A 115343-nucleotide genomic window follows, 5' to 3' on the forward strand; every position below is an offset into this window, starting at 1 on the left:
ATCTTTTCCTACAGTATTTACGTTCATTTGAATGCCATCATATACTTCAATTTTTACATCTTCGGTATTGACATTTGCTGTATTGATTGCACCATTTAAAAATAGTGGTTGGCCAGTCTTTGTACCACTAAATATATAACGGTCTCCTACTTTTGTGTTGGCTACATCTTGAATTTGTTTTTGAATTTGATCAATTTCAGATTTAATCTTCGCTCGATCATCAGCAGTATTTGTATCATTCGCTGCTTGAATAACAAGCTCTCGTACTCGCTTCATTTGTTCGCCTACTTGATTTAACGATTCGTCAGAAGTATCTAGCCAATTATTCACTTCATTCATATTTCGTGAATATTGTTCAACTTGTCCTAAATCACGTCGATAGCCCATACCTTTTACTGCAACCACAGGGTCATCTGAAGGTCTAGTAATTTTAGAGCCTGAATTTATTTGATTTTGTAGCTTCGATAGTTTTCCATAGTTATTATTTAAGTTCAGAAGCATGTTATTCGATAACATAGATTGTGTTACGCGCATGTTTGTAAAAGCTCCTTCCTTTTTGTCAAATTAGATTCGTTTAGATTCCTACACGACCCATGCCGTTAATAATTTTGTCTAATGTTTCATCAACGACAGTAATCATTCGAGCATTGGCGTTATACGCTTGTTGGAATGTAATCATATTGGTCATTTCTTCATCCAACGATACGGAAGTAATTGCAGCACGATTATTACCGATTGTCACAAGCAATGTTTCAGAAGTTCCGTTTAAGCGCGCTGCTTCTTCTCCATCAACACCCAGCTTCCCAATAATTCCTTGATAAAATGATTTAAATGTTGCGCCGTCTAAATTCGCTTGAACCTTTGATTGGATATTCGAAAGCTCAAGTGCCCATTTACCATTTCCTTCTTCATTTGCCCCTGTAGAAGCTGCCAATTTTGATGAATCTTTTATAAGTGCATCATTTACTTTAATATTGCCTGCAGACAATGGTTTTGTATTATCTATAGGTTCAAAGAAATCGAGTGTGCTTTGAGCACCAGTAAAATCGAATCCTTGCTTATGCATTGCATTAAAGACATTGGCAAACTCGGAAGCAAGTTTGTCGATGCTAGCCATCGTTTCAGGATAATAGCCTTTAGGGCCTGTTGCGCTTTCATAACCATATGAATCAATTACAGATAGTAATTTACCTTTGCCAGGCTCAAGCTGGTCATATGTAATCGTGCCTGAATCTGCTGTACCTGTGCCGTTTACTTTAATGCTTGTAAAAAGATTGGCTAAATTTGTGCCATCAATTTGTGTAGTGCCACTGTTGACTTCAATATTCGCAGCATCTTTACCATTAACTAATTTTATTTCTGTATTTGTGCCATATGGCTTGAATGTAATCGTCACACTACCTTCAGCTACACTAGAAGCAAGCCCTCCTGAAGGAACACGTTCAACTGAAACTGGGATGTAACTATTTAATTCATCGATTAACACATCGCGAGCATCATATAAATCATTCGGTACATGACCATTCGGCTCAACCTCTTGCACTTGCTTATTAATAGAAGCAATTTGTTTAAGTAATGAGTTGATGCGATTTGTCGACACACTAATTTCATTACCTATGTTGCCTTGAATCGTCTTTAGTTGCGTATCCATATAATTAAAGGATTGTGCTAAATGATTGGCACGCTCAATCGCCACTTTACGTGATGAGGCATTTTCTGGAGTAGCACTTACATCTTGTAGACCTTTCCAAAACTGTTCCAATGCTGCGTTTAAACCAAATTTAGATGGTTCATCCATAATATCTTCCATTTGAGAAATAGCATTTGAACGTGATTCCCAGTAACCTAGTTTATTCGTTTCTTGACGGAATTGTCGATCGATAAACTCATCGCGAATGCGTTGAATGGAGCCAGTTTCTACCCCTGTTCCCATATGACCAGGGTAATTTGGTGTATTTAAACCTGCTGTTGGAAATCCTGGTGTAGCTTGCATGTTTACTCGTTGACGTGAGTAGCCAAGTGTATTGGCGTTCGAAATATTATGACCTGTTGTATATAGAGCTGATTGCTGTGTAAATAAACCGCTTCTACTTGTTTCTAAGCCCATAAATGTTGAGCGCATTCTTGTTCCTCCCTTAAATAACGTTTTAATAAAATTATGCTTGAGAATCGAAGTACGATTTTTTTGCCATTGTATTCGTACCGCGCACTTCACGCCCCGAATAATTCATTTGCTCAGGACGCGGACGTAGCGCATCTAATGTCAGATTGACGAATTGCAATGATTGAAATACTAATTTTTGATTGAGTTCATTTTGTTTGCGTAAATCATTAATAATTGACATGAGTCGATCGCGAACAGCTGATAGTGTGTCTTTTTCAGCATCTTGTTCAGCAGCTTCGATGACATCAGCGACAGTCATTTTGTCAGTGGACGCAACTCCTTTTGCTCCCAGGTATTGTGTTACCTGTATCTGACGCTGTTGCTCGAGCTTATCGATAGCCGCTACATGCGCCTGCTCATCCTTGAGCATTTGGTCAAGTGCTTTCATATCGCCAGTTTTTATGATTTCTGTTTTTTTATAGGCTAGTTCGAGCAAGCTTTTATGCATTCTTTCTAGCTTTATTAATGTAGAACAAATCGTCTCTACAGACATTTTGCTAAACACCCTTTCTGTTATTTCCTAGAAACGATAGTATTTCAGCATATCTTCAGCAACTTTACGAGCATTGACCTTATATTCTCCAGAATCAATATCTGCCTTTAACTGTTGCACACGCTCTGCACGTTCTGCACTGTAAGTAGTAACACCTTGCATGTTCTGAGCGGCTTTTGAAATTTCAATTTTGTCAGCAAATGACGCTTTATTTGTGTCAGATTTCACATTGCGTACTTGATTTTTATAGGCATTTACTGCATTAACACCATAAGATGTGATTTTCATGTTCATCCCCCTATCTTAAAAGCTTATCTTACTATTATTTCGGATTGTCTCCAACAATGTTAAGTTTTCAAATATAAAAAAGTGTGCTAATTTTGTTTAAAATTAACACACTTTCGCTTCTCAACCATCTTGCAAGGTGCATAATTTACCTTCAATGCGTTTTTTACGAAAATTGGCATGATGTCAACATTATTTTTTGCGGTCAGCATGATAAGTTACTTTATCACGTTGTTCCACGCTATCACGAAACTCCTTCGCTGCTTCAAATGTGCGAAGTTCTGCCTTTAATTCATCTTGGCATTTTGTACATAATTTTCCAGTTGTCGTTAAATGGCCGCAGTTATCACATGGATAACCTAAGTTTGGGAACATTGCAGGCTGTAAACGACCTTTGCGCACCCATTTATATAATAAATCTTCTTCAGCACCAGTTGCCTCAACAATTCGTTCTACTGTCGCAGCGCGATTTTCACGCTTGCGTAAAAAACGATAAACAATTTGATATAATTCCTCTTCAGATTGTGCACATTTATGACATACTTCTCTGACCCCTGTATAATTAAAAAACTCATTACACTTTGGACAATTTCGAACCTCAGCCATCTTTTCTTCCTCCTCTTGCCATGATCACTATCTAATTGTACGAATCCTAAATTCGTAATCTATTATACATGATGTGTTAGCATTTTCATCCATTAATTAAAGTGAAGGTTCGAACATTTCGGGCCCCCGCTTCTAGTAAAACTTGTTTGGCATGCCGTAGTGTTGTCCCTGTAGTTTTAATATCGTCAAAAAGAAGGTAATCTTTATGCATAACTTGGGCTTCTGGTATTAGGCGAAAAAGCGGAGCGGATTGTATACGCTGCTCTCTATTTTTTGAACTTTGTGTTTCTACTGTTACTTTTTCTAGAAGTTGAGTAAATGAGGTATTAGCTGCTTTTAAGAGCTCCTCCGTATGGGAGAAGGTACGCTCCTTTTGCTTCATAGGATGCATAGGAATCGGTATAATTATCGCCTTTTCCTGTTTGAATCGTGCATATAACTCCTGGCGAAATACTTTAGCAAGTGCAACATCTTGTAGAAATTTATATTGATGTAAATATACTTTCATTGCATCATTATATTGATAAAGTGCCGTTGCTGAAGTGGAACGTACAAATTGCCCTTTACACTTTTCACAAATACATGGTGGAAAGCATCTTAATAAAAGCGTTTGCCAAGAAGGCACAAAATGCAATGGCTGTGCACATAATAAACAAAACTTATCTATTTTATTCATTGTTTGAACCCTCTTTATTGTTAGCTAAAATCTTCTGTCGAGCTTCATCCATTGCCAAAGTCACTCCATGATGAAATAAAACAACTTCCCCATTCGTATAAGAGGCATGCCTTCCTACACGTCCCGCAATTTGAATAAGTGCGCTCGCTGTAAAGATTGTAGACTCTGCCCCAACAACAGCAACTTGTACATTTTTTATCGTAATACCTCGTTCTAAAATGGTTGTCGTTAGTAATCCAGGAATTTTTGCATCGCGTAACTGTAGTACTTTTTGTTTTCTCTCTGGATCTTTAGCATGTACTGCTAATATATTTGCATGTATCCTCTGAAACAATGGTATTGCCAGATTTAGCAGTTCTACTGTCGGGAAAAATATAAGAAATGGCTCATTTTTCGCAAGTCGTTCTTCAGTCCATGTTTTGAGTTTTCGAGGAAGTTTTCCTCGCTTTATACTTTTTTCATAGCCCCATAGTGAACAATAATTTGGCACTGGCAATGGCTTGTGATGGTATCGATTTGGGATAAAAGAATAACTGTTTTTATATTGATTAATTAATGATTGGGAAGGTGTAGCTGTAATAAAGTATATTGGTGCATCAATTGTTTTAGCTTTTTGCACTGCTCTTTCTAATGTTGCATCATATGCATAAGGAAATGCATCCGCTTCATCAACAATCATGACATCAAACGCTCGTTCAAAACGATACAGTTGATGAGTCGTTGCTAGAATTAGCTGTGCAAAACCAAGCTGCTTTGGCGCTCCACTATAGTACGCATGGACAATAGTTTGTGGAAAAGCTTTTTGAAAGCGCGGGAATAACTCCAATATTACATCTGTACGCGGTGCGGCAATGCACACTCGTAACCCTTTTTTTAACGCATAATGTACAAACTGAAAGAGCAACTCTGTCTTTCCAGCCCCACATACTGCATTCAATAAATGAGATTTTCCTGCTATTACACTTTCTAGTAGTTCATCGGCTGCTCGTTGTTGTTGTGCTGTCAATTGCCCTGTCCATTGAAGGGGATGCTGCTTAATTCGACATGCCTTCGGTCCTTTCCATATGAGCAATGGTGTGCAACTGCTTACTCTGCCCATCTTCAGACAATGCCTGCAATAAACACATCGCTGCAGACATTTCGAGCATTCATACTCAACAAAGTCATGTGGATTGTCATTATAGCAACGATTACATCTTAAGCGAGGTATTTTTTGAATACCATCTATTATAAAAAAGTATTTTCTATTAATAGCCTGCTCCATATCATATTTAGCAAATGGTGTATGCTCCTTTAACCAAATTCGTCCCTCATGGAAGTCTCGTAATGCGGGAGGCAACAGCCATCCTTTGTAGTTCATGTATCTAGCTCCTTTCTTGTTGTAATATTGGTTTATTAGTGATTCTGCCTAATGACTGGCAATCGGTATGATTTTAATGGCGATTCTTCCACTGCGCCTATTAAGCAAATAAAAAAGCCCCTACAACAAGTTGTAGAGACTTTTACTTATTATTTTTTTGTCCAACCAAGACCCATTGCACCTTCACCTAAGTGCGTGCCAATAACAGGTCCGAAATAGCTTAATTTAAAGTTTACGTTCGGGTAAGTCGTAGCAAGTTGTGCTAACCATTCCTCGGCTTCTTTTTGGCAATTACCGTGAATAACTACAGCATCCATCTTGTCATACTTGTTTGCATCTTCAGCCAATAACTCTTCTGCACGCTTTAGTGCTTTCTTGCGTGTACGAATTTTTTCAAACGGTACAATGACCTTGTCCACAAAATGTAAGACAGGCTTTACTTGTAATAAGCCCCCGATTAATGCAGCTGCTGAAGACAAACGCCCTCCCCGTTGTAAGTGCGCTAAGTCATCTACAATGAAGTAAGCACGAATATACTGCTGCATGTCCGCTAATGCTGCTAGTATTTCCTGTGCTGAACAACCTTCCGCAGCCATTTCAGCCGCGCGTAGCACATAAAATCCTTGAACAGCGCAAGAAATCTCGCTGTCAAATGGATACACATCAATACCTTCCACCATTTCTCCTGCTTGGACCGCACCTTGATATGTACCACTTATACCACTCGATAAATGAATGGAAATTACTTCGTCATAATCATTTGCCAACTCTTCAAAGAGTGAGGCAAACTCACCAATGGGTGGTTGAGTTGTTTTGGGGAATTCTTTTGCACCCCGTACTTTATCATAAAACTCAGATGCAGTAATATCTACTTCCTCTGCGAATAACTCACCTGAAATGTTTACACTTAACGGAATCATACGAATGTTTAAGCGCGCGCGTTCTTCTGGCGTAATGTATGCAGTACTGTCTGTTACGATTGCCGTCCTCATTCATTTCCACTCTCCTATGTTCCAAGTTTACCTCAAAAAGAAATGAATGTGAATTGAATTACGAAATCTCGTAATGACGTCAGGAATTGACTTTATCACTACAAGTTCAGTCCGTAACATACACTAGATTTCAACTTTACTTTGCCATAAGACTCAAATCTAGCGTTCATTTCACATTCATCTTCTATGTATAGTAAAGGGAATAATTTCCCCTTATTGATTGCCCGTGCTAGATTTAGTATCATCTCCAATATAAAAGACGCTCGTTACCTTCCACTTTCCATCTTCTTTGACAAATACCGTTACTTGGCGTCCAGCGCTTTCATGTTCGACGTTAGTTTGAACTTGAAGTGAGTGCGTTGTCATATTGGCAAATACTTGCGCTTCATCCTCATTATACTTCGCAATGGTCACATTTGTTACATCACGTTTCGTATCAAATTGAGCAAATACTTCATCTGCGAATACTTTCTCTTCATCATAATTAAAGCCTTTTGGATCCTTAGATATCGTGTCCATATAACGATCAATTTCTTCATCATTGAATGCGGCAATATATTCATCAAACGCCGCTAAAATTGCTTTTTCCTCATCAGCCGGCACATTTGAAGCTTTTTTAACCTCTTCGCCCATCATTTCAAAGCCTACCGTACCGTCTTCAATTACCTTTTCACGCTCTTTTGCCGTTAAATCTTCATCTTTATTGCCACAGGCAGTTAACACTAATAAGGTTAAAACTGCTAGAATACTTTTCTTTAACATCATAAAACCTCCCGCGCAATATTGTAGCATATAAATGCTTAAGTAGGAATTTTGTTGCGCATTTTCAACTTTTAGGTGCTTATTTCATTAAAAGACGTCTTTCCAATAAAAATGTTCCATAATAAAAAAACTGTCTTAAAAACTACTTTATCTTTTAAAGTAGCTTTTAAAAACAGCCTTCATTACTACTATGCAATTATCGTACTTCAACCCAACCATTTTTAATAGCTGTTACAACAGCTTGTGTACGGTCGTTTACGTTCATTTTTTGTAAAATGCTTGAAACGTGGTTTTTTACCGTTTTTTCTGAAATAAACAGTGTCTCACCAATAGTACGGTTAGATTGTCCATCTGTAAGTAGTTGTAAAACTTCGCATTCACGTTTTGTTAATAAATGGAATGGACGGCGAATTTCTGTTTGATGGAAGTTGCCTTTGTTTTCATGCTCAGACAGACGACGGAATTCTGCTACTAAATTTTTAGTTACTTTAGGATGTAAGTAAGAACCGCCATTTGCCACTACTTTAATCGCTTCCACGATTTCGTCTGCATCCATCTCTTTTAGCATATAGCCAAGCGCGCCTGATTTTAGTGCATGAGTTACGTATGTTTCATCATCATGAATCGATAACATGATGACTTTTGCATCTGGAAATTCTGTAATTAAATCTGCTGTTGCCTCTACACCATTTTTACCTGGCATATTTATATCCATTAAAACAACATCTGGTTGATTTTCCGCATATAAATTTACTACATCTGTGCCATCGTCACCTTCTGCAATTACATCAAACGTATCTTCAAAATCTAAGATACGTTTCACTCCTTCTCGGAATAGCTGGTGATCGTCTACAATAATAATCTTCGTCATTAGTCTTTACCCCCTAAAATTCTGCAACACATTTCTTTACTTTACTTCTAACGGAATTTTAAATAATACCGTAGTGCCTCGATTTATCTCACTTTCAATTGAGATTGTACCATTTAATATTTCAATTCGTTCTCGCATTCCTAAAATACCAAAGGAATGATCTTTCACAACTTTTTGATCGAACCCTACGCCATCATCTTTCACGACAACATTTACCGCATCGTTCAACCATTCAAGTTTCACCCAAATATCCTTACATTTCCCATGCTTCATGGCGTTTGTTACACATTCTTGCACTAAGCGAAAAATGGATACTTCATAATTCGAAGGAATACGTTGTTCTGTGCTTCTTGACTGAAAATGAATTTCTACTCCTGGATTATATTCGGTCACAGTCGACAAATATTTCTTTAATGTCGGCACAATGCCCAAATCATCCAGCGCCATAGGTCGTAAATCATAAATGATGCGTCGCACCTCTGACAGTGCATTACGCACAGTTTTCTTCAAATCAGCAATTTCAGCTATAGCGTATTCAATGCCCTTCTCTCGATACGTTCTTTCTATTAAGTCCGTACGCATTAAGACATTGGCCATCATTTGAGCAGGTCCATCATGAATTTCTCTTGATAAACGTTTTCGCTCTTCTTCTTGTGCAGCGATGATTCGAATACCAAAATCTTGCTTCATTTTCGCTTGTTCAAGCGCTAACCCAACATTTTTTAAATCAGACGTTAAATAATTTAAAATAACATTTACTTGATTGACAATATGATCAGCACGTTCAATTGTATCGAGTAAGCCTCTTAAACGTCGCTCTAAATCATCTCTTTTGTCGCGAAGTTGCTTTTCTTGTGTTTTAATGACGGAGAGCTTCAATTGAAAATCATGTGCCGTTTCATATGCATCTCTAACTTGTTCTTCGGTATAATTATCAAAAGCTTTACTCACTAACACAAGTCTTTGCTTAGCAAGCTGCGTGCTTTTTTCTAAAGCATCGCCTTCATCGATGACAATTGAAATTTGTTTTCGAACAATTTCTAGCTCTTGTTGCATATCTTCAAAGCTTCTTCGGCTTTGTTCACTTATAATGAAAATATCATCTTTAGAGCTCATAATTGTTTCTAACATTCGATTGAATACGTCATCAAGCGACTTTAAATCGAAGGTATCATTTGAAAACATTGTGTACTCCCCAGTCTAATGTCCTTATTATCACATAGTATTTTGAAAGACCAATTTCATAGAATCTAAGTCTAAACCTATTATAGCATCACAATGCTAAAAATTAATGCTTTTTCTTTATGAAATTTATAGCATACAACCCTATTTTAAAGGAGAATGACACTTATGAGAGAGAACTATTTAACTGTAAAAGGCTACGGAGAAAGCGAAATTATAATATCTAAATCTCGCTTTCTTACTTATATAGAACGCGCTGAAACCGAAGAGGATGCAATGACTTTTATAGAACGCATAAAAAAAATGCATCATAATGCGACTCATAATTGCTCTGCCTATATTATCGGCGAGCATGATCATATTCAAAAAGCGAATGATGATGGGGAACCTAGTGGCACCGCTGGCGTCCCTATGTTAGAAGTCTTAAAAAAGCAAGGCTTAAAGGATACGGTCGTTGTCGTCACACGCTACTTCGGTGGCATTAAATTAGGCGGCGGCGGTCTTATTCGTGCTTACGGTAAAGCAACAACAGAAGGATTACTCGCTGCACAAGTTGTCGAACGAAAACTTCATCACCTTATGAAAATTGCAATTGACTACACATGGCTTGGAAAAGTGGAAAATGAGGTTCGCAACTCTGGATATTCTTTAGAAGAAATTAACTACTTGGAAGGTGTCGAAATCATTGTTTCGGTGTTAAAAGAGGAAGAAGATCAGTTTCGTCATTGGATGACAGAACTTACGAATGGGCAAGCAACAATCACTTTTGAGCATGCGCAATTTATCGAATTTATTGTGAAATAAATAGTTTTAATTGTCTAATCCTGAAGGTCCATAGTATAATTTTAATATTGAGCTCGCTTAATCAATTACGCCCATGTGCTAATTTGAATAAATTTTAGCTCAATTGCATAATTATTCCCAAAATCAAGAGGAGAATATACCATATATGAAAAGAACGAATGTAAAAAAGAAGAAGAGGTCTTCTAAAGCTTCTTTGATTATAAAAGTAGCATTACTTCTAGTTGCTAGTTTACTAATTTGCGTTACGGCCTATGGTGTTTATATTACAAAGCAAGCTGAACACGCAGCCAACTCAGCACATGAAGTATTAGAAGGTCGAGATGTCTCTGCTTTACGAGAAGAAAAAGTAGAGCCAGTTAATGATAATGTGTCGATTTTATTTGTTGGTGTCGATGATAGTGAAAATCGTGGGCAAGGTTCTGAAAACTCACGCTCAGATGCACTGATTCTTGCAACTTTAAACAATACTACGAAAACTATTAAAATGTTAAGTATCCCTCGTGATTCTTACGTTTATATCCCTTCAGTAGGCTATAAAGATAAAATTACTCATGCCCATGCGTTAGGTGGTACGCTTTCGACAATTGAAACGGTTGAAAAACTTTTTGATGTTCCGATTGATTACTATGTCCGCATGAACTTCAATGCGTTTATTGATGTCGTGGATGCTTTAGGTGGTATCGAAGCAGAAGTACCATATGCTCTACATGAAAAAGATGAATTTGATCGTAATACAATCAACCTCAAGCCAGGTTTACAGCATTTAAACGGTAGTCAAGCACTTGCACTTGCACGTACACGTAAGCAAGATAGCGATATCCAACGCGGTATACGTCAACAAGAAATTTTAACTGCTATCACAAATAAAGTAGCATCTGTTGATTCTATTACAAAATACGACGATGTTATTAAAGCAATCGGCGATAACATGAAGACAAATATGACATTTAGTGAAATGAAATCCTTCCTGTCTTATTTAACAAAAGGTAAGCCACGTATTGATTCATTAACATTAGAAGGTAACGACGATATGTCTACAGGTGTTTATTATTATCAATTAGACCAACAATCAGTTGATGATGTATCTGAAATTCTTAACAACCACCTTGCAAGAAAAAAATCGTCTTCTGCTTTAACAAATAGTAATACTGATAAAGACAATGCAGCTGGCGATGACAGTTCAACAAACGAGTCAGCGCAATAAAAATAAAAAGCCTTTCCACTATCGAAGTTTGATAGCGGAAAGGCTTTTTTGTGTATCAGGTTCATTACCCGCGAAATCTAGTGTTTTACCCGCGATTCACGATACTTTACCCGCGAAAACCATATTTTACTGAAAAAAAACTGTAGACGAACTCAAATTCGAGTTTGTCTACAGCAGTTCTTTTGTTATTTATTGAATATCCGCATGAAATTTAATAGCGGTTTATAGTTTTTACCAGCAAGTCCAATGACTTCAACAAAAATTTCGATTGCAATTAAGATGACCGTAATTAGTAAAATAGCTCCCCATAACTTTGCCATTGAGAAGATAATGGCAGCTAAACCAAACATCATTGCAATGCCATAAATAATAAGTACCGTTTGTCGATGTGTAAAGCCCATATCCAATAATCGGTGGTGTAAATGAGATTTATCTGGATCAGACCATTTTTTCTTCATTCGGTAACGACGAACAATTGCAAAGAATGTATCAGAAATCGGTACACCTAGCATAATAACTGGGATAATTAACGAAATGATTGTAAAGTTTTTATATCCTAATAAAGCCAAGACAGAAATCATAAAGCCTAAAAATAATGCCCCAGTATCTCCCATAAAGATTTTAGCTGGATGGAAATTATAAAATAAGAAACCAATTGTAGCTGCTGCTAAAATTGCTGCAAAGGCTAATACGAACATATCGCCCATTATAAAGGCCATACCAGATAAAGTAATAAGTGCAATAGAAGAAACGCCTGCAGCTAATCCGTCTAAGCCATCAATTAAGTTTATTGCATTCGTAATACCAACAATCCACAATATAGTGAACGGAATACTTAGAAAACCAAAATCTAATTGCCCACCAAATGGCAAGTTAATGAAGTCAATTTGAATACCGCCTACAAAAATAACGATTAGTGCAGCAACTATTTGACCGAGCATTTTTGCCTTCGCTGATATTTCACGCATATCATCAATGACACCTGTTGCTACAATAATACAAGCTCCGATAATAATCGCTAAACTATATTGACTTTGTGGCTGTAGGACCGCCACACCTATTAAAAACGCAAGGAAAATTGCCAGACCACCGAGCCTTGGCATGATACGTGCATGTACTTTTCGATAGTTTGGCGCGTCAACGGCACCTATTCTAAACGCTAAACGTTTAACTAGTGGAGTTAACAAAATGGAAGCAACGAATGCTGCTATTAAAGACACGTAAAGCATGTCTCTCCTCCTCAAAAAAATAATCTACATTTGAATCCAATTTGATTATAGCACGAACATGCTCTGAAATATACTTTTTCTAATCATTTTCCGCTATTTCACATTTTCCATTTTTCTCTATTATTCTACCTTTATTACTTAATGTCAAATGTAGTCATCATTCGTAAAATTTGATAGAATAATGATGTGTCTAGCATTTAGACAACTTTAAAGGAGCGTAAATTCATGTTCTCAATTTTTAAACGCAACAATGAGCAAACAAGTGCTCGTCAATTAAAACGCTACTATAAAATAGTAGAACAAATTAATAATCTTGAAGAAAAATACGTCAATAAGTCAGATGCTGAGTTAAGAGAAATGACTTTTATTTTCAAGGATCGCTTAGATCAAGGAGAACCAATTACATCCATTATTCCAGACGCATTTGCAGTTGTACGCGAAGCCTCAAAACGTGTTTTAGGAATGCGTCATTTTGATGTACAGCTAATTGGCGGACTCGTATTAACTGAAGGCAATATTGCTGAAATGCCTACAGGTGAAGGGAAAACGCTTGTTGCTTCACTTCCCTCTTATGTACGGGCATTAGAAGGCAAAGGTGTTCATGTCATTACAGTAAACGATTATCTTGCGAAACGTGACTATGAGCTTGTTGGACAAATTCATCGTTTCCTCGGTTTAACAGTCGGCTTAAATGTACCGATGATGGAACCAAATGACAAAAAAGAAGCTTATAACGCTGATATTACGTACGGTGTCGGTACCGAATTTGGTTTCGACTATTTACGTGACAATATGGCACATAGCTTAGCTGATAAAGTACAACGCGCTTATCATTTCGCCATCATTGATGAAGTTGATAGTGTGCTTATTGACGAAGCGAAAACGCCATTAATTATTGCCGGTAAGATGCCTGCAAATGATGAATTACACCGCATTGCAGCTATGTTAGCAAAACGCTTTAAAGCAGAAGAAGACTACGACTTTGATGATGAAACAAAGGCCACTTCTTTAACGGATAAAGGCATTGAAAAAGTTGAGGCTGCCTTTAATGTTGACAATTTATACGATTTAGAACATCAAACACTTTATCACTATGTGATCCAAGCGGTTCGTGCACATGTCATGTTCAAGCGTGACGTCGATTATATCGTGAAGGATGACAAAATCGAGCTTGTAGATATGTTCACAGGTCGTATTTTAGAAGGTCGTTCTCTTTCAGATGGCTTACATCAAGCAATCGAGGCAAAAGAAGGCGTAACGATTACTGAAGAAAACAAAGCACAGGCACAAATTACAATTCAAAATTATTTCCGTATGTATCCGAAGCTTTCGGGAATGACAGGAACTGCGAAAACACAGGAAAAGGAAATCCGCGAAGTGTACGGAATGGAAGTTATTCAAATCCCTACAAACCGACCACGTCAACGTGTAGACCAACCTGACATTATTTTCAAAACACAAGCAGCGAAATATAAATTTGTAGCTACCGAAGCAAAACGACGCCATGAAAAAGGGCAACCTGTTTTAATCGGTACTACGTCCATTTTGCAATCTGAAACCGTTGCAGACCATTTAAAAAAGGAAGGCTTAAAATTCCAATTACTGAATGCCAAAACAGTTGAGCAAGAAGTAGAGCTAATTTCGCAAGCTGGTCAAAAAGGTCGTATTACGGTTGCAACCAATATGGCTGGTCGTGGTACAGATATCGTGTTAGGTGACGATGTCCATGCCCTTGGTGGTCTTTACGTAATTGGTACAGAAAAACATGAAAGCCGCCGCGTGGATAATCAGCTACGCGGACGTTCTGGTCGTCAAGGTGACGTAGGTGAAAGTCGCTTCATTCTCTCTATTGAAGATGATATGTTCCGCCGTTATGCAAAAGAAGAAGTTGAAAAATTCACAGCAAAAATGATTGTAGATGAAAATGAAGTCATCCAAAACAAAGATGTTCAGGAGCTTATCAACCGTACACAACGTATTGTAGAAGGCTCACAATATGGCATGCGCGAATACAATTTAAAATTAGACGATGTTATTAATGATCAACGTACTGTTATTTATGGTTTACGTGACAAAATTTTAGCTGGTGAAGATGTAATGGGAGAGCTGCAAAAAATGCTGCGTGAAACGGTCGATTTTGCAGTACGCGATGCTGCACCTGAAGAGCTCCCTTCTGTAGAATGGAATTATGACCAAATGGAAAGTGCATTGAATTCATTATTCATTACTCCGGTTACAATTGATCGTGAAGTTGGCAAAGTAAAACAAATTCTAGCCGATATACAGCCTTCTGAACAAGAACTGTTAGATCATATGGAGAAATTCGCAGAAAATGATGAAGTCATGACGGTTATTCCACAAGTGATGTTGAGCTATATAGATAGTGGCTGGGTGAAACATTTAGAAGCAATGGCTCATTTAAAAGAAGGTATCGGCTTACGTCACTATCAACAAGAAGATCCGATGCGCATTTACCAACGAGAAGGACTCGAATTGTTCGGAAAGAATTTCCAAGAATTGCGTCGTTCTATTATTATTGAAATTACAGGCTTCATGAAAATGGTTGAAGGACAACAGGAGGTTTAATAATGGGTTTATTTTCATTCTTTAAAAAATCAGATAAAATCGTACAAGAAAACACAATTGACTCAAAAGATTTACTAGGAAATGCGTCTACAAATAAAGGGGACAATCGTGATGTTGTAACGAAGCTGTCATTCCATCCTGAATGGAATGTACCACAAGAACAAAAGTATATTTTTAACTTCCTTGCAAATGAGCTAGAGCCATTAAAACCGAATCAATTATCGCTATCTTCTATTAGTATTGAAGATGAGCCACGCACAGGTAAATGGCTTGTTCGTGCATTTTTCCGCTCATCATTAGCCGAAGCAATTGAGTTAGGTGAAATTGAATTATTCATTATGGATAAAAACGATGAGCTTGTAGCATCTAAAAAATTCGATTTTAAAGCGCTAGGCACAATTCCAGCTGAAAGTGCTCGTCCATGGGTTTTTGAATTTGAAAAATCAACGATCAAAGTAGACGAAGTGCCAGAAGATGGTTGGAAAATCGCATTTAACCTTGTATCTTTACGCGGTCACCAATTAGAATTAGATCCGTCATGGGAACAACAATTACCAGCAGCACAAAAAGAAGAACTTGCTAAAATCGTTAATACTTTACCGAAATTAGGTGAAACAGAAGTTAACTTTACTGGTCTTCAAGCAAAACTTGCTGATAATGGTAACCTAAATGTTTCAATCTTTATCCGTAACGGTCATAATAAAGCAATTAATCTAGAACAATTACCGCTAGAAATTATCGACGCAACAGGTAAACAAATTGCCAAAGGATCATTTAAAATGGATCCAATCCTAACTGTCCAACCAAATTCAACAAAACCTTGGACATTCATCTTCCCAGCTGAACTAGTTGATGCACAACAAGCAGACTTGTCTCGCTGGACAGCACGTGTAACACAATAATAATAAATGAAATCCTTCTTTCTACGGAAAGAAGGATTTTTGATTTCCTAGATGTACGGAGCGATTTGCCCTGGTTTACTGGCGATTGACTCATTCAATCAAATAAAAAAGCGATTTTTGCCCTAATGCAAAAATCGCCTGTTCATTATTTTACTGTATCGAATCGTTTATACCCTACTAATCTAGTTGACCAATAAGAGTACGTCACATCCGATAGTTCCACACCATCTGTACCCGCATGGATAAATTTATTATTGCCAAGGTATATACCCATATGAGAAATGCCCTCTTTATAAGTATTTTCAAAAAATACCAAATCCCCTGGCACTGGATTTTTCACATGTGTTGTACTGCCATTAAAGTAGCCTTCGCTGCTATCTCTCGCTATTTTCACACCACTTTGATTGAATGCATAATAAATAAACCCACTGCAATCAAGACCTTCTGGCGTATTACCGCCATAAAGATAAGGTGTTCCAATTAAAGTATTCGCCACTTCCACTGTCTTTTTGTAAATAGCTTGTCCATTCGCTGTAGGATCTTTTGTTGTTACTTTTGATGGGGTTCCCGTATCTGTAGTTACATTATTATGTACTGTCTCATCCTCGGGTACAACAGCTACTGGAGAAATTTTCAATACTTGTCCAATATAAATCGTGTCGTTCTCTATGCCATTCCACTCTTTTATTTCCTTTATTGTCACATTATATTGCTTGGCGATTTTTGATAATGTATCACCTTTCGCAACTGTATGAACAGCAGTTGAAGGTTTTGAAGGTGTAGTAGTTGTTGGTTTTGAAGGTTTTCCTGTTTCAGCTGTTGCCTGCTTTGTAATTTCTAACTTTTGTGCTACATAAATCGTATCCTTCGATAGATTATTCCATTTTTTTATATCTTGTATCGTCACTTGATGACTTTGAGCGATTTTGGATAACGTATCGCCTTTTTGTACTGTATATGTTGCAGCTTCAGCATTTTGTATCGCAAAAAATGAAGTAGCAATAGTGCTTAAAGCGAGAATTCTCAATTTTTTTGATTTAAGCATATCCAATAGCCTCCGTTCATGTTAGAATATTTCCTTGTGTGTCTATCATACTAAAGAATTGTCAAAACAAAAATCGGAAATACTGACTATTTTTCAAACAATTTATCAATCCTATATAATACTACAGAATCCGACTGTTTAGCATTACTGTAATAATTGCAAGTTTAATAGTCCTATGATAACATACATTTCTGTATTTAAAATTTTTAGAAAGTTTTAGCTTTTCAATTATAAAGGAGTTTTTATTATTTATGAGAAACATCTTAGTTTTCATCAAAGAGAATTTAGCTGTAGGCTTATTACTTTTTGCCTTGTTCTTAGGGGCAGGTAATATTATCTTTCCACCGTTGCTCGGGCAACAAGCTGGTGAACATATTACAACAGCCATGGTTGGCTTTTTAATAACAGGCGTAGGCTTACCTTTACTGGCAATTGTTGCAGTTGCAAAAGCAGGCGGCGATTTACAACTACTTGCCAGTCGTGTTCATCCAATTTTCGGTATCATATTCACTTCAATTGTCTATTTAGCAATTGGGCCGTTCTTCGCTGTTCCACGTACAGGCTCTGTGTCATATGAAATCGGCATTGTGCCATTTCTTTCAGAGGCAGCACAAGAACATTGGGCTCCACTATTCATTACATCTATAGTATTTTTTGCTTTAATACTTTATTTAGCATTCAACCCATCGAAACTTGTCGATCGTGTAGGGAAAATTTTAACCCCTGCGCTCTTAATTGTTATTTTACTACTAGCTGTTAAGAGCTTTATTACCCCAATGGGTGAATCAGGCACAGCGGTTGGAAATTACACGGATTCACCATTTTACGAAGGTTTTGTACAAGGCTATTTAACGATGGATGTTCTTGGTGCTCTCGTATTTGGTATTGTTATTTTACAGGCATTACGTGGTATGGGAATGAACGATACTAGAAAGCAAGTCAAAACAACCATTTTTGCAGGGATTGTCGCTGCCATTGGCTTGGCCTTTGTTTATATTTCACTTGGCTATATCGGCAATACAAGCATTGGAGCAATTGGTACATCTGATAATGGTGGCGTCATCATCGCAAAATCAGCAGAATACCTTTTTGGCGACTTTGGCAGTATTATTTTATCGGTTACGATTTTATTAGCTTGTATTTCTACTGCTGTTGGCTTATTAACAGCCAATGCACAGTTTTTCAATAAGCTATTTCCACAAATCTCATATAAAACATTTTTAATCGTCTTTACGTTATTTAGTGTAGCAATTACAAATGTTGGATTATCGACAATTATTAATACTTCACTTCCAGTATTATTGATTATCTATCCGCTTGCAATCGTACTGATGGTGTTATCACTTGTCGATCATTTCTTTAAAGGTGGACGAATTGTTTATGTGTTGGCGTTAATTCCGACATTCTTTGTCAGTCTTTACGATGGCTTAAAACAGATGAAAATCACGTTTACTTCTTACGAGAATATTTTAAATATTTTGCCACTGTATGAGCAAAGCCTTGGTTGGCTTGTTCCTGCAATGATTGGTACAATTGTCGGTTTTATTATTCATAAGCTTTTTAAGAAAAACTAAACTTCAAACAAACAGACACGTCTTCCTTTTATAGACGTGTCTGTTTTCATTCGCTGTAATTTGGTAATTCATGTATAATAAACATAAGTCATTAGAAAAGAGGTGTCTTATGAAAAAAGTATTATGGTCCTTCATTTTTATACTGAGTGTTATCGTATTTCCTTTATCAAACGCTTCTGCTGCAAATAACGAACAGCAACTCGTTGAGGAAATAAAGGAAATCATTACAGAAAATTATGTTGGTAAAGTAAACGGTAACTTACAAAATGCGAAAACTATTTCGGAAATCATTAATATGTTAGACCCTTACTCAACATATTTTACTAAGCAAGAATTTGAAGAATTTATGAATAGCATTAATATGTCGACAATCGGTATTGGTGTTGTCATTGAAGAGCATGATGACGGCATTCATATTTTACAAGTAATTGAAGAAAGTGGAGCAGCTGAAGCTGGTGTCGTGGCAGGAGATATAATCATCGGCATTAATGGTCAATCCATTGTAGATAGCTCAACTCAGGAAGCCTCTTCCCTGCTAATCGGTAATGAAGGCACCGATGTGCAAGTTAAGCTATTACACGAGAATGGGACTACTTCTACTAAAACTATTACACGTAAAAAATTCACACTACCAAACGTAGAATCTGCTTTATTGTTTGGTGATGTTGGCTACATAGCAATGTCTTCTTTCTCTGAAGATGGCGCACAACTAGTGAAAGACGCACTGACTCAGCTTAAGCAACGTGGTGCTACTTCTTTTATTTTAGATTTACAAAATAATGGTGGAGGCTATGTTGCAACAGCAGAACAGCTGACTGGATTATTCCCAAAAGCAAAAATCGCCTATTTATTACAGGAAGCCCATGCCTCTTATGAAGTGCGTGCAGCACAACAAAACATGAAATTCCCAACTGATACACGTATTTTAGTAAATCGCTATAGTGCAAGTGCTTCAGAAATGCTTGCAGCTTCGTTACAAGATCAACAATCGGCGATTCTATATGGTGAAACTACTTATGGTAAAGGCGCAATGCAAGGTTTCTTTGAATTACATGACGGTAGTTATTTAAAGCTTACTGTGGGTAAATTTACAGGTCCTGCTGGTCAAACGATTAACGAAGTAGGCGTGAAACCAACTATTCAAACGAAGACGGCACCACTCTTCCAAGCTCATTACGATGCCATTAAAGCACAATACAAAGAGTATCAGGAACTAGTAAGCCTAAAAAATGTACCATCTACAAAAACATTTGTAGTTAAGTTTTCGCAAGCCTTCTCTTCACCAATTCCTGAAGGCAGTGTACAGCTTGTTGCATTAGGCGGAGACGAGATTCCAATTACTACAAAAGTAGGAAAAGACAATTCCTTACTCGTTACACCTAAAAATCCTTTAGGAAAAGGCCAAGAATATATGTTGCTCGTTCATCCAACTATTCAGAAACCTACAGGTGACAAACTGCAAAAAGGTATTTATCTTCATATTGCAGTAACTAACTAACTAACAACAAGCCATGAATAAAAGCGTTTGATTTGTCGCTCCAAAGCGGGAATCAAACGCTTTTTTAAATAACCAGCCCTTTTATATGCCCCAACCACGAGCGCGTCTGGAACGAAAATAAAAAATCCCTCTCTGTATTGAGAAGGATTTTTCACTCACTGAATTTTCTATCACACATATGGAGGTTCTTTTAATATAAAAAAGACATGAACTAAATTTCGCGCAAGTTCACATGGCTTGCTTTTATGTTCTAGTAAATTCGTTAATATTAAACGTTCAAAAGAGCCAACAAAACTATCCGCAACTATTTTGATATCAATATTTTTTAATTTAAACAATCTATCACAATCATGTCGATAAACTAGCTCAATAAATCGCTGTGTAAGCTGCGATTTAACGCTTGATGATTGTTTCGATTCAAAAAAGCCAATTTTCGTTAACTTTGGATTTTCAATAATATAGAGAAACATCAAATATAATTTATGTTCTAGCATATGAATAAAGCCTTCCAGCCCTTTTTCAGCCTGTTCGGAATGATTGTCCATAATCTCATAAAACCCAAGCTGAAATTGTATGTTTAAGTCCTCATAAAGCGATTCTTTACTTTTAAAATATAAATAAAATGTGGGCTGTGTTACATCTGCTGCTTTCACTATATCGCTTATTTTCGTAGCATGGTATCCCCTTTCAGCGAAAAGCTCCACAGCCTTTTCCAGTAATAATTGTTTACTTTTTTCACCGTTTGAGTTGATTTTCCTACCTCTTGCCATCATTGTCACCTTACTCTGTTAAAAATTATTACCCTGTTTAAAAATTAATTTTAAATAGTAAACCATCACAAAACCCAACATTTTACTTTTCACTATCTGAATAATGTTAATTATAATATAATTCCAAAAATTACACTATGCATATTCAACAAAATATGATGTTTGGTACTTTTCTAATCTATTGAAAAGCAATGTAATAAGCTAAAAGAATTACCTTAAACAAAATTGATTTATGCTTGGCAAGAAATACAAAAAGCATGCTGGAAGTACTACTTCCAACATGCTTTTCGCGCATTTTATTTTAACCATAATGCTTATTGTTTTAATAACTTCTTTTTCAGTTTATCCGTAAATTCTTTTACTTCTTTGATGCCAAATACTAAGTAGGAACCTACAAAGACAGCAATAAAGATAGCTAGACCTACAATAAACGTTAACCACTTATATTCAAATACTAAATAGTGGCTGGAGTAATACATAACTACAGCAATGACTATTATTGGTGGCATTGCTCTGAAAAATTGTAACTCTTTGCTAAAGATGCCCATCTTCAAGTCATATTTAGGTATTGCATAAAAAATTAGCATCATAAAGTTTGTAATGGAACTTATTAATGTGCCCCATGCAATTGCCTCAGCACCGTAATTTTCAACCATCAACATAATAACAGCAATATTGACACCAAATACATTGATTAAACTAAAAATAACTGGCGCCATGGAGTCGCCCTTTGCGTAGTAAAAGCGCGTAATATACGTATTCGCCGCTAAGAAATACATGGACAACACGAATATTGCTAAAACAGGTGCAGTTATCGCTGTTGATTTTGCATCAAAATTACCATACTGGAATATCACCTGAACCAAGTTTTCAGCGTAAAAGTAAGAATATATTGTTACTGGTACAAGTAGCAATAGTAGATAGTGTAGCCCTTTAGAATAAAGGCTCTTGATTGACACAAGATCATTGTTGGCTTCTTTTTGACTCAAAATTGGATAAATTACTGTTGTCACAGCTGTAATTAAAATCGCTTGCGGGAATTGCATCAGCTTGGAAGAATAGTTCACAGCTGCCACAGCCCCCTCTGAAAGCATACCAGCAAAAATACGCTGTAACAAAGCATATAATTGAATTGTCGCTCCTCCAAGCATAATTGGTAAGACCATAATCCAAAGCTGCTTGGAGGAGATATTATGTTCAAATGAAAACCCGACTTTATGGGAATCTAATTTGCGATAACCAATTATTAAGAAATACAACATAATCGCCGCACTAGCTAAGGCACTTATACCGTATCCAAGTGCTTCGATACTTTCAATTTGAGATAACCCAAAGGCAATAACTAAGAAAATCGCATTGTAAATTAAAATGGCGAAGCTCGATAAGTGGAATTTTTCATTAACGTTCAGTAAACCACTATACCAAGAAGATAAAACAAGTAAGATAGATGATGGCATCATCCAAAAGTACAAGTTTTTCAATAAGTCTAATTCACTTTGACTATAATCTTCCTTATTTTTGCCTTGGTTAAACATATCCATAATGGGATTGGTAAATGCTAATAAAATAATCGTCATAATAGACACAGTCAATAGTACAATCGTAAAGGACTGTTTTACAAATAATGCTCGGTCTGTTGTTTCCCGATTATAAATCGAGATAACGGCTGTCGTAAATGCCCCACCTACTACTAAATATAAAAAATTGGGAATGGTGTAAGCTGTGAAAATACTATCAGCAGTATGGGAACTTCCATATTGGAAGCCGATAATCATTTCACGTAAAAAGCCGAAAACACGGGCAACGATATTAATAATCGCTACTGCCCCTACAATTTTAATAAATTTATTCATAAGTCATCCCTACCTTTAATGGCAGACTTATAAATGTCTATACATCTAGCTGTAATATTTTTTTCATCGTGAATAGCTAATATTTCATTAACCGCTTCACGATTCATATATTGATCTTTCGGCGTGTTCACTGCACGCAGCATCTCCTCAGATAGAGCCATAGCGTTCCCAGGCTCCACTAAATGCCCTGCCCCTTCACCAAGTAGCGATACAAGCCCACCTACTTTAGAAGCGATGACAGGCGTATCTGTTGCTAGTGCCTCTAATGCTACAAGACCAAAACCTTCTAAATGTGATGGTAACACAAAGACATCACTTGCCTGGAACCACTTTACAAGTTCTTGTTGTTTTAGTGGGTCTATAAATTTGACGTCTTCACTGAAGAATGGTTGCAAGGACTGGAAAAAACTTTCATCTCTTCTAGATCCTATAATTTTTAGCTCGATAGGTCGCTCCACTTTTGTTTTTAACATTTGGAATGCCTGCAAAAGTTCCTCAACGCCTTTTTGCTTAATGACATTGCCTACAAAAAGAAAAATAAATGGTTCTTTCGCTAATTGCAATTGTTGACGTACTTCAGCCTGGCTCCCCTTTGAAAATACATGACGATTGACACCCATGCTAACAACAGAGATTTTGTCGGGTGCTATATCAAAGTCTTGCTCGATTTGTTTTGCTAACACGGGACCTACTGCAATAACATGGTCACTTTCACGTAAAATGCTCGCTGTCCAATTGCGAATTCTCGCATTTTTCTTTGCCATACGTTCAATGTCCCCACCATGAGCAGTAACAATGTACGGTATACCAAACATTTTCTTTAATAGTAACGATAACATCCCTGAAGGAAACACATAGTGTGCATGTGTTACATCGATTGATTTTCGATATTTCAAACCCTTCATTAATGTAGAAAATCCCCATTTAGCATATTTGACAATCGTGTTTTTCTTGCCTGTAGCTGGGTTTGTATTCACTGCTATTTCAACGTCTAGTCCAGCTTTTTCAAGTGCTGTCACTTGGTTTTTTACAAAAATACCGAATGATAAATGATCAGATGAAGGATACATATTACTAATGACGAGTATTTTTTTCATAGACGTGTCACTGCCTTTTTCATTAATTCCTGACCATACATGGCCTCTTTATGAATATGTGTAGCAATTTGTTTCGTCTCTGCAATTGACTGTTCCCAATTGCTACTTAGTTTGCCAACTAATTTAGAAAGAGCTTTCTCATCATCTTCTATATCCTGCATCTGTAAGCATCGATCTGATGCGCCGACAAAGGACATAAAATCCTGCACCTTTGTATGATAGGATACAGCAATAATGGGAGTCTCTGAATTGGTCGCCAATATTAGCGAGTGTAAACGCGTACCAATTATAATATCTTGCTCGCCTGTCACTTCAAGTAAACGTTCAGGCACAAGATTTTCCTCAATTATTTCTGTATGAGCATGATGTTGCATTTTTTTCTGAATATCTTTTGTCACGGTTACATCTTGCGGAAACTTTGTTGCAAAAAATGTAATGTGAACGTTTTGCTCAGAAATGACTTGATCTAAATTTTTCGCCATACCTGTTACATATGCATCGTATTTTGCTACATTTCCTTCTGGCCAATAGTTTGCATTATAGTACGGAACAGCTGAAACACCAATTTTTATTGGCTTTTCCGCGTAATCTTTGCGATCCCCTTTTAACGTAAATGCAGGGTCACCAATGACTTCTATCGGTTTTTTGACCCCAATACTGTGTAAAAGTTTTTTAGACTGAGGATCACGCACAGAGATATTTGCTGCATAACGACACATAACACGGATACTAATTTTTCCTGAAAATGTATCTAGTGGTCCTGCACCACATCCGTAAATAATGTAGGGAATATTATTTTGTTTTGCCATCATTGCATATGTTCCATAAAGATGGGCTTCACGCTTATAAAAATCCATTAAAATACCACCACCACCAATAATGAGGAGGTCAAAGTTTGCTACATATTGTTTGTTATTTTTATACGTATGGATAAACGTTTTATATAAGTTGCCCTTTTTATAATACAATGGATAGCTATGTACCCCATAACGCGCGGATGTTTGTTGTGTGTTATTACTAAAAACGGTAATGTCGTCACTCGTTACCGAAAATGTTTGTTTTACTTGTTGAAGAATGCCGTATAATATTGATTCATCACCATTATTATCATTGCCGTAATTCCCCACAATGCCTATTTTCATTAAAAAACATCCTTTTACTTTTTAATACAGAGATTATACCACAATTGCACTTATTCGTTCTTTTTAAAAATAGTAAAAAAAAGGGGAGCCCCGAATTTCAACGAGATTCCCCCCCTTTTCTAGCACCTTATGACAATACTAAATCCTATAAAACAGCAAAAAAGTACTACTTTATTGTTGCTTCTGCTAGTCATCTGTTGCTAACTTTTACTTATGAATTGCTCTATAAAGGAACAAACCGAAATGTGCTCGACTAATCGCTTCATTTGGTTTAAAAATGTTACCATCATAGCCTGTCGTAATTTTGTTAGCGGCTAGTTGTTGTACAAATGTATACGCCCAATGATCTTTTGGAACATCCTTAAAGGCAATACCACTTGTTCCATTTAATTGATATGCAATTGCAACAATTTTCGCCATTTGTGCTCGTGTTAATGTTGCATTCGGGTCAAAAGTATTGTTTTCGCGGCCACTCATAATGCCTGCTTCTACAACGGCTGCAATTTCTTTAAAGTAAATGTGATTTGCCGGTATATCTTTGAAGTTTGGATTTTTCACATTTTTTGTATTTAAACCTAGTGCACGGCTAATAATGACAGCTGCATGTGCACGTGTCAGTTTGTCATTCGGTCTAAATGTTCCATCAGCCTGTCCCGTAATAATATTTTGAGACGTTAAATATTCAATCTCTTTAAAGTATACGTAATTATTTGGAATATCTTTAAACAGCGCTGGCTTCGCTACAGTAACCGTAGCAACTTGACTCTTCGTACCTAGAGTTGCAATGACCTTACCTGTTGTACCAGCATTTTGTGCGGTAAACTTACCATCGCTTGTAATGGTACCAATATTTCCTTCTACGGACCATTTCACTTGAGATGGATTATAAACAATCGGCTTACCTGCATCATCTTTTGCGTCGATAGTAAATTTCACAGATTCACCTGCTCCAACTGTTTTAGAGCTTGGCGTAACAGCCATTGTTGTAGGAGCATCTACTACTTTGACTTGGAATGATTGTACCGCGGCACCATCATAGCCGATGTAAATGCGTTCCTCACCAGCTTGCGTTGCTGTATAGTTTAAACCATTAATCTGTAATGTTTGGTTTTGAGAAGCCAACGTTACATGACCATCTAGTGGTAGCGTCGTAAAGTTATCATCTAAAACATATTGTACTGCGACACTCGATGAAGCACCTACTAACAATGTTGCATAGTTTGTACTATTCGTAAATTTAATGTGTGTCGCCTTGCCATTTGGCGCCGTACTTACCGCTTGTAGTGTGGCAGATACGAGACGTTGTGTATTCCCTGAATTAGAAGGTAAATTCGCTAAAACAACATTATTACTGCCGTAGTTTCGAATTCCCATCGTTGTTGAACCACCGCCATCTAAATTAAGGGCTCTATCAACCCCAAGTGCCACTAAATAATTAGCAAGTTGCACCATATTCATGCCCTTACTATGGCTTTGACGTCCGTCTACTGTAATGAAATGTACAGTTTGTCCATTATTACTTGTAGCCACTACTGTACGTGGCGCAACTTCTTTTGCACGTGAACTTGTTGTGCTCATCATAATATAAGGTTTGCCATCCTTTACTAGATAAGGACCGCTAGCTAAGATAAATTGTGCATTTTGCCAAAGTTGGTCAATTGAAAAGTTAACACTCATTTCATCGCCAACCGCTACATGGCTTAACTTTTTGTGCCAATCGCCACCCTGTAAAGATACAACGAAGCCAGTAGAGGGAATCGTTAATTTATCTTTCGAACCGTAAGGCTTAATTTGTGTGACTTTACCAGTTAACGTTTGACCAAATGTATTTTCTGTAATCGGTGAACCTGTGTCTACTACCATTTCAAATCCGAATTCATTTGTATCTGTTGTTTTACTATAAAACTGTGGTGTGTAAATAATCGCTTCATTTATATTACGAATACGATTTAAGCCTGACATTTCATATTTCGTGCCATTATGGGCTAGTGTGACGTCAAAATCAAAATAATCAATGACCCCACGACCATCCGAATTCATACCAAAAGCCGTTGGAACGTTCATATATTGGTCGGAACCGTTTGAAACTGCACCACCATTTAAAATAACATTATTTTTAGCTAGTAAAAATAATGGATAGCCTTCAGACATATTATAAAAACTTGCATTAATAGCACCAACTACTCGATTTCCCTCACGAGAATGACGATTCGCATTTGCTACTGTCGATTCTTTTCCATTGACTGCTGCGGGCATTCCTAATTGTACTTCTGTCGTTGCATCACCAACATTAATCGTTAAGTGATTAATAGAGTTTGTATAGGTATTGCTGTATGTATATTGGTTATACTGCACACCTTTTGAAAGTGGGTAATCCTTCTTTACTGTTTGAAATGCATAGGCATTTAACGGACTAACAACAATCGACATCATTACAACTAAAATCAGTAAAATTTTTGCTATTCTTTTCATTTTTCGCGCTCCTCATGAAATGTAGAGCCCTCACCTTCCCTTCTATGTTTTTCTTCTATAAGATTATCAAAAATATGCCAAAATAGCTATGGAACATTTAAGCTATTTTCCAGTTTCATATAATTGGTAAAAAAACTGTTTATATTGACGCATTTTATGATAATACGCATATTTAACCTTATCTCAACTCTTTAACTTTGGTAAAATGATGTTAAAGTTTAGGAGGTTAAAAAATATGAAAAAACTATCAATCATTGCATTGATTATGACAATAGTTAGCTTGCTCTTTTGGCAACCCCAACTAGCATCTGCCGATGAACTTTCAGGGCATGCACACGAAAAGGGTCTTCGTTATTTAATTTCAAAAAATGCTATAGTAACGGATGCTAATGGCAGTTACCGCCCTAATGACAATGTTACACGCGGAGAATTTGCTTCGTATTTAGCAAAGGTCATGAAGCTTGAAGGGAATAACGGTATGGTATTTACCGATGTACCTGATACATATGTGTATGCAACCGATATTCAGCTTGCTGCTACAGCCGGCATTATAACTGGCTACATAGACGGGTCATTTAAGCCTGATGCTGCCATTTCAAGACAACATATGGCCATTATGTTGGAGAGAGCTATTGATTATTTAAAAATTCCTAAAGGTACGTCATCCATTACATTTAAGGATAATGCTTCTATTATTAAAGACTACCGTTCTGCTGTAGCAATCGGTGCACAGTTAGGCATCATCATTGGTTCTGATGGCTACTTTATGCCCGAAAAAAATGCAACAATTGGACAAGCTGCAACGTTCATTCAACGTTTGATGTTACTAGCTGGTGATGGAGCTGCCGACGTCTCAACGTATGCGATTAAGGAAATTTCAAATGGTACACTAGTTGGCAATCAAGGCTTTTCAAGTTTTGAAGCTGCTGAAAAAGCAATCACAAAAAATACACAAGTGATTGTCCAAAAAGATAAAATTGTGAAAATGTCCTCCGGCTATGTTGTCACGAATAATTATGTTGCACTTTATTCTGAAACGATTAAAGACCAAATCGCTGTTGCAGGTAATACAGAGATGGAGTATATCAGCAGTGATGCCACACAAGTAAAAGTGAGATTAGCAGGTCAGGTTGGCTATTTAAAACAAGCAGATGTCACGTTAATTCCTTTTTCCCTAAGTAAAGGACGCTCTTACTACTCCGTCGAAAATGGTGAAATTAAACATACGCTATACGATTACAAAACAAATAAATATTCTTCAAGCTATGTTTACGGAAAAGCACCTGCCTTCATGAAACAAGGTGAAAAATACTATAGCTGGAATGGCATTTATTTCACCAATGGAAATGGTTCTTCGAAAGGTGAAGCTTATAACTATTATCAATTTTTACCTGCACGCGCAACAACACAATATACAGCAGAAGAAATTGATGCTTACATTTTGAATAAGCTTGCTGAGATTGAAAGTACAGGTATTACGCTTTATAAAGATGCTACAACAAAAAGTAAGTTAATTGGTTTAGGAAAGACGTTAAAAGAAGTTGAGGCAAACTCAAAAATTAATGCCATGCTAATATTGGCACTTGCGCAACATGAAAGTGCTTATGGTATGAGTGACCATGCCCAAAACTTAAACAACCTATTTGGTTTATATGTTTATGACACAAACCCACTTAACAAAAAATTCGATAGCGTCGCTGCTAACATTAACGAACTTGTTGAGAAGTTTTTACAACCAAACTATATAACGCCAGGTGGTTCTCCAGGTAGAAACTACGCAAATGGTGCTGTAGTTGGTTCTAAGGCACTTGGCTTTAACGTAAAATATGCATCCGATCCATTTTGGGGTGCAAAAATTGCTGGCCATTACTACCGTGCTGAAAAAGCATTAGGCTTCAAAGATGCAAATAATCCATATAAAATTGGCTTAACAACTACTGCGGGCTTAAATGTTCGTTTAGAGACTTCAACTAGTAATAGTCCACTCTTCACATATGTGCGCAGTGGTATGCCAGTTATCATCGTTAACACGGACATCAATGGCTGGCATGAAGTACTATCTGATAAGCTTCATACAGGCTCTGCTTACATTAGTAAAGATTATATTAAGCTGATAGATACAGTGAAATAAGAAATAGCGCCAATCCAATAGCTAAAATTGGATGGCGCTTTTTTTTATGATTTCATCGGTGTGGGTGTGATTTACCCGCGGAATGCACATGTTTACCCGCGATTTTTTGTGACTTACCCGCGAAATATAGCTGTTTATCCGCGAATCACACACGTTTACCCGCGATTACAAAAACAAAAGGGCTGCCTAAAATAGGACAGCCCTTCATTTTTAATATTTAAGTTTTCTTTGCTCGGTTTTAATAATTGCCGATGCAATGACGACGAAGCCTAACATTAAAATAAAGATTAAATCAAGTAATCCAGTGTGCATAGACACGGTAAACAATGTAATGACAAATGCGTACGCTACTGAGTGGAAACTGCGAATGCCACCTTGTTTCACTTTATTATAGATTAATGAAATTAACACACCGTACAATAAGAAACCAATTGCCACAAGCGCATAGCCACCATCTAGGAATAGCTGTCCAATAAAGGTAGGTGTTGTCGTTCTTGTAGGTCGTGTAATAAATTTACCTTCTTCCACACTTAAAGAGTTAACAACCTCTGTCACCTTCATACGTGGTGAAATTTGCTCACCAGGAAGAATCGTATTAAAGATACCTTTATGAATTTGACCGTTTAAATAGCCCTCTTCTTGTGTGTACTCAATAATTTTACTTAAAACGATATGACCTGTTACACTTTCACCATTTAATGAACGCATCCATTTTGGCGTTAAGTTTACTTTTTGCTCAACTGTTAACAGTTTTTCTTTTTCTGTCTCTGTCAGTTCTACATCTGGTTGATCGCGATTATTAAATTCTTTCGTAGTATCTTCTGTCACCACGCGTAAGAAACCGAACATTGAGAATGCTACACCAATAACAAATAATGCCGTTAAGAACCAAGTTAATTTTACACGTTTCACAACATAGTGGAAAATAATAATTCCAGTAAATAGCATAATAATTAAAGGCGTACGATAGCCCATTAATAGGAATAGGAACATTACAACAGCAAAGATTGAGCCGTATATTATTGCTTTCTTCCACGTCATATTCTTTTCTAAAATCATTTTGTAAGATAATAACAGTAAAATTCCGTACCATAATAACTGGCTAAAGAAGTTTAGTTTTGGATCAAGATTACGACGATTGGATTCATCGGAAATTCCTAAACCACCGCCAAAGATCATCATTAAATAAGAAGCTAATCCGATTAACGTTAATAACACAACAAAGTGAATCACATATTTTCCTAAGAACGATAGCCCAAATGTTGGGATTGTCCACTGTAATCTATCGATTATATATACACCAAGGTAATAGCAAACAAGTGCAACTAATACTGCTGGTAAAATGGATACACGAACATTAAATAATTCAAATCGATGAAAATCAAATAGACTCGTAAAGAAATATAGCACTAATATAAAAGGTAAAAAGAAATACGGTGAAAACGTATCAATCTTATTGACCTTTGTGAAAACTTGCTTCAGTTTATTCATACATGTAATACATCTAAAAAGATGTTATTGCCCTCCTCTATCATGAATCAATAGTTGTCATCACTATTATATTCTTTAGTTTTCCCTACAAAAACAAAGGTTATTATATCATAAATACGGTTAGACTTATAGAAAGGATTGAATTGAATTTACATAAAAAAGCTAAAAAATTTCATTTTTACCTAATTCTCTGCGAATCAGTTAATATTTAGGTGTATGATGAAATTTAGTAATACGAGTTTTGAGAAAAATAAAAAGCAAGGATGTGGATTTATTGAAGAAATATGTTATTTCCTTCATCGCTGTCTGTGCTTGTTTGCTTGTTGCAATGCTATCTCCGATCAAGGCCCAAGCTACAACACAAAAAATCGGCATTGTTTTCTCTGAAAGTAGTGAAAAATATGCCAACACTACACACCCTGGTGGTACATATGAGGGACAAACAGTATCTCCAAAGGTCGACTATAGCTCAACGTATAACAAAGAACTTAAAGCATACCTTTTATATCAGCAACAAGGCTTCCATGTAGAGAAAATTTTCGAAAAGGACTTAAACAACCTAGAAAACTTAAGTCAATATGATGCAATCGTCTTTCCATATACGGTCATGATGAATCATCAACAACGCGAAAATATCAAAATATACGTTCGAAATGGTGGCGGTGCTATTTTTGCATTCCAAACAGCACGTAATGAATCAGCAAAATTTCCGAAGGCTGGTCAAATGGATCTTTCTCCATTAATCTATGATGTCGACTCTTGGGTGATGGAATGGGATAACTTATCAGAAGTTTTCAATGCACGCTTTATCGACGATATTGTGCTAGGAAACGCGACCATTAGCAATGCAAATTCAGTTCACCCAATTATCCAAAACGCCACAAAAGAGCTCGGTAAAAGCACGCTTAGTCTGACAAAATCGGATAAAGAGTGGGTTGAAATTATAAAACCTTGGCAAGGTGGCTCCGCTTCACCGATTTTATATTTCTCGAATTACAACTATACCGATAAGCCACAAACGATGAAGAAAAATGAATTTGGTGCAGCTCATGCCATTGAATATGGCAAAGGAAGAGTTGTACAAATCGGCTTCAAAATTTTCGATTATATGACGATTAATGTGAAAGCAGACTGGCAAGACAATGAAAACGGTGCTGCTTACTCGACCACACGGGGCGACACAGATGCTCAAGTATTTATGAAGCACGCTTTACATTGGGTTGCCGAAGATCACGATGGATATGTGCCACGCCGCTATAATCTTTCTCTATACTCTGACGGTGTGCAAAGTTATGTAGCGCCATCTGGTCAATTTGTCTTTTACTCTACAGTAACAGTAAAAAACAACGGTAATGTGCCTGCTCGTGGTACGTTAAAAGTAGAAATTGTTGATGCGAACGACCGTATTGTCGGAAAGGGGCACGATCGTTACATACCAGGTCTAGCCGCAGACGCGACAACATCGAACGCAGACCGGAAAGATATTAGTACCCACTCGGAAAAATATCAAATCTTGATGCCTGGAAATTTAGCCGCTGGAACGTATACGATACGCACTTCCTTCATTGAAGGTCGTGATGATCGTAAAAATGCAGACGAAAAATTTGCAACTATTGCAGAAATTAAAACGCTCACACGCACAAAAGGTTCCAATAAGGCCTCTATTGGCACTGCCTCTTTCTTCCAAGATGTACCAAAATCAAGTGCTGCTTATGATGATATTAAAAACTTACATGCACTGGGTGTTGTGAAAGGCAGTAATGGCAAATTTAATCCCCAAGGCACATTAACACGCTTGCAAGCTACCGAAATGGTGTTACGTGCACTAGGGATTTCACCTTTAAGTTCAGCAACATTGAACGCCAGTGATATTAAAGCAGGCGATTATGGTTATTCAGTATTAGCTACAGGCGTTCGTTACGGGATTATTACTTTAGAAGATGGTAAAATCAACGCGCACCAACCAATGACGCGTGCTGCTATGGCACACGCACTTGTTAAAGGTTTTAAGTTACAAGGCTATTCTAGTAAATCATTTTCTGACGTTCCTACATCTCATATCTATTTTAAAGATATTCAAGCGCTCTATGCGTTAAATATAACAACGGGCTATGCAGATCAAACATTTAAGCCAAACAATACAGTATCCCGCCAAAACTTTGCTCAATTTGTTAATCGTACGTTACACGCAAATGCGAAATAGATTTTGATTAGGATCAAAATCTACTATCGCCAGTTAAATCCAAATAAAAAAGAGCTACACAGTTCATATTTTGAACAATGTAGCTCTTTTGATTATTGTTTCGCGTAGTATTGATAAATTCCTTTATAAATCGCTTCAGCAAATAACTCAACATATTGATCATCTGTCATTTTACCTCGGTCTTCACTATTCGTTAGGAAGCCTAGTTCAACTAGAATCGATGGAATTAACATGTTACGAATAACATAATATTGTTGTTCTTTCACGCCACGATTTTTCATGTTTAAGTTATTCACAATTTGGTTATTTACAAAAGTAGCTAAATCAATATCTTCTTGATACATATCTCCTGTTGTCACAGCATAATATGTTTCAGTACCTTGTGCAGAGGTGCTAGATGCTGAGTTTACATGAATACTAACAAAGATTTCACCATAGTTTGCATCTGTAAAGTCAACGCGATCTTGCAGTGATGGGTACGTATCACCTGTACGTGTCATTGACACTTTTGCTCCAGCTGCTTCCAGCTTTTGTCGTACAAGTGTCCCAACTTTTAAGGTAATAGCTTTTTCTGATTGGGAACCTACTACAGCGCCTGGATCTTTACCACCGTGACCAGGGTCAAGAATGATAATACGATTTTTAAGTGGATTGCCATTTTGGTTTAATAGTTTTAAATACGATTTATGCACGTAACCTTTTTGACCATCAAAAGTGATTTCAGCCCAATAGCCATTAATACTGTTGACATGCACATAATCGCTCTTGCTTAATTTACCTAATACCGTTGAGGTAGAGTTCGCTTCTTTACGAACATTTAAACTATCAACAGTTGCACGACCTAGTAAATCTCCTCCTGTTACAGGTGGAAGCGTTGGATCTGGTTTTGAAGGCTGTTCTACTTCTACATCCTCTGTGCTATTTGCAACAACATAACCTGGCAAGCCATTTACGATTGTTAAATGGTAGCCATTAACCGTTTTGTAGACAGGCAGTTTAACATTACTATTAACTGTTGAAATGATTTTAGAAGAAGAAGTTGGCTTCACATAAAGATTAATACCTTGTGTTGTCTTTACTTCTTTTTGAATTTTGCCTAATGCATTACCATCTGCATCTAAAAACTGTGCGTACGTTTTATAAATATAAGCAAAGGCACCTTTATACGTTACTTTTAACCAGTCTCCTTCAATTGCATAGACTGATAGTTTTCCGCCTTTATTGACTGTGCCTACAATGTTTGTACTCAAATTTGAATCTTTTGATTTACGAATATTCAAGCCATCTGTTGTCACTTGAACTAAACCAATTACTTGTGATGTATCAGGAACAGCTACACCTTTTACAGGTAGCTCTAAACGATATTTTTCACTTTTTGCACGAGCAACAAATAATGCAAATTGTGCACGTGTTACCGAGCTATTTGGATTATAGTTTTGGCCGCTTCCTTTTGTAATACCATTATAGTAAATCGCATTGACGTATTGAACGTAAGGATTTGTAATCGCTACATCCACAAAAGGAGAATCCATATTTTCGTATTCACTTGCATCCAATTTAAATGCTTTTGTTAATACATAACTCATTTCATCACGAGTTAAAGGCTTGTTTGGTAAAAACTGACCAGTTATGTTTGTTTTAAAGAACCCTAATTGGATAGCACGTTCAACATAACCTGAAAGCTCTGTACCAACCGTTACATCTGAAAAGTTGGACTTGCTAACCGTTAATGGTTTATTACCTGAAGCCACAACTGCCATTTTGGCAACTTGTCCACGTGTTACCGTATTATTCGGTTTATAATACGTTTTACCTTTTTCTGTATACCCTTTTATAACACCTAAACTAACTAAATAATTGATCTCTTCATAAGCTTCATGCTTTGGTGTAACATCTTCAAAACCACCACTTGCATTTGCACTATGTATCGTAAACATAGAAGCTGAAATGAATAAGACGCATAATATAAGACTGATTTTTTTAAAGTACAATGTCTTATTTCCTCCCTTCATGTTTCGTGTTCTCGTGTTCATTTTAACAAAAATTCACTTGCAAAACTATCATAGATTGTAACTATTCGACATTTTTTTGTTATCACCTCATTTCACAAAGATTCATAAAAAGAAGAGAGCCTGCATGTGCAAACTCTCCTCCATTTATACGTTATTTAAAAGAACTTCCATGCAATGCTTTACTCCAAACGTAGCCCTTGTCCGAAGCAAAGTAGAAATTGATTATTTATTCACTTGCTTAGCACGCTCAATAAATGTCTCTAATTGAGAAATTTTTAACATTTCATCATAACCGAAGTTACCATTATCTTTACCTGCTGTAATTCCGTTTGATGCGATAATTGAAATATATTCTGTTGCCCAATAGTTTTCAGGAACATCTGCAAATGTCACAACATCACCTTGATGCTCAAGACCAAAAGCAACTACTAAAACTTTTGCAATTTGTGCACGAGTCATTGGAGAAGATGGATTAAATTTGCCGTTGTCATCACCAGAAAAAATACCTAATTTCGCTACAGCAGCAATTGCCCCAGCATGTGCATAAGTAGGTTTTACGTCTGCAAATGACGTATTTTTATCAGAAGTATCTAAGTTAAGAGCTTTTGCGATTTGAACAGCAACTTCAGCACGTGAAGCATATACTGTAAAATCAATTGCAGCTTCTTTTACTTCCGCTGCTGCTACTTTCGTTACTTCAGCTTGTTGTTCAGTGTCAAATTGTGCTACGCGTTTTGCGCCAACATAACGTGAGCTCCAGTAATATGGATCGTTTACATCAGAATAACTTACACCTTTACCTGTTTGAGAGTGAATCATTTTACCGTCACCTATGTATATCGATACATGTGAGATACCACTACCACTCGTGTTAAAGAACAGTAAATCGCCAACTTGAAGATCACTCTTCGCTACAGCAGTGCCTTGTTGATATTGTGAGCTTGAAGTACGATTTAATTTAATGCCTAAATCACTGAAGACTTTAGAAGTAAAGCCTGAGCAATCTAATCCGCTAGTAGTTGTACCACCATAAGCGTAAGGAATACCTAAATATTTCGAAGCTGTTTCAGTGACCTCATCTGCAGTCGCCGCTTCAGCGTTATCTATTTGAATTGTTGAAAATAACATAAAAGATGCAAAAATCGGTAATAACCATTTTTTCTTCATAAGTTTGTAATACCCCTCTCAAAGAACTTTTTTGCCTATACATAGACTATCACAAATGATGGTATTTTAATTTTTCAATTGTGTAACGGTTTTGAAAGTAAAAAAAACGTTGATATACCAACGTTTTGTGGTTTATCAACGCTAAAATATGGGTATTAATTAATGGGTATTCCGGCTTTTTGTAACATTCCTGTAATATAAGCCACGCTTTGTTACAATAGAGGACGACGAAAATTGCCAATAAAAACTCACGAATTGCTCGTAAAACAAGCGTTATCGCCGATAAAGACCCATGAATCGCCCGTAAACCATCAGAAAGTGGTCAACACATTCATATCAAAAAAGTGTTAGATTGAGCGCTCAATCTAACACTTTTTCCTTTAAGCCTTCTAACCGACTTATTCAATACGAACATTCCCTACATATTGTACACTGCCTGCTGTATTGCTAAATTTAACTTCCAAAACATAGCTTCCTTTGTCGGTTGGGAATTGAAATTCTCTAAAATCATCAAATTCCAGTTCAATTCGCTCGTCATCTTTTAACAGGACAGTTGACACTTGAGCATCAGTCCAAATATCTCCACCGTTTTTTTCGTTCTCCTCAAAATCCAATGATGTATGTTGACCTGGAAAGACTTTTATTTCATCCAATGACGATGCGTATTTTTTAATATCTTCGATGGACTTCTCTACATCTTCACTTGCTGTCTTCCAACTGATATTTGCTTCTGTTAATTGAACAGAGGCATGATTAAAATTTAAATGAGCAGTTGGCACTCCAACATCATAGTCCTCACCAATACAGCCTGTTAGCATAAAAGCAAAAAGCAATCCAATCAATAATTTACTCAATACTTTCATCTTACACCTCATTATTTTAGTTTAGGCTACGTTGTCAATATAAGCGCTTTGACTTGCTAGTAAAACTAAACTGTGGACATCACTTACACCATCATCATGAATCCGGATAAATCCCTTCAGCATATTCGATTTCTATCGTTTGAATTGCTAACCGACAGTTCTCAACTGCTTCTTCAACATTTCTCCCTTTTGTAATAATAAAGCCATGTTCGTCTTTTGGACTGTTCGTTTCTGTTGTGCCATCGCCTTCTTCAATATTACATTTATAGGCTACAATGGTTTCATCCGCATTTTGGAAATTTAATTTCTTTATTTTTTTATTCGGCTGGAATCTTAAATAAAAAACTGCGGCAGCACGATATTGTTGACTTACATCATATTTTTGCCAATTCTCTGTATAGATGGCATCTAAAGTCCATTGTGTTAAATCAACACCTGAAACGAAACGATGCAACGCTACAATCTGGTCGCCACCTGTTCTACAATGCGCAGCAATTATTTTAGGACCATATGCTGTCATTTTTATCTCTATATGGCATGGGCCGAAAACTACACCTGTTAACGTTAAAAAGTCCAAAACAAATAATGTAATCTCGGTTATTAATTCATCATTTAAAGTTGTTGGCACACTGTGACCATACGTTACAAAATCAGGTTCTGTATATTTATCTGTAATGCCCACGACATAGTGTTTTCGATTAAAAGAAAAAGTTTCAACACTAATCTCTACCCCTTCTTGGTAATCTTCCGCTATAAGGGTCGCGGGATTTTCTTTATCCAATAATTCGTATACTTCTTTAAATGTGGAGATTTTTTTAGCGACCTTACTACCTGTTTCAATGCATGGTTTTAGAATAAATGGAAATCCATTTTCATTAGCAAATTCGATTAATGCTTCTTTAGAATTAATGAGTTTAACATGAACATAACTAAAATTATTACGGTTTAGGAGATTACGTAAGTTACACTGATTCTTAAATAATTTTATTTGATCTGATTGTTTATATTTGTTTAATGGATATTCCTCTTGTAATGCCACGACAGCATTTTGACCATCTCCTGTAAATGATAAAATAGCATCTACGGGGTATTTTATTAATATCTTTCCTACTTCTTTTTTTAATAAAGTTATATCCTTATAATCTATTTCAAAGTAAATATCATCTGAATTCATTAAATCTTTCAGCTGTTTTTTTTGTTCTTTCTCGATACATATCACTTTTATGTTTAATTTCTTAATTGTTTTTAATGTATTCACACTACAATCAATAACCATTATCCTTTTTCTCATATTTTTTCTCCTTTTAATCCATTTGTTATGAAAAAACATCCTAAAAAATTAAATAATAGTTACATATCTCTTTATTTGAAGTTTTGTTCATAAAACTTATACAATTGTTATTTGCAGATAAATTAAAAAGGGAGGATAATGCAGATAATTATTATGATAGACAGCGCTATTAGTTCTTTTAATGCTTGATAGGCAAATACAATCAGGCATAGTTAAAAGGCCTGAGTCGATACACTACCGATTTCAGACCTTAACTGACTTCCCAATTAACGATGTTGCATTTATTTAAAATTCCGAAGTTAAAAATACTACTTTACGTATTTAGCTTGCTAGCTATTTAAAGTTCGAAAATATCTTTTACCATTATCCAACTAGTATAAAGTTACATTAACTACCGATTAAGTCCCAAATAAAACCGACAATCGCTGAAGAGTTAGCCGTAAAGATTTGTATGCCTGCCCACATCATTATTTCCCTCCTGCCATTCCATTTTCTATATTATCTTATGTTTTCAATATTATTTGTTAAAATGTAAACAAAAGTTAACATTTTACGAAGGGGCGAAGTACATGAAAATTGGAGAATTAATTCGAACGTTACGGCTACAAAAAAATTTACGTTCTAACGTACTCTATAAAAACCTACTAAGTCGACCTGCTATTGCTAAATTTGAACGTGGTGAAAGCGATACAACAGCTGAAAAATTTTTAAAGATGTTAGATCACTTAAATATTACGTTAGAAGAATTTAGTATCATTTATAATGATGGGAATAAGGACTTGGATTACATGCGAAAGTATGTAGAAGCTTTCTATAACCGAGATGTCAGTGCGTTATACATGGTCGCCGAACAAGTTGAAAATGAATACAAATTAACGGGCAATCTGAAGTTTTTGCATTATCGATCTTTAATTTTGTTATTAATTGATGATGTCCGAGGGACCGATGAACATCTTAACGAAATAACGTTGCTTCAAGAATATTTAATGAACTGCGAAAGTTGGGGTTATTACGAAATTACCTTATTCGCTAATAGTTTAAGCTTCTATTCTATAGAATTAATCGACCTTGTTTTTGAGCGTGCCAAAAACACATTACAACGTTATCAAAATCTTACGAGGTACCGTAACGAAATCGCCTTAATGATTTTCAATATTTTAGAGAAAAAAATTACGTGCAAGGATTTAGATGGTGCTAAAACGTATCTCACGGAGTTAGAAAATATAAAAGTAAGTGTAGTAGATAATATGTACATGCAAACAATGATTAAATTTTTCTCTGCCATCATCGCCCTTATCGATGGTGATACAACGAAAAACAAATCCATACTGCAAATTATTGAAGTTTTCTCTTTGTTGGAGCTAAAACTTAAAGCTGCACAATGCCTAGAGTTTTATGACAAAGTAAAGGGAATATATACAATAAAAATAAAAGAGGACATCTTCTCCTAGTAAGTGTCCTCTTGTTTCTATTTCCCCACTGTCATCAAGTTATTGACTAGAAAATAATTGTACCCAATAGAAATTCCCTTTGCCATCCACTGCGATGGCCACACCAGTGTTTGTATAATTTTCACGTAAAATATTATCGCGATGTGCTGGTGATGCCATCCATGCTTTAACAGCCGCCTCTGGAGTCGGAATATTTCTTCCTATGTTTTCACCTAGGCTCGTATATGAATAATCAAATAATGTTGCTAAATCCCATGGCATTCCGTAGTAGGGTGATTCGTGTTCAAAATAATGACGATTAATCATGTCCTGTGCCTTGATAACAGCCACTTGTGTTAAAGCTTCATCATAGTTAAGACTCTGTAGTTTTCTTTTTTGTCTTTCGTTATTGACTAACCTAATCACATCATTAGACATGGCAGATGAGTAATTTTTGGTCGGAATATAAGACTTCGATAAGTAATCATAGACTGCTTCGAAATTGGTTAGTGTCATTGAGAAATCAAGACTCCGTTCAACTATCGAGGCAAATTGTGCACGTGTTACCAATTGATTCGGTGCAAATTGTTTTGCATTGATTCCTTTAATAATGCCCACATCTGCAAGTGATTCAATATAATCCTTTGCCCAATGCCCTTCAGTAATATCACTGAACTTACTATTATTTTGTGAATCGACCTCAATATTGTAAGCAAGTGTTATCATTTTAGCAATTTGCATGCGCTTCAATGGCGCATCAGGATTAAAACAATCGCCATCTTGTAATATCCCTAATTCCACCAATGCACAAACTTCCTTGTAATAAGGATGCGCTGGAGATAAATCTCGAAAATGAGGTGCAGAGGGAGCAGTCATATTTAGTTGCATCGAACGGGCAATTGCCGCAGCTGCCTCCGCTCTCGTAATAGTCTGCTCTGGCTTAAATGTCCCATCCTGATAGGTTGTCATATATTGCTTATCCAACATGTGCTCGATGGAACGATTCGCCCAATGTGTAGATGGAACATCCTTTACTGATTCTGCCGCTAAGGCAACATCTAGTAGGTTTGGAAGAGGCACAGCATGTGGTGTAGCCAGCAAAATAAGCGACAAACCGACAATACTAGGTACTTTTTTTAACATAGCTTCCTCCTTAAATATGTATGAAAATTTTTGCATTCATGCCGATATTTCATCGCTTCATCATAAGCAATGAATATCCACTAGTGTATCGTTTTTACCCTATTTACCACATAATAAACATACCATTATTACCTGTTTTTTCCTACAAAGATTTTTAAAAAAATCACTCTACAGGCACGTTCATTCCCAAGAGTGATATTTATCTTGTTATTCAACCCCAATAATGTATAGGTCATTATTATTTTTTTGTAATATGCGATAAAGGAATAAAGCCATTTGACCACGTCGTACATCTGTATACGGAGAAAATGTCGTAGCGCTAGTACCTTGCGTAATCCCATAATCTACTAACGTTTGAATGTATCGATTGGTTTCAACGTCTTTTGTAAAATCTGTAAAAGGTGCAGTTAACGATGTCGCTTGTTGTAAATGAAAGCCCAGTGTCAGCATTTTTGCCATTTGACTACGCTTAATAGAAGTATCCGGATTAAATTGATTTCCTTTTTGGATAATACCATTAGCTGCTAGTGCTGCTATATAGCCATAATACTGATGCGAAGTTGGCACATCGCTAAAACCTGGATTGTCCACGTTGTTCGTTTGCAACTGGAGTGCTTGTGCTAAAAAATAAGCTGCTTCTCCACGCGTTAATTGTTGATAGGGGCTAAATGTTGAAGGTGTTGTACCAAATACAATGCCTTTATTGTATAGCTCGCTGACTGCATGATAGAGCTCAGTTTCACTATTATTGTTTGTAATATCTACAAATGGCATGGAAGCCGCTTCCGTAGGAATTACGGCAACACAAGGTGCTACAGCTAAAGCCGTAGCAAATGCCCATGCATATTTAGTATGCTTTATTTTCATAGACCTTTGCCCCTTTGTAATTGAATATATATTAACCATTTAAAATAACGAAAAGAGGGACCCCATCCCTCTCTTCATCCATTAGTCCAATCCTAATGTCTTTGCATGCTCTTGTAAAATGCGATAGTTGTAAACTAAATCTTGTTGCTCCAACGTTAGTGAGCTATATAGTTTTTGTGCAGCAATCACTTTCTTTTCAAAAGTTTTTGAATCGGGATCTAGTTCTCCAATCGCATTGACTACTTTTAATACTGCTGCTATATCTTTTTCTGCACCTTTTAGCTTATCGTAGTTGATCACTTGTCCTCTTACTTTGGAGTCTAGCGCCTTATACGCAGCTACTGCATTTTCAACATCTTGGATATACGTACTTGATGTTGGAGAAAGACTAGCGATGATTTCCACCACTTTTTTTACTTCACTCATGTTTTTCTCTGCTTCTAGTAAAATCGAATAATTCGATACTCTTTGTTTATCGGCTGTATTAAGGCTATCGTAGTCTTTACGAACGGACTCAATCATCCCAAAATACATTTTATCGCTCGGTTTTAAAGCTGCAATACTCTTGTAGACGTTAATTACATTATCTAAAGAAAGAAGCACTTGCTCATTATAGACGTATTTACGTTGTGTAGCCGTTAAATTATCATAGGCTTTCAAAATCTTTTGATATTGACTATCCATATTTTTAGATGTCATCAATTTATCAATCTCATTGATAACACTAATAACTGGCTTAATCAATTTTTCTTGGTCTTGTAGTGTTCTATAATTCGCTACTGCCAATTGCTGATCTTTCGGCAATGCATTATAAGCTGCACGAATTTCCTCAATACGTTTGACATATTGTTGTGGTTCAGTATTTGGCAACTCATCAATCATGCGTTGGACATTGCCAGCACCTAATATGCTTGTTTCCGCAGCTTGCAACAACTTGTAATTCGTCACATACTGCTGCATTTCTTTGCTGAGTGCTTCATACAATGCACGCGCATGTACAGTATCTTCTTGGAATGTCTTGCTCGATGCTTTTAACTTACTGATTAATTCGATTACGTTAGCTAATGGTTCATAGCTTTGTAATGTTGCCATATTGTTGACAAACGCCTTTTGTTCTTTTGTCAATTTATCATACGCTTTACGTGCTGCATTGACCTTGCTAACAAAATTATTGGCACTTGGGTCTAACGTATCGATTTGCACCATGACACTTAAAATTGGCTTCACTTGTCTTTCACGATCCGTTAATGTCTTGATATTTGAAACAAGCTTTTTCTGTCCAGTTGGTAGTTTATCGTAAGCAACACGTGCATTCATTAGCTTAGTTAAATAATCCTCTGCTTCTGGAACTGCCGCATCTATTAATGCAATCACTGTACTTGCGGAAGTAAGCTCCGTTTCCGCTGTCACCAGCTTTTCATAGTTGATGATTTTCTGTTGTTTGTCTGGTGGTAGTGCATCATAATTGGCACGTGCAGTTTTTAAATCGTTTAAAAACGTCTTACTTGTAGGCTTTAACGTTTCAATTAACCCGATTAATGATGCTACATCTTCAACAGCTGTTAACTGTTCATAATTGGTCACGCGCTTTTGAGATGCTGCATCTAATGCATTGTAAGCTTTACGTGCTGCAATTACCTTTTTCGTATAGTCTTTATTGGCTGGGTTTAAAGCAGAAATTAAATTAATAACCTTCACAACGTTGGCATTATTTTTCTCATACGTTGTTAATGTTTTATATTGCGTTACTAATCTTTTGGCATTTTTGTCCATCGCTTTATATTCAGCAGATAATGCCACTACTTTTGCAACAAATGTGGCATCTGGTTCATTGGCTAATGCATTGACTCTATCATCAAACTGTTGAGCAGTGGTGATATAGTTGTTTGCTGTTAACAACGCTGTGTAGTTCGTCACTAATGCTTGCGCTTCTGGCGATAGTTTATTATATTCTGCAAGTAAATTAACAACCGTGTCTTTATAATCTTTGCGTGACGTATTTAACCCCATAATAGGATCAATAAGATTCATAGCGTCCACTTGATTTTTTAAGTTTTTATAGCTTTTAACATACTCGCGTTTGGTCGGATCTAACTTTAAGTAAGCCGTGTTAGCAGCCTTTGCTCTTTTTGTATAGTCCTTCGCCGTTGGATTTAGTTTTTCAACTAACGTAATAACATTTAAAACTGCTTTATGAGAGCTCTCCCACGTTGTTAACTCAGACAAGTTTTTCACGATTTTTTTCACACTTGCCGCGTCAATTTTTTGTCCAGCAGGTGCTACAGGCGTATTATAGGCTAAACGTGCTTCTTCTATTTTAGAGATTTTATCTGGCACAGCCGCAATTTCAGAAATCAATGACTCAATGACTTCTGCAGCCGCAATATTAGATTCAGCTAATTGTAAATCTTCCGCATTTTTTACAAATTCTTTATTAGAAAGCTTATCATATTCCGCTCTTGCCGCCTTTACTGCTATACGATACGCGTCCGTATTAGAAATACGTAATGCTGTAATTTGCTTGGACACGTTGGCCGCCTCTTGGAAAGGTTTTAAATCGCCATAATTGGAAACTAAACGTTTTGTCTCTGCGTCCTTTAAATTGTTATAAGATGCTTCAATTGCTGCTACAGTACTGATAAAACTAGTAGCTGAAGTAAAATCTTCTGGTTTTTTCGTAGTTAGCTGCGTAATACTTGCAACAATCTTATCTGCAGAAGATAAATTGACTAGTACATCGGTATATTTTTTAAATGGCGTAACTGTTGTGTTAATTGGATTATACGCTGTAACAATTTTCTTTTGGTCAGCAGTTAGAGCATTATAGCTTGTTGTTACTTCAGCGGCTGCTGTAGCAATATCACTAGAGCTCGAAGATGACTCTATTTTAGAAATTAAATCTTCTAAGTTAATAATCGTGATGTCTACTGCATTTGCATCATCATTCATTTTTACAAGCTTGGCGATATCTGCACCGTTCTTTTTAAAATAATTGTTACGTTCCGTGTCGTCATAGCCGTATTGAAGTGATGTACCGCGAACAGACGAGACAATGTCTTTGGCATCATTGGCTAATGCTGTATTGACAGCTACATTAAAATTATTTTGAACAGCCAGATAGGAATTGGCTGCTGAAGTTGAACCTAAAAATGCAGTATACTCTGCTTGCACAGCGGCAACATCGTCAACAAATGTTCTACTTGTATAAGTAATTGCATTAATACTTTTACCTAGTTCATTTAATTTTTTGACGAATCCTCTTTGTGCCACTACATACTCATATTTCGCTTTAATAAAAGCTCGTTCATTATCATTAAAATCAGTCGTGCTTAAAACTTTAACATCGCCGTCTGCAATAACCATCTCATTCGCTGTGGATGTTTCGGAAAGCTTGCCGAATTGTTCAATCGTTTTATTTCTAGTTTCCGTTGTTGCTACAGCGTTGACATAAGCTACTTGTTCAGCTTGTACTACAGTTTGTGCTTGTGCTTCTTGTATATTAGCAATGGCTGCTGGTGTTAATAAAAGGCTCGTTAAGACACCCACTTTTAAAGGTTTCTTCAACTTGCTCATCCTTTCTTTTTACGTTATATAGGAAAATCGATATGTATCATATATTGCGAATCTACTATCTTTAGTATCGGTGATAATAACTTGATTTCAAGCTATTGTTGTAAACTCACATACAACCTTTACTAACTTACAGATAATTGCTATTTTTAGATAGAATAGACTTTTTAAAGGAAGTTATTGTTAGAATACTATATAATTGTGATAGACGCATTTATCCCGCATCGGACGTTTAAAATTAAGCCTAATTAAAGTCCCACCTTATTGAGAGAATTCCTTAAAAAAACTAGCATTTATACTATGTCATTTACCAGTAACTAGGTGTATACTACATCTTTAATATTTAATTTATTAGAAAGGGAGCTAGATATGTTTTATCACTACAAGTTTTGGCATAGCTTAACGCATCCCCTGAACTTTACACAAGCTTTGGAAACAGGAGAAATAAGAGGCTATAAAAAGCGTTCCTTTACGATTTTCTTTCTCTTCATGCTCCTTTTTGCAATACGTGAGTTTTGGGGATTAGGCACTGAAAGTTTAACAACATTATTTGCAACGAACCAGCAAGATGAATATTATACAGCCCGTTTGCTATCAATGGTCGGAGCCATTGTTTGGGGAATCATTTATTTTTGCTTCCACTATTATGGCGTTACATATATATTACATCTATTAACGGACATACCTTACAGATGGATTCAAAAAGTACAACTGTTTGTACTGGCATTTATACTTATTGAAAAGACCATTTTATTTGCAGTGTTTTACGCAGTAGGCTACTCTACAACTTTCTCCTTCTTATCACTTGCCCCTGTGGTACAGCAAGTGATAGATAAAGATGTTGTGTTATTCATTATTAATCAGCTAACAGTTACTACTGTACTGACGATTATTGTGCACTTTACTTTCCTTTCTAAATGGGAGGAAGCAGCAGATCGCAAAGCGCTGTTAGCAAAAATTATCATACTACAAGTAATAATGGCCGTTTTTGTTGGGATGATTAGCGTACTACCACTTCAAGAATGGATTACAAGGGGGCTAGGATGATGCGTTTTATAAAATCCAGACCTTGGACATGCCTTAGTATGATCGTGATGGCGATTTTAGTTGGCTTAAATGCCTTCTACGTATTCAAGGATAATAGCAAAGTAGCGCGTTCCTATTTTGTTGATGAATTTCAACGAGCTACTGTCGGTGACCGTGTAGAAACGGTGAAAAAAGATGCAATAGTTGCACCAGCCGAAACATATACAGTTTCTGCAGATGCGAAAAGTTTATCAGCAGTAAATGTAAAGCGTGGTCAGCACATTCAAGCAAGCGATTTACTCGCTACCTATAAAACAGAGCAAGTTGACGATGAGTTAACGAAGCTTGAGGCTGAACGGGACGCTTATGAAACTGAATTAAGTGACTTGCAATCCGCCTTGTCACAAATAGAATCGGATTTTGGAGGTACAGATAATCCAAAAAGTTCGATTAATACAGATCAAATTAGTGATAAATTAAATGTCACAGTAAAATTGGAGTTAGGTCAACAAAATACTCCATCTACAGCTGTAGCTATTTTAAATCGCCATATTGCAGAAGCTACACGTCAAATTGCCGTAATGGATGCTCAAATTGCCCAAATTCAAGCACGCCAAGGAGTAGTAAGCCCTGTTGATGGTGTTATTGCCAACGTCACAGACGAAGCTGGTACAGTAACATTTGAAATTTATTCAACAGAAAAAGCAATGCTTGTCTACTTATCTGAAGAAGAATGGCAACAGGTTGCGGCTGGGCAAAGGGTCGATTTTAAACTACAGCATTTCAAAGATGACCTATCAGGTATCGTACTTGAAAAATCAATGATTGCTACAAATCATGACGCTATATGGGCAAAAGAATTAGCAAAATCAGCGAAACTACCGAAGCCTACTAATTATGAAGTAATGCTACAACAAGACGATATGTTAGAAAATATTCCGTTTTCAACAGTTGGTCAGGCTGCAATCGTAGTGAATGAAGCTTTCGATGCTTATAAAGTGAATTCTTCTTGGGTTAAATCAGTAAAAGGTGCTAAGAGCGTCTATATAATTGACGAGGATGGAAAAATTCGTCTTGAAGATATTGAAGTTGCTTTTTCAACGAAAGATTCAACGATATTCACAAGCTATATAGATGTTGGTACGCCTATTTTAGCTAATGAAAAACGTAATATTTTAGCACGCACTTTCTGCTCAATGCCCGTGAAAAAAATTGAGTGGCAACACTTTAAAGAAATTGGCTGGAAAGACTACGTCAAATATATAATTTTCTAAACTAAATGGAAAAGTGTTAGATTGACGCAGGTCAATCTAACACTTTTTTTGCTATATCGTTATGTCCGCTATAGGAGTGCCTTGTTACATTTCTACTCCATCGTTTTAATCCTTTAATCTGTTTTTAAAATATTGCTGATTATCTAATATAAGTTTATTTGTTGGATCGTATTGTAATGCTTGTTCATTGTAATTATTCGCTATGTCATATTGTCCCAGACGATCGTAACAAACAGCTAATTGAATATATGGTAGCCATGTCCAAGCGATATGTTCAATTAAATTCCCCTGTTTTGGTTTGTTCTTCATACTGATTGCTTGTTCATACCAATAAATAGCTTGTTCGTATTGTGAATCTGCCAAAAATTTTGCACCTAAACGACAACAACATTCTGGGCGAGGCGTGCTATAAGCGAAAGTTTTTAATAAAAAATGCAACTGTCTATCAGCATCATTCAGCATTTCATAACAATCTGCTATTTTTATACAAGCTGCAATTTCATCCTCAATCCACCCTTGTTTTGTCGCTAAAAATTGTTGATATTTATCAACGGCTTCTTTGTACAATGCATGGTCTTTTAATTCATTTCCATAATAAAACAAATCCCGTGCCGTAAATTGCTCTTGTTGCGCTTCCCTGCGCTTATAAATTTTCAAATTACGGTCTGTATAGGCTTTTTCTTTACGATGTGTAATGGCTATATTACGCTGTATAAAATTCCCTTGGACAGCTAAATATTCATGTACTGCCCCAACCCATTTAAAATCGCAAGAACGTTTTACTACTCTATTTCTTTTAAGGCTATATGTTGGATTGCCATTCTCATCAAAGGCTAGATGATAATCCATCATCACACTATCCACTTCTTTATCCGTTAGTTCTTCTAGTAAGTTTAGAAAATGTATTCTTTCCCTCTCTTCTATAATATCATCTGCATCTAACCATAAAATATAATCCTTGGTGGCTTTGCTAAATGAAAAATTGCGAGCTTGTGAAAAATCATCTATCCATTCAAAATCATAAATAAGACTTGTGTATTGCTTGGCAATTTCTTTCGTTTTATCGGAGGAGCCAGTATCTACAATAATTATTTCATCCACAAGTCCTTGAACAGAAGATAAACAACGCGCTAAAACTTGTTCTTCATTTTTGACGATCATACATAAGCTAACAGTCGCTTGTTGCTTTTTTCCAATAATGATTTCATTTTTAAATTTTTCCGCACCTAGTAGGTCTGATTCTCGATAAATATGAAAAGCAGGCAAACGAGTATCAACAAATAACGGTAATTCCAAAGCGGAAGCCCTTATGCAAAAATGTCGATCTTCTCCCCAAAACGATAAATTTTTTAGCTGTTTAAAACGAACACCCTTTAAAAGTGCTTTTCTACTTATTAATGTGCAAGCACCTAGCCCCCCTACTTCATAGATGCCTGGTACTTTTAATTTATTGATAAAAGCGGACGTTCTATTGACAATATCGATTGGTTCTAATTTTTCGCCATTATTAATCTCGTATAATGTATATTCATCCATCATCCACACTTGAGGTAGTGCTACTTCATTTTTGTTCCACTCAGTCCAGAAAATATTAGAGATAATGTCTTTTTGCGCATTCCATAAGTTTTGAAGTGTATTCGGATACAACATTAAATCAGAATCTATCAGTAGCAAACCATCATATTGTAATTGAATTGCATGTTCAATAATCCTATCTTTCATTTTCCCTACTTTTTCAATTAGCGAGTCGGTCCAATAATGTGTGTGTTCATCCTTCCTATAAAGTTCATTTTGCTGGTTATTTTTAATAATTTTTACACCTTCATTTTGTGATTGAAATAACGTTAAAAGTTCCGTTGATTGTTGGTCATCATTATCATCAATAAATAAAAAATCCACTTTATGCTCGTCTTTGTTTAACGACTGAAGTGAAAACAAAAAATAATCTAAAATTAAAGGTTTTTGTCGTACAGGACTAGCAATTAATATACGAGGTTTCATACAGTTCTCCTTCATTTGGATATTTTCAGGAAATCATACAACATACCATCCATGTCTTCAATTTAGAGCCAAGTAGGAACTTCATCGTACTATCATTATTCATCATGCATTTAATTTGTGACAAACCGTTAATATATACTTCAACTAATGAAAAAAGTGAAATTGACAATTGTCAATTTCACTTTTTCGTATCACGATGTTCTATCGGTGAATTACCACGCATTTTCCATATCTTGTTGTGTCGCTAATTCGTAATACATCGTCGTTATTCCACTTACTTCATACATCATTCCTTGGACAAATAGCTTTTCACCATTCGTACCGTTTAGGCGAATGGCAAAAATGGTTTCACCTTTGCCAACTTTTTTAACTGTTACACCATCAGCAGCATTTTCCACATCAACAATTTTGTGATCATACAATGCTCCTGTAAATTGCTCTACGTGAACATCTTTCACAGTAAAGCCTATTTCACTCTTCGGAATGAAAACACTGCTGACTTCAACTGCTGCTGAAGTATACATTTCATAACCATCTGTTTCAGCATGAATACCTACACGTACAGATTGTCCTTTATCATCCGACAATGTTGCAATGTAGTCACCTGCCTGCAATAACTTCAATTCATAATTGCCGCCTTTTGGAATGCTTTCTGGCTCCCAACCATCAAAATTGAATGGTTGATAGACGTAGACTTTGTCACTTACTTCATGACCATTTGCAGTTGTTAGCTGAATATGAGACGGATTAAAGCCTAAATCCTCTTCGAAAAGTAATGCTGAACCCGGTGTAATTTCATCTGTTTGTTGGCAATCAAGTTGAAGCTTGCCATCCACTTCTGTAACGACCACTTTATATTTTTGCGTGTCAATAATCTCATAGTTTTCTTCTTTATCAATATTGTAGCTTACTAACATAAAGTGGCCAGATCCTTCACGCAATGCCTCTACCGTCAAACCATTCGTTGTTTGATGAATTTTGAAAAATTCGTGCTCCCCATCAGCCGCTATATTATCATAAGAATAGGCTTCCAATTGAGTAGCTCCAAAATCACGCGCAATGAAACTTTGGACAACGCGATTTGCTTGTATCGCCTCTATACGATGAATAAATAATGCAAGTTGTGAACGTTTGACTGTTTCTTTTAAACCGAATGTTGTAGGTGTAATACCCTTTGTAATATTGTGTTCAAACAATGGACCTACTGCATAATACGCATCAGAGTATTTTACAATATCCGTAAACGGCAGTGTCCAATCTTCAGTATTATTACTTAATTGGAAAGCAGATGTTAACATGCTCGCTAATTGCTCACGTGTGATGGCTTGATTGACACCAAAGCTACCATTGGCAAAGCCTGTCGCAATTCCCTCATTTGCTAATGCCGCAATTGCGCCGTAGTATTCATCACTTTGCTTAACATCGGTAAATTGAGGGTCTATTACATTTTGCGTATCTAAAGCCAATAAATTTGCTAAAATTTTGGCTACTTGTCCACGTGTGACATCTGCAAACGGCTTAAATGTACCATCTGCATAACCATTAATAATCCCGCGGGTAGCTAAATCTTTCACCGCAGTTCCATATTCTTTCGTCATATCCACATCGCTAAATCCTTCAACTGCGTGCGCTGTCGGCACTACTACAATGGCACTTGTAGCTAAAGCCGCAACGATTGCACCTTGAAATAATTTATTTCGTTTCATTCACTCGACCCCCTACGTCTTTTCCCTATCATACTATGATAACACATGGAAATAATACTAAAAGTTTCATATTCTTCTATAGTTATGTAGTTTATAGCATTGTAGCAAAGTCAAATGTATTCATACCCGCTGTTTTTTCCATTAAAAAAGCCTTGTGACTAGGATGAATCAAAAGATTTCATCTAATCACAAGGCTAGTTATAACACTAGTAAACTAGTGTATAAAGTAACACTTCGTTTTATTAAGGAGTTACAATTGTTGCTTTAAGTTCTTTTGTTGCGTTACCAACTTTAATTTTTAAAGTTACTTTAGCTTCTGTAACGCCAGCTTTTAATGTAGCTGTTGCAGCTGCAGTACCGTTACCAGCAATTGTTACATCAGTAACTTTTTCAGGTACGATTGTAACTGTTTCTGCTGCAAGTGCTTTGATTTCTTTGTTACCATATTGGTCAACAGTTGCAACGTTTACTACTACTGGAGCATCTCCTGTAGTTTTTAAGTTTGCTACAGTTGCACCAGATGCTAATGTAGCTTCTGTAATAGCTTTCGCTACGTTGTAATCAGCTAAATCTACTGATACTGTTGATGCTGTAAAGAAGAAATCTTGTGTTTTTTCAGCGTCAGCTGAAACAACGAATTTTTGTTCTAATACTTCACCAGTTGCATTAATTGTTACTTTTAAAGTGAATTCTGTATCAATTTTGTTTGCTGCTGGAGTTGTATCAGTGTTTAAAGCTGTGTCAGCGATATTTACTTTACCTGCAGTTACAGCTTGTGGCGCAGTTAATTTACCGCCAGTTACTGTTGCTGTATATTCGTTTGGCTCAAGTGCAACTTTACCACCGTTTAATAAACCGTTAACAGTGATTTTTTTGTCAGTTGCTACTTTTGTTTTACCGATTTCAGCAATTTCGTAACCTTTGTATTCTGTACCATCAGTTACTTGTACTTTTACTTCTACAGCAGAATCAATTGTGCCATTTGGCGTTACTAGAGCAACGTTTAATGTTGCAGTACCATTTTTAAGTGGTGTAACTTGGTTTGCACTTACTGATACTACATCAGAAGTACCAACTAATGTAACTGTTACAGGAGCTGCAGAGTTTTTCATTTCACGACCGTATTGGTCTTCAATGATTAAGTGATCTTTTGCAGTAATTGTCACTGGTGCTTGAGCAGTTGAAATTACTAATGGGTTTTTAAGTCCGCGAACTACAGTTGGTACTGCTGCAGCTTTAACATCTACAGTAATAGTAGCAACTTTGAATGTTGAAGTTTGGAATACTAATGCTTGTGTTCCAGCTGCTCCAAATGTTGTTTTGTAGTATACTTGACCATCTTTTACTTCAAGAGCAGATTCAGCAACTGGTGTGCCGCCAACTTTAATACCTTTGTTAGCATCAGCTAAGATTTTTTTGTTAGTGATAACATTGCCTTCTTTATCAGTAACTGTTAAAGGAATTAATGTAGCTTCGTTAGCAACTGCGATTTCTGGTTGAGAAACAGAGATTGCGTTAGTTGTAGTAGTTTCTGCCACTTTCACAGTGTATTTTGCAGATTGGCCGTTAGTTGTTGAAATTAATAATACATCAGTATCACCAGCTTTTAAGATTGATGATAAAGCAACTACTAATTTATCTTTTTCGCCAATTTTTACTTTTGTTACTTTGTTATCGATTGTTAAGTTTGTAGTGTTAGTGTTTGTAATTACTAAACCACTTGCTTTAGCAGCATCTGTAATTTCTTTACCGTATTGGTCTTTAAGGTTTAATACGATGAATGCTTCAGAAGCTTTAGAGTTATCATTTAAAACTACTTCTTCACCTTTAGCGTTGTAAACACCCGCTACTTCAATAGAAGAAACTGTAGATTCAGCAGATAATTTCACAGTTTTAGAAACTGAAGTACCTGTAGCAGTATCAAATAATACAACTGGTACTAAATCGCCGATTTTTTTACCTTCTACAACAGCGCCTGATAATTTAACTACACCTTTAGCAGCATCAGCTACAACAGTTGTGTTAGCAGTATCATTTGTTTTTAAAGAAGTTGTTTTTGTAATATCTGTACCGTATTGGTCTTTCACTACGTAACCAACAGTTGCAGTTGTACCTGCAGCGAAAGTACCGTTAGATTGGATAGCTGTATCAACTACTGCTACTTCGTCTAAGATTTCGATAGAAGTAACTTTTTGAGCTTCGATTTTAACGTCGCTTGTTAATACTTTTTCAGTTAAACCAGAGATGTTTACAGTGTAATCTGCAGCTTGGAAGTTTGTAGCGCCTACTAATTGAACTGATTTTTTGTCAGCAGCCCAAGTAAGAGTTACGTTTTGCTTGAATGTACCGCGTAATAATTCAATTGTAGCTTTAGAAGTATCTTCTACTGCTTTGTTGAATTTTACTTCGATTGTTTTAGCGTTAACAGCTTTTACAGATTCTAATTTAACTTCAGCTACTTCATATGTAACTACAGCTGAATAAGCTTTGCCTTCGATTTCGAAGTCTACTTTAGTTTCTTTGTTTTCTGGAAGTGCAGTTTCTAATTTTACAGTATGTTTTGTATCATCAGAAAGAGTTACTTCTAATGTAGTTGCGTCAACAACTTTAGCTTCTTTTACAGTTAAAGGAGCTTCTGCAATGTTCGTGATTGTACGGTTTAAGAATGATGCGAATTGACCACGAGTTAAAGTGTTTTTAGGGTTGAACGCTTTAACGTTTGTAAGACCAGCATATTCTAACGCGATAATTGCTTCACGGTTTTCGTTAGCTGTAGCGTTATCTAAGTCAGTGATTGTAGATTTGAAGTCAGATTCTTTGTAATCTGCAACTAAGTCTACACCGTAAACAGTGTTGATAGCACGTACTAATACTACTGCCATTTGTTCACGAGACATGTTTTTAGTGTACATTAATTGGTCGTTAGAACCTTTGAATACGCCAGCATCTTTAACAAGTGCTGCATATTGTAGTAATTCTTGGTCTGGAGCTGTAGTTGGTAGGTCAGTGAAACGAGCTTTTGTTGCATAGTCAGCTGGCACTTCATAACCTTCAGATACTAACCATTTACCTAAGAATTTTGTTACGTTACCGCGTGTTACTACTGCGTTTGGTTTGAATGTACCGTCAGTGTAACCTCCTACGATTTTAGCGTCCGCTAATGCTAAGATTGCGTCCTTGTGATCACTATTTTCAATATCAGAAAAGCTTGCTGCGCTAGCTACTGGTACGATTGCTGATGCTACTAGAGCTGCTGATGCTGCGCCGACAACCCATTTACTATATTTTTGTTTCATGTGCAAAAACCTCCTAGATAAATTAGCCACTTTTGTGACTACGTTTCTATTATAAAAGAAGTAGAACATACATTTCTATGTGCAATATTTGGAATGAAGGATGTGGTAATAGTTTATCTTCATTGGTTATAAATACATTTATTAGTTTATTTATAATTTGTTTTCCATCCGAATTTTGGCATACTAACGTTTCTTTTGTTCGAAAAATATACCATTTTACCCATAGATATTGAGACTTTTTCCCTTCCAATAATTTTTAAGTAAGCCAAATATCTCACTTAAAGGAATAGTGAACAAATCGTGAATTTAAGTTACAATAATATAGGTAATTTATTCATTAATTCCCTTGGAAAAATGGATTAATATTTTATGGAAACCAGAATCTAGCGATAGCTATTAAAGTAAATGGGCATTACTAGACTTCTAATAGTGGTAAAACTCGGTTTTGTGGCGATTATCTCGGGTTTTGTGGCGTTTCGTTCGGAGTTTGTGGCGATTTGCTCAAGCTTTGTGGCGTTTCATACTGCTAGTCAGCGATTCACGAAGTTTTATTTTTTACAGAGATGGGGATTTGACAGAAATGGTATTTAGTAGTCTTATTTTTTTATATGTCTTTTTGCCATTAGTGATTGTTGTGTACTTCATTTCTCCGAAGATGCTACGCAATACGATTTTACTGTTGGCAAGTTTGTTCTTTTACGCTTGGGGTGAGCCGAAATATGTGCTTTTAATGATGCTGTCCATCGTACTCAATTATGTGCTCGGTATCGTTATTGAAAACACCGCTTCCCAGTCCAAGCGCAAAACATTACTTTGGTTAGTCATTGTTAGCAACTTAGCCATCTTAGGCTATTACAAATATGCTGGCTTTTTCGTGGATATTGTCAATAATTATTTGTCGCAACCTATTGAATGGCAGGCTGTTCCGCTGCCAATCGGGATTTCATTTTACACGTTCCAAGCACTTAGTTATGTAATCGACGTCTATCGTAAGGACGTAAAGGCACAGCGCAATTTTTTAGATTTATCACTTTTCATTACATTATTTCCGCAACTCGTTGCAGGCCCTATCGTTCGTTATCAAACGGTAGCTGAACAAATAAAGAAACGTATTGCGACAGCAGAAGATTGGATGATTGGGTCGCGTCGCTTTGTACAAGGGCTGGCGAAAAAAGTACTGATAGCCAATCCGATGGGCGAAGTTGCCGATCATGTCTTTAGCTTATCAGGTGGGGATTTAACAACGGGGACTGCCTGGATTGGGATTTTAGCGTACTCCCTGCAAATTTATTTTGACTTCTCAGGCTATAGTGATATGGCAATTGGGTTAGCACGAATTTTCGGCTTTAAATTTGAAGAAAACTTTAACTATCCATATATAGCACAATCTGTTACAGACTTTTGGCGACGCTGGCATATCTCACTTAGCAGTTGGTTTAGAGATTATGTCTACTTCCCACTTGGTGGTAGTCGTGTTAGCCATGAATGGAAACTATATCGTAACTTACTTGTTGTGTGGACACTTACTGGTTTTTGGCACGGGGCAAGTTGGACCTTTATGGCATGGGGCTTTTACTACGGTATCTTAATTTGCTTGGAAAAATGGGTGCTGTTGAAATGGTTGGCACGCATTCCACGTATCGTCCGACATATGTATATATTAATAATAGTAATGATTGGCTGGGTGTTCTTTAGAGCAAATGATTTTACATATGCATTTTCATTTATCAAAACGATGTTTGGGCTTTCCGATGCCGCACTGTACAATTATGAAACGATTTTACTGACAAAAGATTATGCGCTTTACTTTGTCATCGCTATTTTTTTTGCCATGCCTATTTATAAGTTTTACCAAACATGGAGTGAACAAAAGGCAGCCGCTTCCCTATCATTTGACTGGGGTCTGCGCATTACACAAACCGTTTACTATGGTGCACTTTTGTTATTTATTACGATGTTTTTAGTAAACGCAACACATAATCCATTCATTTACTTTAGATTTTAGGTGGGACATCATGCGAAAAATTCAAACGTATCTATTACCAATTACATTTTTTTGCATTATTTTCGGTGGCTTCGTCGTGCATGTATTAACGGTGGATCGGCCGCAATCAGAAATGGAAAACCGGCCATTAGAATCTGCCAACATTACGCCAAGCGCTAAGGAAATTTTAACAGGGACATGGTCCAAGCAAGTAGAGTCGTATATTTCTGACCAGTTTCCTGCACGTGATACATGGATGCGCAATTATGTAAACTTTCAACGTGTTGTGGGCAAAACGTATTTAAATGATAAGTACGCTGTTGATAATAAAACTGGCTGGATTATTTCGAAGCCGGCCGCAGTAAAACCCGATGAAGAGCTGGCTGCTTTTGCCTCTGATTTACAACGCTTAAGCAAAGGTCTAGCTGAAAAGCATATACCATTTACATTTTACTCCCTACCAGCAAAGGCGACTTATTCACGTGAGCCAAGCCCACGCTATATGCCAGAAGATGCTGGTATTGCAAACAATGTAAAACTGCACGAACTTGTTACCGCTGCAGGCGTAGACAATATTCGACTCTATGATGAAATGCAAGAAAACTTTTCTGCCGAGCGCAACTTCTTTAAAACAGATCATCACTGGACAATTCGCGGTGCCTATTCAGGCTACGAAGCGCTTATCCATACACTAAACAAACGACTGGGTGAAACAATAGCAACCATTCCTTTTGAAGAAGCCAATACATTTTGTTTACCAAATAAGTTCGCCGGCTCATGGAATAAAATACTCTATATGACCGTCGAGAATAATGAACAAATTTGCTATAACGAACCTGCATCGTTTGCAACACAGTTTACAATCTACGACGGTACAATTGAAGGTGGCGTCACTGCACCGTACGACGCAGTGTACGGTCGGGCGAAACAGATGAGTCCTGACGCCATAGTGAACTATGCGGATGCCTACAGCCGCGACTTTGCTGAACTTACAATCGTCAACCAAAACTATGACAGCGACAAACATCTCGTCGTCATTAAAGATTCATACTTTAACACCATTCAATTTCATGTAGCAAGTCACTTTAAAACTGTGACCATTTTAGACTTACGTTATTTAGAGAAAGATATTATTCCTTACTTACAAAACATGCAACCGGACTATGTCATTCTTGCCTATAATGATCGCAATTTAAAACTGATGCCCGAGTAACTATCGGCCAATCACGTTATAACGAGGTACCCGCGGTTTGCTTAGGGTTACCCGCGGTTCGTTACGGTTTACCCGCGATTCGCTCCGGTTTACCCGCGATTTACTTCGATTTACCCGCGATTCGCAAAACAATTACAAAAGCAGTGATTTCTATCTAGTTAGAGATCACTGCTTTTTAACGTTTTTTTAACTTTCCCACAATCCATTGACTAAACGGTAGGAATGACAATAGTTTCGTCAGCCCAATGCAAACAACAAGTGTCCACAGCATAAGCATGGAAACACGCGTCAATGTGCTATCAAAATGTGCCACAAACCAGCTTGTCGATAGACGTAGCACTTCCCAATGGATAAGGTAAATCATAAACGCATATTGACTAATAATACGAACCAACTTCGTAGCTGGCAATGACTGCCCCCAAGCAATAACACAAAGCACAACACTAAAGACAAGTGGGACTATATCGAGACGCCTCGAATGCACCTCAGTATAGCCAAGTAACATACGAATCATCAAAAACAGTACAGCAAGTACAACGAAAACAACCGTTGCACCTCGGTACTTCTTCGCCAATGCAGCTAGTCTCTCATATGAGACTCCCATCGCATAGGCAACTGCAAAATAACCAAGCCATCCTGTAAACAGCAAGCGTAGCACATTCGCATGGTCCTCAAAAATTGGATAAGGCAAGGCAATGACCGCATGATGTACTAGCGTAATCAGCACACTGAGCGGTAGAAACCACGTAATCGACCATTTAAAACGCTTCATCAACTCAAATACTACATATAACTGGAAAATAACTACAACAAACCAGCCCACAAACTCTCCATAAACTACATTATAGAAATACTTGTCCCATAACAAACCTTTACGATAAATTGACTCCACCAATAATGCATCGACAAAAGCCCACACTAAAAAAGGCACTAAAATATATTGAAGACGACTCGACCAAAAATAAATTGGTAGCCGTTCACGATAACGATTTGACAATATGATAATCGATAACACAATAAACGTCGGCGTTGCATAGCAAAGCGCAATCCGCAAAAACAGATAAACCTGTTGCTCGGGTTCTACACCAACCTCCAAAATTACCCAGGATGATGTATGTAATAGTAAAATGGATAGGCATGCCACTACACGTAGGAAATCCCACTCTTTAATCACTACAACATTCTCCTAGTACTATACTCTCTATATTAAGCATGTCATAGTTTATCAGATAATGCAATGGCACTAGTTGGTAGCTATTTTTGTAGTATTTTTCTATAAAATACAATAGCGATGCTAAGTGTCGCAATATCAGCAAGTGGAATTGACAAAAATATGGAGAAAGCAGGACTAATATCGAACAAATTTTCTTTACGAAAAAAAGTCGGTAAAAGCAGAACGAGCGGCACAATTACGATAACCTGTCTGATTAGACCAAGGATTACGGCATAAATTTCTTTACCTGTAACCTGCAATACAGTCATAATTGTATAGGTAATACCCAATAGCGGAAATGTTAGAAAAATGACCTTTATCACATGTTGTGTTGATGTTAACATCGTTTCATCAGAAGTAAACAAATACAAAATCACATTACTGAACATATACATAGCTACAGTAATACCAATACCATAAATAATCGCATACAACATTGTCTTTTTTACAGTTTTATTTTTTTTCAATAATTCTCCCTTACCCTCAAAATAAGCAAGAATTGTTTGAACTGCCTGCGTGATACCAATAATCGGCATTAATACAAGCATATACATCTTGTTGGCTATATTCCAAATCGCTATTTGACTATGGCTTCCTATTGATATGAGCTGATGGTTTACTATAAATGCAGAAACACCGGCTAATAATTGTATGGCCGTTTGGGCAAAACCAATTTTCAACATTTGAAAGGACAGCCATCCATGTTCTCCTAAAGATACCTTGCTCGCTAAAAACCAGATATGACGTTTCACCAAATAAACAATGGAAATAATAGCGCATACTAACTCACTAATGAAAGTGCCTAAAGCAATACCAACAACGCCTAATTGAAAACCGAAAGTTAAAATAGCATTGCACACAATATTAATCACCACTGCAATGGTAATAATAATTGCCTCTACTTTTGGATAACCAAATGCTCGAATAACGCTCGTCAATGTATAACCAATAGCACTCAAAATATTACTAAGTAGAATAATAGTTAAATAATCTTTGGCAAGCTTCCATACTTCACCTTTAGCACCCAACATAGTTAAAAGTGGCTCCATCAAAATCCATGTAGTGCCAGATGTAACAAAGCTAACAACACACGTCATCACAAACCCACTCTGAAAATACTTATTTAATTGAAGTTGATCGCCACTACCTAAATACTTTGAAATCATGATTGCCGTTGACGTGGCAAAGAGCGTCTGCAGTGCTACAAAAGCAGCAAGAATCGGCGATAATAAGCCCATGGCAGATAAGGCACTTTCACTTTGGCTACCTATATGCCCTGCAAAAGACGTATCCACTACGGAAGTCATCATTTCAAGAATTAAGGACAAGATTGCAGGAAGTGAGAACGTTGCAATTAATTTACTGATTGAATAGTTGTCGAAGTTATTGGACTTCATCTAGCATCCCCTCCAACACAAACAATATCATGTCAAATAAGACACCTAATGTCTTATTTAAAAATAATTGTGTGATTTTGTTGGTACGGAGTAAAATTTCGTTCAAACTCAATATTCGTTATATGCGAATAAGTAATTGAAGCAATCTTTATTAATACATACTCCCTTTCAAAAGCATATAAATATAATCCATCCGCTTTTAAAACATAACTAATCGGTGCAACGTCCATTTGTTTCTCACCAATAACGACACGAAGATAGTATTCCTCGTCAAGACAATGGTTTATCCGTTGATAGACTGCTTCTGTCATATCGACCTTATTATCGAAAAGATCAACGATAAAATAATCTTTGGCATCTTGTTCATACAGATAAATCAATTCTGGAGAAATGAGTGCCAGTTTCTTTAATATACGCTCCTTATGCATTTGCATTGACAAACTATCATAAACAGATAACGCAAATGTTAAAACTTGCAAATCTTCATCATTAAAGAAGCTACTAGATAATTTATAATGCTCTTCAATATACACGCCACCCCTATGCCCCTGCTTACAAGTAACTGGAACACCCATCATCGATAGCTTATCAATATCCCGCTGAATCGTTTTTACACTTACTTCAAACTGACGCGCCAGCGCCTCATGCGTTGTCTTTTTCACCTTCAACAAATGTAGCAATATCTCCATTTGACGATTACGAATCATCTTACAGCTCCCCCCTTCTGTCACTTCTATATTAGTATGGACTAAAATCATCAGTACACAAAGTGGCTACAAGTGAAAAATCGTATTTTTGCTTTATAGTAAATTATTTGCGTATAGAATAGGAATTGACTTCCGTTCAGGTATATTGCAATCATTTAGTGATAAAAATAGAAGAAAGCTTCTAGCTATAAGAGAGGTATAAAATGTATAAAATATCAATTGTGGAAGATGACATGGATATTGCTCAAACATTGAAAAATCAACTAGATAAATACGGCTATCAAAGCGTTATTACACAAGACTTTGACAAAGTGCTCGATCATTTTCAAGCATTTCAACCGCACCTTGTTTTGCCTTTGATGGTTACTATCTATGAGCATTCTTTACTTCTACTTACAAACATCAGTGGAAGGTGAAAAAGCAAAATATACAGGCATTCGAAAAATTGGTCTTTCTGTAAAAGAAGTACGTTCTGTAGTGACAAAGGAATTAGCTATGCTAGTTTTTATCCCCTTCGCCTTTGCTAGCATTCTATTAGTTTGTGTAATGTTCTCCATGCGCAGTATGATTTCATCGTCATTTTATGAAATGACGGCAATGGGCATCAGTATATTTTTACTGTTATTTATAGGAAGCTTCTTCATTATCCGACGAAGCTATTTAATGAAATTAGTAGCAGCACATTAATATAGAACCGTTCCCTTTCATTTACAGCGACGACGGAACTGACACCAATAGAATAGACAATAAAAAAACACCTTTGATTGAAATAGGGTTTAGATACCTACACTTCAATTGGAGGTGTTTTTCTACGGGAACATGTGCGTAAAAAGGAACGTTACAAATTTAAAATTCTATACAATCCTATACTTATTCAACAAATAATCAAATGTGACAAATATTATAATATAAACGCTCCCCAATAAAGAACTAATGTAAAAAGTATCTTTATACGTGTTTATATCAAAATTAAGGAGTGTAAACAACAGTGAAAAAATTAAGGCACAAAGGAGATGTTTAATATACATCAATACTATATGTTTATTTTTACTATGTTTCTCAATAAGTAAGGAAACTCCTAAAGCTACAAGCATAGAAGGTGCCGTAAATGCAGTACCATACATACCATAAACAATACTGTATGTAGAAGTAATAAATAGTGGAATAATAAAGATGCCAATAATAATTGTAACGACAGCAGCGATTGCTTTGTTTTTAACCATTCTATTTCACAACCTTACTAGTTTTGAAAAAACCATTTTATAAATTACATAAGTAATTAAATTAAAAATAAGGAAAATAATCGACTGGACTATTGTCACAACTATAATAAATAAGAGATCTGCACCTAATACAATCTCGCCCGGAGGCAATTCTTTTTTTGTGCTTTCCACCAAAACAAAAGTGCCCCAGACAAAGATAGATATGTATAATCCTAAATATGCGAACAGTGCATATTGATAAAACTTCATTCTAAATTTAAATCCTAACACCACATTCAGAAGAATTATAACGAAAGGAAAAGCTAAAAATTGAACTAACGAATCAAACCTTTCGTCTAACATTGAACCAAGAAATTGACTTATACATGCCATTGCACTATTTGCAAACGCTACTATAATGAAAGCATTTTTTTGTGTATCCATTTTTCACCCCTCTATTAACTCCTATAGAGTGTTGTTATAAATTTTATCATAAATGGAATGCATACCCATGACTTTCGCCACTATATTTTGTATTATGTATTCACTTTCAAGCTCGTTTGAAATCAATTGCTTGTCGCCAATCCATAATAAAACCAGCCAGTTTTCAGCGATTTACCGCTGAAAACTGGCTGGTTTTTGCATTTTGCTAATTCACCATCTGCACCGCTGGTTTGTTGCCATAAATCGTTTCTACCCATTCTGGATGGTCGATAAATGGATTGCGGTTCCCTTGGATTTCGTAGATTCTTTCGTTTCGTCGTTTTTCATAGTCATCTACAGGGTCTTGTAGATGCCATTGTAAAAGAACCGAAAGTTTACCGTGATACGGAGCTGTTCCATTGTTGACTTTGTCATTTAATTCAAGGTCTACTTTATCGCCTAGCTCATAACGCGTTGCCATATAAAACAGAATGCGTGCAACGTCCCCTTTGACACGATTCGGTGGTTCGAAGGAATCGGCGTCTTTCAAGCAACCGTTACAGCCAGCGACTGGACTACCGCCATTGTCAAAGTCTAAATTTCCTCTCGCGCTATTTACTTGCACATCGGTAGGGCGTAAATGATGGATATCAGTTCCTGGTCCTTGACTTGTGCCGAAATTCCCATGTGATTTTGCCCACGTATGCTCTCGGTTCCAGTTTCCTACATTGCCGCCGTTGTTTGTTTTTGGACTAGATTTACCAGAATAAAATAACAGGACATTATTTGTATTATTCGGATCTTCATCTGTGTATCTCAAAGCATCCCATGCAGCATCATAGGATAATACTTTTTGGTTTGCAATAATATCATGCAGCGCCTTTTTAAGCGCTTGCCCCTCTTTGTTATAGGCAGCAGTATAGTAGTCGTTAGCCGTTACAGTAACACTAAAATTGGCCGTAACACTTTTTGTACCATCAGATGCCGTGACACCCACAATATGACTACCCGCTTCTAAAGTTAACGTTAAGCGTTTGCCCGTTATCGAACCTTTTGTAGCGGTAAATGTCAATTCGTCATTATCAGGATCAGCGAAATGCTCTGTTAAATCGATGGTAATGTCTGTTCCTACAGCTACTGTCTGATTTGTAAAAGGCTTTTTGATGATTGGTTGCTTGTTTTCAGCAGGGACAGGAGGGTAGACAATCGATTGCCCCTTAGAATTTGTAAATTTAATGTTTTCTAACGATGCACCCTTCTTCAATTCAATCAACTGTAAGTCAATATTTTCTGCGCCTCTAATTTCACTTACATTTTTGCCTTCAATTGTAATCTTTTTAAACGTATTGCCCTTTAAGTCTACAATGGACTCTGGATGATTTGGCGTAATAATCACATCTGTCTTGTTAAAGCCTTCACCGTGAAGCTCGACATACTTCCCTTTTAAGTGTACGCCCTTCGTAATATACGACGCTGCATCTAAATGTAATGCTACACTCGGTTTTGTAATAACTAAGATATTTTTCTTAAAGTTCTCATAGTTATATGTGATTTCAGGTTGAATCGGTTCTACTGTAGGACCTTGTTTTAAATCCAGTTGCACCATGACAGGGTCATGGTCACTTGCACGGCCTGCCATATCTGTAAAGTCTGCATTAATATGAAGAATATCAATTATCGTTTTTTCTTGAAGGTTATTAGAAACTAAAATATGATCTAATACTTGCGAATTTCCTTGATACAAATACGTATAACGGTCAGAAGAATCGGCTTTATTGATCATATTAGTCATCCATTCACCTTCATGAATTTTAAGCGCTTTGGCAAATTGGTAATCGTTAAAATCACCTAACGATACAATGTTTGCATCTGGATTGTTCGTTTTAACATCCGCAACAAAGTTATACACAATATTTGCGATTTTTTGGCGTTGCACTTCACTTTTATATTGCGGTGGTTGTGTTGCTCCAAATAATGGTGTGTCACCCGATTTAGAATTCCAGTGATTAGCAATCACAATGACATCTTCACCTTGGAACTCAAATTGTGCAGCTAACGGTTTTCGGCTATTATTAAATGCTTCATTCATCGGGTCAATTCGGCCTGGGTTCAGCGTTAATTGACCGTTTTGATAACTAACCGCAGTAGTCGCATCCCCTGCTTGGATTCCTTCCTTCAAGTTCACCCTTGCTGGATTGTATAAGAAACCAACACGAATATTCGCGTTCGGTGCACCACCATCTGCATTATTCACAGGGTCAATATTGACATACTTATAAGCAATGCCACTTTCAGCTTTAATGGCATCAATTAAGCGTTGATAACTTTGATCTGCCTTGGCATCACCAGCCGACTCGCCGTTATTATCTTGTACTTCCGTGACCCCTACAATGTCTGGCGTTTGCATATCAGTACCAATGGCGCGTGCTAATTTTCGCGCCTTATCATCCGATGTGGATGTTTTGTTATTAGAAAAGTTTTCTAAATTATACGAGGCAATTGTTAGCTTATCCTCTGCTTTGACTATTTTGGTAGTCTCAGGTGTTGCCGACCCTTTTACATGGGCTTGCTTCATGTTATCTAATGGCACGTAAATTTTGAAGTTTTGATAAGAGTAGCCCACAATACCCGTAATCGGTCCATTAAACTTATCGCCTGTGGCAACTTCGAAATCACGAGCTGTTCCGTTCGGTTCCAATCTAAATTGGATACGATTTGGGTTTGTTTTTCCTTCCTCATACAAGACCCCACCATGCAGCGTGTTTGTTGGCTCACTTTCAAGAACCGTTACTAAATCGCCATGTTCCTGTGGAGCAACAGCTTTGACATTGCCTACTTCCACTCGCATCGCTTCAATACTTTCCCAAAAATCAATGGCATCAATTGTTGGGTTGAAAACTTGCAGATTGTCACTATCAATTTGGCTAAATGACATTTTTAATTTATCAATTTGAATGGCTTTTGGTAATGCTACACTGGCATTAAGTACTTGTACTTTGCCCCCTTGATCATTTCGTACATTGATTTGCGTCGTTTTTAAATCTGTTTGGTTCGCATCACTGTAGCCATCATACGCATATTCATCTACTTTACCTGTTACCGATACTAAATTTCCTACTTGAATCGGCCAAGCATTCTTTCCGCTATAAAGTAAGATCCCTTCCGATGTATTCGGATTATCATCCGCTAATTCATCAGGTGTTTGAATTGTATAATAATAACTACCATTTAAAGAAAATGAATATGTTACAATCCCTTGAATGCCATCAACGGTTTTGCCAGCAAATGGAGAACGATGGCCTTCCTCTTGAATATCATGAATTTGCAGCGCATCTGTAATAACATAGTCATAGGTCATCACTTCACTAAACGTGCCATCACTTGCTTTGACAACCGTTTTTAATGTTGTGTTTTGCGTAATATCGATTGGTTTTTCGTATTTAATACCTGATATAGTAGGATTTGTACCATCTACTGTGTAATAGATTTCCCCATTAGCTGTCGATGTTGATAAAGTGACCGTTGTTTGATTAATAAATGTACCACTACTTGGCGACGCAATCGCTGGTTTTATTGCGGTACTATCCACAACAATATCGTTTACAGAACGTGGTATCACTTGGTAATCCTGATCAAATTGTTGAACAATGCCCGTAATTGATTCATATGTTGTGCCGACCGTTAAGCCTAGCGTATTCGTTTCATCGCGTACTAAGAAATTGCTACCATCACTAGCTGTATAGTTTGCCCAGCCACTTCCTGTTTGCACATTCGTCAGCGCAACATTATTTATCGTAACAAGTTGTGATTCATTTGCTTCTGCTACCTCTGCACCTGTTACTACTTTTGCAGTTGGTGCACCAACACCTGCCACTTTGTCGATAATTTGAGCTCCGTCTAATTGCAGTAACCCTCTATAGTCCGCAAGCTTCCCTTTAAGCGTTACTTCGTCCCCAATTTCTACATTTAGACTCGTCGGTCGTACAGCGATACCACCTGTTCCATCCTGTACAGAGATGGTATTTTTCAGCTTCCCTGCCACAATACCTTTGATTGTTACTGTTGTACCGTTCGCTTGTGTTCTTGCATCAGCGATTGACTGAACATCTGCTTGTCCAATGACGGTATAACTAAAAGTTTGCACATCACTATTTTCCAGCCCCTGTGCAACTGCTATCGCTTTGATCGTCATTGTTTTATCAATAACAATTGGCTGCGTATAACTAGCACTTTGCAATGTTGGCTCTGTTCCATCCGTTGTATAAAAAATCGTTGCACCAGCAGTGGCAGAAGATAATGCAATGGCAGTACCTGACGCAACCGTTCCAGAAGGTGTGGAAGCTGTGACGGCTTCTGCCTTTATAATAGGTCCAACCTCACCTCCATCCATTGCATGACTGCCTAAATGTTCGAATGTATCGATTGGATAGGGCTGCCATTCTAATGAAGGGTCAAAGGTGTCACTTGGATTTTTATCGCCAGACGTAATGGAACTCTTTCTAACCAATGTTGTATCAACAGTAGACACCCCATTGTCATTCCATGACTTGCCTGGATCAAACCCCATTTGACCAAAAGAATCTACTACCTCTTCACCTTTCTTTAAAACAATCGCATCATTACCATTAAACGCGGTAACAGCTGAAGCAAGTCCACCTTTCTCTTTTATCGCTGCTACTGCACTAGAATTATAGAGAATGATTGTCTCATTATGTGCTAAAGTGCCACTTAACGTCTGTTTGTTCGTTGGTGTCGTACTACCATTTGTATAAAGCTCAAGTTTGTATTGGCTTAAATCAATCGTTGAACCCGTTCCATTGTAAAGTTCAATCGCCTTATTATTACTGGACCCTTCAATATACTCAGAGATAATTAAATCAGTAGCTAATTCAGCCGCAACAGCTTGACTAGGCATTACTGGCATCGATACACTCGCAACTAATGTCGTTGCGAGAAAAGCATTGAATGACTTGTTCCATTTCTTTTTAGACATCATCAGTTAGCTCCTCTTTAAGTATTTGCTTCATAGAAACCTTCTTCTTAACCGAAGAAGGTCTACCATCTCTCTATCTCGGCTGTCGGTTTGTACCTACACCAGACGCATCAAGCGTGCCATCAATAGTAGTAAAACTTATTTCCCCAGTATATATATATGAAACCATATAACTGTTAATGCACTATTGAATTACTATATAGTAACTGTTAAATTATAGCATTTCACAAGAACCTAAGCACACAACAAAATAGTACAATTGTTAACCGAAACTTCACTTTTGCTAAACAATTCGTACTTTTTCCTATGTCGTTGTTTTCAGCTACGGCGGTGCTTTCCGCGGGCACACACGTAAGCCGCAACCCTCGCTAACGCGCGGTTCGTTGCGTCTTACGCTGTGTGCATTCCCGCAGGAGTCACCGCCTCCGCTACCAACAACTAGTACACCCTTCTATTAATTGTTTACTGCAATAGAATAAACGGCTAAGGTTTCGTTTGTTTTGCATAGTGGAAAAATGCCATCAATTGAACTCTTTTCACTATATCGTTGAGTCCGCTATGGCGGTGCTTTCCGCTCAGCACAGTAAGCCGCAACCCTCGCTTGCGCGCGGAATGCCCGCGTCTTACGTGAGGAAATTTTTCTATGGCTAACCAACCAAAGAAATACAAAAAATTCGTAGCTACGGCTGCAACGGCTACTTTAGTAGCATCTGCTATCGTACCAGTGGCTTCTGCAGCAGGATTCTCAGATGTAGCAGGTAACGACCACGAAGTAGCAATCAACGCACTTGCTGATGCAGGTATCATCAATGGATACGCTGACGGCTCATTCAAACCAAACCAAACAATTAACCGCGGTCAAGTGGTTAAATTATTAGGTCGTTATTTAGAAGCACAAGGCCAAGAAATTCCAGCTGACTGGAATTCAAAACAACGCTTCAACGATCTACCAGTAACAGCTGAAGAAGAATTAGTTAAATATGCTGCACTTGCAAAAGATGCAGGCGTATTCAACGGTTCAAATGGCAACCTAAACGCTTCACAAACAATGCAACGTCAACAAATGGCAGTAGTTTTAGTACGTGCTATTAAAGAAATCGCAGGCGTAGACTTAGTAGCTGAGTACAAAAAAGCGAACTTCGTAACAGAAATTGGTGACTTAGACAAAGCTTACTCTGCAGAACAACGCACAGCGATCGTTGCTTTAGAATATGCGGGTATTACAAATGTTGCTCACTTCAACCCAGGTAACAGCGTAACACGCGGACAATTCGCTTCATTCTTATACCGCACAATCGAAAACGTTGTAAACAACCCAGAAGCTGGTGTTGCTTCAGTAAAAGCAATCAACAGCACAACTGTTGAAGTAACATTCGACGAAGAAGTAGACAACGTACAAGCTCTTAACTTCGTAATCTCTGATTTAGAAGTTAAAAACGCAGCTGTAAAACAAACAAACAAAAAAGTGGTTGTATTAACAACTGCTGCTCAAACAGCTGACAAAGAGTACACTGTATCTCTTGGCGAAGAAAAAATCGGTACATTCAAAGGTATCGCAGCTGTAGTTCCTACTAAAGTAGATATCGTTTCTAAATCAGTACAAGGTAAACTTGGCCAACAAGTAACTGTTAAAGCACAAGTAACGGTTGCTGAAGGTCAATCTAAAGCTGGTATTCCAGTGACATTCTTCATCCCAGGTTCTGCTAATGGCGTAAAATCTCCAGTAACAGTTGAAGCTGTAACAAACGAAGAAGGTGTTGCTTCTTACACTTATACTCGTTATGTTGCAACAAACGACACTGTAACTGTATACGCAACTGGTGATCGTTCTAAATTCTCAACTGGTTATGTATTCTGGGCAGTTGATCAAACATTAACGATTACTGAAGTTACAACTGGTAATACAATCAACAACGGCGCTAACAAAACGTATAAAGTTACTTACAAACACCCGGAAACTGGTAGACCAGTATCAGGTAAAGTATTAAACGTTTCTGTACTTGAAAACATTGATGTAACAGTTGATAAATTACAAAACGTTACAGTTAATGGTGTTGCGGTAGTTCAAACGAGTGCAAACAACACGAGAGCCGCACAAATCACAACTGATTCAAGAGGTGAAGCAACATTTACAGTGTCAGGTTCGAACGCTGTAGTTACACCAGTCGTATTTGAAGCTACTGCAACCAATGTAGCTAACACGTATTCTCAAACATACACGTCAGATGTATTACAAGCATCTGCTGTAAAAATAACATTTGGAGCTCTTCAAGCTAATTACACACTCGAAGTAACGCGTGATGGTGGTGAAGTGGCAGCTACTGGAATAACAAACGGTCGTAAATATAACATCGTTGTGAAAGATAAAGATGGCAAAGTAGCAGCTAACGAAATTGTTAACGTGGCATTTAACGAAGATATTGATGGTGTAATTTCTACAGTGACTTCTGCACAATTCGTAAAAGTAGAAGACGGTAAACAAGTTGGTTACGAAGGTAAAAAAATCACTGTTAGAACAAACGCTAAAGGTGAAGCAAGCTTCGTCATCGGAAGCGATACTGTAAATTCTTACGCTACACCAATCGTTTGGATCGACATCAATAACCAAAGCGGTAAAGATGCAAACTTAGACAAAGGGGAACCATCAGCCGTTGCACCAATCTCATACTTCCAAGCTCCATATTTAGACGGTTCAAAATTAGTATCTTATAAAGGTACAACTGAAACGGATAAATTTGCAGGTGGCGAAGTAGCAACATTTAAAGTACAACTTACAAACCAAAGTGGCAAAGTCGTACCGAATTCTGGTTACACAACGAAGGATGTTACGTACACGGTTTACAATACCGGCGCAAACAATATAAAAGTTGGTACTGTAGAAATCGCTCCAAACCGCGTGCATACAGTAGTTGCGCCAAGTGGTGAAATTACTGTTACTACTGTAGATGGTAAAACTTCTTCTGTACGAGTTTTAGCTACAGGTGTAGCGAAAGAGGTGAACGGGAATAAAGAATTTGCATTTACTTCAAAAGAAGCAACTGCAACATTCACTTCTACTTCAGAAATCCCTAACCTATTTACAGGTGATATTCATTCATTCGATACAGACAAAGAAACTGTCGTATTTACTGATGGTTCCGTTCTAAAAAATGCGGTGAAATATGCTGGTGAAACGGGCAAAACATATGTATATAGAAATGTAAATGGTGCACCACTTTCTAAAGACCAGTTCGTAAATATTCTTAAAGGTGCCACTTCAGGGGTAAAAGTAACATATGAAGTTAAAGATAATACTGTTACTTTCTATGTTGTTTCTGTTAACGCTGGGGGAACTAAGCCGGTTGATATTATTGGAGATAAAGCATCTGATGCTACTGCTGTTACAACTGCAAAAGGCAAAGTAACGGTAACACCTAATATTGGACTACTTTCAACTGATACAGCAGAAAATAAACGTTTAGCCGTACAATCAAATGTTGTCACTGAAATTAACGATTCTTCAGTAACTGTAAGTGTAGTAGAAACTTCTACAGCAGGAACGTATACTGTTACGTTAACTAAAGGCGCAAGCACTGCTACAGTAAATGTTACACCAAAATTTGGTCAAAAGGTAACTGCTGAATCTATTACTTCTTCACTTGCAGTGAATACAAATGGAAAAGATTTAACCCTTAATATTGGCTCTGCTCTTGCAGGTTTCACAATCGCGAATGTAAATCCAGATATTGATAATGCATTAGACATTATGACTTCTGTTAATAATAATGTGATTACTATAGCTAAAGCACCTTCTGCTTCTACTGAAGCTGTACAATTAATCGAGAAGACTTTAAAAGTTTATTTTGACGCTCAAGCTACTGGTTATGTTAAAGAAAGCTTTGTAGCAACTATTACAATTGATGATGTAACGAACCGTACTTTAGCTATTACAGTAAAGCCTACTCCATAACACAAAACTTACTTTTATCAGCATATAAATTTAGTGAAAATAGGTAGAAATGAAAACCCATGTCTTGTTTATCGCAATACATTGGGTTTTCTTTCTAACTAAAACTACCAAATTGAGGGTATAAATCCTTTTATTGAAATTATCCAATATAGTGCAATTTGAATTAGTGACCAACTTATCTTCTGTTCCTTCGCAATATATTGCATAGTTCCAACATTACTTTTACTAGTCCTTTTATAAAGAATGCACGAATGGAAGATAGTTTAGAAAGGAGCGTGAGAATATGAAGAACAAAGATGGACAAGCCATTGCTTTAGGAAATCGACTAAAAATGCTACGCCACAAACATCATCTAACGCTTGCTGCATTGGCAGATTTATTAGGTATTTCGCACAGTTATGTAGGCTTTATAGAAAAAGGGACGAGGAAAGCATCTGAAAAAGTATTGCAAAAGTATGCAGATTTTTTTGATGTGTCTTTTGCAGAATTAGTTGAATTACAGTTGCAAACTATTCCTGCCATTCATAGTTCTTCTAGTGAAACGCCTCCCCCTTTAACAAATGAAATAATAGAGTTAAACAATTTATTACTGAAATTAAATGAAGATATACGTTGTTCAATGATTGAAGACTTTAAGGAGCAAATTCAACAAACGCTTTATCATTTGCTGACTCCCTACGAGCTTTCAGATATCAAACGAAGTATTACGAAACTAAAGAATGCTTGGTTTTCAGAAAGTGAAGAAGTTGAACAAGATAAAAGCTACAAGGGCTATATCACCCTATCAAATGAGCCAATCTATTTTCAATTACAAGTAGAGCAACATATATTGCATCTTCAATTACTTCATGCTGATAGAAGACAACGCTCTCTGTTTGAAAGTTGGTTAGGCGATTGTTCCCTTTATTATCAAAAGGAGGAATATTTACAGCATATTCGTGAACCACAGAAAATCGTTAATATCTTATGGTTAAGTCCTAATATGTCCTATCGCCAACAACATGACTACCTCGTACAAAAAGCGTTACTTTCATTGGCGTTAAACTATTGTGATGCGAAATTAAGTTGGTTTGTTCATAATTACGAGCAGCACAATACAATGCAAGATATTCAAGAACACATTAGCTAACGAGAAGGAGCTGATATCTCTTTGATTATCCATTCTGACTTTGATTTGCCTAAGTACTCTAAAAAATTTCTTCAACATTTAAAAAGAAAGTACTATTCAGAAGAAACCATTATTGGCTATGAAAATGATATAAAAAAATTCTCGTCCTTTATTTATCAATTATACGATGGTCATATTTTAACAGAGGAAATATCGAAGGATGATATTCTAGAATATCTAGATTTTTTAGGCAATCAGGATTATAAACCAAATTCGATTAGTAGATATTTTTACGGTGTGAAGGCATTTTTCAAATATCTTGTAATAGAGTTGAACTTTAAAGTCGATCCAACGATTGGTATATCTACTCGAAATGTGTATGTACCGTTACCCGAAATTCTGGATATGGAAGAAATGGCATTAGTGTTGGCTACAGCGAAAAAGTACTCCGAGTTTTACTATGTATTAATTAGCTTACTCTATTATACGGGTTCTAGAATTACAGCTGCTCGAACGTTATTAAAGGAAAATGTCGATATAAAAAATAATAAAATATACTTCCCACGGATTAAAGGTGGCAGAGATCTTCACTTACCCCTACATCCAAAACTGCAAAAAATATTAGCGGAATATTTACAGAAAACAAAAGACAACGGATCAGATTATTTATTTCCCTCTCCCGTAAGCCGTAATATGCCCATTAGCGGCGTAGAAATCCGTATCAAATTAAAAAAAATTGGCGCCCAATGCAATATTACAAAACGATTAACCCCCCATGTCATTCGTCACTGTACCGCAACACACTTAACACTACTCGGTGTAGACCAACATTATATCGCAACTCTATTAGGTCATACCGATTCCCGTTCCACTGCACGTTATCAACATTTGAAAGTAGATGATTTGCGATTGGCTATGAAGAAGTTGAAATGACAATAGAATACCCTTTAATTAAAACGAACGAATATTTATTCAAATATAATTGTAAATATAACATATTCAAAAGTTCACATTAAAACCCACCAGTAAAACTGGTGGGTTTCTCTGCGCGTGAAACGCTAGCTTGCTACCTCATGTCTAACGACGTTCTGAAAGGTCCGCCAACCATACTTCTTTTTCTATAAACCGCTAAAGCGGCTGACTTTTTTATTCTTCCAGTTAATTTATTCACAATTTAAAGGGTCAATGATTTCATTTATTGACATTTGATCATAGCGTAAATCTTCTTGTAATTGTTTTTGGATATACTTGTAAATCACTTTTCGATTTCGACTAACTGTATCCACTAGATATCCACGACACCAAAATTGGCGATTTCCCAATTGGTACTTTAAACTATCATGCCGATTGACAATCATGACACTACTTTTCCCTTTTAAATAACCCATAAAAGCAGATACACTTAGTTTCGGAGGAATCTTCACCAACATATAAATATGATCCGTACACGCTGCTGCTTCTACAATTTCTACACCTTTTCTTTCACATAACTGCCGTAGTATTCTTCCTATTTCCGCTTTGATTTGACGATAAATAACTTGTCTTCTATATTTCGGTACAAAAACGATATGATACTTACAATTCCATGTTGTATGTGCTAAACTTTTACTATCCATTTGGAGCTCCTTTCGTACAAAATCGGTTGACTAGACCTGATTTTATTGTACGATTGGAGTTTTTTTGTTGTCCATAGCTAAAAGCTGTCCGGAATCACCTACATAGGGGTTTCAAATATACAAAAAAGCTCTATGAAGATTTCACTTCATAGAGCCATTTCATATTCAGATTAATTAACATCCGAATTATTTGAGTATATAGGATACTCTAATTATTTTAAAGTAATTACTGGAGCTGTAATTGAAGTACCAGTTGGTGCTACAGTAGAAGTTAAAGTAATTTCTCCAGCAGCAGCAGTTGCACTGAATTTATCTGCAGTATTTGTTGTAATTGCAGTTGCAAGAGCAGTTGCTTGGTTTGTAACAGAATCTAAAGTTCCAGCAGCAGATTCAGCAACAAATGTTGTTGCAGTTGGTGTAGTACCGAATGCTACAGCAGTGTATTCAACACCATCGATAACTACCTTTTCACCAACAGCGATTGCTGTAGTAATAGTGAATAATTGAGTAGCAGCAGTTCCACTTCCAACTGCAGCTTTACCAGCAACTGAAGCATTTAATACTTCTGCAACAGTACTTAAAGTAATATCAATTTTAGAAGCTGCACCTACTGTAGTAGATTTGATTACTACTCTGTCACCAGATACTGTTGCAGTACCAGGGAACGCTGCATTAATAGCATCAGCTAAACCTTGTGCACCTTTTTTACCATTTAGGTTGATAACTTTTACGCCAGTTGTATCAATGTCTAAGCTGAATGTTTCAGTTGCAAATGTGTAATCTGCAGCAATTGATTTAGAAGAGTATTCAGCAGCAGTTGCATCAGAAACTGGAATAGCTTGTGTAAATGCACCTAAAGTGATAGCTCCAGCTGCTTTTTTCAATGCAATAGTTTTAGTAATAGTTTGTGCATTACCACTTACATTTTTAGCATCATTATAAGTAACTGTTAAAGTTCCAGCAGCTAAAGATTTTAACGTACCAGTTTGTACAGTTGTAGTAAAGATACCAGTATCAACACCAGTTTCTACTAAAGTAAGTGTAAGAGGAGCATTTGTACCATCTGTAAGAGCTACAGTAGCAGTATCAATAGCAGTTTTGCTTACATTTAAATCAGCATCATTTAATGAAACTAATAATGAATCTGTATTAGTAGATACATCTACAGTAGTAGTACTATTACCAGTTCCTGTAGAAGTTAAAGTGATTGCACCTGTATGAGTTGCAGCTGGAGTAGTAACAGTTTCATCAACCGGACCAGTACCAGTAGCTGTGCTAACAATGTAGAATGAAACTACATCATCTTTCACTTCATAAGTTACAGTAACAGCATTACCAGTTTGAGCATATTTCTTTAATTCAGCAATAAATGCAGTTGCATTTGCGATAGGAGTGTTACCAACACCACGATATTGATAAGTTTTACCAGTTTCACCTGTATATTTAACAGGATCTTTACCTGCAAATGAAATTGTTTTCTTATCAGTATCATATGCTCTAACTACACCAGTGTATGGATTAGATACATCTTTAGTAGCAGTGAATGTTGCAGTTGCTTCTTTTGAAGTAAATGCAAATTCTTTGTTTCCGTTAGTTTGTTTAGCTACACCAGTAGCAAGAACTTTAACAGAAGAAGACTTACCATCTACTGTAGTAACAGTGATTTCACCATCTTTTGCAACTACTGTATGCACGCGGTTTGGAGCGATTTCTGCATCGCCAACTTTTACATTGTTTGCACCAGTGTTGTAAACAGTGTAAGAAACGTCTTTCGTTGTGTAACCAGAATTTTTAACTACTTTACCGCTTTGGTTTGTAAGTTGTACTTTGAATGTTGCAACTTCGCCACCTGCAAATTTATCAGTTTCTTCAGTACCTTTGTAAGATACTAATTTAGAACCATCTAAATATTCAGCTTGGAAGTAAGAAATTGGTGCAACTGCAGATGGTTCACCTTTGTCTAAGTTTGCATCTTTAGCGCTTTGGTTGTTGATGTCGATCCAAGCGATTGGTGTAGCGTAAGTGTTTACAGCATCACTTGAAACTACGAAGCTTGCTTCACCTTTAGAGTTAGTTTTAACAGTGATTTTTTTACCTTCATAGCCAACTTGTTTGTCGTTTTCTACTTTTACGAATTGTGCAGAAGTAACTGTAGAGATTACTCCGTCAATATCTTCGTTAAATGCCACGTTTACAGTTTCGTTAGCAGCTAATTTACCATCTTTATCTTTTACTACTAAGTTATATTTACGGCCGTTTGTTACACCAGTTGCCGCAACTTCGCCACCATCACGAGTTACTTCAAGAGTGTAAGCAGCTTGAACAGCACCGAATGTTACTTTCGCAGCAGAAGCTTGTAAAGTATCAGGAGTGTATTTTTGAGTGTAGCCAGTTGTTGTTACTGTACCATTTGTGTTAGTAACTTGTACTGGAGTTGCTTCAAATACGACTGGTGTTACTTCAGCGTTAGAACCTGAAACTGTGAATGTTGCTTCACCTTTAGAGTCAGTTGTAACTTGTGCAGCACGTGTGTTGTTATCGCTTGTTTGAACTACAGCAATACCATTTACAGTAACGTTTTGTAATTTATCAACAGTTACGTCAATGTTTTCTTTTACTGAAACGTTAAGTACTTTACCTGATACTGGTTTACCAGTTTCTGGGTGTTTGTAAGTAACTTTGTAAGTTTTGTTAGCGCCGTTGTTGATAGTAGCACCAGTTGTTACTTCAGTGATTTCTAAAGTTTGGTCAACTGCCCAGAATACATAACCAGTTGAGAATTTAGAACGGTCACCGTTTGCGTATACAGTTACAGTGTCGTTTGTTGCAGCATAACGAGTGTAAGAGTAAGTTGCGATACCTTCTTCGTTTGTTACAGCTTCAACTGTTACTGGAGTTTTCACGCCATTAGCAGAACCTGGGATGAAGAAAGTTACTGGAATACCAGCTTTTGTTTGACCTTCAGCAACTGTTACTTGTGCTTTAAGTGTTACTTGTTGGCCAAGTTTACCTTGAACTGATTTTTCTACTAAATCTACTTTAGTAGGAACTACAGCTGCGATACCTTTGAATGTACCGATTTTTTCTTCGCCAAGAGATACAGTGTACTCTTTGTCAGCTGTTTGAGCAGCAGTTGTTAATACAACCACTTTTTTGTTTGTTAATTTAACAGCTGCGTTTTTCACTTCAAGATCAGAGATTAAGAAGTTAAGAGCTTGTACGTTATCTACTTCTTCGTCGAATGTTACTTCAACAGTTGTGTTGTTGATAGCTTTTACTGCCGCAACACCAGCTTCTGGGTTGTTTATAACGTTTTCGATTGTGCGGTATAAGAATGAAGCGAATTGTCCGCGTGTTACGCTGTTACCTGGGTTGAAGTGAGCAACATTTGTAATACCCGCATATTCTAAAGCAACGATCGCTGTGCGTTGTTCTGCAGAGTAAGCTTTGTCTAAGTCACCAATTTCTGTTACGAAGTTCGCTTTTTTGTACTCAGCTACTAAGTCTACGCCAGCGATTTCTTTAATAGCACGTACTAAAACTACTGCCATTTGTTGACGTTGCATTGTTTGTGAAGCGTTTAGGTTGCCATTTGAACCGTTGAATACGCCTGCATCTTTTGCAAGTGCAGCATATTTAACTAATTCTTCTTCAGCTGTTACTGGTAGATCGTTGAAGCGTTGTTTTGAATTCCAGTCAGCTGGAATTTCTTGGCCTTGAGCTTCTAAATAACGACCTAATAATTTAACCACTTGACCGCGGTTAATTGTTTGGTTTGGTTTGAATGAGCCGTCAGCGTATCCATTGATGATACCTGCATCAGCAAGTGCGTTGATTGCTACTTCGTGGTCGTTACCTGCTACATCTGAGAATCCTGCTGCAGAAGCCACTGGTACGATAGCAGAAGCTACTAAAGTAGCCGTTGCAGCCGTAGCTACGAATTTTTTGTATTTCTTTGGTTGGTTAGCCATAGAAAAATTTCCTCCTCTAAGTTCAAAAATTATGTCTCTACTACATAGTTATGTAGTAAATAAACAACTACACATAAAAGTATAGTTGTATCCCTAAAAGTTGTCAATCATATTTTGGGAAAATTACTAATTGGTTTCCGGAAAATAGTGGACATCGAACTCTCTTTTACCATTGTCGTTTATCCAACACTTTTTTTCAAGTGAAAATATGCAACTTTACCAACAAAATCTAATTTTCTATCATTCCTTGTTCATATTTTCTAGAATCTTATAAAATAATGGATAATTAAGTTAAATCAGGGAACGAAAAAAGCTCAAGCATATAAATGCTTGAGCTTTTTTCGCTTGGGCTACCAACCGTTGTTTCCTTGCAGGGAATTCTATTTATTTCATAGAGGAAATTCCTATACACCTACAGTCTAACACTTTCAAATTAAAACGACAATACCATTTTTTAAAAATTATTGACGTTTTTGCCTAGCCACTTCCAATAAAAAAAGTGGTAAAGCGATTTGACGCTTGATACGCTTAGGTTCTTTCATTAATCGGTAAAACCATTCAAGACCAAATTTTTGGAAAATTTCTGGTGCGCGTTTTACTGTACCTGCCAACACATCGAATGATCCACCGACACCTTGATAAATCGTAGGATGCAAACGGTCGCGATTAGCATTAATCCAATTTTCCTGTTTTGGACTACCCATTGCTACAAATAGTAAATCCGGTTGTGCTTCATTAATACGATCAATGACCTTCTGTTCGTCTTTTTCATAGCCGTCCTGTGTGCCGACTATTTTAATAGAAGGAAATAGTGATTTTAGCTTTGCTTGTGCTGCATCAGCTACCCCAGGCTTACCTCCATACAGGAAAATAGGTTTGCCTCGTTTGGCCGCTTCTTCACAAAGCTTCATCATCATATCAACGCCTGTAACACGTTCACGAATTTGCCCTTTTTGAATTTTAGAAGCAAGAATAACACCAATCCCATCTGGAATTTGAAATTCTGCTTCATTTAATAGCTTCTTTAGTGCAGGGTCTTCTTTTGCTTTAATAATTTTTTCTGGATTAATGGCAACGACGAGCGCTTTTTGTTTCTTTTCAATGCGCTCGAATGCCATATCCATTAATTCATCGTAACCTTCTGTATTGACGTTAATGCCAAGTACTGTTTCTTTCATCGGTTTTTCGCATCCCCTAGTAAGTGGAACTGGAAGCCAGCTTCTTGCCATTTATCACGGTTTAAGCAGTTTTTCGTATCGAAGACGATTTTTGTTTTCACTGTGATAGCTGCTGCATCCATTGCTTTGAACTCATTGTGGTCTGTTAGTACAACGATGATGTCTGCGTCTTTTGTAGCTTCTTCTAAGCTTTGTGTTTGTGTAGCATGTTTGTTTTCTTTAATGTGCGGATCGTAAGAAATCACTTCTAAGCCTAGGTTTTGTAGCTCATCAATGACGATTGTTGATGGGCTTTCACGCATATCATCAACGTTTCCTTTGAAGGCTAGTCCAAGAACTGCTACTTTACCACCTGCGATTTTGTTTTCGTTTAAAATGGCTTGTGTTCTTTGTGCCGTATAGCTTGGCATGCTATCATTTGTATTACGAGACAGATGAATAATTTGTGCTTGTTCGCCACCTAGCTCTACAAGGAACCATGGGTCAACAGCGATACAGTGACCACCTACACCAGGACCTGGGAAGTGAACATTTACACGTGGGTGGTAGTTAGCAAATTTAATGGCTTCCCAAATGTTCACGTCTAATTTTTCAGCCATTTTTGCTAATTCATTGGCAAACGCGATATTGACATCACGGTATGTGTTTTCCATTACTTTTACTAATTCAGCCGTTGTAGCATCTGTTAGATGAATTGTGCCATTTACAAATGTTTGGTAAAGCTCTTTTGTCATTTGTGCAGATACTGGATCAATCCCACCAACGATACGGTCGTTGTTCACTAATTCTTCAAAAATACGACCTGGAATAACGCGCTCTGGTGAATGCGCTACAAATAAATCAACGCCGAACTCTAGGTTTGCTTTAATTAGCTCTGGTAGCATAATGTGTTCTACTGTTTTCGGTGGAACTGTGGATTCAAGAATTACTAAGTTCCCTTTTCTTACATAAGGCACAATAGATGCCGTTGCTTGACGTACATATTCTAAATTCGCTGTATTGTCAGGATTGATTGGTGATGGAACAGCTACAATGAAAACATCTGCTTCTTGTGGTGTTGTTGATGCTGTTAAGAATCCTTCATCTACTGCTTTGTTTAGGCGTTCTTGTAAACCGTTTTCTTCAATATGAAGCTTTTTCTCTTGAATACTTTTTACTGCTGCTGGGTTTACGTCCACCCCATGTACTTTTATGCCGTGGTTGGCAAACATTACAGCCGTTGGTAATCCGATATAGCCAAGTCCAACGACACAAATTGATTTCGTCATTCTCTATTCTTCCTTCCGTTTCAAAAACGAGTAGTAAATTTTTATATGGTCTATAAATGCTGAATTGCATTTTTGTTCTGCATTATAGTATACATCTTTCAAGGGAAAGTGTGAATCAATTTGTTATTTTACAGTATTTTCTGTGTGCGATTTTGGATAATGGTGGGTTTAAAGTAGCTTTCTGGTGGCGATTTGTTTGTGTTTTGTGGCGTTATCTAAAATTTTAGTGGCGTTTCCAATAACCTCGACAAATCGTACTTCGTAAGTTTGCCTGAATTACAGCATGTTTGGAATGTTTTTTGCAATAATCGTTTTGTGACATGTTTACACTCAAGCATTAAAAATGCACGACATTCCCTGTTCGTGATCGTATCTCCAACAAGCATGTAATAATCTTTCAATGCTTGTATATGTGCAGATGTACATTGATGCTGACATCTTCGGCAAAACCACGTTCTTTTTAACTTTTCCATTCCAAAGTGACCACAATTTTCGCAATAAACACCTCTTTGCAAAGCGGTAACCTCAAGTTGATAATAGCGGCAAAGCGGAAATGGGTTTCTGTCTTGTAATTGTGACAAAATAATGTTTGTTATTTCGTTCGTAGCTATCCCCATATTTTTCTCGATGATTTTGTACAGATATATCAGAAGTTCTCTGCCCATGACGATTGGCAGTCCTTCACCCTCACGATGGATTGCTACATTATTAAAAGGAAAAACAATAGCACCATAAATTGGTACCGTAATATTATGCTCGTTAAGAAAATGATGCATTGCCTGGATATACTGCTCCAATTGAATTTCAGGATGCGTAAATGCTTGAACTTCTCCTTTATCAGTAGTGCGTATTAACTGACGTGGGTCATTTTTAAAATGGACGGTTCCCCGTATATTTTTTATTTCTAATATGACGATGCCACTGGCTGTAATAATTAATATATCAATTTGCATGGGGAGGATCGTAGGAAGTATAACATTGTGGAAAAGGTGACAGTCACTAAGCTGCGGTAACTTTTGTAGCTCTTTCAAAATATATTGTTCTGCAAAATCGCCCGCTTCCTTATTTTTAAGTTCCTGTTGTAACGTTATGAATTGGAGATGTGAAGGAGGCAATCGACGAACAAGTGCTTGCAATCCCAATGTCAGTGACGACGGTGCGAAAGGCTTTACTATCAATAACTTCACTCCTTTTCTATTTACTATAACAGCAAAAAAGGCCCGAAAAAATAGCTTGCTTGAAATTAAAAATTTGCCATGATTTTAAAGGATAAAACTAAATTTTAATAACATAAAAAAAAGGAATCTCCATTAGTATCGGGGATTCCTCATTGTTCCGCTTTCTAGTAACTTTAAAATAGATTGTGCCTGTTGCATATGCAATGCTAGAACATATTGGCTTGCTTGAAGCAATATTTGCGACTTCACCATATTCATCATTTCCTTCGCAATGTCTGCATCGCGAATTCGTGATTCCGCTGCGGTTAAGTTTTCCGCTGTATTGACGTTTGCATTATAGGCATGCTCTAGGCGATTTTGATAAGCGCCCAAACGAGAACGCTCCGATGATACCCGTTTTAATGCCTCATCCATCGAGGAAATCGCATTATTGGCATTATCTCGTGTTGCAATTGAAGTCGTGGCGTCCAACCCAAGCGCCCCTGCCCCCATATCATTAATAAACAACTCGATCGTTTGACCAGCATTTGCACCCGCTTGAATCTTGAGACCATTCGTTGAATAATCGCCATTTAATAATGTCCTCGTATTAAATTCAGTATCTTTAGAAAGACGTTGAATTTCTTTTTTTAGCTCCTGAAATTCCAAATCAAGCTGATGTCGATCACTATCGGTTAATGTGTCATTGGATGCTTGTACTGCTAGCTCCCGCATTCGTTGAATCATGGCATGTGTTTCGTTTAGTGCGCCCTCTGCTGTTTGCACAAGTGAAATACCGTCCTGTATATTTTTCGACGCCATATTCAACCCGCGAATTTGAGCACGCATTTTCTCGGATATCGCAAGACCTGCCGGATCATCAGCCGCACTATTAATCCGATAACCAGTAGAAATCCGCAACATTGACTTGCTCATAGCATTATAATGCCTATTCATGTTACTTAATATAGATAACCCTGAAGCAGACCACTTACCAAGCATTCCCCCACCCCCATGCTAAAAGTATTATTAGTTATATCGGTTTGTGACTCCTTCTTTAAAGTTACATTGGTAAATAATCCAAATAATTGAAGTGTTCTATCTATTAAAAGTGTTAAAGCACCCTCTTCTCTTTCTTGAAAAGTGGGTGCTTATTTGATGTACCGAGTATTCAATTTCCGAAACCTCCGAAATGCGTGCTCTTTTGATGTAGTAGCTCAAAAAAGAGTGCTTCATTGTAATCTGCTAATGCTTGGTCTATTAAATAATCAATGTTTTTTCGTTCAATTTCAGCAATCAGCTGATCAATCTCACCTACAGTTGCTGAAGAGACAAGTGGTAACTGTGGCAATTTTGGTGTAGCGCTTTCAAGAATTGGCGTTAAATGTTCATGCACATTGGTAATGAGTAATAGCTGATAGAGTGGTAATCGGATAAAACGATTTCCCTTTTGGAAAACAAATACCTCAGATAAATTTTCGATTTGTTGTGTATGCAAGTTAATAATCATCTCTTTCCCTTCAATTGGAATGAAATGAAAAATCTCATTCTCTTTTAAAATTGAGAAATATTGATAAGCAAATACGAGACGCAATTTATCTCCAGAGATTTTCGTGTAAAACGGCTTCATATACTGAACTTGCATCATCCTTCATCCCTCCTTATTATCTGATTATTCAGATTTTAACACAAATCACGCATCTTGTTAACCATCTTATCCTCAAATTTTTTCTTTCTCATCATTCAGCTTATCATGTCTGCATTTTAATCGTATAATGGAAAGACAGTCTTTTTTTCTTCCCACAAAAGATGACATTCAATCATCTAAATAAAGCTAAAGTCATTGGCCAATGCAATTGAGAGGAGTGAGGTTATGGCTTTGTCTATTTCGCAACTAGCTAAGGAACATCAACCATTTATACTTGCTAAATTAAAAGAAGCTGAGCAGGATTTACATCCGTCCTCTAGCGAAGACGAGGAACTGGTGCGTCGTGCTGTATTTTCTGTACGAAACAAATCCATCGTATTTGAACGTTTTAATGGAGCAAGTTCTATATTATATGCAAGTGTACAGGATGTGAGACCTGCAACTGTAGAAATTGATTTTGCTCATGGGACTCTAAGCTGTAACTGTCCCCAACTAAAATGGTGTCGTCATCAAGTTGGCGCATTACTTGCTCTCTATCAGTATTTTGATTCTGTACAAAACTGGTCAGGTGCATGGCGTGCTCAAAAATCTGTGCAGTTAAAATCATTAGCAGATGAGCGGAGTCCTGAAAGCTGGCAGCTAATGGTCGACGAAGTAATGAAACGTCTGTTACCATCTGGTCGCATTTTAGAAGGCTATGGACTTTCAGCAATCCGTTCTGATGCATTGGAACGACTGCGCAAGCATATGCCATTTGAACGTGAATGGCAGCCACTGTATAAGCTATTTATCGAACTTTCGATTTTTAATGCAATTTGGCGGCATTTAAATAATACGCAAGGTCATTCATTAGACTCACCATATATGAAATACTTTATCGATCAAAGCGTGCAGTCATTTGAAAGTATATTAACTGAATTAACGAATCGTTCTCGACTTTTTGCAACTGATCCATTTTATAATGCCCTTCAAGAAATTGTCCGTAATTTTTTACTAGAGCGTGAAGGGCTGTTTGCTAGTCGATTACAAATCTATATGCTGCTGTGGGCAGTGCTTTTTTATGAGAAGCCTCGCCGTGAACAGGAGCTAACGCTGATTAACAATCTTGAAGAAGTTTCCCCAGAGATTTCTTTACAGTCATTAAAGCTTCTATTTTACGTGTTATTACAAAAAGAACAGTTATTACAGGAAAGCATTGCGCATATTTCCTTATCACAAATGCAAGATTTGTTTGAGTTAGCCACTTTTGCTAAGCGTGCTGGCGAATCACATTCACAGGCATTCATTTTACGTGCCATGCTCCCATTTGCTGAAGCTTTTTTACAGGAAACTGTGCCCGTCGTACAGCGAGCTCAATACGTACGGCAATTTCAATTGTTATATGAAGATATACAATTAACAGAAGAAGAAGAAACAACACTTTATAGCGCATTTGGTGTGTATGGACTACAGCCCTATTCGTTTTTCCTTATAAGAAAAGAGCGCTATCGCGAATGGGCAGCATTGCATCAATTAAATCTTTCCTCTTTTTCTTATTTAGAAATGTGTGGATTAAAAGATGTTCTACACCTAGCTCCAGCAGTTGTTTTACCTTTGTATCACGTCTATGCAATGGCAGAGATTACGCAAAAATCTCGTATGAATTATAAGCAAGCTGTACGTATTTGGAAAAGTATGCGGAGTGCCGCAAAAAGAGCAGGGAAAGTTGCTTATTTTGAACATTACATGCAAACAATCCGTGCAGAATATAAACGACTTCGTGCACTTCAGGAAGAAATTGAGAAAGGAAACTTAGTATGATGACATTACATGCTCCCTCTCCGTTTACGAAAAAACAACAGTTACGTATTGAATCAGCTCAAAACGGCAATTATACGATGCGGGGTTTTACTACAAGTGGTGCAGCAATCGATGTTGACACACTGATTTCTTCATTATTTTTTAACTATGAAGCAAATACTTATGGCTTAATGACCAGTCGTACAGACATTTCCATCGATATTTCTAGTGCAGAACTACTCGATATCTTTTCTCCACGCTATCAGCACCCGTTTATTAGTTGGCAAGGGATTGACGCTGACAGTAGTGCATTGATTGAACACGCACAAATGTTACAGCAATATTGGCAAGAGCCTAGCCTTTGGTCGTACGCCGTTATTGCAGATGATTTTTCCTCCTTGTCATTTAATATAGAAGGGGTAGATACGGCATTACTGGAAGTAGCTGTGCAGCAAAAACTTGCACACGCTGGGTTATTGGTGTCTGATGTACCGAAGCTCCTTCCATTTTTCATTCGCGGAGGTTGGCCATTAGAGCAAGACCGTCAAGCTGGCACCGTTACTGTTTCTCTACGTTTAAGTGAGCCTGAGGAAGATTCGGAAGTTTGGCTTTTGGAAACGGTGCTTAGTACAGTGACAATGAAAAATTACTGGACACCGGCTGTTCGAAAAAAATCACTACCGCTAGTCGATGCGCTACCAACAAAGTGGCAACCATTTGCACTAGATATTGAACAACAACAAACGCAGATTGTCGAACTCCTTTCCATTGAAAATTTACAGTCTGATATTTTCATTCATGCTACCCTTGACGATTTGGAGGTTCGCACATTTTTACGTGAAGACCTAGCCCGTTTACAGGCACTTGGTTTTGATGTTGTGCTACCCGCTTGGCTAAAAGATTTAAAGCAATCCAAAATGCGTGTACGTGTTAGCACAGGTAATTTATCAACGAAAAAAGTTGCTGGACTCGACGATATTTTAACGTTTAAATGGCAATTTTCTATGAACGGTGAATCAATTTCTGCTGAGCAGTTTAAAAAGCTTGTCGATGAAAAACGTGAATTTATTCGTATTGGTACGGAATGGTTCCGAGTGGATGCCAACTGGATGCAAGAAATGCGTGCTTTAATGCAACAGGCTGAAGATGAAAGTTGGACTGTTCGTGAACTATTGTTCCGCGAGTTACCTGAAGATCTTTCTCCGCTAGAAGAGGAAGATGCTGATGATGCGTTGCGCGATGATCCAATTTTTGCATTTGAACTCCAGCAGTCTTTAAAATCGTATATGGAACAGCTTCAGGAGAAAAAAGGTCTTCCAGCAGTTCCAGTCCCTCTTTCATTAAATGCTAGCTTACGTCCTTATCAGCAAGAAGGGTTTGAATGGCTAGTCTTTATGCGTGAGCAAGGTTTTGGCGCCTGTCTCGCTGATGATATGGGACTCGGCAAAACTGTTCAGCTTATTTCTTACTTGCTGCATATCTATGAAACAACGGATGCCAAAGAACCATCCATTATTATTTGCCCAACTTCGGTCCTTGGTAACTGGCAAAAAGAGCTTGACCGTTTTGCTCCATCTTTAACTGTGCATACGCATTATCAAGCAAATCGAATGAAAGAGGATGCATTTGTTCGGTTTATTGAACAAGAAAAACCGCATGTTATTTTATCTACCTATGGAACTGTGTCACAGGATGCTGAATTTTTACAAGCAATTGATTGGGCAACTGTTGTATTAGATGAGGCACAAAATATTAAAAATATGCAGACTTTGCAATCTCGTTCCATTCGCAAATTACATGGTAGTCATCATATTGCTTTAACAGGAACGCCTGTTGAAAATCGATTATCAGAACTTTGGGCGATTTTTGACTTTATTCATAAAGGGTATTTAGGTAGCTTCGGTCGCTTTAATGAACAATTTATTTTGCCTATTGAGCGCGATGAATCCGAACCACATAAACAAAAGCTACGGGCAAAAATTCAACCGTTTTTACTTCGTCGTACAAAGCGAGATCCAAATTTACAGCTTAATTTACCTGATAAGCAAGAGTCCCATGCGTACTGCGCCTTAACGGCAGAGCAAGCTTCACTGTACGAGGGCTATATTTTAGAAACGTTGGATCAGCTAGAACAACTAACGGGCTTCCAGAAAAAAGGACGCGTCTTAAAGATGCTAAGTAAATTGAAGCAATTATGTAATCACCCTGCTCTTTATTTAAAGGAACCTTTTGAGGATGCTGCAACGACGCTGACACGCTCGGTCAAATTAGAGCGCATTGTTCAAATGGCAGCAGAAATCGTCGATAATGGTGAACAGTGTCTTATTTTTACGCAATATATTGGAATGGGCCAATTACTTCAGCATTGTTTCAGTGAAATTTATAATGTCGATGCACCGTTTTTAACGGGCGCCATGCCTAAACAGCAGCGTGATCGATTGGTGGAGGCTTTTCAGGCAGGAGAATTCCCTATTTTTATTCTCTCATTAAAGGCTGGAGGAACAGGGTTAAATTTAACTGCTGCAAATCACGTACTACATGCCGATCGTTGGTGGAATCCTGCTGTTGAAAACCAAGCAACAGACCGTGCTTATCGAATTGGGCAAACGCAATTTGTGCAAGTGCATAAGTTTGTCACGATTGGGACGATTGAAGAAAAAATTGATAAGATGCTGGCGCAGAAATCTGCATTATCAGAAGAACTCATTCAATCAAGCCAGTGGTTAACGGAGCTAGATGATGATGAGCTTCGAGATTTGATTTCACTCGATTATAACTTGTCTTAAAGATGCGCCAAGAGCTCTAACGTTCTTGGCGCTCTTTTACTTTGCAACATATTCGTGAACAATGTTTACTTCTTTCTACTTACTTCATATTCTTATTTAGTTGTGTGAAATAATCATTGCTGTGCGGTCTTCAGCAACGATAGATGATAGGATAGTCCACAACGCCCCTTTCTAACTAAAATGATTACGGTGCAAAGCATTCTAGGAGAATGGCGAATTGCGTAAATGTTTAGCTTTGCTCCGTATGTATTGCGATAGTCGGTTATACTACTGGTAATTGCAATTCTTTCTTAGGTAACACAAAATCTTTCATAATCTCCTGCTCGACCGATGACGATGATGGCAATGTGCTTCCATCATTATCTGGCTGTTTCAGCCTATAGAAGCGAACATCTTCTACAACCACTTCTGTCATATAAATCTTGGTGCTGTGCTCATTCGTAAATGATCTAGATTGAATACGTCCATTTATGCCAACTAATGAACCTTTACCGCAAAACTTCACAATATGCTCTGCCAGTTTTCCCCATACTGTACAAAGAATAAAGTCAGTCTCTACTTCTCCACGACTGTTTTTGTAATTGCGATTTATGGCAAGGGAAAAATGAGATTGGACACGATTTCTAGATAGTTGTCGCAACATAGGATCTTTTGTTAATCTTCCAACCAGTCCGACTTGGTTCATTGATTCACCTCCTTTGTGTTTAATTGCCCTCATCTTACAAGAGGCTATTCACTTTTGGCAAAACTCGGTTTTTGTTTTTTAGCTCATTTTTAAATAAGAAAATAATTTTTTTAGCTGTTATTTATTTGTTTGTTAGGTTTTTTTATTGTGTGGAGGTCAGACGGCAGTAAGTGTTACACCCCATTTTTAAAAAGATAAATTTAGCATCTTTTCATATTTTAAGAAGACAGTCTTAGCTGTAATTGATTATGTTATACTAAAAGGAATGACCGACTTAGGAGGATACATAATGAAAACATTTAAAATGCTTTCTTTTGACCTTGTCACTCAAGATGGCATGCAAGCATTTCCTTTAGTCGATGGCATTATTATTAACCAGGAAAACAGCCATCAATCTTGGATTCTTGAATTGTTTATCGATCGGCAATATCGTCCGATTTTTGATGAGTTATTAGCGAATGCTACAGTAGTTGATGTTCGTGCAGTTATTTCATTTCCTGATAATGAACCAGCTCCATTTCGGGTAGTTGTGCATACTGTCCAAGAAATTGGCGAGCATGTTTCTGTGCTTTTAAAAGGGACGTTAAAAATTAAGCGTTCTAAATACGCTGAACAATTACTCGCTGATCTTTTAACAGAAGGTGTGTCACAAGTAGAATTACTAGACCGCTTCTCAAAAGGAATGAAAGAGCGGCCAAAACTTAAAAATGATGAATGAGCAGCGATACGTTTAAGGACGTATCGTTTTTTTGTACTGGACAGTTTGAGATTTTTGGATAAAATATGGTGTAAAAAACATAGGGGTGAACGTCAATGAATATAGTCATACGTGAGAAGCCGTTAAAGTTGTTATGGTATGAGGCTTTACTACGACGCTTATGTGATGGAGATCGAGATGCTAACTATTATAGCGAGCAATTTCGAAGGCTTGATGCTGGCTTTGCTGGTGAAAAACGAGTAGACCGAGAATGGCATGAATTAGTATGTCCAAATACTTTTGCTGTATTGCATAATGTTGTACTTGTCAATGCTGCACAGCATTTTCACCAAGTTGATACACTCTTTATTTGTAAGCATTTTATGTTCGTTGTGGAAATTAAAAATATACACGGTCGTCTGAATTTTGATGCTACGACACATCAATGCACACGCACAAAATCTGATGGCACAGTGGAAGGTTTTGCAAATCCCATTACGCAAATTCAACGTCATATGCAATTCATTAAAATTATATCTAAAAATTATTCTCTCCCCATTGAAGGTGCAGTTATTTTGTCTAATCCTTCAGCTATAATTGCAAATCATCCAAAATCCGTCCCTATTTTTCATGTGTCAGGGCTACAAAGTCATATCCAAACTCTTTTTGAAAAGTATCCAACACCTATTTTAACGAATGAGCAATTAACCCGTTTTGTACAACTAATTAGAGCGCAGCATCAACCACAAGAAATACTCCCTCGTATAGATACTTCGAGATTCCGACATGGCGTACTTTGCCCAAAATGCCGATACAAAAATCAGATGCACTTTTACAGAGGCGGTTGGAAGTGTCTAGCATGTCACTATACAAGCACCGAAATTTTTGCAGAAGCCTTGCAAGATTATCGATTGCTCGTAAGTCGTACAATCACCAATAGTCAATTACGTGCGTTTTTCGGTATTACTTCTAGTGATGCTGCTAATCGTTTATTACGAAAATTTCAATTTCCTAGCACTGGTACTTATAAAAATCGAATCTACTATCTTCCTGATAATTTAATAGAATATATGAAACCGTTTTTTTAATGCTACTTTGGGGGAGAGTGGGGTAGTTGAATGTTTGAAGTTATGTTTATGGGAGGTTTATCTTTGTTTCGCGGGTAAACAAGTTGCTTTCGCGGGTATCTCCATGCGTTCCGCGGGTAAACGTTTTACTTTCGCGGGTATTCTCCTGCGTTTCGCGGGTATTCTCCTTCGTTCCGCGGATAAACTTTCTACTTCGCGGGTATTCTCCTTCGTTCCGCGGGTAAACGTTCTACTTTCGAGGGTATCTCCATGCTTTCCGCGGGTAAACGTTCTACTTCCGCGGGTAATCAAATCATTCCCGCATATACCTTCATTCCATAATCATAAAGAAAAAAGTGATTCCGGTTGAACGGAATCACTTTGTTTTTACGGGTTAGTCATTGTGTTGCGGTCTTCTCTCATAGTGCCGTTGTTTCGTTCAACACCATTTACACCATTGGCATTTGGTACGTTGTCATAGCCATTTGTGCCATTGACATCCGCATTTGAACCTGGTGTTGTTGCTTCTGGCATAACAGTATTTTCTCTTACTGTGCCATCATTTACAGTACCGTCGTTAACAGTACCATTGTTGACGTTACGATCGTAGACATTGTGATTCTTATCTGGATCGACAACATCTTCTACATCGTTAACACCTCGTTTAACGTCGTTTTTCACGTTCTCCATTGGGGTTTCAGCTGCATTATTACCCCAGTTACAACCTCCAAGGAATACTGTAGCAAGGATAATGGCTAAAAATGACATTTTCCACATATAAAAAACCTCCTTTCTTGAGTACTATGTCATCAAATACAACATGTGCATTTGTGATCCTACATAGATTGCCCGAGAAAGGAGGGAACTATCCGATTTTTTGTGCAAAAACTATTTTTGTTTATCTTTCAGTAATTGCTCAATGTATGCAGCTTCTGCTTTACAATTATAGGTATAGTTTGTACCTAATTCTTTTTGTAAAGCTTCGATTGTTTCGACTTGTTTAGCGGTTGGTTCTTCATTTAAAATTTTTGCAATTACTTCATCGATTTTTTGTGCCATCTCTTCATGGAATTCAGTACTCATCAAAACATCGGCTGGGATTTTTTCGATCCAAGCGGCATTTTCCTGAAAATAAGACTGCCAGCTAGCAATGAAGTCTTCCATAGAAAAGCGCTCTTCTTCCCAACCAATACTTGCTAAGTATGATTCAAAAGATGTTGAAATCGAACGCGTAATGCTAATTTTAACACCTGAAGACAATTCCTTATACATCTATATAATCCTCCTACTTTTTAAAAAACCTAAAATTACATGTATTTCAATTCACAATACTATCTATGCCATCGCATTAAAAAAACTAAACTAAATTCTGTCAAAAAAAATTGACAATAAGAACACTATTCGACAAGATTATTTTATAACTTTTAGCCTATAATTGCAAATTAAGGCTGTTTTGGTTGTTCAGGCCCTATTGCAAATAAAATATCTGCCTCACAAACTAGCTCGCCATCAACGGTAGCTACAGCATGTCCTTTGCCCATTACACCGCGCAGTTTAACGAATTCTACTTCTAATCGTAGCTGATCTCCCGGTACTACTTGGCGCTTAAAACGAGCGTTATCGATTCCTGTTAAAAATACTAAACGTCCTTGGTACTGTTCTGATTTTAATAAAGCGACGCCACCTACTTGCGCCAATGCCTCTACAATTAAAACACCTGGCATAACAGGATATCCTGGAAAATGTCCATTAAAGAAATCTTCGTTAATCGATACATTTTTGATACCTACTGCACGCTTGCCTACTTCTAATTCCACAATACGGTCTACAAATAAAAATGGATAACGGTGTGGTAAAATTTCTTGAATTTGCTCTGCTGTTAACATTTCTTTTCCCCCTCTAAGTATGTATATATACCTTACGTCCAAAAGAGGATGTAGGTTTCAACGTATAATCGCTTTTAAATTTAAAATACTCGATTTTTTATGTGAAACACAAAGTATGGTAAAGAATATTATTATTCTTTACCATTCATAATGTCAAATATATGTTGCCATGTTTCTAATTTAAAGACATCCATTGCTTTTCCTTGACCAATTACACTGTAGCCGACCATTGTACCTAAAATAGCGGCAACAACGATTAAAACAAGAACAAGTACAACTCGTAACCAAATCGGAATCAGCCGTATTTGCACCCATCGAACCTCGCGTTGCTCTCCGTTTGAGCGACGTCCCTTTTCTTCTGGTGGCGTTTCGGTTTCTTGTGTCGGCACAGAACGTCGACGTGAATCGTTTGTCATAGATATTGTACCCCTTCATTTCTTACTCAATAATGCACTTATCTAACACCATTAATAAGCCCTAGCATTTGGTCAGCTAGTGTTACAGCTCTTGCATTAAATTGATAAGCACGTTGCGTTTCGATTAAATCTGTCATTTCCTTCGACAAGCTCACATTCGATAATTCGAGTGCTTCATTTTGCATGCCGATTTGTTGACGATTTGCTCCTTGTAACTCTGTTACAACTTCTGCTTGTGTATATCCTAGCTCTGCTAAGTTATCTGGTAAGCCTACATATGTACCAGAAATATGCTCCATTAGTTGCGGCTTTTGGAATTCCGTTACTGCTAAATCCGTACGAATAACATCACCATTCGGATATGTAGCTTCTAACATGCCTCCATTGCGAACAATAAAACCTTTTGCATTATCAGGTAATGTAATAGGCTGTCCATTTGCATCTGCCACTGGATAACCATCTGTATTGACAAGCATCACCGTTCCATTATTTAAAGGTGATAAATAAAAGTCACCTTGACGAGTATACACTGTTTTTGTGCCATTTTCACCATCTGGCATTAAAATGTTGAAATATTGCTTTGGTTTTGTAAAAGCGAGATCCAAATCGCGATCTGTTGTTTGAAGCGAACCTTGCTTATGATTTGTTTGAATTTGTCCAAGCTGTGCTCCAGAGCCATAACGGATGCCTACTGGTGATTGACGCACAGTTGGGTCCTGTTTATCATTATTAAATTGCTGATACATAAGTTCGTTGAACGTTGCTTGACGTGTTTTATAGCCATGCGTTCCACTGTTAGCAATATTATTACTAATTGTATCTAATTTATTTTGCAATTGCCCCATTGTATTTGTTGCCGTAATCATTGTTCGTAGCATGTGAAAACGCCTCCTGTTCGCTTAATTATATTTTACCGATTTCATTTACAGCCTTTTCCATACTTCGATCATACGCTTGCAACACTTTTTGGTTTGCTTCAAAAGCTCGGTATGCTGTCATTAAATCTGTCATTGTGCGTCCAGAGTCTACGTTTGAGCGCTCTAAAAATTTTTGTCCTAATGTAAACGATACACCATTTGCACCGTAAGCAGTCGGCAAGGCTTCTCCGTTTTCTGTACGAATTAAGCCATTATCTTGTTTACGTAGCATGTTCGGATTGGCCGCAAAAGATACACCTACGCGCGCTACTTGCTGGTTATTCACATAAATTCCACCGTCCTGATCAAGACGGAAATCATCATTTGGTAGCTGGATGCGTTGTCCATTATCAGATAACACGTAGAGACCTTGACCATTTACTAAATAGCCTTGACCATCTAATGTGAAATTCCCGTTACGTGTATAGGCTTCTCCACCGTCTGGATGTGCTAAACGGAAGAAAATTGAACCAGAGACACCATCTTCATTTTGAGGTAAGTTTCCATCGATAAGGGCCATATCTGTCGTTAAATCCGTGCTATAGATTTGACCTTGTATGTAATTTGGCAATGTTTCTTGCATATATATCCCTGTATTGAGTGCACCAACTTGACTCATATACTGTGAGCCAGCTTGCTGATTGGCGGGTGCATTTGTTTTTCCTACGCTGGACATTAGCATATCTGGAAACGAACGGATGGTAGATTGATCTGCCTTAAATCCAGGTGTACTTGCATTTGATAAGTTGTTTGTCAGTAATTCTGTTCGTCTTTGTTGTGCTATCATACCTGTTGCTACTGTATAAAACCCTTTAAACAAAGGAATCACCTCATTGTATTTTTATAGTGATGCTGGAACACGATCAATATTTTCTAACATAATGCCAGTGCCAATTGCAACACAATCCATTGGATGTTCAGCAATAAAGACTGGAACTTTTAACTCTTCGATTAACAGTTGGTCCATTCCGTGTAATAATGCGCCACCACCAGTAATAATGACACCACGGTCAATAATATCTGCTGAAAGCTCAGGCGGTGTTTTTTCTAACACGTTTTTCGCCGATTGTACGATCATGGCTACTGATTCATGTAATGCACGTTCAATTTCCTCTGAATGAATCGTAATTGTACGAGGTAAGCCTGTTACCATATCACGACCGCGAATATCCATTGAGTCGTTACGTCCACCTTTGAAGACTGTGCCAATCGTGATTTTGATTGCTTCGGCTGTACGCTCACCAATTAACAATTTATATTCTTTTTTAATATATTGTAAAATATCATTATCAAAAACGTCGCCCGCAACCTTAATAGACTCACTTGTTACAATGTCACCCATAGAAAGAACTGCGATATCTGTAGTACCACCACCGATATCCACTACCATATTGCCACTTGGTTGGAAAATATCCATCCCAGCTCCGATTGCCGCAACTTTTGGTTCTTCCTCTAAATATACTTTTTTACCACCAGATTTTTCAGCAGCTTCGCGAATCGCTTTTTGCTCTACACTTGTAATATTTGTTGGACAGCAAATCAATATACGTGGCTTTGTTAAAAATCCTTTTAGATTTAATTTATTGATGAAATGTCTAAGCATCGCTTCGGTAACATCAAAGTCTGCAATTACTCCATCGCGTAATGGCCGAATTGCTGTTATATTACCGGGCGTGCGACCCACCATTTGACGAGCTTCTTCACCTACTGCTAATACCTTATTCGTCTTTTTATCTATTGCTACCACAGATGGTTCGTTTAGGACGATTCCTTTGCCTTTAACGTGGATTAATACGTTCGCAGTTCCTAAGTCAATGCCTATATCCTTCGAAAACATTTTTTAAATTCTCCTTCCCGCCAGTTCCAACTACATAACGTTCCTATTGTCTATTTATCTAGAATATTTTATCACACCCCATTGGTAATTTCACCTAAATTTAGTTATTCCGCTTGTTTTCCTTCAATTATATGTACACAAATAGAAATGTACAAAAAAAGAACGAATCATTCTTGACTCGCTCTTTCTTTCCACTTGTTTTTCGTTGCCTCTCCTCCACGAATATGACGTACGGCTTTATGGTAGGCGAGAATTTCTTTCACTTGATCAGCTAATCCTTCATGAATTGTTGGTAATCGCTCAGTTAAATCTTTGTGCACCGTACTTTTAGAGTAACCTGTCATTTTCGCGAGGACACGCACAGTTTCACGCGTCTCAATCAGTAATTCACCGAGGCGTATGCAGCGCTTCCGAATGTGCTCGTGCACGTTCTCGTCCTTTCCACACAATTTCACAAAATGGCTTTGGCATCAGATGCACGTCTGCGCATTTCTTCACCTTATGTGAGGACAAAGCTATTCAGAACACGATTTGCACTTTCTCGTTAAATTGCTGACTTTTTTAAAATCCTAGGAATTTTTTCGGATTAACGTATTTACCGTTTTCTAGAACTTCAAAATGCATGTGAACGCCAGCTGCTTGATTCCACTCATTGTCAGTCGCTTTTCCAAGTGCCTGACCTTGTGCTACTTCATCGCCTTCTTTCACAGCGATATCTTTTACTGAACTATAATGCGTTTGCACACCATTCGCATGCTCTAGGACGATTTTATTGCCTGTAAACGCATCTAGCTTTACTTCTAGTACTTTACCAGTTAACGCAGCAACTACTTCGAATTCCTCTCCATTCATAGAAAGGGAAATGCCTGATGAAGTTGTAAATGTTTGATTGAATACCATTAAGGCATTCTCACGTGACTCTTCTTTTGCTTCTACATCATAAAATTCCTGTGAAACTTGTACTTTACTAAGCTCTGCTTCCTTGAATGGATACTTCATTGTTTCTGTTTTTGCATTTGTTTCAACTACTGGACCTGGGTCTACTTGCGCTACATCTGGTAATGGTGCTTCTTCTTTTGTCACGAGACTATTGTAACCAAATAACATACCTGCTAACATTAATGCACCACCCGCGTATACCGCCGGCCAAAACCAAGGTTTTTTCTGCAATTGTCCTTTTTCATTTTGAGAAGTTTTACTATTTTTATCCTCTCTCATTTTCATCACCTCTAGTTGCAGTGTGAACAACTAGAAGCTATTTTAAACATGCATCTATTTTTTTTATCTCAATTTGTTGATAATAATAGTGTAAAATCTCTGAAGCGTTCTTTCCTTCACGTGCCATCGCATCTGCACCGTACTGGCTCATACCAACGCCATGACCATATCCTTTCGTTGCTACCTGAACCTTACCCGTATTCTTATTATATGAAATCTTAAAATCTGTTGATGGTAATTGTAAGAGTGTTCTAACCTCTCTGCCCGACCATCCATTTTTACCTAATTGCAGGCGTTCTACACGCTCTGAATCATTGAGAAACAATTGCATACGATTGAAATCATTCGCCCGCCATTTAACTGGCCACAGCGCATTCCATTCGGCTAACGTCCATTCTTTTATTGTTGCAAACTTTGGAGAAGCTTGATCGGACATACTTGCAACGCTTTGTAAATACGGTAAGTCATTCCCACTGTAACCGTAAGCACTCTCTGTTTTACCATTGCTCGTTGAATGAAACATCGCCGTAATTAATTCATTATTATATAGAAGAACTTGTCCTTCTGTTTCCGTAATGGCTTCGACAATTTTCTTTTCATTTCCCGGGAAATTGCTAGTCCAATTGGCTTTTCTTTGTTCTTTATTGTAGTAGACTTGCCTTGCAACAGTAGGTGCAATGGCTTTTTTACCGTAATTTGTCGTTTTCAGCGCATAGGTTCTGGCAGCAATGGCTTGAGCTTTTAAAGCTTCTTTATTAAAGGACACGGGCATTTCTGCAGCTACTACACCAACTATATACGTTTCTAAAGGAATTTTTTCCTTCTGTCCCTCCACTTCTATGAATATTTCACAGGCGTTTTCCGTCTTTTGTGGGGAGTTGTTAGAATGATCATCGATTCGTCTCTCACTGAATGCTACTGGCATCATATATAATGCACCAATTAAACAAATCACAGCAATTATCATTATCCAATTTTTCATAAGGAATAATATGCGAGTACTACAGAAAATATGAGCGTTCCATGATTACGGGAGTTCGTTTTGCTTTGGTTTGTGAGGGGCACTGTGCTTCGCGGGTATTCTGCATTGTTTCGCGGGTAAATCATTCTGATTCGCGGGTATTTCACTTCATTTCGCGGGTAAATCGCTCTGCTCCGTGGGCTTCTCTTCGTTTCGCGGGTAAATCGCTCTGCTTCGCGAGTATTTCACTTCGTTTCGCGGGTAAACCACTCTATTCCACGGGTATTTCACTTCATTTCGCGGGTAAATCGCTCTGCTCCGTGGGCTTCTCTTCGTTTCGCGGGTATCTCTCTCTATTCCGCGGGTATTTCACTTTGTTCCGCGGGTATTTCTCTCTGCTCAGCAGGTATCTCTCTCTGCATTAATTAAAAACCTCTTTGCTTATGCTGAGCAAAGAGGTTTTGTTGTTAGTTTGCTGGTAATTCGATTGTTGTTTTTTCTTTCGGTGTAACATCCATTGTTGTTACACGTTCAATATTTGCACCAAGTGATGCTAATTTGCCATGGAAGTCTACGTAACCACGGTCTAAGTGATGGAGTTTTGTCACTCGTGTTATTCCTTCAGACACAAGACCTGCTAAAATTAGGGCTGCCGCAGCTCGTAAATCTGTTGCCATAACCTCAGCTCCCTGTAGGTTTACTGGTCCTTCGATAAACACAGAACGTCCTTCGATTTTAGCACCAGCATTCATGCGACGGAACTCTTCAACGTGCATAAAACGATTTTCAAAGACTGTTTCTGTAATGATACTCGTACCTTCAGCAGTTAACATCAACGCCATCATTTGCGACTGCATATCCGTTGGGAAGCCTGGATGTGGCATTGTTTTAATGTCTACAGCTTTTAATGTTTGCGGTACGTGGACACGTATTCCTTCATCAAGCTCTGTAATTTCTACGCCCATTTCGCGCATTTTTGCGATTAAAGCCGTCATATGTTCAGGCACAGCATTTTCAATCGTTACATCACCCTTTGTAATCGCAGCTGCTACCATAAATGTACCTGCTTCGATACGGTCAGGAATAATATAATGCTCTGCTCCATATAATGTGTCAACACCTTCAATACGAATCGTATTCGTACCTGCGCCGATAACACGGCCACCCATACTATTAATGAAGTTTGCAAGATCTACAATTTCAGGCTCTTTTGCTGCATTTTCAATTACTGTCGTTCCTTTTGCTAAAGATGCAGCCGTCATAATATTTTCTGTTGCACCGACACTTGGGAAATCTAAATATACATTCGCACCTTGTAAACGACCCTCTACCTTCGCTTCCACATAACCGTGCCCAAATGAAATTTTTGCACCCATTGCCTCAAAACCTTTTAAATGTAATTCAATTGGACGTGAACCGATTGCACAGCCACCTGGTAAAGCAACTCGTGCAAAGCCGTTTCGTGCAAGCAAAGAACCCATCACTAAAATGGATGCACGCATTTTACTGACATATTCAAATTGAGCTTCACTTGAAAGTTCTTTTGTTGCGTCTATATATACAGTATTGTCTTCTGGTATATATGTAACATCAGCGTTTAGACTTTTTAGTACTTCATTTATGGTATAAACATCTGCTAAGTTAGGGACTTCTTTAATTACATTTTCTCCTTTTGAAGCAAGTAAAGCTGCCGCCAGGATTGGTAACACTGCATTTTTTGCGCCCTCTACACGAACTTTCCCCTGTAGCTTTTGGCCGCCAGTCACTATAATTTTATCCACCTTACGTCCCTCCGAATTCAATCTCTTAACCTATCGAAAATTTATTTTAAAAAAAGATGTATAATGTCATAATAAGTAAACAAACAACTCTATAGTACAACTTTTCACACGCTCGTTCAAGCGTCCAAATCACTATTTTAAGGCATTTATTGATATTTTGCTATTAATTTATTGTACGCATTATTTTTTTTTTTGTGAATGACCAATAACACGGTAAAATATGTAAATCCCTAAGCCCTTTTTTCAAAAGTTCGTGGATACTATATTTCCGTTTCCATAGCTTATTAAACCTCTTAAGTACATATTTCAAAGGACCACATAAGTGAACTTATGGAGCCCTTCGAAATATGCACATATGAATTACGCATCCGTTACTTTATAGTTAGTTGTCACTAGCTAACTTTAAAATAAGTAAGGGAGTTTTCCAGACCAACTTGAAACTTGTAGAAAGAAATTAGAGACTGCGGTCCCGATTGCAATGCTCAACAAAATATAAATCAACTGTATTTGAAATACTTTGTTTTTTTTAAACAATTTTTCTAGCATGAAGGCCTGCAAAGCGTAAAAAGTGATAGCAATAAAAAAGAGGTGCGATAGAATGCCCATTAAAGCTTCTTGCCCTACTGCTTCATAAATTCCCACATCGTGTTCCTCCATTTAAAAAACGGGCAGATATTACATCTGCCCGTTAAAAATTGAATTAGATATTACCCTCATGAACGTTGATACGATTCAACGCACGTTTTAATGCTAGGTCAGCACGTTTGAAATCAATGTTATCTTGTTTGCTTTGAATTCGTCCTTCAGCGCGTTTAACGGCTTCTTTAGCACGTTGTACATCGATATTATCAGCAATTTCAGCAGAAGGTGCTAAAATTGAGATCTTTTCTGGACGAACTTCAATGAAACCACCGCTTACAGCAACAATCTCAGTTGAACCATTGTCCTTTTTCAGCTTCACTGCACCGATTGCAAGTGGAGCTACCATTGGAATATGGCCGGCAAGAACACCAATCTCACCTGAAGTTGTTTTCGCGATTACCATTGATACTTCAGAATCGTATACCGGGCCGTCGGGAGTGACAATATTGACTGTAACTGTCTTCATATTTTTTCCTCCTCGTCCCTAGTATTAAACCTCTACGCCCATGCTTTTCGCTTTTTCAACTACTTCTTCAATAGAACCCACTAAACGGAAAGCATCTTCTGGTAGGTGATCGTGTTTACCTTCAAGGATTTCCTTGAATGAACGAACCGTTTCTTTAACAGGAACGTAAGAACCTTTTTGACCAGTGAATTGTTCCGCAACGTGGAAGTTTTGAGATAAGAAGAATTGAATACGACGAGCACGTTCAACTGTTTGTTTATCTTCATCAGATAACTCATCCATACCTAAGATAGCAATGATATCTTGTAATTCACGGTAACGTTGGATTGTACGTTGTACGCCAGTTGCTACTGCGTAGTGCTCAGCGCCTACGATTTCTGGTGATAATGCACGAGAAGTCGAAGCTAATGGGTCAACCGCAGGGTAGATACCCATTTCAGATAATTTACGCTCAAGGTTTGTAGTTGCATCTAAGTGGGCGAAAGTTGTAGCTGGAGCCGGGTCAGTATAGTCATCGGCTGGTACATAGATCGCTTGAATAGAAGTTACAGATCCTTTGTTAGTAGATGTGATACGTTCTTGTAATTTACCCATTTCAGTTGCAAGTGTTGGTTGGTAACCTACCGCAGAAGGCATACGACCTAATAGGGCAGAAACCTCAGAACCTGCTTGTGTGAAACGGAAGATATTGTCGATGAATAAAAGTACGTCTGCACCTTGCTCATCACGGAAGTATTCTGCCATTGTAAGACCAGTTAAAGCTACACGCATACGCGCACCTGGTGGCTCGTTCATTTGACCGAATACCATCGCTGTTTGCTTGATAACGCCTGAATCGCTCATTTCGTAGAATAAGTCGTTCCCTTCACGAGTACGCTCACCTACACCAGCGAATACAGAGATACCTGAGTGCTCTTGTGCGATGTTATTGATTAATTCTTGGATTAATACTGTTTTACCTACACCGGCACCACCGAATAGACCGATTTTACCACCTTTAATGTATGGTGCTAATAAGTCTACTACTTTGATACCTGTTTCAAGGATTTCAACTGAAGTTGAAAGTTGATCGAAAGATGGTGCTTCGCGGTGAATTGAATCACGACGTGCATCAGCTGGAATTTCTTCACCTAAGTCGATTACTTCTCCTAATACGTTGAATACACGACCAAGAGTCACTTCACCAACTGGTACTGAGATAGCTTTTCCTGAATCTGTTACTTCTGCTCCACGTTGTAAGCCATCAGTAGATGACATTGCAATTGTACGAACAGAATCATCACCTAAATGAAGTGCAACTTCTAATGCAAGAGTTGTTGGTTCTTCATTAGGACGTTCAATCTTAACTGTTAATGAGTTATAGATTGCTGGTAATTGGCCATTGTCGAATTTTACGTCAACAACCGGACCCATTACTTGAATAACATGTCCTTTATTCATTACTGTGTACCCTCCTATCGTATTCTTATACGACATTGGTGAGCTGAGCCTATTCTAAGGCTGCAGCCCCACCAACGATTTCTGTAATTTCTTGTGTAATAGCTGCTTGACGTGCACGGTTATATTGCAATGAAAGATCTCCGATAAGATCAGATGCGTTATCAGTTGCATTTTTCATAGCAGTCATACGAGAAGCATGTTCACTTGCTTTTCCATCTAATAATGCGCCGTAAACAAGGCTTTCCGCATATTGTGGAAGTAATACTTCAAGAATTGCCTCACCAGATGGCTCGAATTCATAAGAAGCATTGCTGCTTGCAGGTGCAATATCAGTTAATGGAAGAAGTTTTTTCTCTGTCACTTCGTTAGCGATAGCACTAACAAAGTGATTGTAGTACATATAAAGTTCATCATACGTACCGTCAATGAACATACCAACAGCATTACGAGCGATTTCTTTAATATCAGCGAATGATGGTTGGTCAGGAAGAGCAACAACACTGCTAATAACATTATGATCACGTTTCACAAAGTAATCACGAACAACACGACCTACTGCTAAAATCACGTATTCGTCTTTTGATTTATGACGCTCGTTGATTGTACGTTGTACTTGACGTAGGATACTTGAGTTGTAAGCACCTGCAAGACCACGGTCAGAACCAATGACTAAGTAAGCTGTTCTTTTAACAGGACGAGCAGTTAACATTGGATGTCCACTGTCTTTTGTACCTGATGCGATAGCGCCTACTACGTCTTGAATTTTTTCCATGTAAGGAACGTAAGCTTTAGCATTTTGCTCTGCACGACGTAACTTTGAAGAAGAAACCATCTGCATCGCTTTCGTAATTTGTTTCGTACTCTTTGTAGAATTAATACGACCTTTTATTTCGCGTAAGTTTACCACTGGTATTTCACCACCTTTTGTTTTTAATCAAGCGACTATTTTTCTTGCTTATTCTGATTTAGCGAAAGTTTTTTTGAAGTCAGTTAAAGCTGCTACGTATTCCGCATCAGGAGCAAGTTCTTTAGTAGTACGAACGTGATCTAAAACGTTTGTGTGGTTTGTATCTAACCAGCTTAAGAATTCACTTTCAAAACGAACGATATCTTGAACTGGAATATCATCTAAGTGACCTTTAGTTAATGCGTAAAGGATTGCAACTTGTTTTTCAACTTTAAGTGGTTTGTTTAGGTCTTGTTTAAGAACTTCAACCGTACGTTTACCACGCTCAAGTTTAGCAAGTGTGATTTTATCTAAATCTGAACCGAATTGAGCGAAAGATTCAAGCTCACGGAATGCAGCTAAGTCAAGACGTAGTGTACCCGCAACTTTTTTCATCGCTTTAATTTGAGCAGATCCACCTACACGTGATACAGAAAGACCGGCGTTAATCGCTGGACGTACACCTGAGTTGAATAAGTCAGATTGTAAGAAAATTTGTCCATCAGTGATTGAGATTACGTTAGTTGGGATGTATGCAGAGATATCCCCAGCTTGTGTCTCAACGAATGGAAGAGCTGTAATTGAACCATTTTGATATGTTTCATTTAACTTCGCAGCACGTTCTAATAAGCGGCTGTGTAAGTAGAAAACGTCACCAGGGTAAGCTTCACGACCTGGAGGACGGCGAAGAAGAAGTGAAAGTTCACGGTAAGCTGATGCTTGTTTAGAAAGATCATCATACACGATTAAAACGTGTTTACCTTGTAACATGAATTCTTCAGCCATAGATACACCAGCGAATGGTGCTAAGAATAATAATGGAGCTGGTTGAGAAGCAGAAGCTGTCACAACGATTGTATAATCTAAAGCGCCATGTTTACGAAGTGTTTCTACTACACCACGTACAGTAGATTCTTTTTGACCAATAGCAACATAGATACAGATCATGTTTTGGTCACCTTGGTTAAGGATTGTATCGATCGCTACAGATGTTTTACCAACTTGGCGGTCACCGATGATTAACTCACGTTGACCACGACCGATTGGTACAAGTGCGTCAATCGCTTTAATACCAGTTTGTAGTGGTTCATGTACTGATTTACGAGCCATTACACCGAAAGCTGGGCTTTCGATTGGACGAGATTTTGTTGTGTTGATTGGACCTTGTCCGTCCACTGGTTGACCTAGTGGATTTACAACACGACCAATTAGTTCTTCACCAACTGGTACTTCCATAATACGACCTGTACGACGAACTTCATCGCCTTCTTTGATGTCTGTGTATGGACCTAAGATTACGATACCAACGTTACCTTCTTCTAGGTTTTGAGCCATACCCATAACACCGTTAGAGAACTCTAAAAGCTCTCCAGCCATGGCGTTGTCGAGGCCATGAGCAAGAGCGATACCGTCACCAATACGGATAACTGTACCAACTTCGCTTACTTTAAGTTCAGATTCATAATTCTCAATCTGTTGTTTAATCAGACTGCTGATTTCTTCAGCCTTGATGCCCATGTATGTCACCTCTCACATTTCTAAATTATTAACCGATTAATTCACGTTTTAGACGCTCTAGCTTGTTCACTACTGAGCTGTCATAAATATGGTTACCGATTTGAACACGAATACCACCTAATAATGATGGATCGATTTCGTTTGTAATGTTTAATGATTGTTTCCCAACAAGTTTAGCGAATGCTGCAGAAATTTTAGCGCTTTCTTCAGCAGAAAGTGCACGAGTTGAGAATACAGTTGCATCTGCAGAACCTTGTGCTTGTGCAGCAAGTTCAGCATACGCATTCGCAATAAGCTTCACTTCGTTTACACGCTTTTTCTCAACAAGTAGTTGAACTGTGTGTAAAACTTCTGGCGTTGCACTTGCAAAGATTTCAGCAACCATTTGTTTCTTGCGTTCGATAGAGAACTTAGGCGCATTTAAAAGTGTTAAAAAATCAGGAGATTCATTTACAACTTTTGTTAACTCGTTTAAGTCTGCCCCAACTTCAGCAAGAATATTTTTTTGTTGCGCAAGTTCAAAAAGAGCTTGAGCGTAACGCTTAGCTACAGTTGAATTACTCATTGAGCTTCCCCTGCCTTCGCAATCGTCTCTTCAATTAGAGCACGGTTGTCTGCCTCAGAAATCTCTTTGCTAAGGACTTTAGATGCTGCAAGTACAGATAATGAAACGACTTCATCACGTACAGCTGCGATCGCTTTTTCTTTTTCAGACTCGATTTCACGTAAAGCCGATTCTTTTAAGCGGTTAGCTTCGTTGCGAGCTGCTGTAAGAATTTCTTCTTTTTGCATTTCGCCTTGCTTCTTAGCACCCTCAACAATCGATTGTGCTTCCGTACGAGCTTCTTTAAGAAGACTTTTTTGTTCTTCTAAAAATTTGTGCGAATCTTTGCGCGCTTTTTCAGCTGCTTCGATTTCACTTGCTACTAATTCTTCACGTTGTTGCATGATGCCCATTAATGGACCCCAAGCGAACTTTTTAAGAAGAAGCATTAATACTAAGAAGATGACTAATGTTGAGACGATATCTCCACCATTGAATCCTCCACCTGCACCAAGTACAAGATTGTCTAAAAACACGATTGTTTCACTCCCTTCAAGAGCTTTAACTTCAACATAATAGTTTGTAATACTTAAAAAACTTACCTATTTTAAAAAGCTATATTTGCACATAGCTTTTATCAGTTCCAAAATGAAGGGCGAAGTTTCATCTGGTGAATCCTGCTTCGCCACTAGTAAAATTCAGTATACAACTGAATTATTTGTTCATTACGATGAATGCTACTACTACTGCGATGATCGGTAAGGCTTCAACTAATGCAACCCCGATGAACATAGTAGTTTGAAGAACGCCACGAGCTTCTGGTTGGCGAGCGATACCTTCAACTGTTTTTGATACGATAAGACCGTTACCAATACCTGCACCAAGTGCACCTAAACCGATTGCGATTGCTGCTGCTAATAAACCTAATGAACCTGTCATTTTTAAATTTCCTCCTTGGAATTGTTTGTTTTTTTGGTTCAAGCATAAAATTTATGCTTTATATTAATGGTCATCGCTCACTTTATGAGCCATGTAAACCATTGTTAACATTGTGAAGATAAAGGCTTGGATAAAGCCGATGAAAATAGAGAAACCTTGCCATGCCATCATAGGAACAATTGCCCCTACGAACCCGATTGGTCCTGATACGGCTAATCCTGCGATTAATGCAAGTAAAATTTCACCTGCATAAATATTACCGTAAAGACGCAGACCTAATGTTAAAGTGTTTGCAAACTCTTCAATGATTTTTAACGGGAACATAAATGACATTGGTTTGAAGAATGTACCAACATAATGGCCTGTACCCTTCATTTTGATACCATAGTATTGCGTTAATACTAAAATCATCGCTGCAAGAGTCATTGTAACCGTTGGGTCAGCTGTTGGCGATTTCCACCAAAGTTGATGGTCATAGATGATAGAGAATGGAAGACCTAATAAGTTAGATACTGCGATAAACATAATAAGTGTGATACCTAGAATGTGGAATCGTCCACCCGTTTTCCAGTCCATGTTGCTTTGAATGATATTCTTTACGAAATCCATAATCCATTCCATAAAGTTTTGCATACCAGTTGGTTTTAACTTTAAGTTTCTAGTTGAAATAACTGCGATTAAAAATACGATAGTAGCTGCAACTAGTAACATCATAACTGTAGATAAGTTAAATGTTAAAAATCCAATGGTTACTAACGGAGCTTCATGATTCATTGTTATTTTTCACCTCTCTTTCTAATAAAGCACATTAGTGGTTCCTTACATGAGATACAATTCTCTCGACAAAGAGAAAAACGTACGGAATCATTAGCCCTATGACCGTGCTAATTAAGTGAAAATAGTTTGGCAACGAAATGGCTATAGCAACTGCCGCTACACCTGATCCAAAACGAAGTGCTGTACCAAGTGAACCTATTTTCTTCCCTTCACTAATGGAACGATCAAACTTCTCCATACGGCGAACTAAAATCCAAAAATTATACGTACCAAAAAATGCACCGATTGCGATGCCCGCAAAAACAGTTTGATAGGACGTAAAGCCCCAGCCTAATGCGCAAAGTGCGAGCAAAAAAAATAACGCTCTCTTCTGCACAGCAAAAATGTGATGCAAATCTAGCATTGGTTTGTAGTCTCCTGAATCATTTTTTCGAGTAAAGAAAACGTTTGCTGACCACTTTGTGAAATCAGAAAAGAGCAGTGAAAAACACTACTCACAGCGGAATAGTAATGGGGACGTCATTTGAAATTACAGGTGTAAATCCCTAATAATGCCTTACACCCCATACTTATTCGGTATAAAACCGAAACGCACAAAACGTTGCAAATCGACAGTGATGGTTTGTACTGTCAATTTAGTAGAAACTTGATATAACAAGTGTTTCAACGTCTATCAACGAATAGAAACCCTTATCATTCTTACCCTTTGTAAGCATACAATAGGTGATATTTGAAGTCAATTAGTAAAGGAGAAAAACTTCACAGCCACTATACTCTTGTCAAATTGTTGACAAATTTGTGTATAAACTTTCATAGATTCCAAAAGTTTTTTCGGAATAATGCAAAAAAAAGCTAATTTACGACATAAATATGCTCGTAAATTAGCGACGCATTTACCATTAGTTCTATTTACTCATTTTTCGAACTAAGAATGGTGTATTACTTGCTTTTTTGTAAAAAATCTAAGAGCGCTTCCACAATACGCTGTGAAGCATGCCCATCTCCATAAGGATTAGAGGCTTTTGCCATAGCTTCGTATGCTTCTTTATCCTCTAGTAATTCTTTTGCTAGAGAATAAATTGTTTCCTCTTCTGTACCTGCTAGTTTCAAAGTTCCAGCAGCAATACCTTCTGGACGCTCTGTTGTATCACGTAGCACTAGAACTGGCTTGCCTAATGATGGTGCTTCCTCTTGTACACCGCCAGAATCCGTTAAAATCATATACGAATTAGCAGCGAAGTTATGGAAATCAAAAACTTCAAGCGGTTCAATTAAATGCACACGTTTATTATCACCTAATATTTCGTTGGCAATTTCTCGAACAGCTGGATTCATATGCACCGGATAAACAACCTGAACATCCTCATGCTCCGCCAGCAGTCGAGTAATTGCTCGGAACATATGGCGCATTGGTTCGCCTAAATTTTCACGACGATGTGCTGTTAATAAGATCATGCGGTCATTTGCTATTTTCTCTAACACTGGATGTGTATAATGTTCACTCACCGTTGTAGCTAATGCATCAATAGCTGTATTGCCCGTTACATAAATCGTATTTGGATTTTTATTTTCGTCCAATAGGTTTTTCTTCGATACTTCAGTTGGTGCGAAGTGTAAATCGGCCATGACACCTGTCAACTGACGATTCATTTCCTCTGGATAAGGCGAATATTTATTCCATGTACGTAAACCCGCTTCAACATGACCAATGGCAATTTGATTATAAAATGCTGCTAAACTTGCAATGAATGTTGTAGCCGTATCTCCATGCACTAAGACAATATCAGGTTGCGCTTCTTTCATAACTTTATCTAAGCCTTGTAAAGCATTTGTTGTCACATCAATCAGTGTTTGACGATCCTTCATAATATTTAAATCGTAGTCTGGCGTAATCTTAAATGTTTCTAATACTTGGTCAAGCATTTGGCGATGTTGTGCTGTTACAGTCACAATCGATTCCACTTGCTCGGGATGCTTTTGTAATTCCAATACAAGCGGGGCCATTTTAATCGCCTCTGGTCTTGTACCGAAAATCGTCATCACTTTCCATTTTTTCGTCAAAACGATTTGCACCGTCCTTTGGTTATATTGTACGTTTTAAAGCAATGCCCCTTCTTCACCTTGAAGTGCCAAGTTCGGGGGGATGAATTGCCCAAACATACTATGAAACGTCCTTCAGTACTGAAGGACGCTTTCAAGTGCTATAAAGTTGCTGTTTATAAAACGATATTACTTCGTAAGCAATACACGCAATATTATTTTGTACCGAATAAACGGTCTCCAGCATCACCTAAACCTGGAACAATGTAGCCATGGTCATTTAACTTTTCGTCAAGTGCTGCAATATAGATATCCACATCAGGATGTTCGTCTTGAATCACTTTTACACCTTCAGGCGCAGCAATTAAACACATAAATTTAATGCTTTTCGCACCGCGTTTTTTCAGTGAGTTGATAGCTTCCACTGCTGAACCACCCGTAGCAAGCATTGGGTCTACAATAATGAAGTCACGTTCTTCAACATCTGCAGGCAATTTTGCATAGTACTCAACAGGTTTTAATGTTTCTGGGTCACGATAAAGACCGATATGACCAACTTTAGCAGCTGGAATAAGTTTTAATACACCGTCTACCATGCCGATTCCTGCGCGTAAAATCGGTACGATAGCAAGTTTTTTCCCAGAAAGAACTTTTGTTTTTGCAATGGTTACAGGTGTTTCAATTTCAATTTCTTCTACAGGCATATCTCGCGTAATTTCGAATGCCATTAATGTTGCTACCTCATCAACTAGCTCACGAAATTCTTTAGTTCCTGTATTTTTATCACGAATATAAGTTAACTTGTGTTGGATTAGTGGATGATCAAATACGTATACTTTGCTCAAAGGGGTTCTCTCCTAACCGTTCGGATTGATTTTTATCTCAACTAGTATAACAGAAAATATCAACTGTCTCAAAATTAAATTCGAGATATGCCCTTTTCTAGAGTGTTTGCTACATATACAAGCTAATTATACATCAAGTATCGTATCAAGTTGTGCAATTGACATTGGTTTATAATAGAAGTAACCTTGTCCGACTGTACAACCTAGCGCTCGTAAAATCTCAACCTGTTCCTCATTTTCTATTCCTTCCGCAACAGATGTCATGCCTAAATTTAAAGCTAGCTGAATGATGGAACGTACAATGGCTAATGTTGCCGCATCTTTTATGTCATTAATAAAACTGCGATCAATCTTTAACTCTGTGAACGGTAATCGTTGCAAATAGCTCAGCGAGGAAAAGCCTGTCCCGAAATCATCCACCGATGTTTGAAAGCCATAGCTTTTTAATTCTTTGATAATGGTGAATGCAGTTTGGAAATCGACTAAACCGATATTTTCAGTTACCTCTAAAATAATATTGCTTGGATCAATTTTATATTTTTCAACGAGCTGGCGGATATCCCTTACAAAATGAAGATAGTAAAAATGATCTGGCGAAATATTGACTGCAACTTTCACCAGCTTCTTGCCTAATTGTTGCCGCTCTGCTAGCCATGCAAGTACTATCTCTAACACTTGACTATCAATCTCACGAACCTTACCTGCATTTTCTGCAACTGGTATAAACATAGCCGGCGATACAAAGCCGAGAATAGGTGAATGCCAACGAGCTAAAGCTTCAATACTTTGAATTTCACCCGTTCGTAAATCTACTTTCGGTTGTAGATTTACAGAAATTTCTTTATTTTTAAGTGCTTGTGATAAATGATTTAGAACAGTCATTTGTTGCTCTAGTAAATCGTTGCGTTCTTTTGTGAATATTTCCATATGTGTGCCTGGTTTGTTAGCTGCATAAGATAGTGCATTATCAGCAAATCGGATGGCATCAGCAATTTTTATTGCTTTATCAAAATAAGAAATTCCAGTTTTTAACGTAATATAAATGTGCTTACCGTTTATTATAAAGGGCTGGCGTGTTAATTCTTTGATGCGTTGTTCATAGTCACTGAATTCTTCTTTATGTGTAACTTGAGAAATAATAAGACTCGAACTTGTAAATCGAGCAATATATTCATTAATTTCGGTTTTATGTTCTTGGAGGCGTCGAGCAACTTGCCTTAATAACTCGTCGCCCGCTTCTCGACCGTATAATTCAACGACTTGATGGAATTCACTAGGTTGTATTATTTTGATAAAGCCAATATGCCCACGTTGTTCTTCCTGTTCAATCTTATTTAAAAAACTATGTCGATTCGGCAAACCCGTTGTAATATCCTTATAGGCTAAATCCCATATCTTTCTTTGTGTTTTTGCATACGTAAATGCTAATGCAACAAGTGCACCTATTTTTTCAAACAACTTATTAAACAATGTACTTTCGCTTGAATATTGCGAAAATATCATAAACAAGCCAATCGCTTGTTGCTTCTGATTACGAATAGGGACAAACCATCCAATTTGTTTATTTGTTGTATTGGCAAAACGTTTAAACTCTATTGGAATAGCAATATCTTCTAAGTTATTTGTAATTATCGTCGATCCCTGTTGCATCACCTGTCTATAAAAGTCGTTCATCTCACAAAATTGTGGTACATGGTCACGCATCCTATTAGAAGTAAACACTTGAAGTTGATTGGATTCTGTTTTAATAAGTATTGTACTAAAGACAAATGGAATAAAAAATTCATCTATGCCGCTACAAATAGTGTCCATTTTTTTGTAAAATGGCTCGTCTTTTTCTATCGCTTCGTAGATGGCTCTCTCTAATTGCATTATAAAATCTTCTGTATGATAATACGTTATATCCTTTACAAGTACTAACACAAATAAAGTTTCATTATTATGACTTTGAAAAGGAAGGGTCTGCATCTCGGCCCAAAATGGCGGCTTTTCAAAGCGATGGTGATGCAACTTTGCTGTCACCATTGCTCCACTATGTATTTTCTCTGTTATCATTTCAACTGTTGTCGTTTGTAACTGATTTGAAAGCATCTCAAAATAATCTTTTTTGAGAATCTCTGTATGACTTGCATTTATTAGCATGCAAAAAGATTCATTGCATTCTAGTATACAATTTGTTTTAGCATCTAAAATAACGTAGCTTTCTTTTGATTGTTCACCTAAGTTACGAATTGTCGTTAATAATATACTATTGTGTATATCCATAGATTTAGTAACCATCCAACCCCTCCCGTCTCTATCCACCAACTATAACTTCATTATATATTGTACATAAAAATTCAATAAATTGTCACTTTTATAAAAAAATATTATCCTTTTCAGGACATTAGTTGTCCTTAGTGAATACAATATACCCTTTTATTATATATTTATGTAAAAAAACCCATAAATAAGATGATTTTATTTTTTGGGTAGCAAAAAAGTGATTATTGCAGATATATAAACAAAAAGGCCGTGGCTAAAGTGAACTTTACACTTTAGTCACAGCCTTTTCGCAATAATGATTATGCGTATAATGGATGTTTGTCAGTTAAAGCTTTTACGCGCTCTTTTGCTTCAGCTTTCACCGCTTCATCTTCAGGGTTTTTAAGTACAGCTGCAATAATAGCGCCGACTTCTTTCATATCTTCTTCTTTAAAGCCACGAGATGTTACAGCAGGTGTACCAATACGGATACCAGAAGTAACAAATGGAGATTCTGTATCGTAAGGGATTGTGTTTTTGTTTGTTGTAATACCTACTTCATCTAGTGCATGCTCTGCTACTTTACCAGTTAAGCCAAGAGATTTTACGTTTAATAGTAATAAGTGATTATCTGTGCCACCCGAAACGATTTCTACACCTTCAGCGATTAGCACGTCTGCTAAAGCGCGTGCATTTGCTTTAATTTGTTTGGCATATTCTTTGAACTCAGGTTGTAAAGCTTCGCCAAATGCTACTGCTTTTGCAGCGATTACGTGCATAAGTGGTCCGCCTTGGATACCTGGGAATACAGATTTATTTAATTTTTGCTCCCATTCTTTAGATGCAAGAATTAAACCACCACGTGGGCCACGTAATGTTTTATGTGTAGTCGATGTAACAAAATCAGCGTAAGGAATTGGTGATTGGTGCTCTCCAGCAGCTACAAGACCTGCGATGTGTGCCATATCAACCATAAAGTAAGCTCCTACTTCATCGGCAATTTCACGGAATTTAGCGAAATCAATTTCGCGTGGATATGCAGATGCACCCGCTACAATTAGTTTTGGTTTATGTGCTAATGCTTTTTGACGAACATCTTCGTAGTCAATTACATGTGTATCTTCTGTTACACCGTATTCAACGAAATTGTAAAGCACGCCTGAGAAGTTTACAGGAGATCCATGTGTTAAGTGACCGCCATGAGATAGGTTCATCCCTAGCACTGTATCGCCTGGTTCTAAAATTGTATGGTATACAGCCATATTCGCTTGTGCACCAGAGTGTGGTTGTACGTTAGCATATTCTGCACCGAAGATTTCTTTCACACGGTCACGTGCAATATCTTCAACTACGTCTACGTGCTCACAGCCACCATAGTAACGTTTTCCCGGATAACCTTCAGCATATTTGTTAGTAAGAACTGAACCTTGTGCTTCCATTACTGCTTCAGATACAAAGTTTTCAGATGCAATTAACTCGATATTCGCTTGTTGACGTTTTTTCTCTGCTAAAATCCCATCTAATACTGCTTTGTCTTGTACTGCTAATTTTTCGTATGCCATGTTTGAAAAAGCCTCCTAAGTATTATCGTTATTTACCTGTACCTCTGACAACAGAAGTAGTGTTATTTATATACAGCACGTTCGCCACCAATTAGCTTTGGACGTGTTGTTGCTACTGTGACAATTGCTTCCCCTACTGTTCGTATGGATGTACGAACTGGAACAGCTACTTCCTTTAAATGCATACCAATTAGCGTTTGTCCTATGTCAATACCTGCATGTGCACGTATCGCCTCTACAACAACTGGGTTTTCCAATTTTGTATACGCATAAGCTGACATTGACCCGCCTGCAGTACGAACAGGTATGACTGCTACTGGTTCATAGCCAAACTGTTCTGCAACTGAAGCTTCCATCGTAATTGCACGATTGATATGCTCACAGCCTTGGAATGCTAGATATAGCTGATGTTTCTTTGCAAATGCTTGCAACGGCTCGAAAATCGCTTGTGCTGTTTCCAACGCACCCGCTGTGCCAATTTTCTGACCAATCACTTCAGACGTAGAGCAGCCTACGACAAAAATAGTCTTTGGTCGCAACACTACTTGCTCTTCGAAATCACTGAGTAACTGAGTCAATTGCGTTTGTATTTGTTGCACAACCATTAAGCTCAGCCCCTTTTATTGATGTCTTTTCCTTACGCTAAGCCGTACAATGGCATAGGGCAAAGTGACAGCATATGCTGCCACTGCCTATTTGCTATTGTGACCACGACTGAAAAAGCGTATTGTTTATTGTTCTAATTCAGCGATTTTTTCTACGCGGCGTGTATGGCGACCGCCTTCAAAATCTGTTTCAAGCCATGTTTTAGCGATTTCACGTGCAAGGCCAGGACCAATGACGCGCTCACCCATTGCTAAAATATTTGAATCATTATGGCAACGAGTTGCCTTTGCACTAAATACATCGTGTACTAAAGCACAACGAATACCTTTTACTTTGTTCGCAGCGATGGACATGCCAATCCCTGTTCCACAAATTAAAATGCCTTTATCAAATTCCCCGCTAGCAACACCTTCAGAAACTGGCTTTGCATAATCAGGATAGTCTACTGAATCCGCAGATTGTGGACCAAAATCTTCGTAGCTAATATTTAGCTCATCTAACAGTTGCATAATCTCACGACGTAAATTATTGCCTCCGTGATCAGAAGAAATTGCTATTCTCACTGGGTTCCCTCATTTCGAAATATAGTCAACATTAGTTTACCACTTCTCTCCCTAGAATAACATGATTTTTGTTGCATTTTTATGCTGATTTCTCCTAAAAGACGAACGTTTCTTGT

General features: G+C 37.5%; 91 protein-coding genes (1 of these 91 only partly in view). 22 read left to right on the forward strand and 69 right to left on the reverse strand.

Annotated elements, in window-relative coordinates; genetic code table 11:
- The 11 genes from flgL to FC748_RS14140 form a co-directional block, all read right to left on the reverse strand.
- Positions 1–534 carry the 5' portion of a flagellar hook-associated protein FlgL gene (gene flgL, locus FC748_RS14090; protein ID WP_108029411.1) on the reverse strand. Its footprint begins 381 nt before the window's first position, so 534 of the gene's 915 nt are visible here — the first part of the coding sequence; its start codon is at positions 532–534; its stop codon lies beyond the left edge, outside the window.
- Between the two features lie 40 nt (positions 535–574).
- Positions 575–2122 carry a flagellar hook-associated protein FlgK gene (gene flgK, locus FC748_RS14095; RefSeq protein ID WP_108029410.1) on the reverse strand — a complete coding sequence of 516 codons (1548 nt, stop codon included), beginning with the start codon at positions 2120–2122 and terminating at the stop codon, positions 575–577.
- 34 nt (positions 2123–2156) lie between these two features.
- Positions 2157–2657, reverse strand: coding sequence for a flagellar protein FlgN (locus FC748_RS14100; protein ID WP_108029409.1), 501 nt, complete (start codon positions 2655–2657; stop codon positions 2157–2159).
- A gap of 27 nt (positions 2658–2684) precedes the next feature.
- Positions 2685–2945: a flagellar biosynthesis anti-sigma factor FlgM gene (gene flgM / locus FC748_RS14105; RefSeq protein WP_024362470.1), complete on the reverse strand. Its 261-nt coding sequence runs from the start codon at positions 2943–2945 to the stop codon at positions 2685–2687.
- Between the two features lie 189 nt (positions 2946–3134).
- Positions 3135–3548 carry a TIGR03826 family flagellar region protein gene (locus tag FC748_RS14110; RefSeq protein WP_108029408.1) on the reverse strand — a complete coding sequence of 138 codons (414 nt, stop codon included), beginning with the start codon at positions 3546–3548 and terminating at the stop codon, positions 3135–3137.
- A gap of 85 nt (positions 3549–3633) precedes the next feature.
- On the reverse strand, positions 3634–4224 hold the full coding sequence (locus FC748_RS14115; RefSeq protein WP_108029407.1) for a ComF family protein: 591 nt from the start codon (positions 4222–4224) through the stop codon (positions 3634–3636).
- The gene (locus FC748_RS14120; protein ID WP_108029406.1) at positions 4217–5584 is read right to left on the reverse strand and encodes an ATP-dependent helicase ComFA; all 1368 of its coding nucleotides are present in this window, start codon (positions 5582–5584) and stop codon (positions 4217–4219) included. The genes FC748_RS14115 and FC748_RS14120 overlap by 8 nt, the downstream gene beginning before the upstream one ends.
- A gap of 149 nt (positions 5585–5733) precedes the next feature.
- Positions 5734–6576, reverse strand: coding sequence for a fatty acid kinase binding subunit FakB (locus FC748_RS14125; RefSeq protein ID WP_024362466.1), 843 nt, complete (start codon positions 6574–6576; stop codon positions 5734–5736).
- Positions 6577–6789: 213 nt separating this feature from the next.
- The gene (locus FC748_RS14130; protein WP_024362465.1) at positions 6790–7338 is read right to left on the reverse strand and encodes a nuclear transport factor 2 family protein; all 549 of its coding nucleotides are present in this window, start codon (positions 7336–7338) and stop codon (positions 6790–6792) included.
- A gap of 196 nt (positions 7339–7534) precedes the next feature.
- A complete protein-coding gene (locus FC748_RS14135; RefSeq protein WP_024362464.1) occupies positions 7535–8209 on the reverse strand; it encodes a response regulator in 675 nt (224 codons plus the stop codon).
- 36 nt (positions 8210–8245) lie between these two features.
- Positions 8246–9394 carry a sensor histidine kinase gene (locus FC748_RS14140; RefSeq protein WP_024362463.1) on the reverse strand — a complete coding sequence of 383 codons (1149 nt, stop codon included), beginning with the start codon at positions 9392–9394 and terminating at the stop codon, positions 8246–8248.
- A 165-nt stretch (positions 9395–9559) separates the two neighbouring features.
- Between FC748_RS14140 and FC748_RS14145 the strand changes: the two genes are divergently transcribed.
- Both FC748_RS14145 and FC748_RS14150 read left to right on the forward strand, forming a co-directional pair.
- The gene (locus FC748_RS14145) at positions 9560–10195 is read left to right on the forward strand and encodes a YigZ family protein (RefSeq protein ID WP_024362462.1); all 636 of its coding nucleotides are present in this window, start codon (positions 9560–9562) and stop codon (positions 10193–10195) included.
- Between the two features lie 145 nt (positions 10196–10340).
- Positions 10341–11399 (forward strand): LCP family protein, encoded by a 1059-nt coding sequence (locus tag FC748_RS14150; RefSeq protein ID WP_024362461.1) that lies wholly within the window; start codon positions 10341–10343, stop codon positions 11397–11399.
- A 185-nt stretch (positions 11400–11584) separates the two neighbouring features.
- Here FC748_RS14150 and FC748_RS14155 read toward each other — a convergent pair whose 3' ends face one another.
- Entirely contained in the window at positions 11585–12628 is a 1044-nt protein-coding gene (locus tag FC748_RS14155) for a glycosyltransferase family 4 protein (protein WP_024362460.1), read from the reverse strand.
- 225 nt (positions 12629–12853) lie between these two features.
- Between FC748_RS14155 and secA2 the strand changes: the two genes are divergently transcribed.
- Complete coding sequence (gene secA2, locus FC748_RS14160) at positions 12854–15214, forward strand: accessory Sec system translocase SecA2 (RefSeq protein WP_108029405.1); 2361 nt, start codon at positions 12854–12856, stop codon at positions 15212–15214.
- Between the two features lie 2 nt (positions 15215–15216).
- On the forward strand, positions 15217–16116 hold the full coding sequence (locus FC748_RS14165; RefSeq protein ID WP_024362458.1) for an accessory Sec system S-layer assembly protein: 900 nt from the start codon (positions 15217–15219) through the stop codon (positions 16114–16116).
- Positions 16117–16261: 145 nt separating this feature from the next.
- Here the strand turns inward: FC748_RS14165 and FC748_RS14170 are convergent, their stop codons facing one another.
- Entirely contained in the window at positions 16262–17161 is a 900-nt protein-coding gene (locus FC748_RS14170) for a C40 family peptidase (RefSeq protein WP_108029404.1), read from the reverse strand.
- Between the two features lie 251 nt (positions 17162–17412).
- On the opposite strand from FC748_RS14170, the gene brnQ reads away from it, so the two are divergent.
- Positions 17413–18735: a branched-chain amino acid transport system II carrier protein gene (brnQ, locus tag FC748_RS14175; RefSeq protein ID WP_024362456.1), complete on the forward strand. Its 1323-nt coding sequence runs from the start codon at positions 17413–17415 to the stop codon at positions 18733–18735.
- A gap of 109 nt (positions 18736–18844) precedes the next feature.
- Positions 18845–20233: a S41 family peptidase gene (locus FC748_RS14180; RefSeq protein WP_108029403.1), complete on the forward strand. Its 1389-nt coding sequence runs from the start codon at positions 18845–18847 to the stop codon at positions 20231–20233.
- Between the two features lie 170 nt (positions 20234–20403).
- On the opposite strand, the gene FC748_RS14185 is transcribed toward FC748_RS14180, so the two are convergent.
- The 5 genes from FC748_RS14185 to FC748_RS14205 all read right to left on the reverse strand — a co-directional run bounded on the left by FC748_RS14185 (position 20404) and on the right by FC748_RS14205 (position 27567).
- Positions 20404–21003 carry a TetR/AcrR family transcriptional regulator gene (locus tag FC748_RS14185; RefSeq protein ID WP_108029402.1) on the reverse strand — a complete coding sequence of 200 codons (600 nt, stop codon included), beginning with the start codon at positions 21001–21003 and terminating at the stop codon, positions 20404–20406.
- A 314-nt stretch (positions 21004–21317) separates the two neighbouring features.
- A complete protein-coding gene (gene murJ, locus FC748_RS14190; RefSeq protein WP_108029401.1) occupies positions 21318–22856 on the reverse strand; it encodes a murein biosynthesis integral membrane protein MurJ in 1539 nt (512 codons plus the stop codon).
- Positions 22853–23953: a glycosyltransferase gene (locus FC748_RS14195; RefSeq protein WP_024362452.1), complete on the reverse strand. Its 1101-nt coding sequence runs from the start codon at positions 23951–23953 to the stop codon at positions 22853–22855. The genes murJ and FC748_RS14195 overlap by 4 nt, the downstream gene beginning before the upstream one ends.
- Positions 23950–25095, reverse strand: coding sequence for a polysaccharide pyruvyl transferase family protein (locus FC748_RS14200; protein ID WP_024362451.1), 1146 nt, complete (start codon positions 25093–25095; stop codon positions 23950–23952). The genes FC748_RS14195 and FC748_RS14200 overlap by 4 nt, the downstream gene beginning before the upstream one ends.
- Positions 25096–25302: 207 nt before the next feature.
- Positions 25303–27567 carry an S-layer homology domain-containing protein gene (locus FC748_RS14205; RefSeq protein WP_108029400.1) on the reverse strand — a complete coding sequence of 755 codons (2265 nt, stop codon included), beginning with the start codon at positions 27565–27567 and terminating at the stop codon, positions 25303–25305.
- 235 nt (positions 27568–27802) lie between these two features.
- Here FC748_RS14205 and FC748_RS14210 point away from each other — a divergent pair, with 235 nt between their 5' ends.
- A complete protein-coding gene (locus FC748_RS14210; RefSeq protein ID WP_024362449.1) occupies positions 27803–29698 on the forward strand; it encodes an S-layer homology domain-containing protein in 1896 nt (631 codons plus the stop codon).
- A gap of 210 nt (positions 29699–29908) precedes the next feature.
- Here FC748_RS14210 and FC748_RS14215 read toward each other — a convergent pair whose 3' ends face one another.
- Positions 29909–31189, reverse strand: a complete 1281-nt coding sequence (locus tag FC748_RS14215) for a membrane protein (RefSeq protein WP_024362448.1) — start codon at positions 31187–31189, stop codon at positions 29909–29911.
- A 274-nt stretch (positions 31190–31463) separates the two neighbouring features.
- Here FC748_RS14215 and FC748_RS14220 point away from each other — a divergent pair, with 274 nt between their 5' ends.
- A complete protein-coding gene (locus FC748_RS14220) occupies positions 31464–33392 on the forward strand; it encodes an S-layer homology domain-containing protein (protein ID WP_108029399.1) in 1929 nt (642 codons plus the stop codon).
- A gap of 92 nt (positions 33393–33484) precedes the next feature.
- On the opposite strand, the gene FC748_RS14225 is transcribed toward FC748_RS14220, so the two are convergent.
- The 4 genes from FC748_RS14225 to FC748_RS14240 form a co-directional block, all read right to left on the reverse strand.
- Positions 33485–35383, reverse strand: a complete 1899-nt coding sequence (locus FC748_RS14225; protein ID WP_024362446.1) for an N-acetylmuramoyl-L-alanine amidase — start codon at positions 35381–35383, stop codon at positions 33485–33487.
- 243 nt (positions 35384–35626) lie between these two features.
- The gene (locus tag FC748_RS14230; RefSeq protein ID WP_024362445.1) at positions 35627–36571 is read right to left on the reverse strand and encodes a C40 family peptidase; all 945 of its coding nucleotides are present in this window, start codon (positions 36569–36571) and stop codon (positions 35627–35629) included.
- A gap of 398 nt (positions 36572–36969) precedes the next feature.
- Positions 36970–37434 (reverse strand): hypothetical protein, encoded by a 465-nt coding sequence (locus FC748_RS14235; protein WP_108029398.1) that lies wholly within the window; start codon positions 37432–37434, stop codon positions 36970–36972.
- Between the two features lie 94 nt (positions 37435–37528).
- A complete protein-coding gene (locus tag FC748_RS14240; RefSeq protein ID WP_167492681.1) occupies positions 37529–38725 on the reverse strand; it encodes an ATP-grasp domain-containing protein in 1197 nt (398 codons plus the stop codon).
- Between the two features lie 569 nt (positions 38726–39294).
- Between FC748_RS14240 and FC748_RS14245 the strand changes: the two genes are divergently transcribed.
- Positions 39295–40176, forward strand: a complete 882-nt coding sequence (locus FC748_RS14245; protein ID WP_024362442.1) for a helix-turn-helix domain-containing protein — start codon at positions 39295–39297, stop codon at positions 40174–40176.
- Between the two features lie 39 nt (positions 40177–40215).
- Here the strand turns inward: FC748_RS14245 and FC748_RS14250 are convergent, their stop codons facing one another.
- The 3 genes from FC748_RS14250 to FC748_RS14260 all read right to left on the reverse strand — a co-directional run bounded on the left by FC748_RS14250 (position 40216) and on the right by FC748_RS14260 (position 45729).
- Complete coding sequence (locus FC748_RS14250; RefSeq protein WP_108029396.1) at positions 40216–41298, reverse strand: CAP and S-layer homology domain-containing protein; 1083 nt, start codon at positions 41296–41298, stop codon at positions 40216–40218.
- 207 nt (positions 41299–41505) lie between these two features.
- Positions 41506–42165, reverse strand: a complete 660-nt coding sequence (locus FC748_RS14255; RefSeq protein WP_167492682.1) for an S-layer homology domain-containing protein — start codon at positions 42163–42165, stop codon at positions 41506–41508.
- Between the two features lie 81 nt (positions 42166–42246).
- Complete coding sequence (locus FC748_RS14260) at positions 42247–45729, reverse strand: hypothetical protein (RefSeq protein ID WP_420798341.1); 3483 nt, start codon at positions 45727–45729, stop codon at positions 42247–42249.
- Between the two features lie 375 nt (positions 45730–46104).
- Here FC748_RS14260 and FC748_RS14265 point away from each other — a divergent pair, with 375 nt between their 5' ends.
- Together FC748_RS14265 and FC748_RS14270 are read left to right on the forward strand one after the other, a co-directional pair.
- Positions 46105–46782 (forward strand): hypothetical protein, encoded by a 678-nt coding sequence (locus FC748_RS14265; RefSeq protein WP_108029393.1) that lies wholly within the window; start codon positions 46105–46107, stop codon positions 46780–46782.
- Entirely contained in the window at positions 46779–48035 is a 1257-nt protein-coding gene (locus tag FC748_RS14270) for an efflux RND transporter periplasmic adaptor subunit (protein ID WP_193768761.1), read from the forward strand. Before FC748_RS14265 ends, FC748_RS14270 begins: the two co-directional genes overlap by 4 nt.
- A 105-nt stretch (positions 48036–48140) precedes the next feature.
- Here the strand turns inward: FC748_RS14270 and FC748_RS22515 are convergent, their stop codons facing one another.
- The 3 genes from FC748_RS22515 to FC748_RS14285 all read right to left on the reverse strand — a co-directional run bounded on the left by FC748_RS22515 (position 48141) and on the right by FC748_RS14285 (position 55038).
- Positions 48141–50036 carry a glycosyltransferase gene (locus tag FC748_RS22515; RefSeq protein WP_108029391.1) on the reverse strand — a complete coding sequence of 632 codons (1896 nt, stop codon included), beginning with the start codon at positions 50034–50036 and terminating at the stop codon, positions 48141–48143.
- Between the two features lie 212 nt (positions 50037–50248).
- The gene (locus tag FC748_RS14280) at positions 50249–51742 is read right to left on the reverse strand and encodes an S-layer homology domain-containing protein (protein ID WP_108029390.1); all 1494 of its coding nucleotides are present in this window, start codon (positions 51740–51742) and stop codon (positions 50249–50251) included.
- A 242-nt stretch (positions 51743–51984) separates the two neighbouring features.
- Positions 51985–55038 (reverse strand): S-layer homology domain-containing protein, encoded by a 3054-nt coding sequence (locus tag FC748_RS14285; RefSeq protein ID WP_025218610.1) that lies wholly within the window; start codon positions 55036–55038, stop codon positions 51985–51987.
- Between the two features lie 580 nt (positions 55039–55618).
- Between FC748_RS14285 and FC748_RS14290 the strand changes: the two genes are divergently transcribed.
- Both FC748_RS14290 and FC748_RS14295 read left to right on the forward strand, forming a co-directional pair.
- The gene (locus FC748_RS14290; RefSeq protein ID WP_108029389.1) at positions 55619–57043 is read left to right on the forward strand and encodes an MBOAT family O-acyltransferase; all 1425 of its coding nucleotides are present in this window, start codon (positions 55619–55621) and stop codon (positions 57041–57043) included.
- Between the two features lie 10 nt (positions 57044–57053).
- The gene (locus FC748_RS14295; protein ID WP_108029388.1) at positions 57054–58235 is read left to right on the forward strand and encodes an alginate O-acetyltransferase AlgX-related protein; all 1182 of its coding nucleotides are present in this window, start codon (positions 57054–57056) and stop codon (positions 58233–58235) included.
- 175 nt (positions 58236–58410) lie between these two features.
- Here the strand turns inward: FC748_RS14295 and FC748_RS14300 are convergent, their stop codons facing one another.
- The 3 genes from FC748_RS14300 to FC748_RS14310 form a co-directional block, all read right to left on the reverse strand.
- Positions 58411–59409 (reverse strand): acyltransferase family protein, encoded by a 999-nt coding sequence (locus FC748_RS14300; protein ID WP_108029387.1) that lies wholly within the window; start codon positions 59407–59409, stop codon positions 58411–58413.
- A gap of 80 nt (positions 59410–59489) precedes the next feature.
- On the reverse strand, positions 59490–60845 hold the full coding sequence (locus FC748_RS14305) for an MATE family efflux transporter (protein WP_108029386.1): 1356 nt from the start codon (positions 60843–60845) through the stop codon (positions 59490–59492).
- A 53-nt stretch (positions 60846–60898) separates the two neighbouring features.
- Positions 60899–61552, reverse strand: a complete 654-nt coding sequence (locus FC748_RS14310) for a helix-turn-helix transcriptional regulator (RefSeq protein ID WP_167492683.1) — start codon at positions 61550–61552, stop codon at positions 60899–60901.
- A 203-nt stretch (positions 61553–61755) separates the two neighbouring features.
- Between FC748_RS14310 and FC748_RS14315 the strand changes: the two genes are divergently transcribed.
- Both FC748_RS14315 and FC748_RS14320 read left to right on the forward strand, forming a co-directional pair.
- Positions 61756–61968, forward strand: a complete 213-nt coding sequence (locus FC748_RS14315) for a response regulator (RefSeq protein ID WP_024362428.1) — start codon at positions 61756–61758, stop codon at positions 61966–61968.
- Positions 61925–62239, forward strand: a complete 315-nt coding sequence (locus tag FC748_RS14320) for a hypothetical protein (protein WP_208733884.1) — start codon at positions 61925–61927, stop codon at positions 62237–62239. The genes FC748_RS14315 and FC748_RS14320 overlap by 44 nt, the downstream gene beginning before the upstream one ends.
- Before the next feature lie 542 nt (positions 62240–62781).
- Here the strand turns inward: FC748_RS14320 and FC748_RS14325 are convergent.
- Positions 62782–63198, reverse strand: coding sequence for a hypothetical protein (locus FC748_RS14325; RefSeq protein WP_108029384.1), 417 nt, complete (start codon positions 63196–63198; stop codon positions 62782–62784).
- Positions 63199–63403: 205 nt separating this feature from the next.
- On the reverse strand, positions 63404–68170 hold the full coding sequence (locus FC748_RS14330) for an endonuclease (RefSeq protein WP_193768759.1): 4767 nt from the start codon (positions 68168–68170) through the stop codon (positions 63404–63406).
- Positions 68171–68813: 643 nt separating this feature from the next.
- Between FC748_RS14330 and FC748_RS14335 the strand changes: the two genes are divergently transcribed.
- The 3 genes from FC748_RS14335 (at position 68814) to FC748_RS14345 (ending at position 74160) form a co-directional block, all read left to right on the forward strand.
- Positions 68814–72119, forward strand: coding sequence for an S-layer homology domain-containing protein (locus FC748_RS14335; protein WP_137102306.1), 3306 nt, complete (start codon positions 68814–68816; stop codon positions 72117–72119).
- A 283-nt stretch (positions 72120–72402) separates the two neighbouring features.
- Complete coding sequence (locus tag FC748_RS14340) at positions 72403–73248, forward strand: helix-turn-helix domain-containing protein (protein WP_108031396.1); 846 nt, start codon at positions 72403–72405, stop codon at positions 73246–73248.
- A gap of 21 nt (positions 73249–73269) precedes the next feature.
- Positions 73270–74160, forward strand: a complete 891-nt coding sequence (locus FC748_RS14345; protein WP_108031398.1) for a tyrosine-type recombinase/integrase — start codon at positions 73270–73272, stop codon at positions 74158–74160.
- Between the two features lie 230 nt (positions 74161–74390).
- On the opposite strand, the gene tnpA is transcribed toward FC748_RS14345, so the two are convergent.
- The 7 genes from tnpA to FC748_RS14380 all read right to left on the reverse strand — a co-directional run bounded on the left by tnpA (position 74391) and on the right by FC748_RS14380 (position 84065).
- The gene (gene tnpA / locus FC748_RS14350; RefSeq protein WP_108031400.1) at positions 74391–74843 is read right to left on the reverse strand and encodes an IS200/IS605 family transposase; all 453 of its coding nucleotides are present in this window, start codon (positions 74841–74843) and stop codon (positions 74391–74393) included.
- Between the two features lie 212 nt (positions 74844–75055).
- Complete coding sequence (locus FC748_RS14355; RefSeq protein WP_137102307.1) at positions 75056–78814, reverse strand: S-layer homology domain-containing protein; 3759 nt, start codon at positions 78812–78814, stop codon at positions 75056–75058.
- 461 nt (positions 78815–79275) lie between these two features.
- Positions 79276–79992 carry a WecB/TagA/CpsF family glycosyltransferase gene (locus FC748_RS14360; RefSeq protein WP_024362931.1) on the reverse strand — a complete coding sequence of 239 codons (717 nt, stop codon included), beginning with the start codon at positions 79990–79992 and terminating at the stop codon, positions 79276–79278.
- On the reverse strand, positions 79989–81260 hold the full coding sequence (locus tag FC748_RS14365) for a nucleotide sugar dehydrogenase (protein WP_024362930.1): 1272 nt from the start codon (positions 81258–81260) through the stop codon (positions 79989–79991). The genes FC748_RS14360 and FC748_RS14365 overlap by 4 nt, the downstream gene beginning before the upstream one ends.
- A gap of 215 nt (positions 81261–81475) precedes the next feature.
- Entirely contained in the window at positions 81476–82438 is a 963-nt protein-coding gene (locus tag FC748_RS14370; protein ID WP_167492684.1) for a nuclease-related domain-containing protein, read from the reverse strand.
- Positions 82439–82570: 132 nt separating this feature from the next.
- Complete coding sequence (locus FC748_RS14375) at positions 82571–83419, reverse strand: flagellin N-terminal helical domain-containing protein (RefSeq protein WP_024362927.1); 849 nt, start codon at positions 83417–83419, stop codon at positions 82571–82573.
- Positions 83420–83588: 169 nt separating this feature from the next.
- The gene (locus FC748_RS14380) at positions 83589–84065 is read right to left on the reverse strand and encodes a transcriptional regulator (RefSeq protein ID WP_108030603.1); all 477 of its coding nucleotides are present in this window, start codon (positions 84063–84065) and stop codon (positions 83589–83591) included.
- Between the two features lie 225 nt (positions 84066–84290).
- Here FC748_RS14380 and FC748_RS14385 point away from each other — a divergent pair, with 225 nt between their 5' ends.
- Entirely contained in the window at positions 84291–85865 is a 1575-nt protein-coding gene (locus FC748_RS14385; protein WP_108030604.1) for a hypothetical protein, read from the forward strand.
- Positions 85862–88630, forward strand: a complete 2769-nt coding sequence (locus FC748_RS14390; protein WP_108030605.1) for a DEAD/DEAH box helicase — start codon at positions 85862–85864, stop codon at positions 88628–88630. Before FC748_RS14385 ends, FC748_RS14390 begins: the two co-directional genes overlap by 4 nt.
- A 262-nt stretch (positions 88631–88892) precedes the next feature.
- Here the strand turns inward: FC748_RS14390 and FC748_RS14395 are convergent, their stop codons facing one another.
- The gene (locus tag FC748_RS14395; protein WP_108030606.1) at positions 88893–89315 is read right to left on the reverse strand and encodes a single-stranded DNA-binding protein; all 423 of its coding nucleotides are present in this window, start codon (positions 89313–89315) and stop codon (positions 88893–88895) included.
- A 289-nt stretch (positions 89316–89604) separates the two neighbouring features.
- Here FC748_RS14395 and FC748_RS14400 point away from each other — a divergent pair, with 289 nt between their 5' ends.
- Both FC748_RS14400 and FC748_RS14405 read left to right on the forward strand, forming a co-directional pair.
- A complete protein-coding gene (locus tag FC748_RS14400; protein WP_103977440.1) occupies positions 89605–90033 on the forward strand; it encodes a YwpF family protein in 429 nt (142 codons plus the stop codon).
- 95 nt (positions 90034–90128) lie between these two features.
- On the forward strand, positions 90129–91100 hold the full coding sequence (locus FC748_RS14405) for a nuclease-related domain-containing protein (RefSeq protein ID WP_108030607.1): 972 nt from the start codon (positions 90129–90131) through the stop codon (positions 91098–91100).
- A gap of 366 nt (positions 91101–91466) precedes the next feature.
- Here the strand turns inward: FC748_RS14405 and FC748_RS14410 are convergent, their stop codons facing one another.
- The 27 genes from FC748_RS14410 to rpiB all read right to left on the reverse strand — a co-directional run bounded on the left by FC748_RS14410 (position 91467) and on the right by rpiB (position 115227).
- The gene (locus FC748_RS14410) at positions 91467–91856 is read right to left on the reverse strand and encodes a hypothetical protein (RefSeq protein ID WP_024362919.1); all 390 of its coding nucleotides are present in this window, start codon (positions 91854–91856) and stop codon (positions 91467–91469) included.
- Between the two features lie 111 nt (positions 91857–91967).
- The gene (locus FC748_RS14415) at positions 91968–92351 is read right to left on the reverse strand and encodes a hypothetical protein (protein WP_024362918.1); all 384 of its coding nucleotides are present in this window, start codon (positions 92349–92351) and stop codon (positions 91968–91970) included.
- A 170-nt stretch (positions 92352–92521) separates the two neighbouring features.
- The gene (gene fabZ, locus FC748_RS14420; protein WP_024362917.1) at positions 92522–92965 is read right to left on the reverse strand and encodes a 3-hydroxyacyl-ACP dehydratase FabZ; all 444 of its coding nucleotides are present in this window, start codon (positions 92963–92965) and stop codon (positions 92522–92524) included.
- Positions 92966–93096: 131 nt separating this feature from the next.
- Entirely contained in the window at positions 93097–93381 is a 285-nt protein-coding gene (locus FC748_RS14425; RefSeq protein ID WP_024362916.1) for a DNA-directed RNA polymerase subunit beta, read from the reverse strand.
- A 38-nt stretch (positions 93382–93419) separates the two neighbouring features.
- Positions 93420–94259 (reverse strand): flagellar hook-basal body protein, encoded by an 840-nt coding sequence (locus tag FC748_RS14430; protein ID WP_024362915.1) that lies wholly within the window; start codon positions 94257–94259, stop codon positions 93420–93422.
- Positions 94260–94284: 25 nt separating this feature from the next.
- On the reverse strand, positions 94285–95118 hold the full coding sequence (locus tag FC748_RS14435) for a flagellar hook-basal body protein (protein WP_024362914.1): 834 nt from the start codon (positions 95116–95118) through the stop codon (positions 94285–94287).
- Between the two features lie 21 nt (positions 95119–95139).
- On the reverse strand, positions 95140–96135 hold the full coding sequence (mreB, locus tag FC748_RS14440; RefSeq protein ID WP_024362913.1) for a cell shape-determining protein Mbl: 996 nt from the start codon (positions 96133–96135) through the stop codon (positions 95140–95142).
- A gap of 167 nt (positions 96136–96302) precedes the next feature.
- Complete coding sequence (locus FC748_RS14445) at positions 96303–96563, reverse strand: sporulation transcriptional regulator SpoIIID (protein ID WP_004269485.1); 261 nt, start codon at positions 96561–96563, stop codon at positions 96303–96305.
- Positions 96564–96696: 133 nt separating this feature from the next.
- Entirely contained in the window at positions 96697–97353 is a 657-nt protein-coding gene (locus FC748_RS14455) for a M23 family metallopeptidase (protein WP_024362912.1), read from the reverse strand.
- 37 nt (positions 97354–97390) lie between these two features.
- A complete protein-coding gene (spoIID, locus tag FC748_RS14460; protein WP_108030608.1) occupies positions 97391–98335 on the reverse strand; it encodes a stage II sporulation protein D in 945 nt (314 codons plus the stop codon).
- Positions 98336–98781: 446 nt separating this feature from the next.
- On the reverse strand, positions 98782–100095 hold the full coding sequence (gene murA / locus FC748_RS14465; protein ID WP_024362909.1) for a UDP-N-acetylglucosamine 1-carboxyvinyltransferase: 1314 nt from the start codon (positions 100093–100095) through the stop codon (positions 98782–98784).
- 402 nt (positions 100096–100497) lie between these two features.
- Positions 100498–100737 (reverse strand): DUF1146 family protein, encoded by a 240-nt coding sequence (locus tag FC748_RS14470; protein WP_024362908.1) that lies wholly within the window; start codon positions 100735–100737, stop codon positions 100498–100500.
- 58 nt (positions 100738–100795) lie between these two features.
- On the reverse strand, positions 100796–101203 hold the full coding sequence (locus FC748_RS14475) for a F0F1 ATP synthase subunit epsilon (RefSeq protein WP_024362907.1): 408 nt from the start codon (positions 101201–101203) through the stop codon (positions 100796–100798).
- 24 nt (positions 101204–101227) lie between these two features.
- Positions 101228–102643 carry a F0F1 ATP synthase subunit beta gene (gene atpD / locus FC748_RS14480; protein WP_024362906.1) on the reverse strand — a complete coding sequence of 472 codons (1416 nt, stop codon included), beginning with the start codon at positions 102641–102643 and terminating at the stop codon, positions 101228–101230.
- A gap of 49 nt (positions 102644–102692) precedes the next feature.
- The gene (gene atpG, locus FC748_RS14485; protein WP_024362905.1) at positions 102693–103550 is read right to left on the reverse strand and encodes an ATP synthase F1 subunit gamma; all 858 of its coding nucleotides are present in this window, start codon (positions 103548–103550) and stop codon (positions 102693–102695) included.
- 48 nt (positions 103551–103598) lie between these two features.
- Positions 103599–105107, reverse strand: a complete 1509-nt coding sequence (gene atpA / locus FC748_RS14490; protein ID WP_024362904.1) for a F0F1 ATP synthase subunit alpha — start codon at positions 105105–105107, stop codon at positions 103599–103601.
- Positions 105108–105135: 28 nt separating this feature from the next.
- Complete coding sequence (locus tag FC748_RS14495; RefSeq protein ID WP_024362903.1) at positions 105136–105672, reverse strand: F0F1 ATP synthase subunit delta; 537 nt, start codon at positions 105670–105672, stop codon at positions 105136–105138.
- On the reverse strand, positions 105669–106187 hold the full coding sequence (gene atpF, locus FC748_RS14500) for a F0F1 ATP synthase subunit B (protein ID WP_024362902.1): 519 nt from the start codon (positions 106185–106187) through the stop codon (positions 105669–105671). The genes FC748_RS14495 and atpF overlap by 4 nt, the downstream gene beginning before the upstream one ends.
- A 178-nt stretch (positions 106188–106365) precedes the next feature.
- Positions 106366–106590 (reverse strand): F0F1 ATP synthase subunit C, encoded by a 225-nt coding sequence (gene atpE / locus FC748_RS14505; protein WP_004269474.1) that lies wholly within the window; start codon positions 106588–106590, stop codon positions 106366–106368.
- 63 nt (positions 106591–106653) lie between these two features.
- Positions 106654–107364: a F0F1 ATP synthase subunit A gene (atpB, locus tag FC748_RS14510; protein WP_024362901.1), complete on the reverse strand. Its 711-nt coding sequence runs from the start codon at positions 107362–107364 to the stop codon at positions 106654–106656.
- 34 nt (positions 107365–107398) lie between these two features.
- Positions 107399–107770 carry an ATP synthase subunit I gene (locus FC748_RS14515; RefSeq protein ID WP_024362900.1) on the reverse strand — a complete coding sequence of 124 codons (372 nt, stop codon included), beginning with the start codon at positions 107768–107770 and terminating at the stop codon, positions 107399–107401.
- Positions 107771–108306: 536 nt separating this feature from the next.
- A complete protein-coding gene (gene wecB / locus FC748_RS14520; protein WP_024362899.1) occupies positions 108307–109428 on the reverse strand; it encodes a non-hydrolyzing UDP-N-acetylglucosamine 2-epimerase in 1122 nt (373 codons plus the stop codon).
- Between the two features lie 194 nt (positions 109429–109622).
- On the reverse strand, positions 109623–110252 hold the full coding sequence (gene upp, locus FC748_RS14525; protein ID WP_024362898.1) for a uracil phosphoribosyltransferase: 630 nt from the start codon (positions 110250–110252) through the stop codon (positions 109623–109625).
- Positions 110253–110378: 126 nt separating this feature from the next.
- Positions 110379–112532, reverse strand: coding sequence for an EAL domain-containing protein (locus FC748_RS14530; RefSeq protein ID WP_108030609.1), 2154 nt, complete (start codon positions 112530–112532; stop codon positions 110379–110381).
- 284 nt (positions 112533–112816) lie between these two features.
- Positions 112817–114058, reverse strand: coding sequence for a serine hydroxymethyltransferase (glyA, locus tag FC748_RS14535; RefSeq protein ID WP_024362896.1), 1242 nt, complete (start codon positions 114056–114058; stop codon positions 112817–112819).
- 62 nt (positions 114059–114120) lie between these two features.
- Positions 114121–114663, reverse strand: a complete 543-nt coding sequence (locus tag FC748_RS14540) for a TIGR01440 family protein (protein ID WP_108030610.1) — start codon at positions 114661–114663, stop codon at positions 114121–114123.
- A gap of 126 nt (positions 114664–114789) precedes the next feature.
- The gene (gene rpiB, locus FC748_RS14545; RefSeq protein WP_024362894.1) at positions 114790–115227 is read right to left on the reverse strand and encodes a ribose 5-phosphate isomerase B; all 438 of its coding nucleotides are present in this window, start codon (positions 115225–115227) and stop codon (positions 114790–114792) included.
- Positions 115228–115343 lie beyond the last annotated feature (116 nt).

Origin of the sequence: Lysinibacillus sphaericus (genome assembly GCF_005217585.1) — a bacterium.
GTDB lineage: Bacteria > Bacillota > Bacilli > Bacillales_A > Planococcaceae > Lysinibacillus > Lysinibacillus sphaericus.

Coding starts and splice junctions, on each gene's coding strand:
- FC748_RS14380 (WP_108030603.1), bottom strand. CDS start 84,065: ATGATGCAAGTTCAGTATATGAAGCCGTTTTACACGAAAATCTCTGGA.
- flgK (WP_108029410.1), bottom strand. CDS start 2,122: ATGCGCTCAACATTTATGGGCTTAGAAACAAGTAGAAGCGGTTTATTT.
- atpA (WP_024362904.1), bottom strand. CDS start 105,107: ATGGGCATCAAGGCTGAAGAAATCAGCAGTCTGATTAAACAACAGATT.
- FC748_RS14390 (WP_108030605.1), top strand. CDS start 85,862: ATGATGACATTACATGCTCCCTCTCCGTTTACGAAAAAACAACAGTTA.
- FC748_RS22515 (WP_108029391.1), bottom strand. CDS start 50,036: ATGAAACCTCGTATATTAATTGCTAGTCCTGTACGACAAAAACCTTTA.
- FC748_RS14415 (WP_024362918.1), bottom strand. CDS start 92,351: ATGTATAAGGAATTGTCTTCAGGTGTTAAAATTAGCATTACGCGTTCG.
- FC748_RS14250 (WP_108029396.1), bottom strand. CDS start 41,298: ATGTTAAAAAAAGTACCTAGTATTGTCGGTTTGTCGCTTATTTTGCTG.
- FC748_RS14355 (WP_137102307.1), bottom strand. CDS start 78,814: ATGGCTAACCAACCAAAGAAATACAAAAAATTCGTAGCTACGGCTGCA.
- FC748_RS14515 (WP_024362900.1), bottom strand. CDS start 107,770: ATGCTAGATTTGCATCACATTTTTGCTGTGCAGAAGAGAGCGTTATTT.
- FC748_RS14475 (WP_024362907.1), bottom strand. CDS start 101,203: ATGAAGACAGTTACAGTCAATATTGTCACTCCCGACGGCCCGGTATAC.
- FC748_RS14100 (WP_108029409.1), bottom strand. CDS start 2,657: ATGTCTGTAGAGACGATTTGTTCTACATTAATAAAGCTAGAAAGAATG.
- atpE (WP_004269474.1), bottom strand. CDS start 106,590: ATGACAGGTTCATTAGGTTTATTAGCAGCAGCAATCGCAATCGGTTTA.
- FC748_RS14305 (WP_108029386.1), bottom strand. CDS start 60,845: ATGAAGTCCAATAACTTCGACAACTATTCAATCAGTAAATTAATTGCA.
- FC748_RS14495 (WP_024362903.1), bottom strand. CDS start 105,672: ATGAGTAATTCAACTGTAGCTAAGCGTTACGCTCAAGCTCTTTTTGAA.
- FC748_RS14140 (WP_024362463.1), bottom strand. CDS start 9,394: ATGTTTTCAAATGATACCTTCGATTTAAAGTCGCTTGATGACGTATTC.
- FC748_RS14135 (WP_024362464.1), bottom strand. CDS start 8,209: ATGACGAAGATTATTATTGTAGACGATCACCAGCTATTCCGAGAAGGA.
- FC748_RS14125 (WP_024362466.1), bottom strand. CDS start 6,576: ATGAGGACGGCAATCGTAACAGACAGTACTGCATACATTACGCCAGAA.
- FC748_RS14290 (WP_108029389.1), top strand. CDS start 55,619: ATGGTATTTAGTAGTCTTATTTTTTTATATGTCTTTTTGCCATTAGTG.
- FC748_RS14315 (WP_024362428.1), top strand. CDS start 61,756: ATGTATAAAATATCAATTGTGGAAGATGACATGGATATTGCTCAAACA.
- FC748_RS14310 (WP_167492683.1), bottom strand. CDS start 61,552: ATGATTCGTAATCGTCAAATGGAGATATTGCTACATTTGTTGAAGGTG.
- FC748_RS14280 (WP_108029390.1), bottom strand. CDS start 51,742: ATGAAACGAAATAAATTATTTCAAGGTGCAATCGTTGCGGCTTTAGCT.
- FC748_RS14170 (WP_108029404.1), bottom strand. CDS start 17,161: ATGCTTAAATCAAAAAAATTGAGAATTCTCGCTTTAAGCACTATTGCT.
- FC748_RS14120 (WP_108029406.1), bottom strand. CDS start 5,584: ATGAACTACAAAGGATGGCTGTTGCCTCCCGCATTACGAGACTTCCAT.
- FC748_RS14195 (WP_024362452.1), bottom strand. CDS start 23,953: ATGAAAAAAATACTCGTCATTAGTAATATGTATCCTTCATCTGATCAT.
- FC748_RS14270 (WP_193768761.1), top strand. CDS start 46,779: ATGATGCGTTTTATAAAATCCAGACCTTGGACATGCCTTAGTATGATC.
- FC748_RS14165 (WP_024362458.1), top strand. CDS start 15,217: ATGGGTTTATTTTCATTCTTTAAAAAATCAGATAAAATCGTACAAGAA.
- FC748_RS14375 (WP_024362927.1), bottom strand. CDS start 83,419: ATGCTTGGTAAGTGGTCTGCTTCAGGGTTATCTATATTAAGTAACATG.
- FC748_RS14200 (WP_024362451.1), bottom strand. CDS start 25,095: ATGAAAATAGGCATTGTGGGGAATTACGGCAATGATAATAATGGTGAT.
- FC748_RS14215 (WP_024362448.1), bottom strand. CDS start 31,189: ATGAATAAACTGAAGCAAGTTTTCACAAAGGTCAATAAGATTGATACG.
- FC748_RS14365 (WP_024362930.1), bottom strand. CDS start 81,260: ATGACGAAATCAATTTGTGTCGTTGGACTTGGCTATATCGGATTACCA.
- FC748_RS14180 (WP_108029403.1), top strand. CDS start 18,845: ATGAAAAAAGTATTATGGTCCTTCATTTTTATACTGAGTGTTATCGTA.
- FC748_RS14155 (WP_024362460.1), bottom strand. CDS start 12,628: ATGCTTTACGTGTCTTTAATAGCAGCATTCGTTGCTTCCATTTTGTTA.
- FC748_RS14430 (WP_024362915.1), bottom strand. CDS start 94,259: ATGCTACGAACAATGATTACGGCAACAAATACAATGGGGCAATTGCAA.
- glyA (WP_024362896.1), bottom strand. CDS start 114,058: ATGGCATACGAAAAATTAGCAGTACAAGACAAAGCAGTATTAGATGGG.
- FC748_RS14530 (WP_108030609.1), bottom strand. CDS start 112,532: ATGGTTACTAAATCTATGGATATACACAATAGTATATTATTAACGACA.
- FC748_RS14385 (WP_108030604.1), top strand. CDS start 84,291: ATGGCTTTGTCTATTTCGCAACTAGCTAAGGAACATCAACCATTTATA.
- FC748_RS14205 (WP_108029400.1), bottom strand. CDS start 27,567: ATGAAAAGAATAGCAAAAATTTTACTGATTTTAGTTGTAATGATGTCG.
- FC748_RS14265 (WP_108029393.1), top strand. CDS start 46,105: ATGTTTTATCACTACAAGTTTTGGCATAGCTTAACGCATCCCCTGAAC.
- FC748_RS14540 (WP_108030610.1), bottom strand. CDS start 114,663: ATGGTTGTGCAACAAATACAAACGCAATTGACTCAGTTACTCAGTGAT.
- FC748_RS14230 (WP_024362445.1), bottom strand. CDS start 36,571: ATGAAGAAAAAATGGTTATTACCGATTTTTGCATCTTTTATGTTATTT.
- FC748_RS14285 (WP_025218610.1), bottom strand. CDS start 55,038: ATGAAACAAAAATATAGTAAATGGGTTGTCGGCGCAGCATCAGCAGCT.
- secA2 (WP_108029405.1), top strand. CDS start 12,854: ATGTTCTCAATTTTTAAACGCAACAATGAGCAAACAAGTGCTCGTCAA.
- atpB (WP_024362901.1), bottom strand. CDS start 107,364: ATGAATCATGAAGCTCCGTTAGTAACCATTGGATTTTTAACATTTAAC.
- FC748_RS14330 (WP_193768759.1), bottom strand. CDS start 68,170: ATGTCTAAAAAGAAATGGAACAAGTCATTCAATGCTTTTCTCGCAACG.
- FC748_RS14130 (WP_024362465.1), bottom strand. CDS start 7,338: ATGTTAAAGAAAAGTATTCTAGCAGTTTTAACCTTATTAGTGTTAACT.
- FC748_RS14335 (WP_137102306.1), top strand. CDS start 68,814: ATGGCTAACCAACCAAAGAAATACAAAAAATTCGTAGCTACGGCTGCA.
- FC748_RS14400 (WP_103977440.1), top strand. CDS start 89,605: ATGAAAACATTTAAAATGCTTTCTTTTGACCTTGTCACTCAAGATGGC.
- FC748_RS14255 (WP_167492682.1), bottom strand. CDS start 42,165: ATGAAAATAAAGCATACTAAATATGCATGGGCATTTGCTACGGCTTTA.
- FC748_RS14185 (WP_108029402.1), bottom strand. CDS start 21,003: ATGGCAAGAGGTAGGAAAATCAACTCAAACGGTGAAAAAAGTAAACAA.
- FC748_RS14405 (WP_108030607.1), top strand. CDS start 90,129: ATGAATATAGTCATACGTGAGAAGCCGTTAAAGTTGTTATGGTATGAG.
- FC748_RS14410 (WP_024362919.1), bottom strand. CDS start 91,856: ATGTGGAAAATGTCATTTTTAGCCATTATCCTTGCTACAGTATTCCTT.
- FC748_RS14320 (WP_208733884.1), top strand. CDS start 61,925: ATGAGCATTCTTTACTTCTACTTACAAACATCAGTGGAAGGTGAAAAA.
- brnQ (WP_024362456.1), top strand. CDS start 17,413: ATGAGAAACATCTTAGTTTTCATCAAAGAGAATTTAGCTGTAGGCTTA.
- FC748_RS14210 (WP_024362449.1), top strand. CDS start 27,803: ATGAAAAAACTATCAATCATTGCATTGATTATGACAATAGTTAGCTTG.
- FC748_RS14340 (WP_108031396.1), top strand. CDS start 72,403: ATGAAGAACAAAGATGGACAAGCCATTGCTTTAGGAAATCGACTAAAA.
- FC748_RS14240 (WP_167492681.1), bottom strand. CDS start 38,725: ATGAGAAAAAGGATAATGGTTATTGATTGTAGTGTGAATACATTAAAA.
- FC748_RS14395 (WP_108030606.1), bottom strand. CDS start 89,315: ATGAACCAAGTCGGACTGGTTGGAAGATTAACAAAAGATCCTATGTTG.
- FC748_RS14360 (WP_024362931.1), bottom strand. CDS start 79,992: ATGAAAGAAACAGTACTTGGCATTAACGTCAATACAGAAGGTTACGAT.
- flgM (WP_024362470.1), bottom strand. CDS start 2,945: ATGAAAATCACATCTTATGGTGTTAATGCAGTAAATGCCTATAAAAAT.
- murJ (WP_108029401.1), bottom strand. CDS start 22,856: ATGAATAAATTTATTAAAATTGTAGGGGCAGTAGCGATTATTAATATC.
- FC748_RS14235 (WP_108029398.1), bottom strand. CDS start 37,434: ATGAAAGTATTGAGTAAATTATTGATTGGATTGCTTTTTGCTTTTATG.
- FC748_RS14150 (WP_024362461.1), top strand. CDS start 10,341: ATGAAAAGAACGAATGTAAAAAAGAAGAAGAGGTCTTCTAAAGCTTCT.
- mreB (WP_024362913.1), bottom strand. CDS start 96,135: ATGTTTTCGAAGGATATAGGCATTGACTTAGGAACTGCGAACGTATTA.
- FC748_RS14115 (WP_108029407.1), bottom strand. CDS start 4,224: ATGAATAAAATAGATAAGTTTTGTTTATTATGTGCACAGCCATTGCAT.
- FC748_RS14110 (WP_108029408.1), bottom strand. CDS start 3,548: ATGGCTGAGGTTCGAAATTGTCCAAAGTGTAATGAGTTTTTTAATTAT.
- FC748_RS14245 (WP_024362442.1), top strand. CDS start 39,295: ATGAAAATTGGAGAATTAATTCGAACGTTACGGCTACAAAAAAATTTA.
- FC748_RS14455 (WP_024362912.1), bottom strand. CDS start 97,353: ATGAGAGAGGATAAAAATAGTAAAACTTCTCAAAATGAAAAAGGACAA.
- fabZ (WP_024362917.1), bottom strand. CDS start 92,965: ATGTTAACAGCAGAGCAAATTCAAGAAATTTTACCACACCGTTATCCA.
- FC748_RS14295 (WP_108029388.1), top strand. CDS start 57,054: ATGCGAAAAATTCAAACGTATCTATTACCAATTACATTTTTTTGCATT.
- FC748_RS14145 (WP_024362462.1), top strand. CDS start 9,560: ATGAGAGAGAACTATTTAACTGTAAAAGGCTACGGAGAAAGCGAAATT.
- atpD (WP_024362906.1), bottom strand. CDS start 102,643: ATGAATAAAGGACATGTTATTCAAGTAATGGGTCCGGTTGTTGACGTA.
- FC748_RS14325 (WP_108029384.1), bottom strand. CDS start 63,198: ATGGATACACAAAAAAATGCTTTCATTATAGTAGCGTTTGCAAATAGT.
- spoIID (WP_108030608.1), bottom strand. CDS start 98,335: ATGAAAAATTGGATAATGATAATTGCTGTGATTTGTTTAATTGGTGCA.
- FC748_RS14425 (WP_024362916.1), bottom strand. CDS start 93,381: ATGACAAACGATTCACGTCGACGTTCTGTGCCGACACAAGAAACCGAA.
- tnpA (WP_108031400.1), bottom strand. CDS start 74,843: ATGGATAGTAAAAGTTTAGCACATACAACATGGAATTGTAAGTATCAT.